This is a genomic window from Aequorivita lipolytica (genome assembly GCF_007997135.1).
Lineage (GTDB): Bacteria > Bacteroidota > Bacteroidia > Flavobacteriales > Flavobacteriaceae > Aequorivita > Aequorivita lipolytica.
Window position 1 is genome coordinate 1 of the sequence record NZ_VORU01000001.1, and the last position, 115,343, is coordinate 115,343.

Annotated in this window: 86 protein-coding genes, 2 tRNA genes and 1 pseudogene (1 of these 89 running past the window's edge); 39 read left to right on the forward strand and 50 right to left on the reverse strand. The window is 37.4% G+C overall.

The features are described from left to right. Positions 1 to 207: 207 nt before the first annotated feature. Entirely contained in the window at positions 208 to 2,142 is a 1,935-nt protein-coding gene (locus ESV24_RS00005; RefSeq protein ID WP_111814066.1) for a hypothetical protein, read from the reverse strand. 31 nt (positions 2,143 to 2,173) lie between these two features. Continuing rightward, a complete protein-coding gene (locus ESV24_RS00010) occupies positions 2,174 to 4,945 on the reverse strand; it encodes a TonB-dependent receptor (protein WP_111813228.1) in 2,772 nt (923 codons plus the stop codon). A gap of 173 nt (positions 4,946 to 5,118) precedes the next feature. On the opposite strand from ESV24_RS00010, the gene ESV24_RS00015 reads away from it, so the two are divergent. The 3 genes from ESV24_RS00015 to ESV24_RS00030 all read left to right on the forward strand — a co-directional run bounded on the left by ESV24_RS00015 (position 5,119) and on the right by ESV24_RS00030 (position 12,333). Beyond that, the gene (locus ESV24_RS00015) at positions 5,119 to 6,447 is read left to right on the forward strand and encodes a deoxyguanosinetriphosphate triphosphohydrolase (RefSeq protein WP_170227850.1); all 1,329 of its coding nucleotides are present in this window, start codon (positions 5,119 to 5,121) and stop codon (positions 6,445 to 6,447) included. Positions 6,448 to 6,566: 119 nt separating this feature from the next. After that, positions 6,567 to 9,155: a T9SS-dependent M36 family metallopeptidase gene (locus tag ESV24_RS00020; protein WP_111813230.1), complete on the forward strand. Its 2,589-nt coding sequence runs from the start codon at positions 6,567 to 6,569 to the stop codon at positions 9,153 to 9,155. Positions 9,156 to 9,726: 571 nt separating this feature from the next. Then, positions 9,727 to 12,333 carry a T9SS-dependent M36 family metallopeptidase gene (locus tag ESV24_RS00030; RefSeq protein WP_111813231.1) on the forward strand — a complete coding sequence of 869 codons (2,607 nt, stop codon included), beginning with the start codon at positions 9,727 to 9,729 and terminating at the stop codon, positions 12,331 to 12,333. 49 nt (positions 12,334 to 12,382) lie between these two features. On the opposite strand, the gene ESV24_RS00035 is transcribed toward ESV24_RS00030, so the two are convergent. Further along, the gene (locus tag ESV24_RS00035) at positions 12,383 to 14,161 is read right to left on the reverse strand and encodes a 1-deoxy-D-xylulose-5-phosphate synthase (RefSeq protein WP_111813232.1); all 1,779 of its coding nucleotides are present in this window, start codon (positions 14,159 to 14,161) and stop codon (positions 12,383 to 12,385) included. A gap of 151 nt (positions 14,162 to 14,312) precedes the next feature. On the opposite strand from ESV24_RS00035, the gene ESV24_RS00040 reads away from it, so the two are divergent. Further along, positions 14,313 to 14,762 carry a nucleoside deaminase gene (locus ESV24_RS00040; protein WP_111814068.1) on the forward strand — a complete coding sequence of 150 codons (450 nt, stop codon included), beginning with the start codon at positions 14,313 to 14,315 and terminating at the stop codon, positions 14,760 to 14,762. Between the two features lie 24 nt (positions 14,763 to 14,786). Here the strand turns inward: ESV24_RS00040 and ESV24_RS00045 are convergent, their stop codons facing one another. The 10 genes from ESV24_RS00045 to ESV24_RS00090 form a co-directional block, all read right to left on the reverse strand. Further along, the gene (locus ESV24_RS00045) at positions 14,787 to 15,044 is read right to left on the reverse strand and encodes a hypothetical protein (RefSeq protein ID WP_111813233.1); all 258 of its coding nucleotides are present in this window, start codon (positions 15,042 to 15,044) and stop codon (positions 14,787 to 14,789) included. Between the two features lie 20 nt (positions 15,045 to 15,064). Continuing rightward, positions 15,065 to 16,861: a chloride channel protein gene (locus ESV24_RS00050; protein WP_111813234.1), complete on the reverse strand. Its 1,797-nt coding sequence runs from the start codon at positions 16,859 to 16,861 to the stop codon at positions 15,065 to 15,067. Further along, positions 16,834 to 17,646, reverse strand: coding sequence for a tetratricopeptide repeat protein (locus ESV24_RS00055; protein ID WP_235003954.1), 813 nt, complete (start codon positions 17,644 to 17,646; stop codon positions 16,834 to 16,836). Before ESV24_RS00055 ends, ESV24_RS00050 begins: the two co-directional genes overlap by 28 nt. Positions 17,647 to 17,668: 22 nt before the next feature. Further along, positions 17,669 to 18,223: a hypothetical protein gene (locus ESV24_RS00060; RefSeq protein ID WP_111813236.1), complete on the reverse strand. Its 555-nt coding sequence runs from the start codon at positions 18,221 to 18,223 to the stop codon at positions 17,669 to 17,671. 64 nt (positions 18,224 to 18,287) lie between these two features. Then, complete coding sequence (aspS, locus tag ESV24_RS00065; RefSeq protein ID WP_111813237.1) at positions 18,288 to 20,051, reverse strand: aspartate--tRNA ligase; 1,764 nt, start codon at positions 20,049 to 20,051, stop codon at positions 18,288 to 18,290. Between the two features lie 511 nt (positions 20,052 to 20,562). Then, positions 20,563 to 24,057, reverse strand: a complete 3,495-nt coding sequence (locus tag ESV24_RS00070) for an efflux RND transporter permease subunit (protein WP_111813238.1) — start codon at positions 24,055 to 24,057, stop codon at positions 20,563 to 20,565. A gap of 7 nt (positions 24,058 to 24,064) precedes the next feature. After that, complete coding sequence (locus tag ESV24_RS00075) at positions 24,065 to 25,234, reverse strand: efflux RND transporter periplasmic adaptor subunit (protein ID WP_111813239.1); 1,170 nt, start codon at positions 25,232 to 25,234, stop codon at positions 24,065 to 24,067. Positions 25,235 to 25,475: 241 nt separating this feature from the next. Next, positions 25,476 to 25,763, reverse strand: coding sequence for a four helix bundle protein (locus ESV24_RS00080; RefSeq protein WP_200829499.1), 288 nt, complete (start codon positions 25,761 to 25,763; stop codon positions 25,476 to 25,478). Positions 25,764 to 25,862: 99 nt separating this feature from the next. Beyond that, complete coding sequence (locus ESV24_RS00085; protein WP_111813240.1) at positions 25,863 to 27,242, reverse strand: TolC family protein; 1,380 nt, start codon at positions 27,240 to 27,242, stop codon at positions 25,863 to 25,865. After that, complete coding sequence (locus tag ESV24_RS00090) at positions 27,235 to 27,846, reverse strand: TetR/AcrR family transcriptional regulator (protein ID WP_111813241.1); 612 nt, start codon at positions 27,844 to 27,846, stop codon at positions 27,235 to 27,237. Before ESV24_RS00090 ends, ESV24_RS00085 begins: the two co-directional genes overlap by 8 nt. Positions 27,847 to 28,003: 157 nt before the next feature. Between ESV24_RS00090 and ESV24_RS00095 the strand changes: the two genes are divergently transcribed. Next, a complete protein-coding gene (locus tag ESV24_RS00095; RefSeq protein WP_111813242.1) occupies positions 28,004 to 28,978 on the forward strand; it encodes a polyprenyl synthetase family protein in 975 nt (324 codons plus the stop codon). Here ESV24_RS00095 and ESV24_RS00100 read toward each other — a convergent pair. Continuing rightward, a complete protein-coding gene (locus ESV24_RS00100; protein ID WP_235003955.1) occupies positions 28,975 to 29,505 on the reverse strand; it encodes an alpha-ketoglutarate decarboxylase in 531 nt (176 codons plus the stop codon). The two genes, ESV24_RS00095 and ESV24_RS00100, sit on opposite strands and share 4 nt — an antisense overlap. A 113-nt stretch (positions 29,506 to 29,618) precedes the next feature. Here ESV24_RS00100 and ESV24_RS00105 point away from each other — a divergent pair, with 113 nt between their 5' ends. Both ESV24_RS00105 and odhB read left to right on the forward strand, forming a co-directional pair. Then, positions 29,619 to 32,390: a 2-oxoglutarate dehydrogenase E1 component gene (locus ESV24_RS00105; protein WP_111813243.1), complete on the forward strand. Its 2,772-nt coding sequence runs from the start codon at positions 29,619 to 29,621 to the stop codon at positions 32,388 to 32,390. Between the two features lie 83 nt (positions 32,391 to 32,473). Then, positions 32,474 to 33,751, forward strand: a complete 1,278-nt coding sequence (gene odhB / locus ESV24_RS00110) for a 2-oxoglutarate dehydrogenase complex dihydrolipoyllysine-residue succinyltransferase (RefSeq protein WP_111813244.1) — start codon at positions 32,474 to 32,476, stop codon at positions 33,749 to 33,751. 300 nt (positions 33,752 to 34,051) lie between these two features. Here the strand turns inward: odhB and ESV24_RS00115 are convergent, their stop codons facing one another. The 3 genes from ESV24_RS00115 to ESV24_RS00125 all read right to left on the reverse strand — a co-directional run bounded on the left by ESV24_RS00115 (position 34,052) and on the right by ESV24_RS00125 (position 37,198). Next, entirely contained in the window at positions 34,052 to 34,690 is a 639-nt protein-coding gene (locus ESV24_RS00115) for a response regulator (RefSeq protein ID WP_111813245.1), read from the reverse strand. Continuing rightward, positions 34,687 to 36,696 carry an ATP-binding protein gene (locus tag ESV24_RS00120; protein ID WP_111813246.1) on the reverse strand — a complete coding sequence of 670 codons (2,010 nt, stop codon included), beginning with the start codon at positions 36,694 to 36,696 and terminating at the stop codon, positions 34,687 to 34,689. The genes ESV24_RS00115 and ESV24_RS00120 overlap by 4 nt, the downstream gene beginning before the upstream one ends. A gap of 67 nt (positions 36,697 to 36,763) precedes the next feature. Further along, positions 36,764 to 37,198, reverse strand: coding sequence for a retropepsin-like aspartic protease family protein (locus tag ESV24_RS00125; protein ID WP_200829500.1), 435 nt, complete (start codon positions 37,196 to 37,198; stop codon positions 36,764 to 36,766). Positions 37,199 to 37,246: 48 nt separating this feature from the next. Here ESV24_RS00125 and ESV24_RS00130 point away from each other — a divergent pair, with 48 nt between their 5' ends. The 8 genes from ESV24_RS00130 (at position 37,247) to ESV24_RS00165 (ending at position 42,507) form a co-directional block, all read left to right on the forward strand. Beyond that, a complete protein-coding gene (locus ESV24_RS00130) occupies positions 37,247 to 38,011 on the forward strand; it encodes a TatD family hydrolase (RefSeq protein WP_111813250.1) in 765 nt (254 codons plus the stop codon). Between the two features lie 15 nt (positions 38,012 to 38,026). Beyond that, a complete protein-coding gene (locus ESV24_RS00135; protein WP_111813252.1) occupies positions 38,027 to 39,055 on the forward strand; it encodes an asparaginase in 1,029 nt (342 codons plus the stop codon). A gap of 78 nt (positions 39,056 to 39,133) precedes the next feature. After that, positions 39,134 to 39,221 (forward strand) — tRNA-Ser (locus tag ESV24_RS00140). Positions 39,222 to 39,344: 123 nt separating this feature from the next. Further along, on the forward strand, positions 39,345 to 40,154 hold the full coding sequence (locus ESV24_RS00145; RefSeq protein ID WP_111813254.1) for a MotA/TolQ/ExbB proton channel family protein: 810 nt from the start codon (positions 39,345 to 39,347) through the stop codon (positions 40,152 to 40,154). A 12-nt stretch (positions 40,155 to 40,166) separates the two neighbouring features. Further along, entirely contained in the window at positions 40,167 to 40,592 is a 426-nt protein-coding gene (locus tag ESV24_RS00150) for a hypothetical protein (protein WP_111813256.1), read from the forward strand. Next, positions 40,592 to 41,221, forward strand: a complete 630-nt coding sequence (locus tag ESV24_RS00155) for an ExbD/TolR family protein (RefSeq protein WP_111813258.1) — start codon at positions 40,592 to 40,594, stop codon at positions 41,219 to 41,221. The genes ESV24_RS00150 and ESV24_RS00155 overlap by 1 nt, the downstream gene beginning before the upstream one ends. 10 nt (positions 41,222 to 41,231) lie before the next feature. Next, positions 41,232 to 41,705 (forward strand): ExbD/TolR family protein, encoded by a 474-nt coding sequence (locus tag ESV24_RS00160; protein WP_111813260.1) that lies wholly within the window; start codon positions 41,232 to 41,234, stop codon positions 41,703 to 41,705. A 97-nt stretch (positions 41,706 to 41,802) separates the two neighbouring features. After that, positions 41,803 to 42,507, forward strand: coding sequence for an outer membrane beta-barrel protein (locus tag ESV24_RS00165; protein WP_111813262.1), 705 nt, complete (start codon positions 41,803 to 41,805; stop codon positions 42,505 to 42,507). Here ESV24_RS00165 and ESV24_RS00170 read toward each other — a convergent pair. From ESV24_RS00170 to ESV24_RS00185, 4 genes are all read right to left on the reverse strand, one after another. Continuing rightward, on the reverse strand, positions 42,502 to 43,107 hold the full coding sequence (locus ESV24_RS00170; protein ID WP_111813264.1) for a hypothetical protein: 606 nt from the start codon (positions 43,105 to 43,107) through the stop codon (positions 42,502 to 42,504). The genes ESV24_RS00165 and ESV24_RS00170 overlap by 6 nt on opposite strands. Then, positions 43,107 to 44,570, reverse strand: coding sequence for an RNA polymerase factor sigma-54 (gene rpoN, locus ESV24_RS00175; RefSeq protein WP_111813266.1), 1,464 nt, complete (start codon positions 44,568 to 44,570; stop codon positions 43,107 to 43,109). Before rpoN ends, ESV24_RS00170 begins: the two co-directional genes overlap by 1 nt. 88 nt (positions 44,571 to 44,658) lie before the next feature. Beyond that, positions 44,659 to 46,101 (reverse strand): asparagine--tRNA ligase, encoded by a 1,443-nt coding sequence (gene asnS, locus ESV24_RS00180; RefSeq protein ID WP_111813268.1) that lies wholly within the window; start codon positions 46,099 to 46,101, stop codon positions 44,659 to 44,661. A 149-nt stretch (positions 46,102 to 46,250) separates the two neighbouring features. Next, positions 46,251 to 48,635: an efflux RND transporter permease subunit gene (locus ESV24_RS00185; RefSeq protein ID WP_111813270.1), complete on the reverse strand. Its 2,385-nt coding sequence runs from the start codon at positions 48,633 to 48,635 to the stop codon at positions 46,251 to 46,253. Positions 48,636 to 48,842: 207 nt separating this feature from the next. Between ESV24_RS00185 and ESV24_RS00190 the strand changes: the two genes are divergently transcribed. Beyond that, positions 48,843 to 49,274, forward strand: a complete 432-nt coding sequence (locus ESV24_RS00190) for a hypothetical protein (protein WP_111813272.1) — start codon at positions 48,843 to 48,845, stop codon at positions 49,272 to 49,274. An 84-nt stretch (positions 49,275 to 49,358) separates the two neighbouring features. Here the strand turns inward: ESV24_RS00190 and ESV24_RS00195 are convergent, their stop codons facing one another. The 3 genes from ESV24_RS00195 to pyrH form a co-directional block, all read right to left on the reverse strand. Continuing rightward, positions 49,359 to 50,624 (reverse strand): DUF5686 family protein, encoded by a 1,266-nt coding sequence (locus ESV24_RS00195; protein WP_111813274.1) that lies wholly within the window; start codon positions 50,622 to 50,624, stop codon positions 49,359 to 49,361. A gap of 87 nt (positions 50,625 to 50,711) precedes the next feature. Then, the gene (gene frr / locus ESV24_RS00200; protein WP_111813276.1) at positions 50,712 to 51,266 is read right to left on the reverse strand and encodes a ribosome recycling factor; all 555 of its coding nucleotides are present in this window, start codon (positions 51,264 to 51,266) and stop codon (positions 50,712 to 50,714) included. Positions 51,267 to 51,393: 127 nt separating this feature from the next. Further along, on the reverse strand, positions 51,394 to 52,101 hold the full coding sequence (pyrH, locus tag ESV24_RS00205; RefSeq protein ID WP_111813278.1) for a UMP kinase: 708 nt from the start codon (positions 52,099 to 52,101) through the stop codon (positions 51,394 to 51,396). A gap of 180 nt (positions 52,102 to 52,281) precedes the next feature. Here pyrH and ESV24_RS00210 point away from each other — a divergent pair, with 180 nt between their 5' ends. Further along, the gene (locus tag ESV24_RS00210) at positions 52,282 to 53,676 is read left to right on the forward strand and encodes a T9SS type A sorting domain-containing protein (protein ID WP_111813280.1); all 1,395 of its coding nucleotides are present in this window, start codon (positions 52,282 to 52,284) and stop codon (positions 53,674 to 53,676) included. 144 nt (positions 53,677 to 53,820) lie between these two features. Here ESV24_RS00210 and tsf (ESV24_RS00215) read toward each other — a convergent pair. Then, positions 53,821 to 54,591, reverse strand: a pseudogene (gene tsf, locus ESV24_RS00215) (translation elongation factor Ts); the annotation flags it as partial. A 334-nt stretch (positions 54,592 to 54,925) separates the two neighbouring features. On the opposite strand from tsf (ESV24_RS00215), the gene ESV24_RS15225 reads away from it, so the two are divergent. From ESV24_RS15225 to ESV24_RS15460, 4 genes are all read left to right on the forward strand, one after another. Then, a complete protein-coding gene (locus ESV24_RS15225) occupies positions 54,926 to 55,084 on the forward strand; it encodes a hypothetical protein (RefSeq protein WP_170227845.1) in 159 nt (52 codons plus the stop codon). 284 nt (positions 55,085 to 55,368) lie between these two features. Next, the gene (locus ESV24_RS00220) at positions 55,369 to 57,495 is read left to right on the forward strand and encodes a hypothetical protein (RefSeq protein ID WP_146743117.1); all 2,127 of its coding nucleotides are present in this window, start codon (positions 55,369 to 55,371) and stop codon (positions 57,493 to 57,495) included. 3 nt (positions 57,496 to 57,498) lie between these two features. After that, a complete protein-coding gene (locus ESV24_RS15230) occupies positions 57,499 to 57,660 on the forward strand; it encodes a hypothetical protein (protein ID WP_160110572.1) in 162 nt (53 codons plus the stop codon). Between the two features lie 17 nt (positions 57,661 to 57,677). Then, a complete protein-coding gene (locus ESV24_RS15460) occupies positions 57,678 to 58,667 on the forward strand; it encodes a T9SS type A sorting domain-containing protein (protein ID WP_235003956.1) in 990 nt (329 codons plus the stop codon). 119 nt (positions 58,668 to 58,786) lie between these two features. Here ESV24_RS15460 and tsf (ESV24_RS00230) read toward each other — a convergent pair whose 3' ends face one another. The 8 genes from tsf (ESV24_RS00230) to polA form a co-directional block, all read right to left on the reverse strand. Then, on the reverse strand, positions 58,787 to 59,752 hold the full coding sequence (tsf, locus tag ESV24_RS00230) for a translation elongation factor Ts (RefSeq protein ID WP_111813283.1): 966 nt from the start codon (positions 59,750 to 59,752) through the stop codon (positions 58,787 to 58,789). An 89-nt stretch (positions 59,753 to 59,841) separates the two neighbouring features. Then, positions 59,842 to 60,735: a 30S ribosomal protein S2 gene (gene rpsB / locus ESV24_RS00235; RefSeq protein ID WP_111813285.1), complete on the reverse strand. Its 894-nt coding sequence runs from the start codon at positions 60,733 to 60,735 to the stop codon at positions 59,842 to 59,844. A 198-nt stretch (positions 60,736 to 60,933) separates the two neighbouring features. Continuing rightward, positions 60,934 to 61,320, reverse strand: a complete 387-nt coding sequence (rpsI, locus tag ESV24_RS00240) for a 30S ribosomal protein S9 (protein ID WP_111813287.1) — start codon at positions 61,318 to 61,320, stop codon at positions 60,934 to 60,936. Then, positions 61,320 to 61,775: a 50S ribosomal protein L13 gene (gene rplM / locus ESV24_RS00245; protein ID WP_111813289.1), complete on the reverse strand. Its 456-nt coding sequence runs from the start codon at positions 61,773 to 61,775 to the stop codon at positions 61,320 to 61,322. The genes rpsI and rplM overlap by 1 nt, the downstream gene beginning before the upstream one ends. 335 nt (positions 61,776 to 62,110) lie before the next feature. Further along, positions 62,111 to 65,563, reverse strand: a complete 3,453-nt coding sequence (locus ESV24_RS00250) for a pyruvate carboxylase (protein ID WP_111814076.1) — start codon at positions 65,561 to 65,563, stop codon at positions 62,111 to 62,113. 138 nt (positions 65,564 to 65,701) lie between these two features. Further along, on the reverse strand, positions 65,702 to 66,772 hold the full coding sequence (locus ESV24_RS00255; protein WP_111813291.1) for a hypothetical protein: 1,071 nt from the start codon (positions 66,770 to 66,772) through the stop codon (positions 65,702 to 65,704). Positions 66,773 to 66,840: 68 nt separating this feature from the next. Then, on the reverse strand, positions 66,841 to 68,418 hold the full coding sequence (locus tag ESV24_RS00260; protein WP_111814078.1) for a T9SS type A sorting domain-containing protein: 1,578 nt from the start codon (positions 68,416 to 68,418) through the stop codon (positions 66,841 to 66,843). A 102-nt stretch (positions 68,419 to 68,520) separates the two neighbouring features. Continuing rightward, complete coding sequence (gene polA, locus ESV24_RS00265) at positions 68,521 to 71,382, reverse strand: DNA polymerase I (protein WP_111813293.1); 2,862 nt, start codon at positions 71,380 to 71,382, stop codon at positions 68,521 to 68,523. A 316-nt stretch (positions 71,383 to 71,698) separates the two neighbouring features. On the opposite strand from polA, the gene ESV24_RS00270 reads away from it, so the two are divergent. Continuing rightward, positions 71,699 to 72,634, forward strand: coding sequence for an isoaspartyl peptidase/L-asparaginase family protein (locus ESV24_RS00270; RefSeq protein WP_111813295.1), 936 nt, complete (start codon positions 71,699 to 71,701; stop codon positions 72,632 to 72,634). Positions 72,635 to 72,651: 17 nt separating this feature from the next. Here the strand turns inward: ESV24_RS00270 and ESV24_RS00275 are convergent, their stop codons facing one another. Continuing rightward, positions 72,652 to 73,524, reverse strand: coding sequence for a cyanophycinase (locus ESV24_RS00275; protein ID WP_111814080.1), 873 nt, complete (start codon positions 73,522 to 73,524; stop codon positions 72,652 to 72,654). Positions 73,525 to 73,620: 96 nt separating this feature from the next. On the opposite strand from ESV24_RS00275, the gene cphA reads away from it, so the two are divergent. Continuing rightward, positions 73,621 to 76,257 (forward strand): cyanophycin synthetase, encoded by a 2,637-nt coding sequence (gene cphA, locus ESV24_RS00280; protein WP_111813297.1) that lies wholly within the window; start codon positions 73,621 to 73,623, stop codon positions 76,255 to 76,257. A 226-nt stretch (positions 76,258 to 76,483) separates the two neighbouring features. Here the strand turns inward: cphA and ESV24_RS00285 are convergent, their stop codons facing one another. The 3 genes from ESV24_RS00285 to ESV24_RS00295 all read right to left on the reverse strand — a co-directional run bounded on the left by ESV24_RS00285 (position 76,484) and on the right by ESV24_RS00295 (position 79,580). Continuing rightward, positions 76,484 to 76,801 (reverse strand): hypothetical protein, encoded by a 318-nt coding sequence (locus ESV24_RS00285; protein WP_111813299.1) that lies wholly within the window; start codon positions 76,799 to 76,801, stop codon positions 76,484 to 76,486. A 118-nt stretch (positions 76,802 to 76,919) separates the two neighbouring features. Further along, entirely contained in the window at positions 76,920 to 77,606 is a 687-nt protein-coding gene (locus ESV24_RS00290) for a LytR/AlgR family response regulator transcription factor (protein ID WP_111813301.1), read from the reverse strand. 21 nt (positions 77,607 to 77,627) lie between these two features. Then, a complete protein-coding gene (locus tag ESV24_RS00295) occupies positions 77,628 to 79,580 on the reverse strand; it encodes a tetratricopeptide repeat-containing sensor histidine kinase (RefSeq protein WP_111813303.1) in 1,953 nt (650 codons plus the stop codon). A gap of 230 nt (positions 79,581 to 79,810) precedes the next feature. On the opposite strand from ESV24_RS00295, the gene ESV24_RS00300 reads away from it, so the two are divergent. From ESV24_RS00300 to ESV24_RS00310, 3 genes are all read left to right on the forward strand, one after another. Continuing rightward, complete coding sequence (locus tag ESV24_RS00300) at positions 79,811 to 81,037, forward strand: metallophosphoesterase (protein WP_111813305.1); 1,227 nt, start codon at positions 79,811 to 79,813, stop codon at positions 81,035 to 81,037. 54 nt (positions 81,038 to 81,091) lie between these two features. After that, positions 81,092 to 81,388: a thioredoxin family protein gene (locus ESV24_RS00305; protein WP_111813307.1), complete on the forward strand. Its 297-nt coding sequence runs from the start codon at positions 81,092 to 81,094 to the stop codon at positions 81,386 to 81,388. A gap of 227 nt (positions 81,389 to 81,615) precedes the next feature. Next, positions 81,616 to 83,055, forward strand: coding sequence for a hypothetical protein (locus tag ESV24_RS00310; protein WP_111813309.1), 1,440 nt, complete (start codon positions 81,616 to 81,618; stop codon positions 83,053 to 83,055). 16 nt (positions 83,056 to 83,071) lie between these two features. On the opposite strand, the gene ESV24_RS00315 is transcribed toward ESV24_RS00310, so the two are convergent. Continuing rightward, positions 83,072 to 83,734, reverse strand: coding sequence for a polysaccharide deacetylase family protein (locus ESV24_RS00315; protein ID WP_111813311.1), 663 nt, complete (start codon positions 83,732 to 83,734; stop codon positions 83,072 to 83,074). 23 nt (positions 83,735 to 83,757) lie between these two features. Further along, positions 83,758 to 87,084 carry a glycosyltransferase family 117 protein gene (locus ESV24_RS00320; protein WP_111813313.1) on the reverse strand — a complete coding sequence of 1,109 codons (3,327 nt, stop codon included), beginning with the start codon at positions 87,082 to 87,084 and terminating at the stop codon, positions 83,758 to 83,760. 194 nt (positions 87,085 to 87,278) lie between these two features. Here ESV24_RS00320 and ESV24_RS00325 point away from each other — a divergent pair. Then, positions 87,279 to 87,351 (forward strand) — tRNA-Gln (locus ESV24_RS00325). Between the two features lie 301 nt (positions 87,352 to 87,652). Here ESV24_RS00325 and ESV24_RS00330 read toward each other — a convergent pair. Together ESV24_RS00330 and ESV24_RS00335 are read right to left on the reverse strand one after the other, a co-directional pair. Next, positions 87,653 to 87,817 carry a hypothetical protein gene (locus ESV24_RS00330; RefSeq protein WP_160110573.1) on the reverse strand — a complete coding sequence of 55 codons (165 nt, stop codon included), beginning with the start codon at positions 87,815 to 87,817 and terminating at the stop codon, positions 87,653 to 87,655. A 206-nt stretch (positions 87,818 to 88,023) separates the two neighbouring features. Then, the gene (locus ESV24_RS00335; protein WP_111813317.1) at positions 88,024 to 88,215 is read right to left on the reverse strand and encodes a hypothetical protein; all 192 of its coding nucleotides are present in this window, start codon (positions 88,213 to 88,215) and stop codon (positions 88,024 to 88,026) included. 524 nt (positions 88,216 to 88,739) lie between these two features. On the opposite strand from ESV24_RS00335, the gene ESV24_RS00340 reads away from it, so the two are divergent. Beyond that, entirely contained in the window at positions 88,740 to 90,521 is a 1,782-nt protein-coding gene (locus tag ESV24_RS00340) for a GmrSD restriction endonuclease domain-containing protein (protein ID WP_111813319.1), read from the forward strand. A gap of 159 nt (positions 90,522 to 90,680) precedes the next feature. Then, the gene (locus ESV24_RS00345; RefSeq protein WP_111813321.1) at positions 90,681 to 91,643 is read left to right on the forward strand and encodes a hypothetical protein; all 963 of its coding nucleotides are present in this window, start codon (positions 90,681 to 90,683) and stop codon (positions 91,641 to 91,643) included. Between the two features lie 247 nt (positions 91,644 to 91,890). Here ESV24_RS00345 and ESV24_RS00350 read toward each other — a convergent pair whose 3' ends face one another. After that, the gene (locus ESV24_RS00350) at positions 91,891 to 92,691 is read right to left on the reverse strand and encodes a hypothetical protein (RefSeq protein WP_111813323.1); all 801 of its coding nucleotides are present in this window, start codon (positions 92,689 to 92,691) and stop codon (positions 91,891 to 91,893) included. Positions 92,692 to 92,884: 193 nt separating this feature from the next. Between ESV24_RS00350 and ESV24_RS00355 the strand changes: the two genes are divergently transcribed. The 6 genes from ESV24_RS00355 (at position 92,885) to ESV24_RS00380 (ending at position 102,023) form a co-directional block, all read left to right on the forward strand. Then, on the forward strand, positions 92,885 to 93,535 hold the full coding sequence (locus tag ESV24_RS00355) for a YbjQ family protein (RefSeq protein ID WP_111813325.1): 651 nt from the start codon (positions 92,885 to 92,887) through the stop codon (positions 93,533 to 93,535). A 103-nt stretch (positions 93,536 to 93,638) separates the two neighbouring features. Next, positions 93,639 to 95,252, forward strand: a complete 1,614-nt coding sequence (locus ESV24_RS00360; RefSeq protein WP_111813326.1) for a type I restriction-modification system subunit M — start codon at positions 93,639 to 93,641, stop codon at positions 95,250 to 95,252. Position 95,253: 1 nt separating this feature from the next. Next, positions 95,254 to 96,456: a restriction endonuclease subunit S gene (locus ESV24_RS15415; RefSeq protein WP_200829501.1), complete on the forward strand. Its 1,203-nt coding sequence runs from the start codon at positions 95,254 to 95,256 to the stop codon at positions 96,454 to 96,456. Positions 96,457 to 96,648: 192 nt separating this feature from the next. Then, a complete protein-coding gene (locus ESV24_RS00370) occupies positions 96,649 to 97,563 on the forward strand; it encodes an Abi family protein (protein ID WP_111813327.1) in 915 nt (304 codons plus the stop codon). Positions 97,564 to 97,566: 3 nt separating this feature from the next. After that, complete coding sequence (locus ESV24_RS00375; RefSeq protein WP_111813329.1) at positions 97,567 to 100,425, forward strand: type I restriction endonuclease subunit R; 2,859 nt, start codon at positions 97,567 to 97,569, stop codon at positions 100,423 to 100,425. Between the two features lie 266 nt (positions 100,426 to 100,691). Continuing rightward, positions 100,692 to 102,023, forward strand: coding sequence for a hypothetical protein (locus ESV24_RS00380; RefSeq protein ID WP_111813331.1), 1,332 nt, complete (start codon positions 100,692 to 100,694; stop codon positions 102,021 to 102,023). Between the two features lie 88 nt (positions 102,024 to 102,111). Here the strand turns inward: ESV24_RS00380 and ESV24_RS00385 are convergent, their stop codons facing one another. From ESV24_RS00385 to ESV24_RS00420, 8 genes are all read right to left on the reverse strand, one after another. Beyond that, on the reverse strand, positions 102,112 to 102,738 hold the full coding sequence (locus ESV24_RS00385) for a DUF6079 family protein (RefSeq protein WP_111813333.1): 627 nt from the start codon (positions 102,736 to 102,738) through the stop codon (positions 102,112 to 102,114). Positions 102,739 to 102,740: 2 nt separating this feature from the next. Continuing rightward, positions 102,741 to 103,358 (reverse strand): hypothetical protein, encoded by a 618-nt coding sequence (locus ESV24_RS00390; protein WP_111813335.1) that lies wholly within the window; start codon positions 103,356 to 103,358, stop codon positions 102,741 to 102,743. A gap of 1 nt (position 103,359) precedes the next feature. Next, entirely contained in the window at positions 103,360 to 103,647 is a 288-nt protein-coding gene (locus tag ESV24_RS00395; protein WP_111813337.1) for a helix-turn-helix domain-containing protein, read from the reverse strand. 115 nt (positions 103,648 to 103,762) lie between these two features. Next, positions 103,763 to 104,728, reverse strand: a complete 966-nt coding sequence (locus tag ESV24_RS00400) for a hypothetical protein (RefSeq protein ID WP_111813339.1) — start codon at positions 104,726 to 104,728, stop codon at positions 103,763 to 103,765. A 2-nt stretch (positions 104,729 to 104,730) separates the two neighbouring features. Then, positions 104,731 to 105,996, reverse strand: coding sequence for a site-specific integrase (locus ESV24_RS00405; RefSeq protein WP_111813341.1), 1,266 nt, complete (start codon positions 105,994 to 105,996; stop codon positions 104,731 to 104,733). Positions 105,997 to 106,364: 368 nt separating this feature from the next. Continuing rightward, positions 106,365 to 108,284 (reverse strand): T9SS type A sorting domain-containing protein, encoded by a 1,920-nt coding sequence (locus ESV24_RS00410; RefSeq protein WP_111813343.1) that lies wholly within the window; start codon positions 108,282 to 108,284, stop codon positions 106,365 to 106,367. Between the two features lie 89 nt (positions 108,285 to 108,373). Further along, positions 108,374 to 109,501, reverse strand: coding sequence for a helix-turn-helix domain-containing protein (locus ESV24_RS00415; protein WP_111813345.1), 1,128 nt, complete (start codon positions 109,499 to 109,501; stop codon positions 108,374 to 108,376). A 76-nt stretch (positions 109,502 to 109,577) separates the two neighbouring features. Beyond that, positions 109,578 to 110,822 carry an NAD(P)/FAD-dependent oxidoreductase gene (locus ESV24_RS00420; RefSeq protein ID WP_111813347.1) on the reverse strand — a complete coding sequence of 415 codons (1,245 nt, stop codon included), beginning with the start codon at positions 110,820 to 110,822 and terminating at the stop codon, positions 109,578 to 109,580. 102 nt (positions 110,823 to 110,924) lie between these two features. Between ESV24_RS00420 and flxA the strand changes: the two genes are divergently transcribed. From flxA to ESV24_RS00440, 4 genes are all read left to right on the forward strand, one after another. Further along, positions 110,925 to 112,451, forward strand: coding sequence for a flexirubin biosynthesis tyrosine ammonia-lyase FlxA (gene flxA / locus ESV24_RS00425; protein ID WP_111813349.1), 1,527 nt, complete (start codon positions 110,925 to 110,927; stop codon positions 112,449 to 112,451). 148 nt (positions 112,452 to 112,599) lie between these two features. Next, the gene (locus tag ESV24_RS00430; RefSeq protein WP_111813351.1) at positions 112,600 to 113,733 is read left to right on the forward strand and encodes a WG repeat-containing protein; all 1,134 of its coding nucleotides are present in this window, start codon (positions 112,600 to 112,602) and stop codon (positions 113,731 to 113,733) included. Positions 113,734 to 113,807: 74 nt separating this feature from the next. Further along, positions 113,808 to 114,560 (forward strand): flexirubin biosynthesis SDR family reductase FlxB, encoded by a 753-nt coding sequence (gene flxB / locus ESV24_RS00435; RefSeq protein WP_111813353.1) that lies wholly within the window; start codon positions 113,808 to 113,810, stop codon positions 114,558 to 114,560. Between the two features lie 12 nt (positions 114,561 to 114,572). After that, positions 114,573 to 115,343: the 5' portion of a beta-ketoacyl-[acyl-carrier-protein] synthase family protein gene (locus ESV24_RS00440; RefSeq protein ID WP_111813355.1), read on the forward strand. 450 nt of this gene lie beyond the right edge of the window; only the first 771 of its 1,221 coding nucleotides appear in the window; it begins with the start codon at positions 114,573 to 114,575; its stop codon lies off the right edge, out of view.

The following is a 115,343-nucleotide window of genomic DNA, read 5'->3' on the forward strand; positions in this document are numbered from 1 at the left end:
ATGCGAACCGGATGATTCTCTGGAACAAGATCATCATAACTTGGAGGGAGAAGACTCAGTTGGTTCTGGCTATTGGTCTTCCAAACTACGTTGCTTTTCATAGCATGAAAGTACAAAATTTCACGCTTTTGTCAAAATTATAAAACATAAAAAAGGCTGCCCTTTTTAGACAGCCTCTTTTTTAATAGTAGAATTTAAAACTTCAAATTATTTGCTAATCCAATTCCAGCCTGAAATATCTACAGGAGTACCATTAAAAACATCATCCTGAGGAGTAGTTAATGGAACACCGTCAACAATAATATTTTGCAATGGCCCATTGTCTTTCATATCTACATTGGTTCCATAATCTGAAAGCAAAATATTTGTAAAAGTTCCTCCAGATTGTTTTTTGAATTGAAGCGCGATTCCACTTCCTGCGCTACTTGTGTTGATAGCCGTTAGGTTTACAAAAGAAGGATTGTTATTGTCTCCATCACCTTCCAAAGCTGTAGAGAAACTTGAACCATTGTTAAGAATGTAGGTGTTGGTTATAGTTCCGCTCCAACCTTCAGTCCAATCTACTGAATCATCTTCATTATTTTCAAAATATAAATTTGTTGCAGAAACAGCGCCGCCAAAAAATTCAATTCCATCATCGGCACCATCAATTACGGCAACGTTAGAAATTGAAGTTCCAGAACCTACAGCATAAAGTGTAAGCCCGTTGTATTGTGAGTCTGCATTAATTTGTGCACCTGCCCCACGAATTACAAGATAATCTATGCTTCCAGAGTTATCACTATTGTTTGCGCCTCCATATACAAGACCGCCTACTTCAGCAATAGCATCAACACCTTCAGTAGTTACTCCTTCACCACAAAGTAAAAGCCCACCCCAATCTCCTGGGTTACTACCGGCAGACTTCATAACTACTGGATTTTCGTTGGTACCATTGACTTCTATCTTTCCACCTTGTTCCACAGCAATGTACTTATCAGTTCCTGTTTCAGAAATAATTATAGTTCCCGCAGGAATAATTAGTTTTCCGCCAGATTTTACAAGAGTAGTTCCTTGAAGAAGGTAAACAAGACTTGAATCCAGTTGGGTTGTGCCAGTTATAGTGTTTGGAAGAACCGCTGTGTCTGAATTATTCTGTGTTGCCCAAGCAAACATTGATAAATCTACAGTTGCAGGAGCATTATAACCATTTGCAGGATCAGCAATTTCGCCGCCAATAATTACATTAGCCAACGGGCCATTGTCTTTCATATCTATTCTAGTGCTATAACCTAACAATGAAAGACCAGTAATAGTAGCCCCAGATTGTTTTTTAAACTGTAGCGCAGTGCCACCAACAGTTGAAACTGCTGTGAAGTTTACCAATTTTGGATTTTGATTGTCACCATCTGCTTCTACAGCGGTAGAAAAAGGCTTGGAGTGGCTCACGTAGGTATTGGTGATTGTGCCATTCCATCCTTCTGTCCAGTCAACAGCATCATCTTCATTATTTTCAAAATAAAGGTTTGATGCAGAAACAGTCCCGCCGAAAAACTCTACACCGTCATCAGCGCCATCTATAACAGCTACGTTCGAAATTCGAGTGCCTGAACCTACTGCATAAAGCGTAAGTCCGTTATATTGTGATTCTGAATTGATTTGAGCTCCCGCTCCACGGATGATTAAATATTCAACGCTTCCAGAATTATCTGCATTGTCAGTTCCTCCATAGATAAGACCTCCTACTTCGGCGGTAACATTTACGCCTTCTGTAGTTGTAGCTTTTCCGCAAAGCAATAAACCACCCCAATCTCCAGCGCTATTATTTTCTGAACGCATAACTACTGGGTTTGATGAGGTTCCTTGTACGTCTATTTTCCCACCTTGTTCTACAGCTATATATTTATCTGTTCCAACCTGTGATACAATCACAGTTCCTGCAGGAATGGTCAATTTAGCGCCAGATTTTACAAGGTATGGCCCGGCAACTGTGTACTGAACCGATGGATCTAAAATTCTGTCAGATTCCAACGAACCTATAAGTTGTGTGTTTTCTCCTGGTTCCTCATCATCTGATATGAAACCATCATCACTGCTACATCCGGCAAGGAATAGCGTGCTTACTGTTGCAATTGATAAAGCAAATTTTTTAAAGTTTTTCATTTTCATTCTTAATTGAAGTTAGACATTCTTTTTAAAAAGTATAGTTAAGGTTTAAGCCAAAACGTGCACCAAGCGTGTACGAAAGAACTGTTTCTTCCGTTTCAACATTTGTGGTACTAGGTTTAATTAATTGTGTTCTTTTTATTTCAGGATTTAAAATGTTTTTTCCTGAAAGACCTATTCTGAAATTTTTGGTTATTTCCTTGCTAAGGATCAAATCCAACGAAATAAATCCTTTTTCGATGATAGCGTCGTTATAATTGATGTCTCCTGAAGTTTGGAATTCTGGAGATCCCAAGGCATAAATTCTATCAGAAGCATAATTCCCAGAGATTGTGGCCTCAAAAGGATTTTCTGTATTTGTATTAAAATTCAATGATCCGTTTACAATCCAGTCTGAAGCTCCTTGAAGGTCAATTTCGGTCAAACCCTTATATCTAAAGGTTCTTACGAAGTTTCCTTCATTATCAAAAACTTCTATCAAATCTTGCTTGTGCCACATTCTTGAAGCATTCATATTTAGTTTTAAATTGGGTCTTTCGTCGCCTGAAATTAAGTTTACGCGTCCTTCCACTTCTAGACCGTAAACTTCTGCTTCATTACCAGCATTGAAATAAGAAAATACGCCTGCCGAACCTCTATCCTGAACTTTATTAATTGGGTCTTCAATAAGTTTGTAAAATCCTGTAAGTGATAGCAGTTGATCTTTTGAAGGGAAAAATTCCCACTTTAAGTCGAAATTTCTGTTTAAAGAAGCTTCAATGTTTGGATTACCACGTGTAACCTGGCCAACTGGTGAAACGTATTCAAAAGGAGCGATTTCCTTAAACTCTGGAAGTGTAGTAGTGAAGCTATTTGCAAAACGGATGCTATGTTTTTCATTCAATGCATATTTTACATTGAAAGAAGGAAATACCCTGCGGTAATCTTTATTGGCGCTTCCTTTTCTTCCTGGGAAGTTGTTTACATCCCAATTCACGTCAATATTATCTCTTTGAAATCTTAAACCAGCCTGTACGGTTATTTTTCCTTTAACTCCGGTTACGTTTGTATATCCTGCAACAGACTGCATATCGCCAGTATAAAAATCTGGCGAAAGTGTATTTCTTTTTAAAAGACCGTTGTTGAAATTTTGCTGAGTAAATATTTCTGAAATTTCATCAATAGATTGTGGGTTAATGGCATTGGTTACGGTTTCTTCAGCTCCAAAAAATTGCGAGCCAAAATCACGTGTTTTGTTTCGGTAGGTACCGCCAATGTTTATGTGGAAAAGATTTTCTTCCTCGTCAACAATTTTAATCAGATCGTTTAAACGGCCATTGTATTCCGTATCCTCAATTTTCTGGATACTTTTTCTTTGTTGAAAACCACCGGTGCGCCCAAGTTGAACACTTTCTTCATTAAAGTTTACTTCATTGCGGATACGGTTTGGCTCATCGGCACTTAAATAGTTGTAACCAGCAGCCCAATCCAGTTCGTTCTTCTCGCCAATTTTGTGGTCACCGCTAAGTTGGGTAACGGAAAGCAAAGTTTTCTTAAGGTTTTGATCTCGAATAAATTGTGAAAGACCTTCTTCAGGATCGGTTTCCTCAAAAATTACCGCTTCTCCCGAACGGCCACCTTCAAATACCTCGTCTTCAATTTTATTTATTAATAAAGTGTTGAATTTAATATCGTTATTGTCATCTGCCCTAAACCTAATATGAAATAGGCCAGAAGTGGCTACTTCTTTGTTCCAAGTAATAGCATCTGGAATTACATCATCCAGAAAGTTGGATCGGTATTGTTTAAAAGCACCTTCTCTATATTCAAATTCTTCAGACTGACCTGCCGTGAAAAGTACGCTCAGTTTATTGCCAATTCTTGTTCCAGCACTTAAGGAATAGGATCTATTGATAGGAAAACCTACAACTATAGGGCTCCAGCTTTGCCCTGTAATAGCTTGGTTGGTAGGAACGCTCTTTTGGTAAAACCCGAAGGATACATCTTGATAGTTTGGAGAAACTTTAAAATTATTGAAAACCCCGTTGCTCATTACATTGGAGTTAATAGAGGTACTCGCGCTTACTGATAACAGGTTGCTGCCGGAAAGTTCTTTGGTATTTATATCAATATTTCCCGAAGCCTGATCTGCAGAAATGTTTGGCGATGTGGTTTTGCTAACGTCAATACTTTGAATAAGTCGCGTTGGGAAAAGATTCAGGTTTATATTCTTCCTTTCAATATTATCTGAAGGAATAGGAAGTCCATTTAAAGTAGTATATAAGTATCTGTCACCAAGTCCGCGAACAAAAATAGCGCCACTACCGTCAGTTTTTGATACTCCCGAAATTTTTGTAGTTGCGCCGGCGGCATCAGAAACACCGAGTTTTGACAATTGTTCTGCGCCAATACTTTCTTTAATGGCAATCGCTTTTTTCTGTTCCAGCAGTAAAGCGACTTCACTTTCCCTTCGCGTTGTGGTTTTAATTACTACTTCATCAAGTGCTGCAGCACTTGCGCCCATTGGCACATCTATATTTGTTACCTTGTCTGCACTTATTTTAACATCGGGTATTTCAACTGTTTCATAACCTACAAAACTATAGACCACAGTATAGGTTCCGGGTGCAACGTTTTCCAAAGAATACAGTCCGTCAATATCTGAGGTTACCCCTTTTTCAGTTCCTTTCAGAAATATATTTGCAAAAGGTAAAGGTTCATTATTATATTCTGTGTCGGTAAGTTTTCCAACAATAGTACCCGTTTGTGCTATAGTAACGGAAGTTAAAAAGAAGAATAAAACTTTAATAATTGATTTCATTTTTGTCGTTTGATTTATTGGTGCAAAGAAACCGTCCTTATGTAAAGACGGTGTTAAGTAGCTGTTACCAATTAGTCATTTTAGGGTTAGCTAAAGGTTAAGCGGAAACAAAAAAATATGCTTGCTTTGCTTTTTGAAAATAGTATCTTGCCTTCAAACTTTTGAAGATTATGATGCAATGGGAACAGTTGCTCTCTTTACGGAAGCACGGAGATAAAAATAAAAGACTACGGATTGAAGAAAACGAAACCCGTTTGGGCTTTGAAGTAGATTATGACCGTGTTATTTTTTCATCGGCTTTTCGAAGTTTGCAGGACAAAACGCAGGTAATTCCATTGGCAAAAACATCTTTTGTACACACGCGATTAACGCATAGTTTGGAGGTTTCCGTGGTTGGCCGCTCGTTGGGAAGAATTGTGGGAAAGGAAATATTGAAGAAACATCCGCAATTGCAAACTACGCATGGCTATCAATTCAACGATTTTGGAGCGATTGTAGCTGCTGCCGCTTTGGCGCACGACATTGGCAATCCGCCATTCGGACACAGTGGTGAAAAGGCAATTGGCGATTATTTTTTGAACGGAGACGGCAAACGTTTTAAAGAGCAACTTACTGAAAGGGAATATCAAGATTTGGTGGATTTTGAAGGAAATGCGAATGGCTTCAAAATTTTGACAGAATCCAAAAACGGTGTTGAAGGCGGTTTGCGGTTAACTTATGCAACCTTGGGTGCGTTTATGAAATACCCGAAACAATCCCTTCCCAAAAAACCTACCGCTCATGTTGCCGATAAAAAATTTGGCGTTTTTCAAAGTGATACTGAATTTTTTAATGAAGTGGTTTCTGAACTTGGTCTTTTAAATCGAAACAATAATGGCTACGCGCGCCATCCGTTGGCATTCCTTGTTGAAGCTGCGGATGATATTTGCTATACAATTATAGATTTTGAAGATGGGATTAACCTCGGTTTAATTGAAGAGGAAATCGCTTTGGAATATTTGATAAACCTAGTTCGAAACAGTTTAAAAAAAGATATTTATTCACGCTTAAAAACCGTTCAGGATAGATTGGCATATTTGCGTTCCCTTGCTATAAACACTTTGATTGCTGAGGCTGCTGCAATTTTCATAGATAATGAGGAGGCAATTTTGAAAGGCACTTTTCCCGAAGCTTTGCTGGATAGAAGCCAATACAAAGCCCAAATAGCAGATATTATAAAAATAAGTATTGAAAAAGTTTACCAAAGTACCGAGGTAACTGAGAAGGAGATTGCAGGTTACAATATATTATCTACATTGCTAAATGCATTTACACATGCTTTTGAAAATCACCAAGATGCTAAGGCGCGTCATTACGACAAACTATTATTGCGAATGTTTGAATGTGACCTTTCCAAAAACCAATCGGTTTACGAATATTTAATGGAGAGCTGTAGTTACATATCGCGGTTGACGGATGGAAATGCGCTTCAAATTTTTCAGAAAATAAAAGGGAATTTGTAGTAAAAAGATATTTATTCATATTATAAATGGTAATAATTGATGTCTAGAAGTTTATATTCTCAATTTATGGTACTTTTATAAAGTATAGTATCAAAAATACTTAACCTAAAATAATTCTTATGAAAAAATTTTTCTACTTCGTATTACTTTTAGCGGTCAATTTTTCCTTTGCGCAAGATTATTCTTCCACAGTAAATACATACCTGCAAAATAACCGAGCACAATTTGAGCTGCAACTCCAGGATATTTCTGATATCAGCATTGTTTCACAAAGTTTTTCGAAAAGCCTAAAGGCGAATACTGTTTATGTTGAACAGCGCTATCAAGGCATTAAATTGTTCAATTCTACTTCGCCTTTTGTTATAAAAGATGGTTTTGTTGCATCAGCGAAAGTTTCTTTTGCTCAAAATATAGCTTCAAAAGTGAATGCCAGTACGCCGGGATTGACCCCTAATATTGCAATAGCAAAAGCTGCTGCAGCTCTAGGCCTGAACGCCCCCTCCAATCTAAATTTACTTGAAACGGGAATGGACAACTCCTTTGTTTTTTCAAATGGAAATATTTCTTTGGAAAACATTCCGGTACAATTGGTTTATCAAAAAATAGAAGCTACAAATAGCTTGAGGCTGGCTTGGGATCTCAGCATTTATTTGCTTGATGCAAGCCATTATTACAGTGTCCGTATTGATGCTGTAACAGGGGAATTATTGGAAACTATGGACTGGGTTTCGCAATGTGAACTGCCAGATTTTTCCGCAAAGCATAATGATCTATCAAAAAATGAAGACAGTGTTTTGTTTGAAAACATTCCTTTAGCCGAAAAAAACATTCTTGTGGACGCTCAATATAGGGTTTTTGCATTGCCACTTAGAAATCCTAACGATGGACCGGATACACTGGTAATTACTCCTGAAGATGCTACAGCCTCTCCGTTTGGATGGCATGATACCAATGGCGTTGTAGGTGCAGAATTTACAATCACAAGAGGAAATAATGCATATTCATATTTAGATTTGTGTGATACAAACTCAGGAGATTCACCTGACGGTGGCGCTTCTTTAAATTTCGATTTCCCTTTTAATTTGCCTCAGTCCCCAGCTAACTTTAGAGACGCCTCAGCAGTGAATTTATTTTATTTGAATAATATTATTCACGATGTAATGCACCAATATGGCTTTGATGAAGCCAGTGGGAACTTTCAAGAAAATAATTACGGCAATGGCGGAGCTGGTAGTGATTCTGTAAATGCAGAAGCACAAGATGGTGGAGGAACCAATAATGCAAACTTTGCAACACCACCAGATGGGAGCAACCCCAGAATGCAAATGTATCTTTGGGGTGGAGGTACCACTCCGGTTGCAGATATTTTTACAATTAATAGTGGCCCACTTGCAGGAGTGTATAGTGGCATTGCGGCAGGTTTTGGAGCTGGAATCCCTCTTAATCTAACACAAGATTTAGTTTTGATTGAAGATGATGATTCTGGACCTTCTTCAGATCCAAATGACGGTTGCGACAATATTACAAATGGCGGTTCCTTAAATGGAAAAATTGCGGTAATAAGAAGAGGTGAGTGCGAATTTGGTTTTAAGGTTTTGGCTGCACAAAACAATGGTGCTGTAGCAGCTATTATTGTAAACAATGTAGCGGGCGATCCTCCGCTAATGGGTGCAGGAGTTGTGGGCTGTCAAGTTACTATCCCAGCATTCGCAATATCAAATATTGATGGTGATCCTATAATCGCGTTATTAGATGGTGGTGGCTCTGTTAATGGAACTATAAATGGAACGAATGTACCATTTAGTCTTGACGGAAGCCTAGATACAGAGATTGTAACCCACGAATATGCTCACGGTATTTCAAACAGATTGACAGCTGGACCATCAAATGTTGGCTGTCTACAGAACCAAGAACAAATGGGTGAAGGTTGGAGCGATTACTTTGCTTTAGTGATGACAATTTACGATGGGGATCAAGGAGCAAATATAAGAGGGATGGGATCTTATGCCTCTGGAAATCCAAACGGTATTAGAACATATCCATATAGCACCAATTTTGCTGTAAACCCTCACACCTATGATGATATTAAAGCCGAAGTCGCTCCGCATGGCGTGGGTTCAGTATGGGCAGCGATGCTATGGGAAATGACATGGGATCTTATAGACGCATATGGTTTTGATGCAGATCTATATAATGGTACTGGCGGTAATAATATTGCTTTACAATTGGTAACGGACGGAATGAAATTACAAACTTGTAGCCCAGGATTCGTAGATGGAAGAGATGCTATTCTTGAAGCAGACCAAATTGCTAATGGAGGTGCGAACGAATGCCTTATTTGGTATGCTTTTGCAAGAAGAGGTTTGGGATTTAGTGCCAGTCAAGGAAGTTCTAATAGCAAGAGCGACGGTACTGAAGCTTATGATTTTCCACCATTTTGCTTATTAGGGGTAAATGATAATGGCAGTATTAACAATTTCATTATCTATCCAAACCCTTCAAATGGCGAAATCAATATTAAGTCCAGATTTGATGTGGGCAAAACGATAATAACTGTTTTTGATATGAACGGTAGAAAGGTTTTTAACCAACAGTTGGAACTTTATAATACAAAAAGCATAAATGCAAGCGGTCTTAACGCTGGCATTTATTTAATAAAAATTGAAAGCGCCAACCATTCACAAACTTCCAAATTGATAATCAACTAAGACTAACATATTTCTGAATTTAAAAAAGAGGTCTTTAAACGGGCCTCTTTTTATTTTTTATTAAGAAATCAATCTCGGTTTAATTGAAGAGGAAATCGCTTTCGAAATATTGAATAAACCTAGTTCGGAACAGTTTAAAAAAAGATATTTATTCACGCTTGAAAACTGTGCAGGATAGATTGGCCTATTTGCATTCCCTTGCTATATACACTTTGATTGCTGAGGCTGCGGCAATTTTCATCAATAATGAGGAGGAAATTTTGAAAGGCACTTTTCCCGAAGCTTGCTAGACAGAAGCCAATACAAGACCCAAATAACAGATATTATAAAGATAAGTGTTGAAAAATATAGCGGTTGACCGACGGCAATACGCTTCAAATTTTTTAGAAATTGAAAGGAAATCTTTAGAATAATTGGCGCGTTGCGTCTAAAAATGTTAAAAATGAAATAATAGGCGGTAATATTGTCATTTTTATGATATTTTTATAAATTCTATTTTTGGAAATTTTTAAATCAATATTTTCTTGATCAATTTTTCTGATCTCAATTCACAATTAAAAAATTTAATTTTATGAAAAAAGTTCTTTACTTAATTGTCATTTTTGCTGTAAATATCTCTTTTGCACAGGATTACAGCAGCGTGATAAAATCGTACCTACAACAGAATCGTTCGCAGTATTCGCTAGAACAGCAAGATGTGTCGGACATTTCTATTGTTTCCCAAAGCTTCTCAAAAAGCTTGCAGGCTCAAAACGTTTACGTTGCGCAGCGCTATCAGGGTATTACAGTGTTCAATTCCAATTCACCGTTTGTTATTAAAGACGGTTCAGTGGTAAACGCAAAATTATCATTTACCGAAAATGCAGCGGTAAAAGTAAATAGTACTTCGCCTTCGATTTCTGCAGTAAATGCAATCTCCAAGGCTGCCAATTGGCTAGGACTGCAAAATCCTTCCAATTTGAATTTAATAGAAACGGTATCTGACCGTAGCTATATCTTTTCCAATGGTAACATTTCACAGAATAATATTCCAGTGGAGCTTGTATATCAAAAAATGGAAGATACTGGAGCTTTAAAACTAGCTTGGGATTTGAGTATCTATCTTATAGATTCAACACACTATTACAATGTTCGTATAGATGCATTAACAGGCGTTCTATTGGCAACTGATGATTGGGTTGCTAGCTGCAACTTTGGTGAAGGAGCACATTCGCACGCTTCAGCGGAGAGCATACTTTTTTCAGATAAAAATAGTAATTCTAGCATCGCTCCCATGGGAGGCACAGCTTACAGAGTATTCGCACTGCCTTTAATAGGTCCAAATGATGGTGATGACCAATTGGTGTCTGACCCTGCAGATCCTATAGCCTCACCTTTTGGATGGCACGATGTTGATGGTGTTCCTGGTGCAGAATTTACTACTACGCGCGGTAATAATGTACTTGCACAAGAAGATGCTAACGGAAATAACGGTAATGGCATGCTCGCCGATGGTGGTGCTGGCCTTCTATTCGACTTTGCTTATGATCTTCCAAGAGCGCCTGCAGCATTCCGTGAAGCGGCTATAACAAATCTCTTTTACGTGAACAATATGATGCATGATATAATGTTTCAATATGGTTTTGACGAAGTGTCGGGAAATTTCCAGTTAAAAAATTATTCCGCACTTGGTCTAGGTGGTGATTTTGTCTTTGCAGATGCCCAAGATGGTAGCGGATTAAATAATGCAAATTTTAGCACACCTCCAGACGGTGGTGCTCCCAGAATGCAAATGTACCTTTGGAGTGCCCCAGGAGATGTTCTAGGTACACTTATGAATGTTAATGGAGGCCCGTTGGCGGGAGAGTATTTAGCTATGGATTCCAACTTTATAAACGGAACACCACTTCCAACTACAGCTATTACAGAAGATTTAGTTTTAGTTGTCGACGATAACGCCGGTTCTTCTACAGATCCAAATGATGGCTGTGATACGATTCTAAACAGTGCCGAAATCAATGGCAAAATAGCCGTTGTTAGATGGGGTGGTTGTAATGGACCTTTTAAAATGACTAAGGTTGAGGCAGCGGGAGCTATAGCCGTGGTTGTTGTTTATAATTTACCTACAGATCCAATCGCTATGCTTGGTGGTGGATCAAACTTAAGTATTCCTTGTATTATGATCTATCAATCTGATGGAGAAGCCATTATAACAGCTTTGTTAAATGGAGATACTGTTAATGCAACACTTCGTGACGATGGCTCAGGAAATGACCCTTTTCAAAGAGATGGAGATCTTGATAATGTAATTATTGCTCACGAATATGGACATGGTATTTCCAACCGCTTAACTGGGGGGCCTTCTGCATCTAGTTGCCTTCAAAACCAAGAACAAATGGGAGAAGGTTGGAGTGATTATTTTGGTTATATCCTAACAATGAAAGCCACTGATGTAAGTACAGATCCTAGAGGTACTGGCACATATGCGGTAGGTGAAGGAATTGCAGGTAGAGGTTTAAGAACCAAACCTTATACTACAGACTTTGCTCTTAACGATTTTACTTATAACTCTATTAAAACTCAAGTGGCTCCTCACGGAGTAGGTTCCGTTTGGGCAACCATGCTTTGGGATTTAACTTGGGATCTGATTGACGAATACGGTTTTGATCCAGATATTTACAATGGTAGCGGTGGTAACAATATTTCCCTGCAACTTGTTATAGATGGAATGAAGCTTCAACCTTGTAGTCCAGGTTTTGTTGATGGTCGTGATGCTATTATTGAAGCAGATCTAATTGCCAACGGAGGCGCTAACAGATGTCTTATCTGGAGAGCTTTTGCAAATCGCGGTCTTGGAGTTAGTGCAACTCAAGGAAGCACTAATAGCAAATCTGATGGAACAGAGGCTTTTGATGTTCCTCCAGGATGTGAGCTAGGTGTTTCAGACAACGGTGCTGATGAAATCAACTTCATCGTATTCCCGAATCCTTCAAATGGAGAAATTAATATCAAATCCAAATATGATGTTGGAGATGCAACAATCTCTATTTTTGATATGAATGGAAGAAAAGTTTTCAGTCAAGAAGTTGAATTGCGTCAGAATGCTAGTGTAAACGCCAGTGGACTTAATACAGGTATTTACTTGATGCAGATAGAAAGCGCTGACCGTTCACAAACAACAAAGTTGATAATCAACTAAGATTTATTATATATTGAATTCTAAAAGAGGCTCGAAAGAGCCTCTTTTTTTATAAATACCGTTGAAGCGATTGTTTTATTTTTTCTGAAGAGATACCCGAAAGTTCTTGCAATTCTGAAATTGTACCGTGTTCGGGAAAACAATCCTGAATGCCTAAAATTTCAATAGGGTTTTTATATTGATTGCGAGATGCAAATGATGCAACCGAAGACCCTAAACCCCCAATGACGGTACCGTCTTCAATGGTAATAATTATACTGTATTCTTTAAATACCTGATGAAGTAACGCTTCGTCCAAAGGTTTTAAAAAGCGCATATCAACCAAACCCACGTTTTCTTGTTCAATATTAGAAAGCAGGGCTATAGCTCCCAAAGCATTCTTTTCTGCAGTTCCAATAGTTAAAACCGCGATTTTAGTACCCTCTTTAAGTACTTCACCTTTACCTATTTCAATTTTATCAAAAGATCGCTGCCAATCATAGATAGAACCCCGACCTCTAGGATAGCGAATAAATATTGGCAAATCCAACCCTTTTTGAGCAGTGTACATACCATTTCGCAATTCTACTTCATTTCGAGGTGCAAAAATGATGAGGTTCGGAATACAGTTTAAATAAGCCAAATCAAAAATACCATGATGCGTTGCACCATCTTCACCCACAAGTCCGGCTCTGTCCAAACAAAAAACAACAGATATTTTTTGAAGACACACATCGTGTATAACCTGATCATAAGCTCGCTGTAAAAATGTTGAATAAATATTACAAAAAACGGTAAAACCTTGCGTAGCCATACCCGCGGCAAATGTTACCGCATGCTGTTCTGCTATGCCCACATCAAAAGCTCTTTCGGGGAAAACATCCATCATAAATTTCAGAGAGCTTCCCGTTGGCATCGCTGGGGTGATACCAATTATTTTTTCGTTTGTTGTAGCCAGCTCAACCAAAGTTTTCCCGAACACATCTTGAAATTTTGGTGGCTGAGCTTCAATATTTTTTGGAGCGAGATCGCCCGTAAGTGCGTCAAATTTCCCAGGGGCGTGGTACACCACTTGATTTTCCTCGGCTTGTCGCAAGCCTTTTCCTTTCGTTGTAATTACGTGAAGTACTTTTGGTCCTGGAACATTTTTCAATCTTTCCAATTCTGAAATAACCAATTCTAGATTGTGCCCGTCAATAGGCCCTGAATAGTTAAAATTCAATGCTTCAAAAATATTGTCTGATTCTTTGGCGCCATCAAGTTTCACTTTGGTGAAATAATCCTTGAGCGCACCCACGCTCGGGTCTATACCGATGGCGTTATCGTTCAGAATAACTAAAAGATTGGTGTTTGTAACTCCCGCATGGTTCAGTGCTTCAAAGGCCATTCCACTGGCGATAGATGCGTCACCAACTACGGCAATATGCTGTTTTTCGGTTTCTCCTTTTAATTTTGAAGCAATTGCCATTCCCAGAGCTGCCGAAATTGCCGTACTGCTATGCCCAACTCCAAAAGTGTCATATTCACTTTCATCTCTTTTTGGGAAACCACTGATGCCTCCCAATTGTCGGTTAGTGTGAAAAATTTCCTTTCTGCCCGTTAGTATTTTGTGTCCGTAAGCTTGATGACCCACATCCCAAACCAAAATATCATCCGGCGTGTGGAACACATAGTGAAGTGCAATGGTAAGCTCAACCACGCCAAGGCTGGCGCCCAAATGGCCTTCTTTGGTAGCGACAATATTTATGATAAATTCACGAAGCTCTTGCGCTACTTGCGTCAATTTTTTCTTCGGAATTTTGCGAAGGTCTTCGGGAAATGTGATTGTATTTAAGATATTTTCTGGCACGGAGTAAAGATACAGTTATTGCGAAGTTGTTAATTGGTGAATTCGTTAATTTGTTAATTCGTAATTTCGTGTTTTGCTTTGAAGCGATTCCTAAAAAAATATAAATACGAAATCATAATAGACTTTAAAATTTGAATTTCAAATTGTGAACATAATAAATCCATACGACGACACCTATTTTATGAAACGCGCAATGCAAGAGGCGGAAACGGCTTATGAAAGAGGAGAAATACCAATTGGCGCAGTAATCGTAATAAATAATCAAATTATTGCCCGTTCGCACAATCTTACTGAAACCTTGAATGACGTTACCGCCCACGCCGAAATGCAGGCCATTACTGCAGCGGCTAATTACTTGGGTGGAAAGTATTTGATAGACTGCACACTCTATGTGACTATTGAACCTTGCCAAATGTGTGCTGGTGCCTTATTTTGGAGCCAGATTTCAAAAATTGTTTATGGGGCGAGAGACGAGCAGCGTGGTTGCATTGCGCTAAACACAAAGCTACACCCAAAAACAATTATAACGGGTGGTATAATGGCTGATGAAGCCTCCAAATTGCTGAAACGGTTTTTTGTTGAAAAAAGAAATTTGAATTAGGCTTCGTTAAGATTCACGATACATTCAGGATTTTTTTTCTTTTTTCTTTTCATTTTGATATTCGCGCATTTTCAAAATATTTTCTTTCGTAAGCATGTAATCTTTTACATTTCTGTCCTTCCATCTATGATAGATAAATAAAGGCATCAATATGAAAAAGGCAGTTATTAATGCAAGACCAATAATTAAATTTCCTGTAGCTTCATCTTCCGCTTTTATGTAAAAACCAATACCTAAACTTATAAGCACGGAGATAAATAATATGATTATTATATTTTTCATTTTTAATGTAGATTATGAAATTATTTGCCCGAAAAATCAATCAGTTTTCGGCGATAGGCTGTAAGCAATTTCGATTTTGAAACAAAGCCATAATATTTTCCGTCGCTTATCACGGGAAGATTCCACGCTCCGGTGTCTTGGAATTTCTTCATCACGTCAGTCATTTTATCTTCGTTTAAGTCTATCAGCCCTGGTGCGCTGTGCATAAGCTCGGTTGCTTTTACTTCTTCATATAAAGTTTGATCGAACATAACGGGTCGTAAATCGTCGAGTAGAATGATTCCTTCCAGCGTGTTTGTTTCTTTATTTAATACTGGAAAAAGGTTTCTTTTAGACTTCACAACGGCTTGGTGCACAATTTCACCGAGAGTCATTTCAGGATATATAGTTACAAAATCACGTTCTATAACAGTTTGAATGTCCATTAAAGTAAGCACGGCATGGTCTTTATCGTGGGTAATCAAATCGCCTTTTCTTCCAAGTTCCATAGCGTAAACGGAGTGTGGGATAAAGTATTTGGTGATTGAAAAACTAATAGCAGCCGTTATCATCAGCGGTATGAAGAGCTCGTAGCCGCCGGTTACTTCAGCAATTAGGAATATTGCGGTTAATGGAGCGTAGAGTACCCCGGCCATTAAACCCGTCATTCCAACTAAAGTGAAATTACTTTCTGAAACGCCATTTGGGAAGAGTCCACAATTATTAAGAATTTTTGCAACCACGTTGCCCATAATACTTCCCATAAAAAGTACTGGGGCGAAAATTCCACCAACACCACCGGCGCCAAAGGTAAGTGCGCTGGCAATTATTTTGAAAAAAACCAATCCCGCTAAAAGCGCTATAACCACCCAAATATTGTTTAATTCAAGCTGAAAAATATTGTTCTGCAACGCTATTTCGGGATTTCCTTTCACCAAGTTATTTATAACATCAAAGCCTTCACCATAAAGCGGAGGAATAAAATAAACAAGTACGCCAAGACCAACGCCACCAAAGAGAAGACGTTTAGCGGGAGAATTTATTTTTTCAAAAAACGCTTGAATATAGGCGTAAACCTTTGTAAAGTAAACCGAAGTAAACCCAGCTACAAGCCCCAAAATCATATAGAAAGGAACGTCGCTTAAATAAAATGCATCTGTATTTTTAAAAGGTAATAAAACATCACTTCCAAAAAAGAAATAGGAAGTAAGTATACCCGAAATAGAAGCCAACAATAACGGAAGCATCGAGGCCAATGTTAAATCTAGACTAAAGACTTCAATCGCAAAAATAAGCGCAGCAATTGGCGCTTTAAAAATAGAAGCCATAGCCCCTGCAGCCGCACAACCAATAAGCAAAGTTCTATTTGCTTGGTTTAAGTGAAGTACTCGCGATAGGTTTGAACTTAATGCGGCTCCAGTTGCAACGGTTGGACCTTCCAAACCCACAGATCCTCCAAAACCAACTGTAATGGGCGCTGTTAAAATACTGCCGAACATTTGGTAGCGCTTTATAAAACCTTTCTTTTTTGAAATTGCAAATAGCGTTGAAGGAATGCCGTGGCTTACTTTATTTCGTATTACATATTTTATAATTAAGTAAACTAACGTCAACCCAAGAATTGGAAATACAAAATAGAAAGCCGTATGGTAATATTGAACCAAATTACCTTCCAGCAAATGCTGAATAAAGTGGGTTAGGTTTTTAAGGATAACTGCGCCAACTCCCGCCAAAAAGCCTACAACAATAGCTATTAAATACACAAACTGGGTTTGCGAGATGTGTTTAATTCGCCAAATAAGGAAGCGGGTTAGTAAGTTTCGTTTTTGTTTTGGCATTGGGTTTTTAGTGCTGCTTCTAAATTGTTAAGGTCTTGAATGTAAATTTGTTTTAAGGCTTCGGTATATACGTCATTGTTATAATAACCATTGTTGAAATTAGCAATTGCAATATCTAATTCATTTTTGGCCTCTTCGCATTTGTTGGCTTCAAATAGAATGAGGGCTTTATAATAACTTCCGTCTGCGGTTCTATTTTTATTGTACACAATCATTTTATTGAAATCTAATAGTGCTGCTTCGGGATTTTTATTTTCGTAATGGGCAATTCCTCGGTATAAAAAAGCTGTGGGTTCTGCCCAATCTTCACCGTTTTCTGCGGTTACTTCATCAATATAATGATCTAAATATTTTATGGAATTTTCATAATCCTTCAATCCCAAATAAGCCAATCCCCGCCAATAATCTACGCTTTGCCCCTGTGGCGCATCTGTGAAATTTGGCGTCAAGGTATCTGAAGCGTTAAAATCTGCAATTGCTTTTTCATAATCTCTATAAAACTGAAGGTAAAGATAACCGCGCCAAGGCACCCAAATTTTAGGATCGCATTCAACAGCTTTATCAAATTGAACTTTCCAAGGTAACATTAAGCCTCGTTTTAAATACGCAACAGAAAGCTCGCGCACGGCATCGCAGTGTTCTGGATTGAGCGCTACAATACTATCTAACATAGACATAACCTTTGGCGTACCTTGGCCATAGTACCCAATAGGATCATACATTTTTTTGGCAAGCGCTACTCTTTCTTCCGAAGAAAGAGTTTCCGCATCTTTGCCACAGCTCATTAGCAAAACTAAAGCTACAAGGCTAAGGCAATATTTCAAGAACTTCACCATCTTCAATTTTAAAAATTAAATACATATAACTATCATAGGTCTTTCCTTCAATCTCTTTTGGAATCCAATTTTGTTTGGCGATACTTAGCGTAACTAGTTGGTCTACAAGTTCGTCATTTAAATCAGTTTTTTCGTAATCGGTATTTAATTCATTAATTTCAACATTTCCCACTTTTCCGTTACAGTTTAGCAAAAAACGTACGTTTACAAACCCTGAATCGGTATACCCATTATTGGTATATTTTTCTGAAATAGTTTTTCTAAATTGATACTTTTCGCCGTTAAATATACCTCTGGCTGAATGATAGTAGCCAAATGGTTTCAGTGAGGAATCACAGAGTTCAAACCCTTCAGAAAATTCGGAAGTCTCTGGATTTATATAACCTATCTCGTGAGGGTATTTTGCAGTATTGGTAGGGTATCTCCCAAGGCGTTCATAATAGATATAACCAATAAAACCGCCGAATAGCAGAACAATAATCCCTAGAATTCCGAAGATAATTAATACTATTTTTTTCCAGTTCATTTTTTGGGAATTGTCTAATTGAAAAACCTAGCAGGTCTTAAAGACTTGCTAGGTTTGGATAGCGTTATTTTTTTATCTCAACCTTCAGATGAAGCTCTTCAAGTTGCTTCTCGTCAATCGGCGCTGGAGCATCAATCATTACATCGCGACCTGAATTATTTTTTGGGAACGCAATAAAATCGCGGATGGTTTCCTGTCCGCCCAAAATGGCTACAAGTCTATCCAAGCCGAATGCAATCCCTCCGTGGGGCGGTGCGCCATATTGAAAGGCATCCATCAAAAAGCCGAATTGTGCTTTCGCCTCTTCGGGAGTAAACCCTAAATAATCGAACATTAAAGCTTGTGTTTTTTTATCGTGAATCCGTATCGAACCACCGCCAATCTCGTTTCCGTTTAAGACCAAATCGTAAGCGTTTGCTTTTACTTCACCTGGATTGGTATCCAAAAGTTCAAGCTGTCCGGGTTTTGGGGAAGTGAATGGATGGTGCATAGCGTGGTAGCGGTTTGTTTCCTCATCCCATTCCAAAAGGGGGAAATCTACAACCCAAAGTGGGGCGAATTCATCATTCTTTCTTAAACCAAGTTGTTCTGCCAAGTGCATACGTAATGCACTAAGTTGAGTTCGAGTTTTATTTTTTTCTCCTGCCATTATCAGCATTAGATCGCCTATTTTGGCGTTGCATTTTTCAGCCCATTCTTTTAAAGTTTCTTCACCGAAAAATTTATCAATAGACGATTTTAAAGTGCCATCAGCATTATATTTAACCCAAATCAAACCGGTGGCTCCAATTTGTGGGCGTTTTACATAATCAACTAATGCATCAATTTGTTTCCTTGAATATTCTGCACAACCTTCAACATTTATTGCAACTACCAACTCAGCAGTGTCAAAAACACCAAATCCTTTGGGTTCAAAAATTCCCCCTTGGGGGGTTAGGGGGCAAAACTCCATCCCGAAACGGATGTCGGGTTTGTCGTTTCCGTACTTCGCCATTGCATCGTCGTACGTCATTCTTGGGAATTCGGAAATTTCTACGCCGTTTATTTCTTTCAGCAAATGTTTGGTTAAACCTTCAAAAGCATTCAAGATATCTTCTTGCTCTACGAAAGCCATTTCGCAGTCTATCTGTGTGAATTCCGGCTGGCGGTCTGCACGCAAATCTTCATCGCGGAAACACTTTACAATTTGAAAATATTTGTCCAATCCGCCCACCATTAGCAATTGCTTAAAAGTCTGCGGACTCTGCGGAAGGGCGTAAAACTGACCTTCGTTCATTCTGGAAGGCACTACAAAATCACGTGCGCCTTCAGGAGTTGATTTTATTAAATATGGAGTTTCCACTTCAATAAATCCTTCTTTTGAAAGATAATTGCGAACCGCCATGGCAACTTTTGAACGAAAAATGAGGTTTTCGCGAACGGGTTTTCTGCGGATATCTAAATAACGATATTTCATCCGTAAATCTTCGCCACCGTCTGTTTCGTCTTCTATGGTGAAAGGTGGGGTTAGGGATTCGTTCAGAATGTTTAGTTCAGAAACTAGTATTTCTACATCGCCGGTTGGCATGTTTGGGTTTTTGGATTCGCGCTCAATAACGGTTCCTTTTACTTGGATTACGAACTCGCGGCCCAGTTTTGTTGCTTTTTCAATTACTTCTTTTGAAGTTCTTTCCTCATCAAAAATAAGTTGGGTGATGCCGTAGCGGTCGCGAAGGTCTACCCAGACCATAAAACCTTTGTCGCGGGTTTTTTGTACCCATCCGGCAAGGGTTACTTCTTTATTGATATCTGCCGCGCGAAGCTGGCCGTTGTTGTGCGTTCTGTACATAACATGTTCCCGAGAAGGCGGGAATCTCTTTTTAGTTAGACTTGAATTTCAAAAAAGGCGGGAATCTTTTGATTAATAGCCTGATTTTATTGAGGTGGCAAATTTAATAAGTATTAAATGAATTGTTGTGGTTTTGAAGGGATTATTATTTATCGCCGCGAATGCACGAATGCTTTAAAAGAAAGACCCACAAGGTTTTTTGAAATCTGTAGGTCAAGTCTTGTGCAAACGAAATTGCGCTTATGTTGAATAAGAGTATATATAATACTGTTTTCATAATTGAAGAAATTATAAATTGGTAAACCTCTTTAAGTTAAACAAAAAATCGTAGCAAATAAAAAAAAGTTTTCCCTTTTAACGAAGTCCGTTCCCTATAAAATAAAAACCCCTCGGAAAATTAAATTCCTAAGGGGTTTCTATAATCTAAAAATTATATTTTCAACTGCACTTCGACACTTCCGCTACACTCAGTGCAGGCAAGCTTAGTGTGACATACTCAAATGCTAAGCGGCTACTGATTATCAACTCGCAATTGTTCTTTTGCCTTCAACTTTTTCAACTCTTTCATCCTGCGCTTTTTTCTGAATCTAATCTTTGCGCGGTTTACTAAATAGAACATTACCGGAACCACAATCAAGGTAAGGAAAGTAGCGAAAATCAAACCGAAGATTACCGTCCACGCCAGCGGGCCCCAGAAAATAACGTTGTCCCCACCTATGTATATGTTGGGGCTGTAATCTGTAAAGAGACCAAAGAAATCTATGTTAAGCCCTATTGCCAGTGGAATAAGCCCAAGTACGGTGGTTATTGCGGTAAGCAATACGGGACGCAAACGCGACTTTCCGCCTGCAACTATTAAATCAAAATACTGGCGTTTGGTGAGCATTTGGTCTTCATCCATTTGCAAATCCTGCATTTTTCGGTCTATTAGAATTTGGGTGTAATCTATAAGTACAATGGCGTTGTTTACCACAATACCAGCCAGCGAGATAATACCCATCATTGTCATAATAATCACGAAGTCCATTTGGAACACTACCAGCCCGAGGAATACCCCTGCCAAACTGAGAACGATGGCCGTTAAAATTATAATTGGTTTGCTTATGGAGTTAAACTGTGCCACAAGAATAAGCAAGATACCGCCCATTGCGTAAAACAGCGCCATTAGCAGGAAGCCCATATTATCTGCCTGTTCTTCCTGCTCGCCCGTAAAGGCAAGGTTTACGTATTTTGGAAGTTCGTAACTCTGCAGTTCCGTTTTTAGGTCGTTTACAATTTCGGTAGCGTTGTACCCTCCAAGAACGTTGGAATAAACGGTGATGGTTCGTTTTAAATCTTTCCTTTTTATGGCGCTGAAAGAAGCAGTATTGTTTTTTGTAACCATTGCCGAGATAGGCACCTGCACTATTTTTCCTTCATTGTTTCTAAAAGTAATTGGCTGGTTGAAGAGCGCGCTTTCGTCATAACGTGATTTGTCTGAAAGGCGCACATTTATTTCGTAGTCGTCGTCGCCATCTTTGTAGGTTGAAGCTTCTTCGCCAAAAATAGCGCGACGTAAAGTTAATCCAATTTGGCTTGTAGAAATGCCCAGTTGACCCGCTTTTTCGCGGTCTACGGTTACGTCCATTTCGGGTTTGCTTTTGTTTACGTCTATCTTTAATTCTTCGATACCGCTTATGCCCAGCCCTTCAATATAGGAACGTAGGTTTTCAGCTTCGCGAAGCATTTCTTCGTAGTTTTCACCACTAAGTTCAATGTTGATAGGATAACCCACGGGCGGGCCGGCGGCATCTTTTTCAACAATAATGGAAGCTCCGGGGAAACCTTTTACAGACTCGCGTACTTCTTCTAAAACGGTACTACTTTTTACGCCACGACGCAATTGATAGTCGCGCATGGAAAGGGTTATTTTACCTTTTTGTGGCATTTCATTACTCTGGCCACCGTCTGTCTGCGGGTTTCCGGCACCTTGACCTACTTGCGAAATGGCAGATTCTACCATATAATTATAGCCGTTGTCGTTGTATTTTTCAATAGCTCCAAAAACACGTTTTTCTACTCGTTTGGTGAGCTCGTTGGTTTTTTCAATGTCGGTTCCCTGTGGATATTCTATGTAGGTGATAATCTGATTCGGCTCATTTTCGGGGAAGAAGAGCACTTTTGGTTGTACAACTCCCACTAAAATGAAAGAGAAAATTAACAGCGCAATTGTTCCGAAGAAAAACACGTAGGCTTTTCTTCCGCGCAAGGCATATTTCAGGATTTTTTCATAGAAATTCTCCAGTTTTTTAAGGGATTTGTACTGAAAATAATCCACAGCGCCAGCTAAGAAATATTTATAAACCCAAAGCATAATAGCTGCGAGAATTGCCAAGTTTCCGAAGCCTCGGAAAGCAGCAATATCCATAGCAAAACCTGCAACGAGAAGCAGAACGCCAACCCCGAGTAAAATTAAACTCCAACGGATTAGTTTCTTTTTTGTCATTGGTTCTTCTTCCACCTTCATAAATTCTGAAGTAAGCATGGAGTTAATAACCAATGCCACGAATAGCGATGATGAAAGTACCACCGAAAGCGTGATGGGGAAATAGATCATAAACTTACCAATGGTTCCCGGCCACAGCCCAAGTGGGAAAAACGCTGCCAATGTGGTTGCAGTGGAGGCGATAATAGGCCAAGCAATTTCACCCATACCTTGTTTGGCGGCTTTTCGCGGCGGCATGCCTTCACTCATTAACGTATATACGTTTTCAACCACCACAATACCATTATCCACCAGCATCCCAAGACCCATAACGAGTCCGAAAAGTACCATGGTGTTTAGCGTAAAGCCAAATGCCGAAAGGATAAATAGCGACAAAAGCATAGAAAGCGGAATGGCGAAACCTACAAAAAGCGCGTTTCTAAAACCTAAGAAGAACATTAGCACCAGTACAACCAAAAGCACCCCGAAAATGATGTTGTTTACCAAATCATTTACCTGATTTTCGGTTTTGATGGACTGGTCGTTTGTTAAAGTTATTTGAAGACTTTGCGGCAAATAATTTTCCTGTTCTTCGGCTACAATTTTTTTGATCTGCTCTACGGCTTCGATCATGTTTTTTCCCGCGCGTTTTTTTATATCTAGCATCACTACGGGTTCGCCGTATTCGCGGGCGTAGGTAGTGGCGTCTTTTTCTTTAAATTTTATGTCGGCGATATCTTTTAAGAAAATAATACCGTCATCTTTTTTAACTACTACATTTTCAAGCTCTTTGGGATTTTCAATTTCACCAGTGATACGAATATTTTTCTGTACTCCGTTAGTAATAATGTTTCCTCCGGAAATAGTACTGTTCTCTCCTTTTATCGCATTGATTATATTATCAAAACTTACTTGCGATGCGGTCATTTTGTAGATATCTACAGCTATTTCCACTTCTTTTTCCTCAGCACCACGGATGGTGGCTTCTTTTATCTGTGGAAGCAATTCAATTTTATCTTGAAGATATTCTGCGTAATCTTTCAATTGCTGCACAGGATAATCTCCTGTTAAATTGATGTTTAGAATAGGCATTTCTTCTGAAAAATTCAAATCGAAAACGCTTGGTTCTACCTTTCCGCCGTTTGTTAGCGTGGGCCAAGTGGTTTCGGCTTTTACTTGGTCAACCTTATCTTTTACCAATTGCTTTGCCACGGGGATATCCACAGATTCCTCAAATTCAACAATAATAATGGAGTAATCTTGAAGGGTGGTTGAAGTAATTTCCTTTACGCCACCAACGTCCTTAAACTCTTCCTCTAAAGGCTCGGTTATGAATTTTTCAACGTCTTCTGCAGAGTTTCCTGGGTTAACGGAGCTTACGTAAATTTTGGTCTCAATAATTTCTGGGAAAGCCTCGCGCGGCATACTGTAATATGCGAAAGCACCCAAAAATAGAATGATAGCCATAACCACATAGACCGTCATCTTATTGTCTATGGCCCAAGATGAAATACTAAATTCTTTATACGGATTCTTGCTCATAATGCAATTAGTTTCTTAGTTTTTTGATGGTTACTTTTTGACCATCGCGAAGGGTTTTGGCGCCTTCCTTAATAATAGTGTCGCCTTTTTTAAGTCCAGACTTTACCTCTGTGTGGTTTTCATAGGAAAGACCAGTTTCAAGAAGCACACGCTTTGCAACTCCCACAGAATCGTTCACTGGTTTGTATAGATAGGCAATTGTTTCGCCTGCGGCATTTTCTTGCAAGATGTTTTCGGGAACGGTAATGGCATTTTCTGCGCTGTAGTCGTTCACTTTTACGGTAGCGATGAGGTTTGGTTTCACCAAGCCGTCGGTATTCGGAATTTCAACCTGAATGTCAAAACTTCTGTTGTTTGGATTTATGTAATTGCTTACTTGGCGGACGGTGCCTTTAAATTCTTCATTGATTGATGCTAAAGTCACTTTTACTTGAGTTCCCTTTTTAATATTTCTAAGATAGGTTTCGGGGATTGAAGCCTTAACATACATATTGCTCAAGTTCACCAAACGAATAATTGGAGTTTGACCAGGAACAACTACCTGTCCGGGATCTGAAATAATTTCGTCCACCACACCGCTAAATGGCGCTGTAATTATAGTTTTGCCCAATTGGGAACGTAGCTGATTGGTTATATTTTTAGCCGCTTCATAATTAGTCTTGGCCTGTAGAAATTGTATTTCCGAACCTATTTTCTGATCCCAAAGTCTTTCTTGTCTTTCAAAAGTTGTTTTAGCCAAAGCCAATTGCGCTTCCTGTTGTGCCACCTGACTTGAAAGCCCACCGTCGTCTATTTTTGCAAGCCGTTGGCCTTTAGAAACATTTTGACCCTCCTTTACATATACAGTGGTAAGCACACCTGAAAATTCTGCGTTGAGAACTACGTTTTGATCTGTTTCCACATTTCCCTGTACTTCTACATAGTGTTTAAAGATTGAGTCCTTTATCACTTCAGCAGTAATTAAAGCTGGGCGTTCCTTTTTTTCGTGGGTATCAATATATTCATTGAGCCTATCGATATCGGTTTTTAATTCGCGTTGTTGCTTATTAAGCTCCGTTCTTTTTGCTTTTACCGCAACAAGATCACCCGAATCCATTATGGCATCGACCGATTTAGTATCACCACCGCAGGAAACTAGCGTGATGATTGTTATTAGGAGTAGGATTGATTTTTTCATGTTTGATCTAAAAGTTTAAAAGTTTATGTGTTTAAGAGTTTAAAAGCTGTTTTGGTAAAAGTTTATGTGTTTATACGTTTAAAATTTTAAAAGCTGTTACGATGAAAATTTGTGTTTTCGATGTATTTGAGAAGGTATTTATTCGTCTCATAAACTTTTAAACTTGTTTGTTGTTAACTTGTGTTTTATAAAGACCATCCAGCATCGCCAATATCTCTGAAATATTTTCACGTATTTCTAGTTAGATTTCGTACGAAAGAAATTCCAAATCCTTTGAAAGAATTAGTTGATTCAATAATTCTAGCGCTGAACTGTAAGCAATTTCAGTAAAACGCGCTTTATCTTTAAAAGAATGTCTTCCTGTTCCTTCTGCTATATTTGAAGAAATAGAAACCGCAGCGCGCCTCATTTGGCTTGTTAAACCAAATTTTTCTTCCGAAGAAAAATCTTTGGTGCTCTTGTAAATTTTTACGGAAAGCTCACGGGCTTTCTGCCAAACATTCAATTTTTCATACGAAAATATTCTCATAGTCTTTTTTAATGATTCAATATTCTTGTTCTGTGTTTATGAGTTTTGTCCCTCGCTCAGTCTTATAAACTTTTAAACTAATAAACACTTAAACTACTTTTAATATTTTCCTTTTATTTCTTCTGAGTTAATTCGCAATTGCGGAATATTGAGAACGGTTTCAAGATTTGCTTTTTCGTTTATCACTTCCAGCATAGATTGAAAATATTGTTGTTGTGCTGTATATAGTTGTATTTGGGCTTGACGCAAATCGAAACTTGTTGACAATCCTTCTGTGAATTTTATTTGGTTCTTGTTTTCAATACGCTCTGACAACCCAAGGTTTTTCTTCGAGTTTTCATAATTCTCTATGGCGAATAGATAGTTGCTCTGCGCCGTTGTTAAGTCTAGTTTTATTTCTTGTTTAGTCTGTTCAAAATCTGTTTTTGCTTGGTCCAAAGCTATTCGTGTTCTTTGTGAAGCTGCGCTACGCATCCCACTACTGAAAATTGGCACATTTAGACTTACACCTAAAACTGAAGACTGATACCATTTCTGATCACCGTTAAAAAAAGTGAAATCTTCACTGTTTGCAGATGTTCCATAATTAACAAATGCTGAAAGGCTAGGTAGAAATTTGCTTTTTTCCAATCGGTTTTCAAAATAGCGCTGCTCAACAAGATTGTAGGCTATTTTATAATCCACATTATCTTCTAAGTTTAATGAAGAATTCAAAAGTGAAAGGCTAATGTTTTGATTTGCCAACTCATCAAGATCGTCTGTCAATATTACTGTTGCTTCCACATCTATACCTAACGCGAGATTGAACATTTGTTTGGCAATAGCCTGACTTCTTTTAACATTGTTCAGTTGTGTTACAACATCCAGAAGAGTTATCTCTAGCTGTTCTACGCTTTCTTCTTCTGCCAAACCATTTTCGTATATTTTTCTGGTTTCATAGAGATTTTTATCAAGATTGGCTTTATTTTTTTCAAAAATATCCACCAACTCCTGCGCAAGTAAAACACTTCCATAAGCATTTATAACGCCCTTTCTTACTTCCAAGCGGGTTTTTTCGTTGGCATTTTCAGAAAACCGTAAAAATGCTCTTGCCGCCTTAAGACCAACAAGATAACTGCCGTCAAAAATGAGCTGGTTCAAAGTTGCCACAGCATTTGCGTTCTGTTTAGTTCCAAAAGTTATTGGAGTAAAAGTACCGGGCTCGCCACCACCAAATTCTGCCGGTATTAAGGTTACGGGCTGTTTTAGATTGTTCTGGTAACTTACATTACCATCTATCTGAGGAAGACCGCTTGCGGTGGTTTCCCATTTCTGCTTTATCGCTTTTGCAATGTCTCGCCTTGCATTTATAGAGGTATAATTGCTGTCCAAAGCAAAAATTACAGCCTCCTGCAAATTGAAACTATAACCTTTCTGCTCTTGAGAAAAACAAAAGGTTACAGACATTACAAAACTGAAAATTAAAAGTTTTTTAGTCATTGGTTTGATGCTCTTTGATGAATTTTTTTAATGTGATAAAACCTTCAGGTGTTACAATTCCTCTTAGATGATATTCAAGATACTCCTCTGAGATGAATTTCGTTGAAAATTTTTCTATGGGGAAAAGGTTTTGGTTTTTTGTGCCATGAATACCCAAAAAATAAAGCCTCGCTATAAAATCTATATCTAAATTGCTTCTGTAAAGACCCTGCTCAATACCTCTGCGAAGATTGGTGCGGGTACATTCCATCATTTTTTCGAAATGACTTTCTTTAAGATCCTCACTTATTTCAGGATAATATTTTTGTAGTTGATATTGTGGCGAAGAATTATCATCTTCAATCTTACCCATAACGAATTTCTTTATTTCGAAAAGTTCCTCGATGGGGTTATGATTTAAGGCACATATTTCATCGATGCCTATAGTAATGCTGTGCATTAAATTGCAGGTACACTCCTTTACCAAGGCTGTTTTATTCTTGAAATGCGTATAAATGGTTTTTTTTGAAATGGCCATTTCATTGGCAATATCATCCATGGTAACGCTTTTAAAACCAAGTTTTAAGAAAAGCGCGGTTGCCTTTAAAACAATTTTTTCTTTCATAATAGAATACAAATGTATGACGTGGAAACTTTTAAAACAAAAAAAGTTTCCAAAGTTTTATTTTATTTAACACAAGCTTAACAAGGCGACTATTTTGCGATATAAATTGTGTGCTTTTGCTTAGCTTGTTTTACTTTAGCCGAAATTTTTTTGACGGATGGAAATTTTAAAAAAATATGATGTTGTTCTTCAAGAGCATCTTGAAAAAGCGGTTGCCCAAAAGGAACCGCACCAACTTTATGATCCAATAAAATACATTTTATCTTTGGGCGGAAAGCGTATTAGACCTGCGCTGACCTTGATGGTTTGCGATTTTTTTGGTTCAGATTTTAGAAAAGCAATAAGTGCAGCTTTGGCTGTTGAACTTTTTCATAATTTCTCTCTCGTCCACGATGATATTATGGATAATGCGCCTTTGCGAAGAGGCAAAAGAACGGTTCACGAAAAATGGGATGTGAATACCGCCATTCTTTCTGGAGATGCGATGCTTATTTTGGCATATCGTTTTTTTGAAAATTATGAGCCGCAGATGTTTCAGGAGCTTGCGAAACTTTTCAGCGAAACCGCTTTGCAGGTTTGTGAAGGACAACAGCACGACATGGATTTTGAAATTCGTGACGATGTAACGCTTTTAGAATACATAAAAATGATAGACCACAAAACAGCAGTTTTGTTGGGAGCGGCTATGAAAATGGGTGCCATTGTAGCCGAAACTTCTGAAAGTGACAAAGATAAAATTTACCAATTTGGAAGAAATCTGGGCATCGCGTTTCAGTTGCAGGACGATTATTTAGATGTTTTCGGAAATCCGGAAACCTTTGGAAAGCAGGTGGGTGGCGATATTATTTCGAACAAAAAAACATTTCTGTACTTGATGGCTGTTGGGCAAGGATCTACAGCGCAGGCGGAAGAACTGGAGCATCTTTTCAGCATTAACCCGAAAGATCCAACAGATAAAATTTCAACAGTAAAGGAAATATTTTTAACCTCTGGTGCTGCCGAAGCAACGCAGGAAGAGATTCGAAAATACAACGCGAATGCTTTTTCGCTCTTGGAAGGCATTAATATTTCCGAAGAAAAAAAGGAAATGTTCCGAGACTTCGGGAATGGATTAATGAAGCGAAACGTTTAAAAATAAACTCGTACAAATGGCGCAAACGCATTTGTATAGATACTTTTTTCATTGTCAAAAAGAATATCATAACGAATTCCGATAGTTACATTATTTGTATGAAAACCAGCACCTAAAAACAGCGCTGGATACCAATAATTTTCCTCAAATTCTTCTAGGTAATATTTATAATTTCTGTTTACGTTCAGTTCTTCAAATTCAGCAGAAAGTTGAATTTCAGGAATTATGTTGTAGAGCGCAAGAATGCTGCCGCCCAAAATGGTTGCATTGTAATTGTTTTTTAAGCTGGCATAGGTTCCATTGAACGCCACACCGGCCGTAAATTGCTTGTTGAATTGATAAACGGCGCTGGGTGCGAGTGTCCCGCTGAAAAAACCGTCACCAAAACTAAGGCCAATTCCGCCACCAAATCGTACGTGTTGCCAAAAGTTGTATTGCTGATTTTGAGCTAGAGATTTTGTGATGCACAGCAAGGAGAACAATCCAACAAATACTTTACCAAAATACCTATATCCAGCTATTATCATTGGGAATACTTTAAGAATTTCATTCCATAAATATATAAAATCAAGTCAGCTAGTTAATGTAATTATTGTATTTTTGTACCGTTTTATCAAAAAGACCCATTTGTACATTTACCATGGATAAATTTTCCTTCTTAAACGCGGTTCATCCTTCTTATATCGCGGAACTTTACGAAAAATATTTACAATACCCAGACAGTGTTGAACCTAGTTGGAGAGCATTTTTCCAAGGTTTTGATTTTGGTTCAGAAAATAGTGCAGAGGACTTCTTTGGCTCGAGTGAACCTTCCGAAGCGCCACAATACGCCGATGGTGCAGATTGCGAAGATGTTATAAAAGAGTTTCAGGTAATGAAGCTTATTGACGGTTACAGAACCCGTGGACATCTTTTCACGAAAACCAATCCGGTACGCGAGCGCAGGAAGTACACGCCAACTTTGGCTTTAGAGAATTTTGGTCTTTCACAACACGATCTTAAGGCCAAATTTAAGGCTGGTGAAATAATAGGAATTGGTGAAACTACATTGGAAGAAATTATAAAACACCTTGAGAGCATTTATTGCGATTCCATTGGGATAGAATATATGTACATCCGTAAACCGGACGAAATTAAATGGATTCAGCAGAAGCTGAACATCAATGACAATCAGCCAAGCTTTTCAAAAGAACACAAAAAGCATATTCTTAAAAAGCTCAATGAAGCCGTGTCTTTTGAGAGTTTTCTTCATACCAAATACGTTGGTCAAAAGCGTTTTTCACTGGAAGGTGGCGAGAGTTTAATTCCTGCTTTGGACACATTAATCGAAAATGCTGCCGAAAAAGGAGTAGAAGATTTTGTGATGGGAATGGCCCACCGCGGCCGTTTGAGCACGTTAACAAATATTTTCGGAAAAAGCGCAAAAGATATCTTTAGTGAATTTGACGGAAAAGATTATGCACAGGATATTTTTGATGGCGATGTAAAGTATCACTTAGGTTGGACTTCAAAAAGAAAAACCGAATCTGGTAAGGAAATCAATCTAAACATTGCACCAAACCCTTCGCATTTGGAAACTGTTGGGGCGGTGGTTGAAGGTATTGCCCGCGCAAAACAGGACGACCACCACAAAGACAATCCAAACAAGGTTTTACCTATTATTGTTCACGGCGACGCTGCAATAGCTGCGCAGGGAATTGTTTATGAAATTGTGCAGATGGCACAATTGGATGGTTATAAAACCCAAGGGACAATTCATATTGTTGTGAATAACCAAATAGGTTTTACTACTAATTATTTGGACGCTCGCTCGTCAATCTATTGTACCGATGTTGGTAAAGTGACGCTTTCACCAATACTTCACGTAAACGCAGATGATGTGGAAGCAGTAGTGCACGCCATGAATTTTGCATTAGATTTCAGAATGGAATTTGCCCGTGACGTTTTTATAGATTTGTTAGGCTACAGAAAATATGGACATAACGAAGGCGACGAGCCTCGTTTTACACAGCCAAAACTTTACAAAGCAATTGCGAGGCATGAAAATCCGCGGGATATTTATGCTGACAAACTTATTGCTGAAGGTGTTATTGATAAAGGCTACACTGATAAACTAGAGCAGGAATTCAAGGATAAACTAGAAGAAAACCTTGAAGATTCCAGAAAAGAAGATAAAACCACAATCACTCCTTTTATGCGGGATGAGTGGGAAGGTTATGATTATGCCGAAGAAGATAAAATGATGGAGGCTGTTGACACAACCTATGATTTAAAAAAACTTGATGAAATTGCCGAAGTAATCACCAAATTGCCTGAGGATAAAAAATTCCTAAAGAAAATTGCCAAACTTATTGAAGCAAGACACACCATGTATTATGAAGATAATAAGCTGGATTGGGCTATGGGCGAATTGCTTGCATACGGAACGCTTTTAAAAGAAGGTCACGATGTGCGAATGAGCGGGCAGGATGTTGAAAGAGGGACTTTTTCGCATCGCCATGCAGTGATCACAGTTGAGGACAGCGAAGAAGAAGTAGTGCTTTTAAATAATTTGAAAGGTGATCAAGGTGATTTCTATATTTATAATTCGTTGCTTTCAGAGTATGGTGTGGTTGGTTTTGACTATGGTTATGCAATGGCAAGCCCCAATACGTTGACGCTTTGGGAAGCACAGTTTGGCGATTTCAGTAATGGAGCCCAAATAATGATAGACCAATATATTTCTGCAGCTGAAGATAAATGGAAGCTGCAGAATGGTTTGGTAATGCTCTTACCACACGGCTATGAAGGTCAGGGCGCAGAGCATTCTTCCGCTAGAATGGAACGTTACCTTCAACTTTGTGCAACAGACAATATGTTTGTGGCAGACGTAACAACCCCTGCGAATCTTTTTCACCTTTTCAGAAGACAGATGAAAGTCAATTATCGTAAACCGCTAATTGTATTTACTCCAAAGAGTTTGCTTCGCCACCCAAAAGTGGTTTCAACAAAAGAAGAATTCGCAAAGGGAAGTTTTCAAATGCTGATTGACGATGCAGAAGCAAAAGTAGCAAAAGTGAAAACGCTGGTTTTTGTTACAGGTAAATTCTATTACGATTTGCTTGAAAAAAGAGAAGAATTGAAAAGAGATGATGTTTCATTGGTGCGTGTAGAGCAACTGTTTCCGTTGCCAACTGAAGCAATGAAAAAAATCATAAAAAAGTATAAAAACGCAGATGATGTGGTTTGGGCGCAGGAAGAACCTAAAAATATGGGTGCTTATTCACATATCTTAATGCATTTTGAAGAAGCCAGAAACTTTAGAGTTTGTAGCCGAAAAATGTATGCGGCGCCTGCAGCGGGTAGTTCCGTAAGGTCAAAAGCGCGTCATTCTAAAGTGATTGAAAACGTATTTGATAAAAATATGGATTAGTTTTTCTGAAAATTTCACAGAAAGACAAAAAGAGATTAAATTTAAAGAACTGTAAACCGAGGTTTATATTAAAGAATAAAAGTATGGCATTAGAAATGAAAGTCCCGTCTCCGGGAGAATCCATCACCGAAGTTGAAATAGCATCTTGGCTAGTAGCAGATGGTGATTATGTGGAAAAAGATCAAGCAATCGCAGAAGTAGATAGCGACAAAGCAACACTAGAGCTACCAGCGGAAGCAAGCGGTATCATCACTTTTAAAGCTGAAGAAGGAGATATAGTAGGTGTTGGTGAAGTAATTTGCTTAATAGACACAGATGCCAAAAAACCTGGTGGAGAAGAGTCTTCAGAGAAGGAAGGCAAGAAAGAGAAAGCTGAAGATACTTCCAGAGAGAAAAACGAAGATACTTCAAAAAAGGTAGAGGCGAAAAAGGAAACTCCTTCAAAATCGTCCACTCCAAACCAAGAGCAGGATAAAAAAACATACGCTACAGGCTCTCCTTCGCCAGCGGCAAAGAAAATTCTTGATGAAAAAGGAGTTTCTTCAAAAGATGTAAAAGGCAGTGGCCGCGATGGAAGAATCACCAAAGATGATGCTTCAAACGCAACACCATCTATGGGCACTCCAGGAAGTGGTGGCCGTGGCAGTGAACGCAAAAAACTCTCTATGCTTCGCAGAAAGGTTGCCGAACGTTTAGTTTCCGCAAAAAATGAAACCGCAATGCTTACTACTTTTAACGAAGTAGATATGACTGCTATTTTTGAGTTGAGAAACCAATATAAAGAGCAGTTCAAAGAAAAACACGGCGTAGGGCTTGGCTTTATGTCTTTCTTCACTTTAGCTGTAGTACGCGCATTGGAGCTTTTCCCACAAGTAAACTCCATGATAGATGGGGATTATATGATAACGTATGATTTTAAAGATATTTCCATAGCAGTTTCCGGACCAAAAGGATTGATGGTTCCAGTAATACGGAATGCTGAAAACCTTAGTTTTAGAGGTGTGGAAGATGAAGTGAAAAGACTTGCTATAAGAGCTCGCGACGGTCAGATTACTGTAGATGAAATGACAGGCGGTACTTTTACAATTTCTAACGGAGGTGTTTTTGGAAGTATGCTTTCCACTCCAATCATTAACCCACCACAATCTGCAATTTTGGGGATGCACAATATAGTAGAGCGCGCCATAGTTCGCGATGGCGGGATTGTAGTAGCGCCAGTAATGTACGTTGCACTTTCATACGACCATAGAATAATTGATGGCCGCGAGTCTGTAGGATTTTTGGTAGCTATAAAAGAAGCATTAGAGAGTCCCGAAGAACTTTTAATGGACAACAAAGTCAAACATGCTTTGGAATTATAATTTAAAAAAATAAAGAGAAATAAAAAATCCGGCCTGTAGAGCCGGATTTTTTTGGTTAGTTAGGAAACATCTTCTTAGTAAAAAATAATGGTTTTGATCAAGTTTAGTAAAAGGATTAATACTACTGAAATTGTTAGTACCACCACTATTGGTTTATTAGTAGTAGTCTCCGTAGTACGAAAACTTTTTTCCTTATCTTCTACATAAACTGAGTCTTTCATAGTGTAAATATCTGATATTATCTCGTGAAATGAAATACGTGTTAACACGTAAATTTCAAAACTTGTTTCTTAATTGTGCTTACAATAACTTATCGTGATTTTCTTTGGCCCAAATAAGCAGACTGTTTGTTTTAGGTTCAATGTTGAGTTTCGTTATTATGTTGCTTCGGTGTTTTTCTACCGTTCGGTATGAAATGAAGAGTTGGGAAGCTATTTCCTTATTGGTTTTATCTTTGGCTATTAGTTTTAAAATTTTCTTTTCGGAAGGGGTGAGTGAGGCAAGTTCGCTGTCCTCCAACAAAACAACACCAATAAGCTCTTTAATTTTATCACTAAAAAATGGAACTCCCTCTTTGACCGTTTTAATACAGTTTTCTATTTCTTCCAGCGCAAATTCTTTCAGAATGTATCCAAATATGTTTAGTTCCTGCGCTTTTTGGTATAGATCTTTTTCTTTGTGCAGCGTTATCAATACAATTTTAGTGTCAATATCTGTTCCTTTGCACTGTTGTGCAATTTCCAACCCAGACATATACGGCATTTGGATGTCGAGTATGGCAATGTCCGGCTTCTTCTGTGTTATTAGATTGTAAGCTTCTCTTCCGTCTTTCCCGCTTCCCAAAAGGTTGTAGCCCTTTTCAATTAAAAAGTCGCTCAATCCTTTCAAAAGAAGAGGGTGGTCGTCAGCAATAATGATGGATGGTGTAGTTTTGCTCATAATGGAAATTGAAATTCAAGCACGGTGCCGCTGTCTTTTTTGGAGATAACCTTCATTTGGCCTTTTAAAAATTTGGTGCGCTCCAAAAGTGTCTTTAAGCCTAAGGATTTTACATCTTGGTATTTTTCTGAAAAATCAAAACCCACGCCGTTATCACGTATTGAAATTAGTATATTATTTGTAAATTTTTTTATTGAAACCTTTCCCGCTTCAGCATTTGCGTGCTTAAGTATATTGCTCAAGCTTTCTTGAATAATTCTGTAAATATTTACTTCGTCTTCTTTTGAGAATATATTATCAATGTTGTCAATTTCCGCAGAAATGAAAAGCGTTGTATTTTCATCAATAAGGTTTATTGTGTATTCAATAGCTTTCGTAATTCCCAACTCCTGAAGCTGGAAAGGGTGCAGATCGCGCGAGATGGTCCGCACTTCTTCTATGGTATGATCTACCATCTGCTTGGTGTCTTCATCGCCACTATTCATTAATTTATTTTTTATAACCAATAATTGCTGGCCAATACCATCGTGGAGATCTTTGGAAATTCTTCGGCGTTCACTTTCTTGTGAAATAAGCAGCTCCTGACTGAACTTTTCCTGAAGCACTTTGTTGCTTTTTAAGTGTCTTTGGTTCCTGTAAAGCAAAATGAGCCCGAAGCCCAAAAGAATTGCGATACCACCGAAAAGCATTGCTTTTTTGAAAATCTCGTTGTCCTTTTCCAAAAGACTTATACTCGTATTTTTCTCTACAAGTTCTTTTCCCTTCTTTTCGGTTTCGTAAAGTGTTTGGTAATATGCAAGAGCGTTTGCGGTACTTCTGTTGTATATAGAGTCCTTAACCGCGCTGGAGGCTTTGCTGTTTTCTACACTTTTTTTGTAGTCGCCCACGTCAAAATACAATTCTGACAAAAAATAATAAGTGCCCATTATTTCATCTTCAACCCCTAATGATTTGGCAACATCCAGTTTTTTTTGAGCAAGTTCCACAGCTTTTTCATAATTTCCGATTGTCTGAAGATATTTTGCCTTTCCGCCTAAATAGTTTAGCTGTGCAGCTGGATTGCCAGAGAGGTCATAGTCTAAAGCTTCCAAAAGATCCAAATGTTTTTTTGCCTCTGCGGTCTGATTGTGCTCGCAATAATATTCTATAAGCCGCGAGTGGATGCCTATGTAGGTAGATTTATTTGCAATAGTGTGATCAAAAGTCTTTTCGGCTAGTAGTAGTAAATTGTATTCTAAATCACGGTTGCCCATCTTTTTATAATCAAGGGCTTGATTGTAATATTCGTTTGATAAAAATTTATCCAGCTTTAAACTTTTCATTTTATTGATTAACACTTCACGTTCCTCTTTTGCCTTTTCGTAGAAACCGTTCATGCTGAACATACTTATAATGCCTTGTTGGGCATAGACCATAAAACTATATTCTTTTTTATCTTCGTACATAGTGTACGCTCGTGTTAAGTCTTCGCCAGCAAGTGCGAATTTACCCATTTGAGAGTGTGCTTGCCCTCTAAAGAGATAAGCATCTGCAATATTAAGTGTGTCTTTTGATGAAAAATTTTCAAGCGCCATATTATAGTCCTCAATTGCTTTTTTAAGGTCTACTTTAGTGTTGGCACTGCCGCGTTTTAGGTATAATCCGCCCAATAAAAGGCTATCCTCTATTTTATATTTACGAGCCAGAACACTGTTTATAATTGTTATGGCGTTTAATGGATCGTTTGCATAAGTGGTAAGTGGGTACTGTAAATTCATCGCCTTTTTAGCGGCAGATTCAATACTGTCTAAGTCTTGAGCCAGCGCTATATATTGAATACTGTATTTAATAAAGGCATCTGTATCTGTAGAAAAAGTACGTTTCAAGAGGCTGTCCAGTGCCGTTAGCTTTTTTGCTTTGCTGTCAGTTGTATTTACAATTTTTTCATAGTGTGATATATTCTGCCCATACCCAGAAATGGATAAAAGAACGAATATGAAGAGGAATGTTACAGTTTTCTTAAGCACAAATGAATTCTTTCAGAATAAGATAAAAGTACTTAAATTATTGGAGATAAACGTATCACGAAATCGCCTATTTCACATAAAAACAATTTCTGCCATAATCTATTACCGCCCTGTACTCTTTTAAAAAGTCGGCTCCTATTATTCCATGAATGCCATTTTCATTTACTTGTGAAAGCGCCTCATTCACATGTGAAAGATCAAAAAGCACAAAATCCATATTCGAAATGCTCCAGTTTTTTATACTGAAGTCATTTTTTCGAGAAAGCATAGTTTCCATATTTATTGCTCCGGCACCAGCAGCCTTAATAATACTCTCCTCGCTAATGAGTGAAAAATGTGTGCTGTCAGTAATTCCAACGCAACTTGTGGATGCGCCTGTGTCTAGAATAAAATCTCCACTCACTCCATTTATTTTTGCCGAAAAGAGATAATGGCCCGTTGCAAGTTTTTTAAGGGGAATGCGATAAAACTCCTGTTCTTCAAGAAATTTGCGTAATTGCATCAATTTTTTTGTGTAAAGATAGCAAACAAAATAAGTAGCTTTGCAAGCATGTTGACAGACACTCACACTCATTTGTATAGCGATGCCTTTGCTGAAGACCGCCCGCAGATAATGCAGCGCGCTTTTGATCTTGGCATAACACGTTTTTTTATTCCAGCCATAGATTCAGGATATACGGAAGCCATGTATGCTTTGGAAAAAGAATATCCCCAAAATGTTTTTTTGATGATGGGTTTGCATCCCACCTCTGTGAAAGAAAATTTTGAGGAAGAACTTGCGCACGTGGAGGATCAATTTATAAAACGAAATTTTTATGCCGTGGGCGAAATTGGCATCGATTTGTATTGGGATAAATCTACATTGGAAATTCAGAAAATAGCTTTCAAACGGCAAATCCAGTTGGCTAAAAAATACAAACTGCCCATCGTCATTCACTGCCGCAATGCTTTTGATGAAATATTTGAAGTTTTGGAAACTGAAAAAAATGATGATCTCTTCGGAATTTTTCACTGCTTCACGGGAACTTTTGAGCAGGCTGAAAGAGCCATTTCATACAATATGAAACTAGGCATTGGCGGCGTGGTTACTTTTAAGAATGGAAAGATTGATACATTTTTGACCGAAATACCTCTAAAGCATATCGTTTTGGAAACTGATTCACCCTACCTTGCCCCAGCGCCTTTTCGTGGAAAGAGGAATGAGAGCAGCTATTTGGCATTGGTTTGTAAAAAGCTTTCGGAGATTTATAATATTTCGGAAGAAGAGATAGGAAGAATAACTACTGAAAATTCTAAAATTGTTTTTGGTATATAAATAGGTATAATTAATATGATAAAAAAACCAAACATACTCCTTATATATACAGGTGGAACCATTGGGATGATAAAAGACTTTGAAACCGGTGCGCTGCGCAATTTCAATTTTGATGAGCTGCTTAATCACATTCCTGAACTGAAGTTATTGGATTGTAATATTACAACCACTTCCTTCCAAAAGCCTATCGATAGCTCCAATATGAATGTAAAATATTGGGTAGACATAGCAACTATCATTGAGGAGAATTATGAGAAAATGGATGGTTTTGTGGTTCTTCACGGTAGCGATACTATGAGTTACACAGCTTCGGCGCTGAGTTTTATGTTGGAAAATCTAAGTAAGCCGGTTGTTTTTACTGGATCACAACTTCCCATCGGAGATTTGCGAACTGATGCAAAAGAAAACCTCATTACATCTATTCAGATCGCGGCGCTTCGGGAAAAGGGGGTTTCAAAAATTGCAGAGGTATGCCTTTATTTTGAATACAAACTGTATCGCGCAAATAGAACGACCAAGATTAATGCAGAACATTTTGAGGCTTTTGCCTCGCTCAATTATCCCGAATTGGTGCAGAGCGGTGTTCATTTGGTAGTAAACAATGAAGCCCTTTACCGGCCTAACAGACGCAAAAAATTGAAAGTGCACAAAATTCTGGAAAGCAATATTCTATTGGTAAAAATGTTTCCGGGAATTGATGAGGCAACCGTTGAATATCTTTTTAGCTATCCAGAGATGAAAGGATTAGTTCTTGAAACCTACGGCGCAGGGAATGTTATCAACGCCGATTGGTTTTTGAAATCGTTAAAATCTGTAGTTAAAAAGGGGATTCCAGTTATAAATATTACACAGTGTTCGGGTGGAAGCGTGAATATGGGGCTTTATGAAACGAGCACGGAACTAAAAAAAATGGGTATTATTAGCGGAAAAGATTGCACTACAGAGGCTGCTTTGGCAAAATTGATGTATTTATTGGGACAAAAAATTTCGGCTAACAGCTTCAAAACCATATTCGAAACCTCTTTGCGCGGAGAAATGCAATAAATTAACCGCTTAAATTATTTTATAGCATTGTTTTTTTTTTGATATTTGGCACTCCATTCAAATGATGGCTGAAATTATAGAGAGGTGGCCGAGTGGTCGAAGGCGCACGCCTGGAAAGTGTGTATACGCCACAAGCGTATCGAGGGTTCGAATCCCTTCCTCTCTGCAACAAACTTAATTAGTGTATTAATTTGCTCATTTTTGAGTGTCGGTTAATATTCTTGCAGATTAACTAAATTATTTTATATCTTTAAACCTTTAACTAAAAACAAACTTTAAGTCGATAGCAATGAAAAAATTATTTTCTATTATGGCGGTTGCCGCAATGGTTTTTGTGGGCACGTTAAACGCAAACGCTGCAGCAGCGCAAACAATGCCAACCAGTTCTCAAGATTTGGTAACAGCAGCCACAGTTTCTTTTATTCAGGATGAACCCGCTCCTGCAGCAGAACCTGATAAAGGATTTCATCAAGAGTTAAAAGAACGTTTTGTAGAAGGAGGTCCTGGATTTATGGGGATCGTACTATTATGTTTAATTCTTGGATTGGCAATTGCTATTGAAAGAATTATCTTCCTTAACCTTTCTACCACAAACACTCAAAAATTGGCTCAGGATGTAGAAGACGCTTTAAACAGCGGCGGAATTGAAGCTGCAAAAGAAGTGTGCAGAAACACAAAAGGGCCTGTTGCCTCAATCTATTATCAAGGTCTAGACCGCGCCCACGAAGGTATTGATATTGCTGAAAAAGCAGTTGTTGCTTACGGTGGTGTACAAATGGGGCAACTTGAAAAGAATGTTTCTTGGATATCTCTTTTCATCGCTTTGGCTCCTATGCTTGGTTTCATGGGTACGGTAATCGGGATGATTATTGCATTCGATAAAATTCAGGCTGCAGGTGATATGAATCCATCACTGGTTGCAGGAGGTATTAAAGTAGCACTTTTAACAACCGTATTCGGTTTGATCGTTGCTATTATCCTTCAAATTTTTTATAACTATATTATCGCTAAAATTGATAGTATCGTTAACAGTATGGAGGATGCTTCCATCACCTTGATCGATATGTTGTTCGACTACAAAACAAAAAACAAAATCTAAACAAACCATAAGATGGTATTACATAAAATTTTAAAAATAGTAGCGTTGCTTCTTGGCATTGCGGGAGTTATTTTTCTTGCAATGATCATCACAAAAGGTGATGAGGCCGTCTCAGCAACTGGCGAAGGAGTTGATGGTTTCTTGTATGTTGCTTATATTACATTTGCTATTACAATTGTTTTTGTTCTCTTCTTTGTATTAAAAGGAATTTTCGCAGGAAATATTAAAAACACGCTGATATCGGTAGGAGCTTTTCTACTCATTGTAGCAATATCTTACGTTTTGGCGGACGGAAACCCAATGGCGATGCAAGAGGGCGAAATGCTTTCCGCTAGCGGATCAAAATGGGTTGGTACAGGATTATATGCTTTTTATATATTGGCAGTAATAGCTGTTGGTTCAATGGTTTTCAGCGGAATTAAAAAAGTAGCTAAATAATGGCAAGAAGAGCAACACCCGAAGTAAATGCAGGGTCGATGGCTGACATCGCGTTTCTATTGCTTATCTTTTTCTTGGTAACGACAACCATCGAAAAAGATAAGGGAATCGCTCGACAGTTGCCGCCCAGAGAGCCGCCTACAGATGAGCAGGTAAAAATTAAGGAAAAAAATCTCTTTATTGTTAACGTTAACAGAAGTGATCAATTGCTTGTGGAAGAAAAACTGATGGAGCTTAAAGATATTCGTCAGGCAGCAATCGCTTTTCTTGATAACGGCGGGGCGCCATCCGGAACTGCAGAATATTGCAGTTATTGTAAAGGAAATAGAAATCCAGAATCTTCAGATAATCCCGATAAAGCAGTTATCTCTGTTCAAAATGACAGGCTTACTTCCTATAAAATGTATATTGCCGTTCAAAATGAATTGGTTGCAGCATACAATTTTTTGAGAGATAGAGAGTCTGAAAGACTTTATGGATGGAAATTTACCGAAAAAAGTAAAGATCTCGATGAAGGTAAAATAAAAGGGGAGGCAGCCAAAGAGGCACTACAGGAAAAACTTGAAACTGTTCAAAAGTTGTTCCCTCAAAAACTTTCTGAAGCAGAACCTAAGAAATCTGGACAATAATAATTCAACTATGTCAAAGTTTAGAAAGAAAAAAAGCAACGAATTACCTGCGGTAAATACAGCATCTCTTCCAGATATTGTGTTTATGTTATTATTCTTTTTTATGGTGGTAACGGTATTGCGCGAGGACAATTTACTTGTTCAGAACAAATTGCCAAAAGCAGATCAGGTTGAAAAGTTGAAAAAAGATCGATCGGTTTATATTTATGCTGGAAAACCAAGTTCTAGATATCAGGAAAAATATGGTTCCGAGGCTAAAATACAGATTGGCGATAAATACACAGATATAACCAATATAAAATTTGCACTAACCGAGGCGCGCCAAAAGTTACTTCCTGAACTTCAAGATAAGGTAATGGTTGCACTTAAAGTAGATGAAGACACGAATACTGGAATGGTTACAGACATTAAGCAGGAATTGCGCGATTTAAATATGTTAAAGATTATTTACATCACAACCCCTGGAAATGAAATAAGCCAATAGAATATTAATATTTTTAAAAACGCCTTGTACCGAAGATTTCGGTTCAAGGCGTTTTTTTGTTTCCCATATTCTGAAAATACAATTATCTTTGGTCACCATGCAGAGAGCTCTTAAATTACTTTTTACATTCTTCCTAGTTCTAGTTTCATTACAAACTATAGCACAGGACACCATAGCTCCAGTTAGTATAGATTCATTGTATCGGGAAGATCAATTTTATATTGGTCTTACTTACAACGTACCTTTAGGTCTTCCTTCAGGAGGCAATATTCGAGGACTTTCGGGAGGAATACAATTTGGATTTTTAAGAGATATGCCAATCAATAAGCAGCGAAATTTGGCTATTGCCATTGGAGCGGGTATTGCATTGGACCAATTCGGACAAAATCTTTTTATTGGCGAAACACCGGATGATGAAACCATTTTCAGTATTTTGGACGGAAACATAAACTACACCCGCAACCGTTTTAATATGGCGATAGTAGAAGCTCCTGTAGAATTTAGATGGCGAACCTCAACGGCATCTAGCTATAAGTTTTGGAGAGTATATACTGGTTTTCGCGTGGGCTATGCGTATTGGTATAAAGCTACATTTAAGCAAACAGGAAACAGTGTGAGTCAAACAAAAATTCCGGAATTTGATCCTTTAAGACTTTCTGCGACAATCAGTTTGGGATATAATACCTTTAATTTATTTGCGTCCTACAGTATAAATCCATTTTTTAAGGATGCTGCAACCATAAATGGTGAAAGTGTAGATTTTAGAACCCTAAAGGTTGGCTTGCTATTTTACATTCTATAGCCACAGATTGAAAAGAATTAATTGCGGTATGGCTCCCAATAACAATCCTGCACCCAGTTCCGGATAAGTATGTGCATCGCTATTTAAGCGCGATGAAGCTACCCAGCCGTTCACAAATAAAAAGAAACTGATTGTTACCAGCAGATTTATTTTAAAGTGAGCGCTCAGTCCCACAAGAAATATCAAAATTCCGGCTACGCCCATCTGATGCAAGCTTACTTTCAGTTTAAAAAGCACCATTACCAAAGCGCTGAATGCCGAAAAAAGTAAACCTACAAAAAAGTAGTATAATTCTGGATCCTCGTATGGATCAAATATCATTTTGAGAATAAGCAACAGCAGAATACACTTAATCATTAAAGGAAACTTACGCTCTTTTACATCTTTTAAATAGATAGTTTCTACCACTCCTGTATTTTTCAGAAGAAAAAAAACAACTATGGGAATAAAAACGGTGATAATAGTTATTGCGAAAAGATTGGCACGCATCAACTCAGGCTCAAGATATCTTGGAGTGACACTGAAATAGAGAATAGTGCCCAAAAGTGGCATTAGTAAAGGGTGAAAAATGTACGAAGCAGCTTTTAGAAAAATCTTCATTAAATTTCCTTTCGTAGTCGCGCAACTGGCAGATCCAATTGTTCGCGATATTTGGCAATGGTACGTCGTGCGATTGGATACCCTTTTTCAAGTAGGATTTTCGCTAATTTATCATCCGTAAGTGGTTTTCTTTTATTTTCTTCGGAAATGGTAATTTCAAGAATCTTCTTGATTTCCTTGGTTGAAACATCTTCACCTTGATCATTTTTCATAGACTCACTGAAAAATTCCTTTATCAGCTTTGTTCCGTAGGGAGTATCCACATATTTGCTATTTGCCACACGTGAAACCGTGGAAACATCCATATTAATTTTGTCTGCAATGTCTTTAAGAATCATTGGTTTTAAATTCCGTTCATCTCCACTTAAGAAATATTCCTCTTGATGATGCATTATGGAGTTCATTGTTACAAATAGCGTTTGTTGACGTTGCTTGATTGCATCAATAAACCACTTTGCCGCATCCAGCTTCTGTTTAATAAACATTACAGCGTCTTTCTGCGCTTTCGACTTTTCTTTGGACTCTTTGTAGCCTTTCAGCATATTTGTGTAATCGTGGCTCACGTGAAGCTCTGGCGCGTTTCTTCCGTTTAGGGTTAACTCTAACTCGCCGTCAACTATTTTTATAGCAAAATCTGGTACAACATGTTCTGCCATTCGGGTATTGCCAGAATAAGTTCCCCCTGGTTTGGGGTTCAATCCTTCAATCTCATGAATTGCATCGCGAAGCTGGTCTTCGGTAATGTCGAATTTCTGAATGAGTTTTTTGTAATGTTTCTTGCTGAAATGATCAAAAGAATCATCAATAATAGCAACCGCTAAAGCAACAGAAGGAGTCTGCTCTTTACGCTCCAGCTGAATTAACAAACACTCTTGCAAATCGCGCGCTGCAACTCCGGCAGGATCTAATTCCTGAACCACTTTTAATACTTTTTCAACCTTATCTTCAGTAGTGTATACGTTCTGTGTAAAGGCTAAATCGTCCACAATGTCCTGAATCTCGCGACGTATGTAACCGCTTTCATCCACACTGCCCACTAAAAATTGGGCAATTTCTTCTTCCTCTTCGTCCAGACGGTAGGTGTTCAACTGTTGCATTAAGTGCTGGGTGAAAGACGTTCCGGCAGCGTAAGGCATTTGCCGTTCCTCATCGTCTGCACTATAGTTATTTGCAGAAAGTTTGTAGCTTGGCACTTCATCATCACTTAAGTAATCGTCAACGTTTATATCGGTTTCAATTACTTCGTTGCCTTCGTCATAATTATCGTCATACTCGTCATTGCTGAATTCATCATCAAAGTCATCACTTTCCTCTTGTCCACCTTCCAATGCTGGATTTTCTTCCAGTTCCTGTGAAATTCGTTGCTCAAATGCCTGCGTGGGCAGTTGAATCATCTTCATCAACTGTATCTGTTGAGGCGATAATTTCTGGGAAAGTTTAAAATTTAATTGCTGCTTTAACATACTTCTTTTACTACATCATAAAGTTAAAAAAAACCAGCTACTAAAATAATTAAGTAGCCAGTTTTAATACAATCTTATGTTATTCTAATTAGAACTCCGCGTTACCCGGTGTTCTTGGGTAAGGAATTACATCGCGAATGTTGCCCATTCCCGTGGTGAACTGCACCAAACGCTCAAAACCAAGTCCGAAACCACTGTGTACCGCCGTTCCAAATTTGCGAAGATCCAAGTACCAATACAATTCTTTTGCGTCAATGTTCATGGCTTTCATTTTTTCCAACAGAACATCATAACGCTCTTCACGTTGCGAACCTCCAACAATTTCACCAATTCCTGGAAAAAGCACATCCATTGCCCGTACCGTTTTTCCGTCGTCGTTCAATCGCATGTAAAACGATTTTATATTTGCGGGATAATCAAAGAGAATTACTGGGCATTTAAAGTGTTTTTCAACCAAAAAGCGTTCGTGCTCACTTTGTAGATCAGCACCCCATTCTTCAATTAAATATTTAAATTTTTTCTTCTGATTTGGTTTCGAACGCTTCAAAATATCAATCGCTTCCGTGTAGCTCACTCTTTTGAAATTGTTCTCCAAAATAAAGCTAAGCTTTTCACGAAGTTTCATTTCGCTGCGCTCGTCTTGCGGTTTGCTCTTTTCTTCTTCCAGCAATCTGTTTTCAAGGAATTCAAGATCGTCGGCGCAGTTTTCCAAAGCATAGTTTATAACATACTTTATGAAATCTTCTGCCAAATCCATGTTTGCATCAAGATCGTTAAAAGCAACCTCTGGCTCAATCATCCAAAATTCAGCCAAGTGGCGACTAGTATTTGAGTTTTCAGCCCTAAAAGTGGGGCCAAAAGTATAAACTTTTCCAAGCGCCATCGCGTAAGTTTCAGCTTCTAGCTGGCCGCTAACGGTAAGATTGGTTTCCTTTTCGAAGAAATCTTCTTTGTAATTTATATTTCCACTTTCATCAAGCGGTGGATTTTTAGCATCCAAAGCAGAAACGCGGAACATTTCGCCAGCACCTTCAGCATCACTTCCGGTAATTATTGGAGAGTGCATATAATTGAAGCCGTTTTTCTGAAAATATTCGTGAACGGCAAAAGCCAATTTTGAGCGCGTACGCATCACAGCGCCAAAAGTATTGGTGCGAATTCGCAAATGCGCTTGCTCGCGCAAGGTTTCCAATGAATGTCTTTTTGGTGAAAGTATGGTAAGCTTAACATCTTCCGGATTCGCTTCCCCCAAAACGGTTAATTTTGAAACCTGAATTTCTACCGTTTGCCCTTGCCCTTGGCTTTCAACCAGCAAACCACTAACTTCAATAGCAGCGCCCACGGTTACCTTTTTAAGAACCTCTTCATCAAAATTTTCAAAATCTACTACGCATTGAAGCGTATTAATTGTTGATCCATCATTCAGGGCAATAAATCTATTACTTCTGAAAGAACGTACCCAACCGCGCACCGTAATTTCGTGATGGCCTGGTTCACTTTTCAACAATTCAGCTATTGTTTTGTCTTGCATAGTCTTATTTTAAGGGAAGCAAATATACTTTTAAATAAAATTCCAAAAAAGAAAAATTCCAAATTCCAAATAAAAAGGAAATACCAAAACCCAAAACTCAAAGTTGGTATTTTAAGAAGCGTAAACTGAAAACTGTTACTGAAAACTGATTACTCATTTTCATCATCGATTAAAATCTCAATGGCGGGTTTTTTCATCGTTTCTTTGTTTGCAATGCTTTTTTCCAAAGAAAGTAGGAGCGTGGGTAGCAACAATAAATTAGAAAGCATCGCGAAAAGTAACGTTATGGATACCAACGCACCCAAAGCTACTGTTCCGCCAAAGCTGGAAATGGTAAACACTGAAAAGCCAAAGAAAAGTACAATGGAAGTATAAAACATACTCACCGCAGTTTCCCGCAAAGCAGCAAAAACAGATTTCTTTATTTTCCAGTTATTGGCTATCAACTCCTGCCTATATTTTGCGAGAAAGTGAATAGTATCGTCCACAGAAATTCCAAACGCAATACTGAATACCAAAATAGTAGAAGGTTTTATGGGAACGCCCACAAAGCCCATAACGCCTGCAGTAATAATTAGCGGCAGCAAGTTCGGTATCAATGAGATTACAATCATTTTAAAACTTCGGAACATCCACGCCATAAAAAGCGCAATCAAGAAAATGGCAAGCGATAATGAAAGTATCAAGTTGTTTACCAAATAATGCGTCCCTTTTTGGAAAACCAAGGCTTTCCCCGTCACCGAAACATCATACCGCTCTGCCGGGAAAACTTTGGCAATTTCAGTGTTTAGGTCTTCTTCAATACGTTTAAACCTGTCAGGGTCCGTATCTTTCATAAAAGTAGTAATACGTGCAAACTGCCCAGTGCTGTCCACATAACTGTTCAGTAGGTTCGTGTTTGTATTGCTGCTCTTTGCGTAACTAAGTATAAAATTTTTCTCCTGGCTGTTGGGCAACTGATAATAGTCTGGATTGCCGTTATAATATGCCTGTTTAGAATATTTCACCAGTTCTACTACCGAAAGTGGCTTCGCAAATTCAGGAATTTCTTTTATATGTTCCTGCAGTTCGTCAATTCGTTTTAAGGTTGGCAGGCTCATAACGCCTTTTTTCTTCTTCGTATCCACCATTATTTCCAAAGGCATAATGCCTTCGTATTCCTTTTCAAAAAAGCGGATATCGTCAAAAAAGCCTGTATTCTTCGGCATATCTTCAATAAGGCTTCCAGAGATTTTAATATTGAAAATACCAATAATGCTAGTGCAAAGAAGAAGAATAGCCGCAATATAAATTGTAATGCGGCGCTCTTTCACCATACGCTCAATCCAGTTAACAAAGCCATTTATCCACGTTTTGTTCAAATGCTTTAGGTGTTTTGTTTTTGGCACCGGCATATAACTGTAAGTAATGGGGATAATCAGCAAACTCAATAAAAAGATGGCCACAATATTTATGGAAGCCACAATACCAAATTCACTCAACAGCTCGCTCTTCACCAAAATAAAAGTAGCAAACCCCGAAGCCGTTGTTAAGTTGGTCATCAAAGTAGCATTACCCACTTTTGCAATTACACGCTGTAAAGATTTTGCCTGATTACCGTGCAGTTTTATTTCCTGTTGGTATTTATTGATTAGGAAAATACAATTCGGAATACCAATCACGATTATCAGCGGCGGAATTAAAGCCGTAAGCACCGTAATTTCATAATGCATCAAGCCAAGAAATCCGAAGGCCCACATAACCCCGATAATAACCGTAAACATAGAAATAAACGTAGCGCGCCAAGAGCGGAAAAAGAAGAAAAATATAAGCGAAGTAACAAAAAGTGCCCCCCCAATAAACAGCCCTATCTCATCAATAATACTCTGCGAATTCAGCGTGCGTATATACGGCATCCCAGAGGTATAAACCGTTACGCCCGTATCTGCTTCAAATTTATCAATAAGCGGAATCAGGTCGTCAATCACAAAATCCTTCCGCGCCGGGGTGTTTACAATGTCTTTTTTAAGGTAAATAGCAGAGCGGATAGACTGCTTGTCCGGACTGTAAATAAGGCCGTCGTAAAAAGGCAGCTTGTTAAAAAGCTCGTCCTTATATGTTGCAAGGTTTGCATCCGTAAAAATTGAATCTTTTATAAAAGGCACCAGTTCAAAACCTGTGGTATCGGTTTTCTTTTCCAGCTTTTGCAGATTGCCTACGGAAAGCGTGAGTTCCACCTCGTTAAACTTGCTAATATCTTTAGAAAGCTGGTTCCAAGCCTTAAATTTTTCGGGTGTAAAGATGGTGGAATCCTTCACCCCCATAACGATCAGATTGCCCTCTTCGCCAAAATGTGAAAGAAATTGATCGTACTCAAGATTTACAGGGTGGTCATCTGGTAACAGATTGGCCTCGGTATACGTAAAACGCATGTTCTTCCACTGAAGTGCGAGCAGCACGGTAATGACTGCAATAACTATTAAAATCCAGGTACGGTTCCGTAAAATAAAACGGGCCACCCAGCTCCAAAAACCGATGCTGAAAAGTTTGTTCAAAGCAATTTTTTATAGACTAGGCAAAGGTAAGTATTTGCGATAAGTGGGGGATTTATTTTTGGGGGTATTTTGGAAGTAGTAGAAATGCAGTAAAAAATATATTTCACAATCTTTTTTTTGTAATTTTATGATTATAAAGAAGTTAAAATATTTTTACGTATTTGATATATAATTGAACAAAAAGGAAAGGTCTTAAATTTATTGAATATGAAAACAGAATTAAACTTCGGAAATGTACTTCTAGCTTTATTCATTACTACAATTTCATTAATGGGATGTTCATCATTGAATACGCAAAAAACAGAATCCACTGAATTAAAAAGTTTTAAAATAGTTGTAGAAAAGACGCATAACGGTATTAAAATGCAAAGTTATGACGGAAGTGCTTGGATTGATTTGTCATTTAATATTAATAAATATCAACCAATGCCGATTAATCAATATGGAATGACTGACTTGAACAAGATTACTTCTACAAAAGATTCTCAATTGGCGGATTACTTATTTACCATAACAAAAACTGAAGACGGAATTGAGCTCAAGGGATTTAAAGGAACCTCTTGGACTAGTTTAAGTTTTATGCTAACTGAAAATGGAAAACAGGCGATTGACCAATTTGGAATGACAACGCTGAACTAAATTCTCCCAAACTAGTGCACGTTCCCGAGGTGTGCTCATCAACAACTCAAAAACTGAGAACAGATAACAGACAACTTAGAACCGTTACAACTGCAAATAAAAAGTAAACTTAAAAGAAATATTATCCGCAAAGTTTGGAAGATTGTAATAACCATAACGGTAAGCCCCGCTTAGTCCAAACCCGAAAATAATTTTATTGATCTCAAAACCGCTTTCATTATAGAGCTTATCCAAAGTATTAAAAGGAATCCCAAAATGCTGCTCAGTATTACTCATATCGCCCAAAGCGTGGCGCGTAATCAGTACCAGTTCTGGATTCCATTTTTCTGTGAGTTCAAACCTTCGTAAACTGTGCTTTACCTGCAGCGTAGTAAGCTTATCTGAAAAGAATTCACCAAAGTACATAGTCTCAAAACTCTGCACCCCAGCTACCGAAAACCGTTGTAAAACCTCATCTTTAGTAGGCTGATTGGGATAGGAGTGAAACAAGTGTGTAAGCGGCACATCGCCCGTAGCAAGCGAACCCTCCAATAGAATATTGGTAGAAGATAAGTCGGTGCGCTTTATATAGTAGTCCAACTTCAACCCAAATTTGGTGTAGTTGAAATCGCTACCAACTACATCTTTAAAACCTTGGGTTATTTGCGCGCTAATCTTCGGAAAACCGTCAAAATATTCTTTGGTGCCATCTTCATTGGTGAAAAAATTGGTCTTCGGGCTAATTCTGAAAGAAACCGTAGCTTCCGCCAATTGGTATTCTGTATAAGGTATGCCGTCATTTATGAAATAATAAGTTTCAATGTTTTCCACATTGCTGTGCTCAACCCGAAACTCCCCAAGTATTTTTGGTGTAAGCTCGCTAGCAATATTTGCATACCATTTTCTGTATTTATAGAATTGGGTAATATTCACAAGTCGTGGCTCAAAAATAGAATACACTCTTGCGTCTGTTAAATAATCAAAGGACCCTATTTCTTTTACATCATCTGCGTAATACACATTCACCCACGCTATTTTTTCTTTGTTCACAAGGGCGCCAGCACCTAGGCTAAATTTTGAAGTTTTATCCTTAAAACCGTAGGCGAAATAACCACCTAGCCTATAGTTTTCGAACAGCTTGTCGTTAGTAAATCCCCCAATGCCAAGTCGCAAACCTTCGTAATTGTTAAGCTTAATTAGGGTTTTTAGATCAATGTCAAAAAAACCAACGGGATAATAGCCTGAAGAAAGTGGGTGCTCTTTTTTATCGGCTATGCTAGAAATTGTATCCTTATCAGATTGTATTGCCGGCTCCTGCGCGGAAGCATAAATTGCAATACTGAAAAAAACAAGAAATAGGAGTTTTCGCATTCGGGAGCGTTAATTTTTAGCCGTTTAAAAGTAAAAAGAAAGCGGCTATAAGGCCGCTCTATTGTATTTAGTTTAACGAAATCTGTATTACACAGTCATTATTTCTTTTTCTTTTTTAGCCAATATCTCATCAATTTTCTTGATGTGCGAATCGGTCATTTCTTGAACATCATCTTCAAGACTTTTCTTTAAATCTTCAGATATTTCCAGACCTTTTATCTCGTTGTTCGCATTTTTACGGTCGTTGCGAACTCCAATTTTTGCCTCTTCAGCAGCGGCTTTGGCCTGTTTTGCCAAATCTTTTCTTCGCTCTTCAGTTAAAGGTGGAACGCTAATGATAACGCTTTCACCATTATTCATTGGGTTAAAACCAATATTTGCAAGATGGATTCCACGTTCTATCACAGGAATCATTCCTTTTTCCCAAGGCTGAATGCTAATTGTCATACCGTCGGGTGTACTTACATTAGCAACTTGGCTCAATGGAGTTTGGCTTCCGTAATAATCAACCATTACACTGCCAACCATTGAGGGAGTTGCTTTTCCAGCACGAATGTTTACCAATTCTTTTTCAAGATGCCTTAGGGCATTATCCATGGCTTCTTTTGCGCCATCAATTATAAAGTCTATTTCGTCTTCCATAAGATTCAAAGTTCAACCCTTCGTCCCGATAATTATCGGAAGCGCTCAGGGGGACAGGTTTATATTTTTTTGCCACGAATTCACAGATAAAATTATTTAAATATTCGTGAATTTGTGGCTATTTTATTTACAAATTTACTTTCGTTCCAATCTTTTCACCGGAAACCACTTTCAAAAGATTTCCTTTTGTATTCATATCGAAAACAATGATTGGCAATTCGTTTTCCTGACTTAAGGTGAAAGCTGTTGTATCCATTACTTTCAGGCCTTTCTGCAATACATCTTCAAAACTGATAAAATCAAATTTTGTTGCTTTCTTGTCTTTTTCAGGATCGCTGGTATAAATTCCATCTACACGGGTTCCTTTCAAAATAACATCGGCGCTTATTTCAATAGCCCTTAAAACAGCAGCAGAATCTGTTGTAAAATAAGGATTTCCAGTTCCACCACCAAAAATAACCACGCGACCCTTTTCCAGATGGCGAATTGCTTTTCTGCGAATAAATGGTTCGGCAACTTCATTTATATTAATAGCACTTTGCAAGCGTGTTGCAACGTCTTCATTTTCCAGAGCACTCTGCAGGGCCAACCCGTTTATCACCGTTGCAAGCATACCCATATGGTCTCCCTGAACGCGATCCATACCGCTACTGGCGCCAGATAGACCTCTAAATATATTTCCGCCGCCAATAACGATGGCCACTTCTACGCCTTTTTCGGTAATCTGTTTTATTTCTTGGGCGTATTCTTTCAGCCGAACAGGATCTATTCCATATTGCTGTTCGCCCATCAAGGCTTCGCCGGAAAGTTTTAAAAGAATTCTTTTGTAATGCATAGCGGATTTTTACAGCGCAAAAATAAAGAAAATTATTGATGCGGTGGAAGGAATTGAAAAAGTAGTTGTTGAAAAGAAAGATCTATTAAGTAGGAAAAAAAATCGTTTTTTTTTGATGACGTTTTCCGATTGGCTCCGATGTAGTAGTATAAAACTAATTAATCCTTAAAATTTCACATTATGAGAACGACATTATTTTATTTGCTTTTTGGAATTTCGACCGTGATGATTTCCCAAAATAATGGAAGACTAATTCCTCCAAACAATCCTATTTTTCAACCCGCCAATATTGAGAAAACGGAGTGTATCACTGATTTACAACGGAAGGAAGTGCGGCAGCAAATTGCTTTAAACAAGCAAGCTATACTAGAGAAGAATCCAACTGCTTTTCAGCGAAAGGGTAGTTCGCCATTGTTCATCGCGCCCTTACGTGCCAAAGCTGGCTTTAATGATTATGGATATTATATAATCAACAATCAAGTGGATCAAGATTTAACGCCCAATGGAAATTTATTAGATTATGAATGTGGCGAACGCACCTATGATTGGACAAGCGGTAATCACGAAGGCACAGACTACGTGCTTTGGCCTTACCCTTGGAAGCGGATGCAAGAAGAAATTATGGAAATAATTGCTGCCGCTCCTGGAACAATTATAGATAAACGCGACGGTCATTTCGACTTGAATTGCCAAAACAATGGCAACCCGCTGTGGAACGGTATCATTATAGAGCATGCAGATGGCTCGCAAGCTTGGTATTGGCATTTTAAAGACGACGCCATTACTTCAAAGAATATAGGCGATAGCGTTGCCGAAGGTGAATACTTGGGCGCTGCGGGAAGCTCTGGCAGTAGCACTATTCCGCATTTGCATTTTGAGGTTTATGATGCGGGCAACAATTTGATAGATCCCTATGAGGGTGCTTGTAACAGTATGAACGCTGATAGTTGGTTTGTTAATCAGCCCGAATATTATATTCCTACCATCAATCGGCTTTCAACCCATAGTTCCGCAAATTTTGATACAGATTGTGGGGTAGTGGAAAATAGCTATGAAGAACTAAATTTTGAACCGGGCGAAACTGTTTATTTTCGCATTTTTTTCCGAGATATTCAAACCGGTAGCAATACACATATTGTTGTTAGAAGACCAGATAACTCAATTTTATATGATTATGTTTTTACATCGCCGTGGCCCGTATATACTGGAGCTTCTGCAATGTGGGAGTTTCCCGTTGATGGCGCGTGGCCAGATGGCGTTTATACAATTAACGCAGAATTTGAGGGGAATAACTACGAAACAATTTTTGGCGTGAATACTAACTTGGGAGTAGAAGATTTGAAAGCTACAGAAATTTCAGCATATCCAAATCCTACTTCAAATATTATTTACATTGAAGCAAATTCAACGCTTGAAAAAGTTGAGTTATTTGATCTTTTGGGAAGAAAGGTTTTAGAAATTTCGCCCTTAGCTAAAAAGACTGAAGTTAATATGGGAAATCTAACGGCGGGAGTATATGTAGCTGTTATGTTTTCCGAAGGGAAAAAGACCGTCAAGAAAATTGTAAAAGAATAATGACTTAATGTTCTGCAATAAATTAGTAGGCGCGCGATTAATCGCGCGCCTACGTTTTTGCCAATCTTCTACGCTTTTAATTATTCCTCATAAAAAAAGAGGCTGAAATTAATCAGCCTCTTTTGGTATAATATGTTAAAAAGCTTATGCCAAAGAAACTCTTCTAAAGCCAACAACTTCAACATCGCCATAAGTTTTTACATAATCTGCAACGTTCTTTTTGTCGTCCTTAATAAAATTTTGGTCAAGCAACGCTTTTTCGTGATCCATTGTAGTGTTATCACTAATGAAACGCTCAATTTTTCCTGGAAGAATTTTGTCCCAGATTTGTTCTGGCTTGCCTTCAGCTTTCAACTCGGCTTTAGCATCAGCTTCTGCCTGTGCCAAAATTTCTGGAGTTAATTGCGCTCTAGAAATATATTTTGGTACGTTTTTAAGCGTTTTGCCCAAACGGCCCAATTCAATATTATCTTTTTCGATAACCGCAATTCTCGCTTCAGTTTCTGAGGCTACAAATTCTGGATCAAAATCTTTATAAGAAAGTGTAGTAGCGCCCATAGAAGCAACTTGCATTGAAACATCTTTTGTTAATTCGTCAGCATTATCAACTGCTTTTGAAAGACCAGTTAAAGCAGCAATTTTATTAACGTGTACATAAGAACCTACATATGGGGCTTCTAAAATTTCGAAACCACCAATTTCTATTTTCTCGCCAATTACACCAGTTTGCTCAGTTAATTTCTCAGCAACGGTCATTCCACCAAAATCTGCAGCCAAAAACTCCTCTTTAGAAGATGTGTTCAAGGTAACTTCGGCCATTTTATTTGCCATTTCAACGTATGAGTCGTTTTTAGCAACAAAATCAGTTTCGCAATTCAATGAAATAGCAACTCCTTTTGTGTTGTCGCTGTTCACCTATAGCTGAAAAGACCGAGCTAAATATGGAAGGTCTTACTGCAGGAATGTATGTGGCAGTTATTACATCCGAAGGGAAAAGGGTTATAAAGAGAATGGTGAAGGAATAGCTAAGTCCTCCACTTTAGGTTAGCTTAACTGCAATCGAGAATTTAATTTTTAGATTATATTAAAACCCTTTGGGAAGTTATTTTCCAAGGGGTTTTTGTTTTGTAGGAAAAACACTTCAATAAAAAAGGGGGAAATCCCCCTACAAAAACAGGGAAAACCCTGTTTTATATTAAAAAAAATTAGCATAGTTTTAACAAATCAACTAACTTTAATTGACCAAAGTATGAAAACACACGCCCACACGCCCACACGCCCACACGCCCACACGCCCACACGCCCACGCGCCCACGCGCCCACGCGCCCACGCCCACGCCCACACGCCCACGCCCACACGCCCACACGCCCACACGCCATAAAGATTATGCATTTCTTTTATTCTTAATCCTTATGTTTTCTGGATTTGCATATTCACAGACTGTTGACTTATGCATTACCCCTACCAATTATACCCCGGATGCCCTGGGGGTTTATAGTAAATCTACTTCCCCTGCCTATCTAAATAATTTTCCAAGTAGGACTTTTAATATTTTCTACTGGAGGATAAATAAAAGTGATGGTTCTTATACCCAGCCTGGTTGGCCTGTAACCTTAGAGAAGGCAAAAGAAAGTGTTGCTCTTTTAAATTCATATTATAAGCCTTTTAATATCTGTTTTAATTTGGCTGGAATGGATACTATAAATTCAACCGCTCACCACACAGGATCAAATTTATACAACATAAATCTCTATGCAGAAAATAATGGCTATGTAAAATCAGATGCCTTTAATATATATGCACCCCATGAGTTAATTCAAGGAGCTGGGGAATCGTGGCTTAAAAATACAAAAGTAGCTATGACAGCCTCCTTAGTTGCAATAGGAACAATCTTACCCCATGAAATAGGTCACTGTTTCAACTTACATCACACTTTTGGACCAGGAAATGATAGACCGGATCCCGTTAACTGCGAACGCGTAACCCGCATTCCTAGTGACCCTGAATATAATGCTCATATAGCAGGTGATGTGGTTATTGATACCAATGCAGTTCCTAATTTCAATTTGGAACAGCATAGCTATTATGCTTATGCTTTACTCGATGCGGGGCTCGTTGCTCTTTGGTGGGAAGGTATTCAGATTGCCAAAAACCCCAATGGCTTCAATGGGTTAATTAATGCCACTGCGATTGCACAGGCTCTTGTGGATTATGGATTTACACAGACAGAAATAAATTATTTGCGTTATAACCCGGCCATTAGAGATGCTTATACAGATGTTCCTAACTGCCTGTATGCGCCAGACGGAAGGATTAATGACCTGACCGTCGATTTTTTTAAGGATTGTGGAGGATCGTCTTATACCATAACCCAAGCCGACATTAAGAATATGATGGCCTACTCAAATTCAACCTGCGGGAGAATTTTTTCTTCCGGGCAAAAGGTTAGAATGCATGAAACTATTGAAAGCGATTATCAAGGAAGATTCAGTGCGGTAATGACAGATAAGGATTATGACCTATATGTAAAAGATATTGTAAATGATATTGGTCAAGAACCTAATATTCACACAGATGTTTTCTGGAACAGTAAAGATATTTGGGTGAGGAATCAAAATGATGGCACTATTAATCAAGAACACCAAAATCCAGTTTATCACCCTTCTAATCCTAATTACGTCTATGTTAGAGTGAGCAATAAAGGATGTAGTACCTCTTCAGGCAACGATCAATTAAAACTTTATTGGGCAAAGGCAAACACAGCGCTTGATTGGGACGAATATTGGACGGGGCAAGTATTAGTCGGGAATGTTAAAATGGGCGATACTTTGGGCACCAAAATAATACCACCAATAGTTCCCGGCAGTGAAACCATCTTGGAGTTTGAATGGCCAGTCCCAAACCCACAGGATTATATAGGTATCAATCCCAATCCATGGCACTTTTGTTTATTATCACGTATCGAATCCAATGACGACCCAATGACCTTTTCTGAAGGTACGTTTATTACCGACAATGTTAAAAACAATAACAATATTGCGTGGAAAAATACCACTGTAATAGAGATTATTCCGAATACTCCAAGTATAGGGGCAGTCATTGGAGTAAGCAACCCATTGGGAATAGCCAAAACCTATAGCTTAGAACTTTTAGCCAATGTTAATGAGCCGGGCAAACCAATTTACCAAGAAGCTGAAATAGGTATTTTAATGGACGATGTTCTTTATGATGCTTGGGAAAATGGCGGCAACAACGGGTCAAACTTTGTTTCTACAACCCGTACACATAAAATAATAGCAACGGGAAATAATGTATTGATAGACGATATTGCTTTCGGAGCAAATGATTATGGCACCGCTTATATAACTTTTAATTTTTTAACCGCAGAATTGACCAATAAACAAAATTATACTTATCAAGTCATACAGAGGGACAAGGCTACAAATAAAATTATCGGGGGCGAAACTTTTGAAATAAAAAAACATCCAAGACCGACTTTTGAAGCAGATGCAGGCGATAATGAAGAAATAGAAAGGAATGAGAGCATTACCCTTCAGGCAGATGATATTAATGAGGATGCAGTTTATAATTGGTACGCTCCAGATGGGACACTCATATATACTGGCACTACATTAACCATATCCCCGGAAATGACCCAACAATATAAACTGGAAATCATTTCAGATTTAGACGGATTAAAAGATTATGATAATGTAACGGTAACCGTAAATCCATACAGAATTATAAGCATGGCTCCCAATCCAGTGAGTTCACTTTTAAGTATCGATTATATGGTAGAAGGGGTAAATTCTGCCTAAATTATGGTATTGAACCAAAGCACTGGCGCATCGGACAATTATATACTCAACACAACCGAAAATGAAATTATCCTTGATCTTACTACCCGTACTACTGGTTTATATTCCATAATTTTAGTATGCAATGGAGAAATACAGGATACTAAAAACCTCATAAAACAATAATTTAAAAATCTATTATTATGAAAACTTATTTAATAATATTCCTGTTCAACATAGGTATGGCTTCTTTTGCCCAAATAACACAAATCCCAGACTCCAATTTTGAACAAGCGTTGATTGATTTGGGTATTGATAGTGACGGCACTGTAAATGGCCAGGTTTTAACAAGTGATATTGAAAACGTGACCAATCTTGATATAAACGAGAAAGGTATTCAGGACCTTACCGGCATTGAAGGTTTTACTGCTCTGCAAGTTTTGGATGTATCATCCAATATGGTAACTTACTTATCTTTTCCACAAAACCTTGAACTTGTTGAACTGATTTTTGACGGAAGTTTTCATCTGGTAGGTATAGATGTTTCCAGTAATACAAACTTAGAGGTTCTTCGAAGCACCTTTTCTTTACTTACGGAATTGGATCTTTCAAATAATATAAATCTTTTGGAGCTATCCCTTGGAGAACCATCGCCCGCAGGCACGCATGGTATTGAATATATAGATTTGAGCAATAACATTATATTGCAGAAACTATACCTAGAGAACTTGGTATCGTTAGGTGTGGTCGATTTACGCTCCGGGAATAATACAGGACTATTAGATGTGTATATCCATTGTAGTTTGGATTTCGGAGTTTTGTGTGAACCCTTTCCTTGTTTAATGGTAGATGACGTGGTCGCGGCTCTGAACAACCAATTTCCTTATTCAGAATGGGAAGCTATGGTCACATACTCAATGGATTGTACTGCTGGGTTAAACGATAAGAATGCTGCTAAATTCTCCATCCACCCTAATCCCGCCAAAAACGAACTTTTTTTAACTTCAACAAACACTTCAGGAAATCTAAAGATCCAAACCCTCAACATACAAGGCAAACTGTTAAGCACCCAAAACATAACACTTCAAAACCAACCTCCCCTTGATGTTTCCCGACTAAAAAGCGGCATTTACTTTTTAAATATTGAAGATGAAAACGGCTATACAACAACCAAAAAGTTTATAAAGGAATAAATATTCAATTGTTAGGCGTATAAATGTTTAACCGCAATTCGACAAGCTCAGTGCGACTATTATAAAAAAAGAGGCTGAAATTAATCAGCCTCTTTTTTATTCAAATTATGTTTAAAAGCTTACGCCAAAGAAACTCTCTTAAAGCCTACAACCTCCACATCGCCATACGTTTTTACGTAGTCTGCAACGCTCTTTTTGTCGTCCTTAATAAAGTTTTGGTCAAGCAATGCTTTTTCGTGGTCCATAGTAGTGTTGTCACTAATAAAACGCTCAATTTTTCCCGGAAGGATTTTATCCCAGATTTGTTCTGGCTTGCCTTCAGCTTTCAATTCAGCTTTTGCATCAGCTTCCGCCTGTGCCAAAACTTCAGGAGTTAATTGTGCTCTAGAAATGTATTTAGGCACGTTTTTAAGTGTTTTACCCAAACGGCCCAACTCGATATTATCTTTCTCGATAACAGCGATTCTTGCTTCAGTTTCAGATTCTACAAATTCTGGTGTAAAATCTTTATAGGAAAGGGTAGAGGCGCCCATGGATGCAACTTGCATAGAAACGTCTTTCGCCAATTCTTCAGCGTTATTAACTGCTTTTGAAAGACCGGTTAAAGCAGCAATTTTGTTACCGTGTACGTAAGAACCTACGAAAGGAGCTTCCAAAATTTCGTAACCACCAATCTCTATTTTTTCACCGATAACACCAGTTTGCTCAATCAATTTCTCAGCAACAGTCATTCCGCCAAAATCTGCAGCCAAAAGCTCATCTTTTGAAGATGTGTTCAAAGCAATTTCAGCCAATTTGTTAGCCATTTCAACGTATGAATCGTTTTTAGCAACAAAGTCGGTTTCACAATTCAATGAAATAGCTACACCTTTTGTGTTGTCGCTGTTCACTTTTGCAGTTGTAACACCTTCGCTGGAGTCGCGGTCTGCTCTTTTTTCAGCAATTTTCTGTCCTTTTTTTCTAAGGATTGAAATTGCTTCTTCCATATTTCCGTCTGCCTCAACTAATGCCTTTTTACAGTCCATCATTCCAGCTCCGGTGGCTTGTCTCAGTTTATTTACTTCTGCGGCTGTTATGTTTGCCATTTGTATAAATTTTTAAGTTTAATATTAAAAAAAGTCGCTTAATTTATTTTCAACAAAGAAAAGAACCAAACGACTTTTAGATATCGTTATTATTCTTCTTCGTTAAGAACTTCTTTTTTCGATTTTTGACGCACAGGCTGTTTTGCCTCTTTCATGTCTTTTACGTCTTCTTCGTCAGTTGAAGGAACTTCAGCTTTCACCTTTTTTGCGGGCTTATCTTCCTTGTCTTTTTTAGGCGCCTTTGCTTTATTTGCCATTCCTTCTTCATCGTCACTATCGTCATCTTTTCCAGACTTTCTTTCAGATAGACCTTCAATAACAGCTTCAGAAACAAAGCTCATAATGCTTTCAATAGATTTTGAAGCATCATCGTTAGATGGGATTACATAGTCAATAACACGTGGGTCACTGTTAGTATCCACCATTGCAAAGATTGGGATGTTCAATTTCAACGCTTCAGCAACTGCAATGTGTTCGCGAGTTGTGTCAACGATGAAAAGTGCTGCAGGAAGACGGCTCATATCAGAAATTGAACCTAAGTTCTTCTCTAATTTAGCACGAAGACGATCTACTGCCAAACGCTCTTTCTTAGAAAGTGTCATGAAAGTTCCGTCTTGCTTCATTCTATCAATAGAAGCCATTTTCTTAACAGCCTTGCGGATAGTTACAAAGTTGGTAAGCATACCACCGGGCCATCTTTCTGTGATGTAAGGCTGGTTGGCAGCTTTTGCTTTTTCAGCAACAATATCCTTTGCTTGTTTTTTGGTAGCTACAAAAAGAATTTTGCGACCACTGCCTGCAATTTTTTTAAGAGCTTCTCCAGCTTCTTCAATTTTTGCGGCGGTTTTGTAAAGGTTGATAATGTGGATCCCGTTGCGCTCCATATAGATATACGGCGCCATGTTTGGGTTCCATTTGCGGGTTAGGTGGCCAAAATGCACACCAGCTTCTAGTAAGTCTTTTACTACTACTTTTCTTGCCATTTTTGTTTTAGTTTACGTTCTGTGAAAGGATAGCAACCAGAGCAGCGCTTTGGTTTAGATGCTAAACTAACACCCGAATTTTTCGGGTTAACAGCTTTTTTAATTAATAATGAATATGAACTTGTTTCGTTTCAATTTAACTTGAAACTAATTTTATGCGGTGCCGCAACAAGTGCGGCACGACACATAAAATATAAATTATCTCTTAGAGAATTGGAATTTCTTACGGGCTTTTTTCTGTCCGAATTTCTTACGCTCTACCATTCTTGGATCTCTTGTAAGCAAACCTTCTGGTTTCAAGATACCGCGGTTGTCGTCATTAAGCGTGCACATAGCTCGGGAAATAGCAAGGCGAATAGCTTCTGCCTGTCCTGTAATTCCACCACCAAATACATTTACTGTAATGTCGAAAGTTGTTTCGTTTTCTGTAAGTACTAAAGGTTGTTTTACTTTATACTGAAGTGTTCCAGTTGGAAAGTAATTTTCAAACTCACGCTTGTTGATGGTGATGTTTCCTTTACCTTCTTTAAGGTAAACACGTGCAACAGCAGTTTTTCTTCTACCTATTTTGTGAATTGTCTCCATTACTTGTTGTCGTTAAAGTTAATAGCTCTAGGTTTTTGTGCTTCTTGACCGTGGTTAGCATCTACATAAACTTTCAGGTTTCTGAAGATTTCCGCGCCCAATTTGTTTTTGGGAAGCATTCCTTTCACAGCTTTTTCAACAAGCCTTGCAGGGTCTTTTTTGTACATTTCTGTAGCGGTAAGGCTACGTTGTCCACCAGGATAACCTGTGTGGCGAATGTACGTTTTGTCGTTCCATTTGTTACCGGTAAGGTTTATTTTACCAGAGTTAATAATAATTACGTTATCACCGCAATCTACGTGTGGGGTGAAATTTGGTTTGTGCTTACCGCGAAGTAATTTAGCAACTTCGCTTGCAAGACGACCCAATGTTTGCCCGTCCGCATCTACTACCAACCATTCTTTTACAACGGTGTTCTTGTTAGCAGATACTGTTTTGTAACTTAATGTATCCATTTAGTCTTTGTCAATCGTTAATAATTCATTGTTTTCTCACCCTAAAACAAAACGGATTTTGCCTAAGAGGGGTGCAAATGTAATGCTATTTATTTGAAAAGCAAGGAGTGAAAGAAAAAAAAGACTTAAGACCGCTTCGCTGAAAGACATAAGATATAAGACTATTGTGTAGATAGAAATATGAGTTTCCAATATTGAATAAAACCTTGCGTCTTTGCGGCTTTGCGAGAGAAAATTTTGCACGCAAAGACGCGAAGATTTCGATTCCAATATTTTAGTTACTTAGTTTAGCAGAAGTTTCGATTTCGATTTTAGTTTCGATTTCGTTTTCAAAATTATTCCAAAGTCACAATTAAATCATCTTTCATAACCATCGTTCCGGGCTTTAACGATATGGATTTTACTTTCCCAGCTTTGTTTGCTGTAATAGTGGTTTCCATTTTCATAGCTTCAATAATAAAAAGATGATCGTTCTTTTTTATTTCCTGACCTTTTTTCACTAAGATTTTATAAAGACTTCCCTGCAATGGTGCGCCGTATTGATTGGTGTCCTGCGGATCAATCTTTACGTGAACTTCTTTTTCCACTTTTATCGATTTGTCTTTAATTTCTATAAATCGATTTTCGCCGTTTACAGAAAAGAAAACAATACGAACTCCATCATCGTTAGGAATCCCTACCGAAAGCAGTTTTACAATAATAGATTTCCCTGGTTCCAGTTCAATAATTGCCTCTTCCTGAAGCCTCATTCCGTAGAAGTAATTTATTGTGGAAAGAATGGCAACATTTCCGTACTTTTTATATTTCTCGTGGGCATCTTCAAAAACCCGAGGATATAAACTATAGGACAGAAAATCTTCAAACTCTATAGGCCTTGTAAAACCTTGTTGGAATTTTTTACTAAATACTTTAAATTCTGAATCAAAGTCTATAGGTTCTAAATGTGCATTGGGTCTGTCGGTATAAGACTTGTTGTTTTTCAGAATTATCTTTTGAAGTTTCTTCGGAAATCCGCCCAAAGGTTGCCCTAGATCACCCTTAAAGAAATTGATGACAGATTCTGGGAAAGAAATATCCTCTCCACGTTCCATAACATCTTCTGGAGTGAGATTATTAGTAACCATAAAAATGGCCATATCGCCCACTACTTTGGAGCTTGGGGTAACTTTTACCAAATTGCCGAACATTCCATTTACTTGAGCATACATTTTTTTCACATCATCAAAACGATCGCCTAAACCAAGCGCTTCGGCTTGCGGACGTAAATTTGAATATTGTCCGCCAGGGATTTCATGCTGGTAAACTTCCGCAGTTCCTGCTTTTAGGCCAGACTCAAAAGGATAGTACATTTCGCGCACATCTTCCCAATAGTTTGAAAATTCGTTCAACTTATTTATATCGAACTTATTTTCGCGCGGTTGATTGCGCATCATTTCTACAATAGAGTTGAAATTGGGCTGGGAGGTAAGTCCTGAAAGTCCCCCCAAAGCCACGTCCACAACATCAACGCTCGCTTCAATAGCTTTTAAATAAGTTGCAGATTGAATTGAGGAAGTGTCGTGCGTATGAAGATGCAGCGGAATTTTCACAGTGTCCTTTAATGCTGATACCAATTCTGCCGCCGCATAAGGTTTTAAAAGTCCGGCCATATCTTTAATGGCAATCATATGAGCGCCTGCATTTTCAAGGTCTTTTGCCAGTTGGGTGTAATATTTTAAAGTGTACTTTTTTTCTTTTGGATCGAGAATATCACCCGTGTAACTTATGGCCGCTTCTGCAATTCCGCCTGTTTTGTTTCGAACGAAATTGATACTCGGTTCCATCGCTTTTACCCAGTTTAACGAATCGAATATTCTGAAAATATCTATTCCATTTTCCCAGGAAGTTTCAATGAATTTTTCAATTAAATTATCGGGATACGCTTTGTAACCCACGCCATTAGAACCGCGCAGCAACATTTGGAAGAGTATATTCGGCATTAATTTGCGAAGCTCCCGCAAACGCGTCCACGGGCTTTCGTTTAAAAAACGCAGACAAACATCAAAAGTTGCGCCGCCCCACATTTCAATACTAAAGGTGTTGGGGTGGTTTTTGGCAAAGCTCTCCGCAACTTGGAGCATATCATAAGTTCGCATTCGCGTTGCTAATAAAGATTGGTGGGCGTCACGAATGGTTGTGTCTGTATAATGTATCCTTTTTTCATCCTTCAGCCAAGCGCAGAATTTTTCTGGACCCATTTCCGTAAGCATATCTTTTGTTCCTTTCGGATAGCCTTTTTCGGGATCGAACTTTGGGATTTTTGGAGTTCTGAAAATTCTATTTTTATCGAAAGCCTTTACATCTGGATTTCCGTTTACAATTACTTCACCTAAATAATTCACAATTTTTGAAGTACGGTCCTGCGGAAGTTTTATATCAAATAAGGAAGGCGTATTGGCTATAAAATTAACGGTTGCCTTCCCTTCTCTAAAGGTTTCATTCTGAATTACGTTTTGAAGAAAATGAATATTGGTTTTCACCCCACGAATGCGAAATTCTTTTAAAGCACGCACCATTTTACGCACTGCACCATCCAAAGTTCGTCCGTGAGCTGATACTTTTACAAGCATGGAATCGAAAAAAGGGCTAACGCTGTATGATTGGTAAATACTTCCCGCATCTAAGCGAATACCCATTCCTGAAGCACTTCTGTAGGTGGTAATAGTGCCGTAATCTGGAGTAAAATTGTTTTCGGGATCTTCCGTTGTTAAACGGCATTGCATTGCAAAACCATAGGTGGCGAGTGATTCCTGATCGTAGATTTTTATCTGTGTATCTGAAAGTTTGTAACCGCCGGCAACAAAAATCTGGGTTTTTATAAGGTCAATGCCCGTTACCATCTCGGTGACCGTGTGTTCTACTTGTATTCTTGGGTTTACCTCGATAAAGAAAACATTGTCTTCTTTATCTACCAAAAATTCTACAGTACCTACATTATTGTATTTTACTTCTTCCGCAATCTGAATGGCGTATTTGTATAAATCCTGTTTTACTTTTTCTGAAACATTAAAAGACGGTGCAATTTCTACTACTTTTTGATGTCTACGTTGCACAGAGCAGTCGCGCTCAAATAAATGCCGAATATTGCCATGGTTATCTGCAACAATCTGTACTTCCAAGTGCTTCGGGTCTTCTACGTATTTTTCTAAAAACATAGTATCATCGCCAAACGCATTGAGTGATTCGCTACGGGCAGATTCAAAATTGTTATTTAAATCTTCTTTAGTTCGAATTATTCGCATCCCGCGTCCGCCGCCGCCAGAGGCTGCTTTTAGCATGAGGGGATAACCGATGGTTTTTGCTTCGGAAAGCGCGATTTTGAGATCAGTAAGTTTTTTGGTGTTGCTTTGTATTATGGGAACATTGCATTTTTCAGCAATTTTTTTAGCCGTGATTTTATCGCCCAAAGCGTCCATAACCTTCGGGTCCGGACCTATAAATATGATGCCGTTTTTGGCGCAGTTACGAGCGAATTCGGAATTTTCAGATAAAAATCCATATCCGGGATGGATGGCGTCCACTTGTTTCAATTTTGCCAAAGCAATGATGGCATTGCCGTCCAGATATGGTTTTAAAGGTTGGTCGTTTTCGCCTATTTGGTAAGATTCATCGGCTTTGTAGCGGTGTTGCGAATAGCGGTCTTCATAGGTGTAAATGGCAACTGTTTTCAAGTTAATTTCTGCACAGGCACGTAGCACCCGTATGGCTATTTCGCCGCGATTGGCCACTAATACTTTTTTAATTTTCATGGAAGACATTTTTTTAAAATTAGAAACACCGTGTTAAAGATAGCAAATACTATGCGCGCATAGTATAACAAATCAATTTTTATTAAAATACCTAAAAGGTAGGCGGTATCAATATCATTTCACATAAAACTTTGTGAATTATGAGAGAATATAAGGGTTTTCGCTTTTATAATTTCGGATTACAAAATCTAGAGCGCTTTGCACTACTTCGCCCATATTGCGTGCCTTTTTAAATTTTACATCGCCGGTTAGTTCAAAAAGATCCATTTTCAATTGTTTTACTTTTTCGGGAGAAGAGATAGTATCGTTTTTCATACAACTCATCAAACCTTTTAATCTTTTCTTCATACTTGTAGCGCGTTTTGCTAACAGAGATCGTTCCTCGCCAATATACTGATCTATGGAGGTTTGCTGTAAAAGTTGCGAGGTCATTTCTACTAACTTATTGTTTTCTTTTAGAAACTGTGGTTTGTAGACCTTGGCATTTCCTTCATAACTTTGTTGGTCAAAATCCAGGGCGCGAATTCTATATTGAATTCGGTCAAAATCGTGTGTTAGCACCATAACATAATTGTAGGAGCGCATATCGCCCAATAAGCGCACGAAGCAACGCTCGTTGAATTTTACAAATTCTTTGGCAATTTCCATTTTATCACGGTGTGAGCAATTGTCTAGATGATTGATTATAAAATCGTCTCCTGGAATACCCGAAATGTGTTCTTCTATTAAAGTGTTTTTTCGAACCAAAAAGTTAATGTGGTTTGGCGAAAGTAAATCTTCTAATTCTAATCCATATATGCGCGAAGCATCGGCCTTTTTAATGTATAGATATAGGTAATTATCATTTAGAATATTCCGCACTTTTATTCTAAATGGCTTGGAGTTTCCGAAGGTGCAAAAATCAATATTGTCTATATTAAGGTAGGGAAAAATAGTGTCACTTCCGTCAGAGTGTAAAATGGAATACACTTTCTTCAGACTTAAGTTAATCTCTTCGGTTTCAAATTCAGAATAGTAAACGCTAACCCATAAGGTGTCATTTCCGTTTTTGTCGAATACAGAAACCGAGCCTTGAAAACGCAACAAATCGTCGTAATAAATAGGAATTTTTATAGTCCTTCCGTGACGGGTAAGGTATTTTAAAAGCTCGTCCGTAATGGGATAGGCGGGTTTCTTTTTTGAAATGAGTTTGTTGTCATTGTTCTCCATAGCAGCGGGAAATATTTTATAAAGATATGGATTTTCATAATTCTGAATTCTGAATTCTAAATTCAGAATTATTCCTTAACAAACTTTTTCAAAGCCACATTCTTCCCAGAATACAGCTGCACATAATAAACACCGGAAGCCAAACGGGAGACATCCACGGTTGGAGAAACTGTATCTACTTCTAGTTGCAAAACTTTGCTGCCCGTCATTGTATAAATGTTTACTTGGTCTATGGTTTTGTCTTGTGTATTGAGCTGTAAAATGTTTTTTGTGGGGTTGGGGTAGAGGGTTATTACTGAGGAAAAGGGGTTTTCTTCGAGGCCTAATGTTTGGGCGTGTTTTATGATCCAGTAATCTTGTCCTCCTCTAGAATTTTCTGTTTTATCGCCAGAGATGTTCGATTGTGAGTTTCCACCCAATATATAGTTTCCGTCTGAAGCTTGAATAACTGATGTTATCCCATCAATTTCACTACCACCGATTGTATTTTGCCATTCAATTATACCAACGTTATTTATTTTAACTAACCAACAATCGAAATTGCCTTGCCCATTTTCAGTTTTATCGCCTGAAATATCAGACCGGGAGAAACCACCTATAATATAGCCGCCATCGGAGGTTTGGTTTGCAGAATATGCTTGATCAATATCATTGCCCCCAATAGTATTTTGCCATTCTAAATTACCGGAAGAATTTAGTTTAACAATCCAAAAATCTGAACTACCTAATGAATCTTCAGTTTTATCGCCCGAAATATCTGATGAGGATCTGCCTGATAATAGAAACCCGTTATCTGACGTTTGAATTACAGAATTTAGAACATCTGTTTGACTTCCTCCGATTGTTTTGTCCCACTCAATGGTTCCAGAAGAACTTAATTTGATAATCCAATAATCATATTCGCCTTTTGAATTTTCAGTTTTATTTCCAGAAATATTTGAGTCTGAATATCCTCCAAGAATACAACCGCCATCTGAAGTTAATACCATCGTAGAAAATGAATCAGATGATGATCCCCCGATAGTTTTCTGCCAAACAATATTCCCTGAAAGGTCTAACTTTAATAGCCAATAATCATCTTCCCCAATTGCGTTTTCGGTCTTGTCCCCAGAAATATTTGACCTTGAACCTCCACTTATAAAATAACCATCGTTTGCGACTCTAATTTGGGGGAGGCTTTCAGAATCACTCCCTCCAATAGTTTTGTCCCATTCTACATTTCCAGAAGTGTCAAGTTTCACAATCCAATAGTCATCTAAACCTCTCGAATTTTCAGTTTTATCACCAGAAATGTCTGAAGTTGATTCTCCGCAGGCAATAAATCCACCATCGGGAGTAAATTCTAGAGAATGTAAATCGTCATAACCGTTTCCGCCGATAGAATTCTGCCATTCAATGACTCCATCGGAATCGGTTTTTATTATCCAAGTATCAATATACCCGTTGGAGCCATCCGTTTTGTCTCCTGAAATGTCAGATTGGGAAGCACCGCCGAAAATAAAGCCTCCATCAGGAGTTTCTTTAAAATCATTTAAATATTCCTCTTCACTTCCCCCAATGGTCCGCTGCCAGAGGATATTTGGGTCTTGGGCGTAAATAGCAAAAGTGGAAAGCAATAGCGCTAAAAGGATAATTATTTTTTTCATAATAAAGTTCATTAGGATTTTCGGGTTACAATATATATAATTCACAAAAAGGAAATATGGATTTTTGGAATTTGTTATTTTGGAATTTTCGCCCCAAGGCGTCTAGTGCGCCTCCAACCAATTCTCCCCAACACCCAAATCTACATCCAATGGAACGGTAAGTTTATAGGCGTTCTCCATTTCGTGCTTCACCATCGTTTTTAGTTTTTCCAGCTCAGGTTTGTAGGCATCGAAAACAAGTTCATCGTGTACTTGCAAAAGCATCTTGCTTTTATAGTTCTCCGCTTCCAGTTTTTTGTGGATGTTTATCATCGCAATTTTGATGATGTCCGCCGCGCTTCCCTGTATTGGTGCGTTCACGGCGTTTCGCTCTGCGGCGCCACGCACTACTTGATTGCTTCCGTTTATGTCTTTTAGATAGCGTCTTCGGCCCATAACGGTTTCTACATAACCGTTTTCACGGGCAAATTGTATTTGTTCGCTTATGTAATTGCGAAGTTTTGGATAGGTTTTATAATAAGTATCAATCAAATCCTTAGCCTCGCCACGGGAAAGATTGGTTTGATTGCTCAGGCCAAAGGCGGAAACGCCATAAATAATCCCAAAGTTTACGGTTTTGGCGTTGCTTCTTTGTTCGCGGGTTACTTCACTTAACGGCACATTAAAAACCTTTGCAGCGGTAGAGGCGTGAATATCCTCGCCATTTTTAAAGGCTTCAATCATATTATCCTCTTCACTCAAAGCAGCGATAATACGAAGTTCTATTTGCGAATAATCCGCCGCCATCAAAACGTAATCTTCGTTTCTCGGGATGAAAGCTTTTCGTACTTCACGTCCGCGTTCGGTTCTAATTGGGATATTTTGAAGGTTTGGATTGTTGCTGCTCAAGCGTCCAGTTGCTGCAACGGTCTGCATATAATCTGTATGCACGCGGCCAGTCGCTTTTTCAACTTGTTCCGGCAGCGCATCCACATAAGTACTTTTTAGTTTTGCAAGACCGCGATATTCCAAAACATCACGAATTATTTTGTGGTCTTTTGCCAAATAGGAAAGCGTATCTTCTGCAGTAGAATATTGGCCTGTTTTGGTTTTTTTCGGTTTATCAATTAATTTTAATTTTCCGAAAAGTATATCGCCCAACTGCTTTGGTGATGCAATGTTGAAAGTTTCATCAGCTTCTTCGTAAATATTTTTTTCAAGTTGAAGAATGTCTTTATCCAATTCCACGGAGAGTTTTCTCAGAAATTCCTCGTCAAGATTTATTCCCTCCAGTTCCATAGCTGCCAAAACGCGGAGCAATGGCACTTCAATTTCATCAAAGAGTTTTTGGGTATTTGCTTCACCCAATTCTTTTTCGAAATGCTCTTTTAGCTGAAATGTTACATCTGCATCCTCAACGGCATATTCGGTTTGTTTTTCCACTTCCACATCGCGCATATTTAATTGGTTTTTGCCTTTTTTGCCAATCAGTTCTGTTATGGAAACAGGTGTATAATTAAGATACGTTTCACTCAAAACGTCCATATTGTGGCGCATATCTGGGTTTATCAAATAATGCGCAAGCATGGTATCAAACAATTTTCCTTTTACTGAAATGTTGTATTTAGCCAAAACCTTAATGTCGTATTTCAAATTCTGACCAATTTTCTGAATAGATTCGTCTTCAAAAAATGGGCGGAGTTCTTCCAAAAGTTGTTGTGCTTCTTCTTTGTTTTCGGCGAAAGGAATATAAAAACCTTTTCCCTTTTCCCAAGAAAAAGCGATGCCAACTAATTCTGCCTCCAGCGGATTCAAACCTGTGGTTTCGGTATCAAAACACACACTTTTCTGCTTCATTAAATTTTGAAGAAAAAGCTTGGTGCCCATTCCCGGCTGTACAGTTTGGTAAAAATGCTCCGTGTTTTCAATCGTAGCGCGGGAGTTGTAATCTTTTATTTCTTCGGAAGTTTCGCCATCGCCACCAAAGAGGGAAAATTGACCGGTTCCTGCAGTCCCCCCTCGATCCCCCCCGAGGGGGGAAGATAGGTTTTTAGAAGATTGAGAATTTGAAATCTGTGTAACTCTTTCCGAAGCGCCTTCTTCGGAAAACAATTTCAGAAATTGTTCTTTCAGTCTTCTAAATTCTAACTCTTCGAAAATCTGTTGCACTTTTTCGCCATCGGGCATGGAGAGTTCGTAATCTTTTTCATTGAAGGTTACATCACAAGTTACGCAAATGGTTGCAAGCTTTTTTGAAAGTATACCCAGTTCAGCATTTTCTTCAATCTTCTCTTTCATTTTGCCTTTCAGCTTGTGCGTATTTGCCAAAAGATTTTCCATTGTGCCGAATTCTGCAATAAATTTTTTCGCGGTTTTTTCACCCACACCGGGCAGCCCGGGAATATTATCGCTGGCATCGCCCATCATTCCCAAATAATCAATAACCTGTTCTGGGCGCTCTACACCAAAACGCTTCTGCACTTCTGGAATTCCCCAAATTTCAATGGCGTTGCCCATTCGCGCTGGGCGATACATAAAAATGTTTTCTGAAACCAACTGTCCAAAATCCTTGTCGGGCGTAACCATAAAAACCTGATAGCCCTGTTTTTCCGCCTGCTGTGCAAGCGTCCCTATAATATCGTCCGCCTCCAAACCTGAAAGTTCTACGCAGGGAATGTGCATTGCCTTAATTATTTCCTGAATAATGGGTATAGATTGCTTTATCACATCTGGCGTGGCATCGCGATTTGCCTTATAATCTGCGAACATTTCGGTACGTTCGGCGCTGCCATCTTTGTCAAAGCAAACCGCCAAATGATCTGGCCGTTCGCGGCGTATAACATCAAAAAGCGAATTGAGAAAACCCATAATTGCTGAGGTATCCTGCCCTTTGCTATTGATGGTTGGGTTTTTTATAAGTGCGTAATACCCGCGAAAAATAAGGGCGTATGCATCGAGAAGAAAAAGGCGTTTTTGGGTGGACATAGTTTTTATTTGAAAATAGCGTCAGCCTGAGTCCTTCGGCTACGCTCAGGATAAACTGAAGTCGAAGGCCAAAGGAAATTCAGAACTTGAAAGCGTTTCGACTGCGCTCAAGGTGACATTTGTTTAGCTTCAAAAATAAAAAGAACACTTCACAAATGAAGGGTTTTCTTTGAAAAAGAAAAATCCTTTCCCAGAACTGTCAGGTTTTTGAAACCTGACAGGTTTTAACGCTTCAAAATTTAAAACCAAAGCGTACTTTTGTCAAACTTATTAAGAATTATTAATTAAAAGATACCCGCCTTCGCGGGCATGAACAATGAATAAAAAATATTCAATGGTAATCCACGGCGGCGCTGGGACACTGGTAAAAGGGTTGATGACCCCTGAAAAGGAAGAGGAGTATAAAGCTGCTTTAAATGAAGCTCTAGAAAAAGGATATGCAATTCTTGAAAACGGCGGAAGTGCAATGGATGCTGTTGAAACTGCCGTTAACAATTTGGAAGACTCGCCGCTTTTCAACGCTGGAAAGGGAAGTGTTTTTACAAATGACGGTACCCACGAAATGGATGCTGCAATTATGGACGGCAAGACTCGGGATGCAGGCGCTGTTTCATTAATAACAGGAATTAAAAATCCTATCTCTTTAGCACGGGACGTAATGGATAAAACCGATCACGTTTTTCTCGCTGGGGAAGGTGCTATGCGTTTTGCGAAAAGTTTAGACTATACACTAGAAACTCCAGAATATTTTTATGATGAACACAGATATCAGCAGTGGCAAAACATAAAAGATAGCGATAAATTCGAGCTGGATCACAGTATGAAAAAAGAAGGCAAGTTTGGAACCGTAGGCGCAGTAGCTTGCGATAAAAGTGGAAATATTGCCGCCGCAACCTCAACTGGTGGAATGACCAATAAACGCTGGGGACGCGTGGGAGATAGCCCGATGATTGGCGTAGGAAACTACGCAAACAACAAAACCTGTGCGGTAAGCTGCACAGGCAGTGGTGAATTTTTTATTCGCGGCGTGGTTGCTTACGATGTTTCCTGCTTGATGGAATATAAGGGAATGACTTTGGTGGAAGCTGCTTCCGAAGTAATAAACAAGCGTGTTTTAGAAATTGGCGGCGACGGCGGCCTAATTGCCGTGGACGCAAAGGGAAATATAGCAATGCCCTTCAACACCGAAGGAATGTACCGCGCCTTCAAAACTTCTGAAGAAAAAAAAGAGATTGGAATTTATAAAGATTAATTTGACTAATTCCTAAACTATAAAGTTTGAGATTCAATAACCCGAATATGATGCGGTGATATTTTAAGTTTATTTTTCTTAATATCGAAACGGTCGCCGTTTGCCAGAATATGTGTTTTTAAATTATTGAGGGACATTGGCGTGCCGTTTTCAACCAATGCTTGATTGTTGTGCTTCAATTTTCTTGGGTCAAAAAGGATGACCATTCCTGAGCCAATCACTTCAACAATATTGCACTTTTTGATAACGAGTCCGGTATCTTCCGCCAAACCAATGCCGATGAGTTTGGGGAAACGGGCAACGGCTTCTGCAAGCCTTCCAAAGCGCCCACGACGTATAAAGTGTGAATCTATTATCAAATTCGGAATAAAGCCCATGCCTTCTCCCATCAAAACCGCACCTTTGGTAAAGGCTTCTTTAATTCCTCCACCTTTAATCATTTCTTGACTCATGCACATTGCTCCGGCGCTTGTGCCTGCAATAATGAAATTTTCACTTTGGTATTTTTCCCTAATAATTTCGTGCAATTGAGTGCCGCCAATGTACTTTACAATTTTTGACTGATCGCCACCAGAAAACATAACGCAGTTGGCTTTTTTCATCAGCTCCAAAAAGTCTGGATTTTCGGCTTCCTCCCGACTTCTAATGTCCATAATATGAACATTATTGCAGTCCAGTTTATTAAAAGCATTAAGATAATTTTCGCTTACTTCCACCGGAATACTAGAGGCAGTTGGTATAACAATTATAGTGGCTTTAACGCCGCCACTTTCACGAACCACACGTGAAAGAATACCATCCTGTATATATTCTAAAGTATATCTTTCGTTTTCGCCGTTTCCTTTGTCTTCATTTCCACCTATGGGGATTAGGGTGCCTTTTACGCTCATGAATTTATTTGATTTGGGGTCAAAAATACGGTAATTGTTATAAAAATTAGTCATATATTTATCAAATTCGAACCAAACTAACAAATCCGTCAACTTATGCGAATTAGAGAAATCAACGCAATGCGAGGACCAAATTACTGGTCCATTCGTCGTCATAAATTAATAGTAATGGTCCTGGACCTTGAGGAAATGGAGAATTATCCTTCAAATAAAATCCCGGGATTTATTGATAGGTTAAAAACCATGTTTCCAAGTATGTATGGGCATAGATGTTCTGTTGGTGAACCTGGCGGTTTTTTTCAACGGGTGGAAGAAGGAACTTGGATGGGCCACATTATTGAGCATATTGCGTTAGAAATTCAGACTATTGCGGGGATGGACACAGGTTTTGGAAGAACACGCGGGTATGGGGAAACTGGAGTTTATAATGTGGTTTTTTCATATATGGAGGAAAACGTGGGCCGATACGCTGCCGAAGCTGCAGTAAAAATTTGTAACGCATTAATTTCAGCAGATGATTATGATCTGGATGCTGATATCCAAAAAATGCGGGAATTACGTGAAGCCGAGCGGTTGGGGCCTAGTACGGGTTCAATTGTAGAAGAAGCCGCGGCTAGGGGAATCCCTTGGATACGATTAAATAAATACTCACTATGCCAGTTGGGTTACGGTGCCAACCAAAAACGCATACAGGCCACCGTAACCAGTGAAACCAGCAGTATTGGGGTGGAATTGGCCTGTGATAAGGAAGACACAAAATTCTTGTTGGAACAGGCGCAAGTGGAAGTACCGCGAGGCGATATTATTTCACGTGAAAGCAGCTTGGAAGAAGCCTGCCGTTATGTAGGATTTCCATTGGTGGTTAAACCAATAGATGGCAACCACGGAAGGGGAATTACGGTGAACATTAAAACTTATGAAGAAGCATTGGTAGCCTTTAGGGCTGCACAAAACATATCTTCAAAAGTTATCATTGAAAAATATATTACTGGGGAAGACTATAGGCTTTTGGTAATAAATAATGTATTGGTAGCAGCAGCAAAAAGAACTCCCGCACACGTTATAGGTGATGGAAAATCAACTATTGAAGAACTGGTTATAACTGTAAATCAAGATCCGCGACGGGGTTACGGACACGAGAATGTTCTAACCCAAATTACCATAAACGACCTCACTAAAACCATTATCGCTGCCAAAGGTTATACAATTGATTCCGTATTGGCAGAAGGTGAAAGATTGCTTTTAAAAGATACGGCAAACCTTAGCACAGGAGGTACGGCAGAGGATGTAACGGATATAGTACATCCTGCAAACGTATCCATGGCGGAACGGATTTCGAAAATAATAGACCTCGATATTTGTGGAATTGATATCATGACCACAGATATAAGTCAGCCATTAAATGAAACCGGAGGCGCAGTTTTGGAAGTTAATGCGGGTCCAGGATTTAGAATGCACTTGGCGCCCACATCAGGTTTACCGCGGAATGTCGCCGCACCAGTTGTTGACAAGCTTTTTCCGCAGCAAGGTGGTACTGGAAGAATCCCGATAATCGCAATTACTGGAACCAATGGAAAAACCACAACCACACGATTGATTGCCCACATGGCAAAAATGAAAGGTTACAGAGTGGGCTATACCACCAGCGATGGCGTGTACATTCAAAATAGATTATTGATGAAAGGCGACTGTACCGGTCCCGCAAGTGCAGAATTTGTATTGAAAGACCCAACGGTAAACTTTGCCGTTTTGGAATGTGCCCGTGGCGGCCTGCTTCGCGCAGGACTCGGTTTCAAAAAATGTGATGTGGGTATTGTAACCAACGTTTCAGGTGACCATTTGGGATTGAAGGGAATACACACAGTTGAGCAACTTGCAAAAGTAAAAGGTGTAATTCCAGAAACTGTTTTACCAGATGGTTATGCAATATTGAATGCTGATGACGACCTGGTTTACGAAATGCGAAGAACTATTAATTGCAACCTCGCACTTTTCTCCATGGATGAAGAAAACCCGCGTATAAAAGCACTTCAAAAACTGGGAGGTATTACCGCTATTTATGAAAATGGATATGTTACACTGTGCCGGGGTACCTGGAAAATGCGGATTATGAAAGTCGAAAATATTCCTCTAACTTTTGGCGGGAAAGCAACTTTTATGATTCAGAATGTTCTTCCAGCAATCATTGCGGCAAATGTGCGCGGTATAAGTATAGAAGATATGAAAGTAGGTTTGGAAACCTTTATCCCATCGCCTTCGCAAACACCGGGGAGATTGAATCTTTTCAAGTTCGAAAATTTCAGCATCTTACTTGATTATGCACACAACCCGGCTGGAATGCGAGCGCTTCAAAAGTTTACGGATAGCCTGGAAGCTACAATTAAAGTAGGTATTATAGCCGGAGTGGGCGATAGAAGGGAAGAAGACACCAACGAATTGGGAAGCATTGCCGCTGAAATGTTTGACGAAATAATTATTCGTCAAGACAAACATTTGCGCGGAAAGTCTGAGGAATCGCTCATCAAAATGCTCAATGACGGTATTAAAATGAAGGATCCAAACAAGAAAACTACCATTATCCCTTCAGAAAAAGAAGCTATTACCCATGCTGTAAAAAATGCATTAAAAGGCTCGCTCATTATTTGTTGTAGCGATGTAATTCCAGATGCCTTAGAACTTGTTATGAAATTTAAAGAGCAGGAAAGTAAGGGCGAAATGATTTTTGCACAATAAAAAGCAAAAGCCGCTCCTCCTCAAAAGCGACTTTTCTCTTTAACACTGAAAAATGAAAACAATTTGATCAGGACTGATTTCACGACAAATATAATAGTCGACTATTATCCTTTTCTTAATTCAGTATTATTAAAATATTATTAAAAGAAAGCCACACCTCACTGTGGCTTTCTTCATTATAACAATTGAAAAGCTTCAATTGTTGTGTTCTTTCAGGAACGTTTTTTCAATTGTATTCAAATAAAACAATCGCCATTAGCCCAAGGCAGAGTCCTGCAATTTCCTTATGTGAAAGTACTTCGCTATATACCAGCCAGTTTACTAATGAAAGCAGAATTACATTTACTATTAAAAAGAGAACCGATGCTACAACTATGTTTTTAAAAGTGAAACTGTAAGCCAAAAAACTCAGGCCTACAACATAAAACAACATTCCTCCTGCAAAATACATTTTGCTGTTGTTGACAACCCAATTTTTCATCAGTAAATCCCCGAACGTATCAAAAAGTGCCCCTGCTGTTATGTAAATTAATGCGTTATTCATCTTAAAATTTTTTGATTAAAAATGTATCGGGGGAGCTAATACATCTCGAATATAGACTGTTACGCAAAAACTATCGGAACTTTTTAGTGAAAGGGATGTTTTTTCTAGTGAACGACGCTTATTTACTCTGTAGCAATTGTTTGAGTGTCGTTTTTTTAGAATTGCTTACAGGAATTTCAAAACCGTTGATGAGCAGGGAATCGATTCGCAATGCGTCGATTTTTAGGAGATTCACAAAATAGGAGCGATGTGTTTTGGTGAATTTTTCCGCATTGAGTTGGGCGGCCAGAAATTTTAGTGTTTTTGGAACTAAATATTCCCGTTCTTGGGTAATCACATAACAATAATTGTCAAATGCTTTTAGATAAAGTATTTGTGATTGCCTAATTTTATAAAGTTCGTTGTTTGCTGAAAAGCTGAGATATTCTTCATCGTTTTTATAATTATTCCAGGCAATTTCAATATTGCTTCTTAAGCCATTTTCAGTAAAAGGTTTTACAATGTATCCCAACGGCCGCGTTTCTTTTACTCTTTGTATGGTGTGTGGATCAGTTTGGGAAGTTAAATATAAATAAGGAATTTTTAATGTATCAAGCTTTTCGGCAAGGTGAACCCCGTCCTTTTCTCCGTCCAGTTGAATGTCCACGAGTACAAGTTGCGGATTATTTTTACTAATTCCTTCAAGAGCTTCTTCAAAATTATCTGTGATTCCACATATGCTATATCCTTGCTTTTTTAAAGCTGTTTCAATAGTAAAAGCAATAAGTGGATCATCTTCCACAATATAAATTTTCAGTTTGCCCAAAATGGTTTTTTATTTAAGTTTCTAGAGTATTTCAAACTTTTTTATGTTTAAAATCACCTCGGTTCCTTTGTTTTCGGATGAAGTATAATTTAAAGTTGCTCTCAGTTTTTTTGAAAGTGCATTCATCAGTTTTATTCCGAAGGAAGTATCTTTTATTTCGCCTTCAAAACCTTTTCCGTTGTCTTTAACTTTTAAAAGAATTTCGTCATCCTTTTTTCTGAATTCTACATAAAGAACACTTTCCGGAGTGATGCTAGTATATGCGTGTTTCAACACGTTTACTATCAATTCATTCAAAATAAGACCGATAGGGGTAATGGTTTCAATGCTCAGCACAATAGATTCTATATTCAGTTTGTAAGGCAATATTTCGCTTTTGAATTGGTGCGTCTCAAAAATATCTTTCGTCAATGCTTCTAAATATTCTTTGCTGTCAATACCTACTAATTGGTCTTTATTGTAAAGTCGCTGATGAATCAAAACCATGGAGCGGACCCTATTCTGTGCTTCGCGAAGTGCTATTTGTGCCTCTTTATCTTCCATATTTTCGGACTGAAGATATAAAAGAGAAGAGACTATCTGAAAACTGTTTTTTACGCGGTGGTGGGTTTCCTTCAATAGCACGTTTTTTTCGTCTATGGTTACTTCCAATAAATTTTTCTGCTTCGCCAAAACCAAATTTTTCTTTCTGTTTTTATAGAAGAAAAACCCAAGGAACGCGGCAAACAAAAACCCAATTACTGAAAGTATGGAATAGAGTTGGCTTTCTTTTTTGCGAGCTACAATTTCGGCATTTTTCAAGGCCGAAGTTTTGTTGAACTGAAACTGCATCTCCTGCTCTGTCTGCTTTTTTATATTTTTTTCGTTGAATATTTTTTCCCGCGCATCTTCGTAAAGCTCAAAATTTACAAGAGATTCCTTGTAATTGCCAATTGCTTTGTAAGCCAAATACAGGCCATTGCAAGCTCTTGAGAATACTTGAAGGTTTTCAGTGGAAGAAGTAATTTCCTTCGCCTTTATACAATCTGCAATTGCCAAACCGTACTTCTTCTGTTTTAAATAGTGATCACCTCTGTACGCAAGAGATTCGGCAAGTTTTCCTGATATGTTGCTGCTTTCGTAGAACGAAATTGCATTATTTAAATAGGGCAATGCTTTCTCAAAATTATTCAGGTTTGTGTAGGCAATACCAATATTTAAATCTGAATTTACGATCAATAATTCCGGAGCCCTGCCTTTAGCTTTCAACTCTTTGCCTTCAATAAAAGCCTCCAAGGCTTTGTCATATTTTTCGGTATTTAAATAGAGATCTCCTTTATTTGTTCTAAAAACTCCCGCAGCTATAAATGAGCTGTCCTGCATTGCAGATTTGTAGCCTTTGTCATAATAATAGCTTGCTTTTTCATATTCCTCCATCTGGTTGTAGAAATTGGCAATGCTATTATCCGATGCAAGACGTTCTTTTTTATAAATTATTTTTTCTTCACCCACCAGACTTATCGTATCCACTTTATCGAGAAATTCTTGTGATTTTAGAGTAAGGGCAAGCGCTCTGGGCATATCTCCTTTTAGCATATACACACCGCCCTCTGTATTCAAGATTGAAGATCTCAAAAAAGGGAGTTCGTCATCACGAATAAAGTCTTTTGATTTTTGAATGTAAAAAAGCGAAGAGTCTAAATTTGTATTGTAGTAATAATAGTTAGAGTAGTAATAATAGGTTGTTGCAAGCAATTTATGAGTATTTGCCTTTTTTGAAATCTCTTCAGACTTTTTTATAAGTTCTAAGCTGCCCGCTCCATAGCGCAATTTACTAGTAGCTCTGCTTAAAAAGGTTACTTTTTCATCTGCTGTGGTGAGTTTATCGGCTGCGTTTAGAATGGAATCTGTAACCGCAGCATTAACACTTGACTTTTCCTGCGAAAAACCAGCGAGTCCTATTATAAAGATGAGAAGCGAAAGTGAGGTTTTCAAGTTTTTGTATTCTTTTTCTAAGATACTACTTTAAAGACCACATATGCAACAACTTAAAATTTATAGAGCTATTATCTTCTGTTTTCTTTTTAAAAAGCTAAAAAGAGTGAAGAGCTAATATCTTTCGCATTTCAAAAAAAATATTTTGAAATGATGCTAAAACCGTTAAAATAAAGTGAAGTGCCATTTCAATTTTTTGAAACTTACTACCTTTAAAAATTCTTATATCTATGCGCTGGTTTCTATTCATAATCTTTTACATTCTAGTTGATATTTATGCCTTTCAGGCAGTAAAAACACTCACAAAAAGTCCTTGGTTACATGGATTTTACGTTTTTATTTCGCTGGCAGTATTGGCAGGTTTGCTTTATGAGCTCTCCTTTTTGGGCACTGCAAAAATGATGCAGCCCCCAAAAATGTATTTCTTCGGAATTTTTCTCGCAGTCTTTGTTCCAAAATTGATTATTATCATTTTTATGTTCGGGGAAGACATAGCCCGTTTTTTCGTGGGAATCTTTATGAAAGTAGCAGGCAGCGACGAGACAAGTTTTATGGCTTCCCGCAGAAAATTTGTGAGCACTATTGCTTTAGGAATTGCCGCCATTCCCTTTGCATCTTTGCTTTATGGAATGATTCAAGGCAAATACAATTATAAAGTATTGAAATACGCACTGGAGTTTGATGACTTACCAGATGAATTTGACGGTTTTACGCTAACACAGATTAGTGATATTCACAGCGGCAGTTTTGATAACCACAAAAAAGTGGAATATGCCGTGAACCTAATAAATGAACAGCAAAGTGATGTAATTCTTTTTACGGGCGATTTGGTAAACAACATTGCAGAGGAAATGAATGATTGGAAGCAACTATTTTCAACCTTAAACGCTCCAAATGGCGTATTTTCCATTCTGGGAAATCACGATTATGGCGACTATGTTAATTGGGAAAGTGCTTCGGAAAAAGCTGAAAATCTTCAGAGATTGAAATTACTTCAAAAGGAAATGGGGTGGAATTTGTTGCTTAACGAAAACAAATACCTAGAACGCAATGGCCAGAAAATAGCCTTGGTAGGGGTTGAAAATTGGGGTGAGAATGGTTTTAAACAAGCAGGTGATCTCAACAAGGCCTGTGAAGGAATTTCTGATAGCGACTTTAAAATATTGATGAGCCACGATCCATCGCACTGGCAGTCAAAAGTGAAGGAAGATCCGAGGCATTTTCATTTAACGCTCAGTGGGCATACACACGGAATGCAATTTGGCATTGAGATTCCCGGCATCATTAAATGGAGCCCCATAAAATACAGATACAAAAATTGGGCAGGAATTTATGAGGAGTTTGGACGGTATATAAATGTAAACCGCGGTTTCGGCTTTTTGGGGTATCCCGGAAGAGTCGGCATCTGGCCAGAGATTACCGTAATACAACTTAAAAAGAAACAGAATACCGTATAATAATCGGGAAATGTTATATTTGTAGAACAATTGTTCAACTAACATATTAGGCGAATGTCAAAATTTGGAGAATTAATTGAAACGCGAATCCCAGTTCTGCTAGACTTTTATGCGGAATGGGACGAAGCCTGCAAAGGAATGCATCCCGTTTTACGCGACGTTGCCGCCGCACTGGGCGATAAGGCGCGAGTTATAAAAATAGATGTAGAAAAAAACAAGGAACTTGCTGAAGCACTTCGCGTTAAAGGTTTGCCTACATTAATGATTTACAAAAATGGCGAAATGAAATGGCGCCAAAGTGGAGAACAAGATGCCAATACACTTATTGGACTTGTTAACGAGTACGTTTAGCTTCTAAACCTTCCAATGCTTCCTTTACGGTTTCATGTTTTTTCTTAAAATACTACACTAAGCATATGTATATGGCGAATCTATTGCCAAAACATTCCTCAATTCCAGCAGTTTAGCAGAATTCTTACAAAAACGTTAAATATTTCAACTTTTTCCGTTAAACTGCTTGTTTCTTCGGATTAAACCCTTTAATTTGTCGGAAAATTTCTACTTTATTTTTGATAGCTATGAAAAATTCTTACATAAAATTTTCTATTGGCAGAAGTTTGCCTTTTGTAATGCTTTTGCTTTTGTCTTTAACTGCGCAATCGCAAGTTGGTATAGGGAATACAAATCCCAATCCTTCTTCAGCGCTTGATATTACATCAACTACCCAAGGTTTACTAACACCTAGGATGACTACTTTGCAGCGAACTGCAATTTCGGCACCTGCCAACAGTCTTTTGGTTTATGATACTACGTTAAAAGCCTTTTATTATTACGATTTAACTTCAACTACCTGGATAAAAATTAATTCAGCGACGGACAAACGCAATAATTATGTTTTGGTAAAATCGGCCGCAGATCTACCAGCTCCGGTATCAGGAAAAATTACCCTTTTGTCCAACACTTATTATGAAATTAACGGTATAATTTACTTAACTGTACCCATAGATTTAAATGATGCTTACGTTTCTGGAATGGATGCAAATGAGGATATTCTTTATAGTGCAACTGCTGGCCCCGTATTTCAAGGAACAAAGGGAGGAAGTATTCGGAATGTGACAATAAGCGGTGTAGCTGGTGCAAGTGCTTTAAACATTACTGGCGGCACTTCCCTTTTGATACAGAACACGATAATTGCAAATTTGAGTAGTGTGGGAACCATTTCAAATGTTGGCCTCTATTTTGCCAACATTGTACAATTTGTTGGAAATACTACCGGTATAACTTATAGCAACATTACTAATTTATTATTGAGTAACCAAGCGTGGTTGGGGACTAATAATGGTACTTATGAAACATATATAGGCACATTTGCACTGATTCAAAAAGCGAGTGGATTCAGCAATGTTCTTCCGGGAAAAACTGGGATGAATACTACAGGAATCACTTCTATTACAGGAGATGCCGTTTTAAACCAAGTAGTTTTTTACGGAGGGGGAACATATGTGAGTGGATCTTCACCTTATACTGGATATAATTTTAACAAAGACTGGACCGTAGATTGCCCAGGCATTCCGCGGGAGGGAGATGGACAGGCAACAGCAAATATTTATTACACTGCCTCTAGCGTTGTGGTTATGGGTAACGCAACGCCTATAAAACTGCCCGTTACTACCGCTCCTATTAGGATGTTTAGAACTTCAGCTCGTGCAGGTGCAGATAGTAGCAATAGTGTGGTTTATGAAGGTAAAAAATCAAGATCCCTCACCGTTCTTGGCTCAATTTCATTTACAGCTATTGCAGGGATGCGATTTACATTTTCAATTTATAAAAATGGAGTTCAACAAATAGGTACGCAAGTTGTTTATGATGTGGTAGATACCAATGCAAGACAAGGATTGTCTATCGTTGGAACGGTAGTAGCCAACCCGACAGATTATATTGAGATTTACGTGGAAAGAACTACAGGAGCAGGTTCAAATCAGTTTCTAGTAACAAGTTATAACCTATTGGTAAATTAATTTAATAATTATTAGTCTATATTGGCTTACTTAGCCAATTTTTCTCCCCAATAAATTCCAAAACCTTTGGCAAAACATACCAAAGGTTTTTTTCTGCCTTTAGGCTATCGTGAAATACAATTATGCTTCCGGGTTTTAAGTTGTTTAAAACACTTTGAAGACATTTTTCTTCAGAAATAGTCGCGTCAAAATCATAACTAATCACATCCCACATTACAATTTCAAAACCTTTTTTTTGAAGGATTTTGGTCTGTTTGGAAGTGATTTTTCCATAGGGCGGACGGAAAAGTGATTGTAGATTTTCGATTTTCGATTGCCGATTTTCAATTTCTGAGCGGTCCGTTTTCGGTCTTCCGTCTTTCGCCATCTGTCTTTCAGCCTTTTCAACATTCTCAACATATTCCGAAGTCTTAGTTTTCCAGCCGTTCAAATGGTTAAAAGTATGGTTGCCCACAGAATGGCCTTCAGCAAGTATTCTTCTGAAAATTTCGGGATGCTTTTGAACATTTTCACCTATGCAGAAAAAGGTTGCCTTTGCATTGTGCTTTTTAAGCTCATCCAAAACCCAAGGTGTAATTTCAGGAATTGGGCCGTCATCAAAAGTTAGGTAAACTGCTTTTTCTTTCCGCGAAAATGCCCAAATCCGTTCAGGGTATAACCGCTGAATGAATCTGGGCATTTTTACTAAATTGAATTTCAATTTTATTGGTTTACTGGAACTTCTTCATCAATTTGCTTGGTTGGTTCACGCTCCATTTTTTCCAAAAGAGTTGAATCTAAAGGAATCTCAATGGTAGAATCAATTTCAACATCCTTGTCCAAATCCATTGCTTCATCCGGAGAATAAAAATGGCGGAACAACTTTAAATAGTCATTAAACTTTCTCGCTTCGTCTCTGCCATATTGTTCTTCATCATAAACCACAACTAGCTGCACCAAACCTCGGTAGCGTTCCATATCGCTTATTATATCTTCAGCAATGGCGCGCTGTTTGTTAAATTTCAAACTGTTATAATACGTTAGGTTTTCCTGATATTTCTTAGAAACGTCTTCGTAAACCTTTCTGGCCTTTTCAGGTTTGTCGAGTTCGTAATACCCAATAACAAAGGGCTCCAACAGCGAATAATATTCAAAATATTCTATTGGCATTTTTTCCATCGCAAGGTCGAGTACCTTCTCTGCTTTAACCATTTTGCCTTCATTTATAAGTGCTTCGGCAAGACGGGCTAGATTGCTTCTGTAGGTGATTCCGTTTCTGCGGGTTTCGGTATCGTGGTAAATATCTGGACTGCCGCTATTGCCCCAATCCCAAGACATAACGATATCATACATTTTGTCTGCGTCAATTCGGCCCATATCAAACGGACTTCTTTTGTTGAGTGGTGTTCTGATTGGAACTAATTTATAGACTACACCGTCCAACTGCAGATAATCCTTCATCCATAAATAATCATCATCGCCAAAACTTCCGCCGCTGAAATAAATAGGGCGCTCCCAATTGTTATTGGCAATAATATCCAGCATCATCATTCTATTTTTGTAGAGAATATCACCTTTCAGATTTATGTCTATATACGGCACAATCTTATCAGCATCTTCCGGAGCCACGATACCATTTTTTAATACCGTTTCTTTATCAACGGGAATACGGATCACTTTTGAAGGAAATGTATTCACTTGCTGCCCGCTTGGCAGCTCCATTTGGGTGGCTGGACTATCGTTTGCCACAAAATTCATCCACGTTTTAATATCGATGGTGTCTTGCGTGGTTTGTTGGTATATTAGAAAGTCGCGCGTTCCCCAACGGTATTTGTCATGCGTTAATTGTGAAGGAATAGGATCGCTGGTAAAGGCTTTCTTCTTCATATCGTCAATATACCAATCTGTTTGGAATAAGCTCGTATTTACAATACGTACATCCTGCCTGTAGCCTTCCACATTTTGTGCATACCAAAGTGCAAAAGTATCGTTATCGCCAATTGTAAAGAGAATTGCATTTTCATCGCAGGAATCCAAATACATTTTTCCCATTGATTGTGCGGTATAACGATTGCTTCGGTCGTGATCGTCCCAGTTTTGGGTGGCCAGCAATACTGGCGCCGCTAAAGCCGAAATGGTAATGACAATGGGGAGTGCGATTTTGGGTTTCAGATAATCTTTTACTAAATCGAACAGCGCATACACGCCATAACCTATCCACATGGCAAATACATAGAAACTACCCACCAGCGCATAATCCCGCTCGCGTGGTTCAAAGGGTCTCTCGTTCAGATAAATTTTCAGTGCTAAACCAGTAAATAGGAAAAACACCAATAAAACCCAAAAGCTTTTTTGATCGTTTTTAAAGTGAAATACCAAACCGATAACACCCAAAATTAGGGGAAGGAAAAAGTAGGTATTCCGGGCTCTGTTGTTTTTCATGTCGCTGGACAAACTATCTTGATTGCCCAAGCGCACTTCGTCTATAAACTTGATGCCGCTAAGCCAATTGCCGTGCAAATCTGTGTATTGGCCCTGCACATCGTCTTGTCTTCCAGTGAAATTCCACATAAAATAACGCCAATACATATAGCCAAACTGAAACTCAAACATGAATTTCATATTTTTAAAAAAGGACGGCTTTTGAATATCGAGATACTGTCCGAAATTTTTCAAAAACTTATCGTAATCACCTTTATCCACCAATCCTTGATTGTAGGCTTGTTTGAATTTATTCACTTCATCTACTAATCGGGGTTCGCTCAGATATTCGCTTTTTATCGAAAAATCTAATCCTCCGGTAAATTCCATATAATTGGCATTGTGTTCCGTACTCCACATTCTTGGCAGAAATGCCTTTTGAGAATCTTCGGTATTTTGGCTAGCATTTTTGAAGTTGTTTACAATAATGTATTTATTGGTGGCTTCATCTTTTTCGTATTTCGGCTTATCGTCTTTATACGGGTTGTCTTCATCTAGCCCAACATAGGTTTCGGTGAAAAGTGGCCCATAAAAAAGGTGTGTTTCTGGATATTGTTCGCGGTTGTAGTATGCCAAAAGCTCGCGTGCGTTATTTGGATTATTTTCGTTAATCACCGTTCCGGCATTTGCGCGTATTGGGAGCATTAACCAACTGGAAAAACCTATAAAAATAAAAAGGACACAAAGCAGGAGTGTGTTTAGCTGCACGAAGCCTTTGTTTCTGGTAATCCGCAGCCCATAAATAAATAATATAATAAACAGAATCGCCGCGAAAATAGTTCCCGAATTAAATGGAAGTCCGATGCTGTTTACAAAAAATAATTCTGAAGCACTGAAAAACTTCATGGTCACCGGCAGCAATAGTTTAAAGATGAAAAGAAGAATTGCAACGGTAACAATATTTGCAATGATGAAATTTTTAACCGAAATGGTTTTGTAGTGTTTAAAGAAATACAAAAACCCGATTGCTGGAATGGTTAGCAGTGCCATAAAGTGAACCCCAAAGGAGAGCCCAATTATAAATGCAATTAGAATTACCCAACGGTTGCCTCTTGGCTCAAGCATATCGCGTTCCCAGCGCAATGCGGTATAAAACAGAACCGACATTAAGAAAGCTGCACTTGCATATACTTCGGCTTCCACGGCGTTGTACCAAAAACTATCCGTAAACGCAAAGGCTAATGAACCTACAGCGGCACTGCCAATAATGGCCATTGCGCTTGTTCTATCAATTTCTTGATGTTTGGAAATTACATTTGTAAGTAAAATTGTCAGCGACCAGAACATAAAAAGTATGGTAAATGCACTGGCAAAAACAGACATTAAGTTAATGGTAAGGGCGATTTGTGAAGCTTCCGCAGCAAAAATGGAGAAAAAAGCACCTAGTAACTGATATAATGGCGCTCCCGGTGGATGGCCAACCTCTAAATTACTGGCGGTTGTAATATATTCGCCAGCATCCCAAAAACTGGCGGTAGGTTCCACGGTTAACCAATAGGTTATCAAGGCAATAGCAAAGACAAGCCAACCCGTAATTTTGTTCCATTTTGTAAAGTTGAAAGAACCCATAAGCACTTAAAAATTTTTATGGGACGAATTTACTAATAATATAGATAGCCCCAAGTATGTAAATGTGGTAACGTACAATATGATGTGATATTTTTACATAATTCCAGATTTGTAAAAAAGAACCGAAATATTTTTACAATAAAATATTTGCACAAGCCAAAGTTTGTATTAAATTTGCAACCGCATTACGGTATTGGCCCATGGTGTAACTGGCAACACGTCTGTTTTTGGTACAGAAGAGTCTAGGTTCGAGCCCTAGTGGGCCAACTTTTATAAACCCTAAGAAGCTGTAAAATAAGCTCTTAGGGTTTTTTTGTACCGCCCATTGTACCGCCCGTCTTTGGTTTTAAGGTAAATTTTTTTTAGATTTTTAGGAGTCCTCTAAAATTCCTACTAAAAAATCACATTTAGAGAGTTCATCCCAAAGACTATCATTAATATTTTCAAGCCTTTCTATTCTTGCCCTACTTTGCCGCAATTCCTTGTTAAGTTCGAAGTTGTCCATTGGTTTTTCATTGCAACCTAAAAAAAAAGCGATATAAATAAAAGTTTTTGCATTTTACAAATTTTAAGTATTGTTGTTTTGTTTTCTATAATGGGTTTCTGAAAGCAATTTCATTTCAAAATAAAGATTGTTTGGTTCCTGATTGTTCGTTAATGTGTTTAATAAATATTGAAGATGGGCGGCATTTTTTGCACCAGCAAGGCATCCTTCTATAAATACTATATTCATGATCCTTTTGAACTGGTCTGTACTTAAATTGGAAATATCTTTTTCAGTTATTATTTGAGAAAAATAATTTGTGTATTTCATTTATTGGATAAAATCCAAATTTACGGAATATTTCCATTTCTCCCTTATTAGATTTTGTTTAAAAAGTGAAAATATTTTTTATATTTCTTTATTCTTATAATTGAAGTTCGGAGAGATTCCAATAACTACATGGTATTATCGGTTGCCTGCGTAGTAATTCCGCGTTGCATTGTTGATTGCCCGCAGTTGCGCGCGGTGTTGCATTTTTGATTGCCACGAAGTTGCGCGGTGTTGCATTTTTGGTTGCCACGAAGTTGCGAGGTGTTGCATTGTTGATTGCCCGCAGTTGCGGGGGGTGTTGCATTTTTGGTTGCCAAGAAGTTGCGAGGTGTTGGATTGTTTATTGCCCGCAGTTGCGCACGCTATTCCATTATTGATTGCTCCGCATTACTTCCGTGTTGTATTTTCACTGTAGTTGTAGTTATTTAATTTAAATATCATTTAAGCCTACTAAATAAGAAAATATCAAAGATGTAAGAATTAAAACTATTCAATCACCGTTGTTGAGCATCATATTTTAATAACATAGAGATATCACTTCTTTATTATGGTTACTGGTTTTCCGAATAAAACCTTCGGATGGACACAGTGTGCTTGGTCGAATAATTAAGGAAAAAGGGATGGGAATACTGCTTTTTTAATATATTTGAGTTACGGCTTACTGCTTTATTCTCCCCTTTTAGTTAAAACACGCTGGCTCATTATGCCTTGCCGTGGTTTGATATGCTTAAAAATTTGAAATATAATTAATAAAAAATAATGGTGTCCATTTGCGGTATAAACGCAATATCCATGTTGTTTATAGACATGTTAGCCTTCATTAAAAAAACCGAGAAACTGAATGAACTTTACAGATAGAATAAAACCAACAGACAAAGGAATAACAACTTACCTTGACGAACTGAAAAACCAAGATTATCAAATTCCGACATTCCAAAGAGACGTAGTTTGGGAAAAAGAAAATGTAAAAAAACTGTGGGACAGTATTTATAAATTCTATCCATTAGGCAGTATTCTCGTTTGGAAAACTGATTTAAAGCTTCAAAATCACAGAGAAATTGGCGGACACAAAATAGTTAATGACAATTTCAACCGAACTGAATATCAGTATTTATTAGACGGACAACAAAGAACCACTTCCCTACTTACTTCACTTTATGGCGGAAAAATTGAAGGAAGAGAAGATTTTGACCCAGCACTTTTTGTAGATATTACAGTTGAAAGTTCAGACGATACAGATGATGAAAGCTACAAAAAACGATTTCTCTATTGGGATGAAATTGACGACAAAAACGGAACTTTTAAAAGAAACATTAGCAAGAAAAAAAAGTTCGATGAAGGACTGATTTTAAAGCTAATCGACATTAAAGAAAAGTACAACGACATTCAAAAAACGGTTATCAAACACCCAGAAATTGACCTAAATTTTGACCACCAATATATTGAGGAACTTGGTCGCATAAAACAAGTTCTTGATAATTACAGACTTTCATTTATAGAATTAAAAGGCATTCAAGTTTCAGAAGTTTGCCAAATATTTGAGCGAATAAATCAAGCAGGAAAACCGTTAGACATTTTCGATATTGTTGTAGCAAAAACATTTAGACCAAAATCGGCTTCGGACAGCGGATTTTATTTAAGAGATTTAATAGACGGATTTCGAGAAATTAACAACAGTAGATTTCTACAATTAAGTGACTTTGACTATCTGCAAATTCTATCAATTCTAATTAGAGAAAATATCGAAAATTCGGGAATTGTAAACATTACGCCTCGATACTTAAACGATATAAAAACTGAACAAATAGAAACAATTTGGGCAGATTCTAAAAAGGCAATTTTAAAGACATTCGACTTTTTCGAGAACACATTAAACCTAAAAGGTCCACAGTTAATACCATACAGATATTTCTATCTTACAATATCAAATTACTTCTATCAAAATAGCAATCCAGATTACGATTTTTTAAAGAAATACTTTTGGTTTAATAGTTTGCATAGAGACGACTTATTGAGCAATACAACAGATATTAAAAATCATATTACTTTTCTAAACAAAGAGAAAAATAAGGAAGAATATCAATTTGAACGCTTCTTAATTGACCGAGACACTTTGAGAAAAGCTTCATACAGTTCAAAAGGTGTTTCTTCAAGAGCAATCCTTGCACTCTTTGCGACTAACCAACCGAAAGATTGGAAATTTACAGATAGAAATGTAATTGCGGAAAACTTCTTTTTCTCAACTGACAAGCCAAATTTGCACCACATTTTTCCAACAGACTACATTGCGAAAAATCCAGGTTCTAATACTATTGACAATAATTCTCTAATGAATATTGCCTATTTGACCCAAATAACGAATTTAGAAATTAGCAATAAAAATCCTTTAGATTATATCTGCGACTATGACAAAAATCCTGACTTTCCAACAGCTATTAAATCACATTTAATTCCTGAACAAATATTGGAATGGTCAAGTTTACCCGAAATGCCTGAAAACGCTTTGGACTTATTTATAGAGCAAAGAATTGATTTGATAATCGAGCAGTTGAAATCAAAACTGAACGGAATTAAATTTGAAGTCATAGACACAAGAGAAAACGTAATGGCGGAAAATGAATAACGAAAGGCTAACAATGTATATAAAAAATAGGCGAGATAGTAGTAAATTCAAGGCTTTTGGCTCGTATCAAGCTTTGTGTTTAACCGAAAGTTTCGTGCTTCGAAACCGCCTACTTTTCATATACTAAACGTTAATGCAAGAAAAAAATCGAAATAGAAAATGACAATTAAGGAATCAATATTAAAAAGTTTAGAAGATTTAAAAGGACTTGTGAATTATATGGATATTTATAACCATATAATTGAAAATAATTATTACGATTTTGGAAAGGCAAAAACACCCGCTTCAACTGTTTCTGCATTAGTCGGAGATTTTATAAGAAATGGCGATAGTCGAGTTAAACGATTAAAACAGGAAAACGGAAGTTATTCATATTATCTGACTAAAAATGAACAAAATATTGATTTGGAAATTTTGGCTGGAATTTCTGAATCTACGCCTACAAAAATCAGACAGACTAAAACTTACGCTGAACGGGATTTACATAAACTTTTAAGCAGTTATTTAAAGAATACGCAGATTTACTCTAAAACAATATTCCACGAACAATCCAAAAACGGAAAGGATAGCAATCAAATTTGGTCACATCCAGATATGGTAGGTATTAAATTTCTCAATCTTCAAACCAAAGCAAGCCAAAACTTTTTAAAGTCTATTAATAGAGTTGACACTTTCAAATTGAGCTCATACGAAATCAAAAAAGAAATTAATAGTGACGCTGAATTAAAAAAGGCTTTTTTTCAAGCAGTTTCAAATTCAAGTTGGGCGAATTTTGGTTATTTAGTTGCATTTGAATTTAGCGACAGTCTTTCGGAAGAAATGGAAAGATTAAACCAATCTTTCGGAATCGGAATAATTGAATTAAACGCGAACCCATACAAAAGCAAAATACTTTATCCGCCAATTTACCGTGATTTGGACTTTAAGACAATCGATAAACTTTGTAAAATAAACTCGGAATTTGAAACTTTCATAGAACAAGTTGATAAGCTAATGACAGCTTCAGAAAGATACTTCAGATCAACCGAAAAAGAACTCGACGAATCTTGTGATACATATTTTGAGAGTGATACAGAAATAGAAAATTATTGCAAAGACAAGAAAATACCAATAGATGAATAATCATTACCAACAACAAAAAGCTGAGATAAAAAACAACCTTTTTCTTCATTGATTTCCATCACAATTACGCTACTTATAGATTTATTTTATCGCCAGCACCGAAACGAATTTCTCATCATTTCGCTTTGCACGCGGTCAGTTGCAATTCGTCATGCCCCGCATTGTATCCCGAATCTTTGAATAGAAATACCTTCGTTTATAGTGACAGACTAATCATTTCGCGTTGCACGCGTCCTGTTGCAAGTCTTCATGCCCCGCAACGTTTGCCGAGATGGGGCACATAAAGAGTTAGATCTCGATTTTTGAAATCATTAAGTCGATTCAAAGGGTCTAAAAGTTCAGTTTGATTATAGGCCCAATGAATATATTCTTTAAATTCATTTTCAAACAAACCATTTGTATCCTTTATTTTCTGTTCAAAAGCTTTAAGATAAGACCGGATGTCGTTAGCTATTTTATGGTTTTGAGCATCAGAAACTAACTTTTCCCATTTTTCTTTCTCAATGGCATTTTCTATGGCTATTTCTTCTTCAATTTTTCGTTGAGCTTCTCTTTTTTCTTCTTCTATTCTTTGTCTTTCTCGCAATTCGGCCCATCTAATACTCTCTTTCTCAATCTGGCTATAAATTGCGGGTAAACACTCTTCGAGCGTTTTATTGTCTTTGTCAATCCAGCCCTTTCGAGCATAACTGCCAATTTGAAATTCAAGTTTGTTACTTTTTTCATAAGTTTCGTGAGAATATCCACGTTTACCCATAGTTCGTTTTCTAAAATACTTTTGTCTCAAATTAATTTCTGTCAGTTGGCCATACATTTCTATATGGCAATTATCATATTCAAATTGGATACTGTGATTATTCGCTTCAAGCAGCAGGATTAAATCATTCATAAATTTTAAAGCTCTTTTCCTAAGTTTTGGTTCTACTGAAATCGGCAAAAATTGACTGTTATATTTCTTCTGTTCTTCCCAACTAATGTCTTTCTTCTTGTCAATTTTTTCTAACTCGATTTTGGTTGCCTGAACGAGTGGATGGTATTTTAACGGCATAACATTTATTTTTTTCGGATTAATCTATTGGTAATTAGAAAGTCATAAAGGATTAGACACTTCTATTACAATAAAAATAATACTTCTTGTCTGAAAGATTTTTTATAATGTCTGATATTACTATTTTTAACATCTCCCCTTTTAACAATAAAAATTATGTATCCATATTTCCCACAGAAAAAATAAAAAATAGATGAGTGAAATTAATAATTGCCCAAATTGTCAAGCTCCAATTAAAAGTGGAATATTATCTAGTAATGCACTTTACTCGAAAATGCAAACAGCAATTATAAATGAATATAAGGAACCCAAATCTGATGGCTATTGTTCAAAATGCGGAAAGGAGCTTTACGAAAAATACTCAAACCAAATTCTTTTTGAGAGAAGAAATATAATAAATGAGTTAGAAAGGTTAATTATCTTAATTCCTGTAATTTCGATTCACACACCACTAAATTGGGATTACGAAATTATAGGAATGGTTACTGGACAATCAACAACGGGAACTGGTGTAATTACGGAATTTACGTCTTCTTTTACAGATTTTTTTGGTGCGCAATCGGGCAGACACAATCGAAAGCTGAAAGAAGGTGAAGATATGTGTTTTATACAATTAAGAAAACAAGCATTGGATTTGGGTGCAAATGCAGTGATTGCCACTGATATAGATTATTCAGAGGTTGGAGCCGGGAAAGGTATGTTAATGGTATGCATGTCTGGAACAGCTGTAAAATTAAATAATATCGATGTTATTGGAAAAGGTAAAGGTCAATTGCTCCAGAAATTGACAGAGGCTAACGATCGATTTAAATTTTTATCAGGCTATCAGACCATTCACGATTAATAAAATTTCACGATAACCATATAAACTTTTTTAAGTTAAAATAATTGTGAACAGAATCGTTCGCTAATAACAAAAACTCAATAACCAATATTAAAATATATAAATGTCCGAAGATCATAAAAAACAACTGGAACAACAACTCTGGAACATAGCAAATACCTTACGAGGCAAAATGAATGCGGATGAGTTCCGTGATTATATATTAGGATTTATTTTCTATAAATATTTGGCCGAAAAAATGGAGATTTACGCCAATTCCATTCTTAAACCCGATGGTATTAAGTTTACCGATATAGACGAAAATACCAAGAATGGTAAAGAATACATAGCTGCCATTCGCGAAGAAGCTTTGGAAAAACTGGGCTACTTTTTAAAACCTTCTGAACTTTTTAGCGCGGTGGCTAAACGTGGCAATCATAATGAAGTTGTTGCATTGGACCAAGCTGCGGAGGATGTCCATTCCTATAATACGAAGCACAACTTTATACTTGAAGATTTACAGAAAATCCTAAACAACGTACAGAACAGTACGATGGGCACCGAGAGCGAGGAAGATTTTGACAACCTCTTTGAAGATATGGATCTCAATTCTACCAAATTGGGGAAAACTCCGGAAGCAAGAAACGAGATTATCGCCAAGGTACTCGCGCATTTGGATAAAATTGATTTTAAATTAGAGCAGACCGAACTTGATGTTTTAGGGGATGCTTACGAATATCTCATTGGAAAATTTGCCAGCGGCGCGGGGAAAAAAGCGGGGGAATTTTATACGCCACAAGAGGTAAGTATTGTATTGGCAAAATTGGTAACAACCGGAAAAACCAAATTAAAATCTGTTTACGATCCTACCTGTGGGAGTGGTTCTTTGCTTTTGCGGGTTGCGAAGGAAGTTGAAGAAGTAAATAACTTTTATGGTCAAGAACTAAACCGGACCACTTACAACTTGGCACGGATGAATATGATCCTGCACGGCGTACATTACCGCAAGTTTGATATTAAACAAGAAGACACCTTGGAGCATCCACAACATTTGGAACACCGCTTTGAGGCCATTGTAGCCAATCCGCCATTTTCTGCGAATTGGAGTGCCAACCAGCTTTTTATGAGCGATGATAGGTTTAGCCAATATGGGAAGTTGGCTCCGGGCAGTAAAGCAGATTTCGCTTTTGTACAACACATGGTTCATCATCTGGCCGAAAACGGACAAATGGCGGTAGTTTTGCCCCACGGCGCATTGTTTAGAGGTGGTGCCGAAGCGCATATACGCGAGTATTTAATAAAAGAAAAAAATTATTTGGATGCCGTTATTGGCTTGCCCGCCAACATATTTTACGGTACTAGTATTCCTACTTGTATTTTGGTTTTTAAAAAATGTAGAGAAAACCCTGACGATATACTGTTTATTGAAGCTAGTGAGCATTTTGAAAAAGTAACAACCCAAAATATGCTCCGTGATGCTGATATTGAAAAAATTGTAAACACCTATCGAAATCGCGCTATTGAAAATAAATACAGCTACGTATCGTCTTTAGATGAAATAGCCGAAAACGACTACAATTTAAATATTGCGCGCTATGTAGATACTTTTGAAGAAGAGGAAGTCGTGAACATTACATCCATCGCAAAGGAAATACAAGCCGTGTATATCGATTTAAAAGACACCGATACGCGAATAGCTTCGTTTTGTAAAGAACTAAATATTGAAACCCCTTTTTAAGATGCAGAAAACAAAACGGCTAGTGCCTCAATTACGGTTTCCAGTTTTTCAAGATGAGTGGGAAAATTCAGAATTTAGAAATATTGCTAAAAGAAGAAAAGATAGATTTAATCCTAAAGATTCTAATGAAAACCAACCTTGCATTGAATTGGAGTGTTTATCCCAAGAAACGGGTTTTTTGCTTGGCACTCTAAATTCGAAAGATCAAAAGAGCATTAAAAATGTTTTCGTGAAGAATGACATACTGTTCGGTAAACTGAGACCCTATTTGAAGAAATTTTATAAAGCCGATTTTGATGGAGTATGCTCTTCCGAAATTTGGGTTTTAAATGGGGTTAAATTAGAAAATGAATTTTTGTATTACCTTATTCAAACAGACAAGTTTAATTATGAAGTGAATCAAACTTCGGGCTCAAAAATGCCAAGAGCAGATTGGAATTATATTTCAGAAATTAAATTTAGTTTTCCCTCCATTAGAGAACAACAAAAAATTGCAGAGTTCCTAACCGCCATAGAAACTCGAATCCAAAGCTTGACAAAAAAGAAAAGTCTTTTGGAAGAATATAAAAGAGGGGTATTGCAACAAATATTGAGGCAGGAGATTAGATTTAAACATGATAATGGCGTTGCTTTTCCTAAATGGGAAAAACGTAAATTTTCAGATGTTTTATTTGAACATAAATTAAAAAGTACAGGGAATGAAGAAGTACACTCTGTTTCCGTGCATAAAGGTGTAATAAATCAAATAGAGCATTTAGGAAGGAGTTTTTCTGCTAAAAACACGGATCATTATAGTAGAGCTTTACCAAACGACATTATTTATACTAAAAGCCCCACAGGAGATTTTCCATTAGGAATTATTAAACAAAATCATATAAAAGAAGATGTTATAATTTCGCCACTATATGGAGTATTTACACCTGAAACGAAAGAATTAGGATATATTTTACACGTGTATTTTGAGTCTCCAATTAATACATCTAACTATTTAAGTTCAATAATTCAGAAAGGAGCAAAAAACACAATCAATATAACTAACACTACATTTTTATCTAAAAAAATGCTATTGCCAGTTTCAAAAGAAGAACAAGCCAAAATTGCTAATTTCTTATCTGCTATTGATAAAAAGATAGAGTTGGTAGACAAACAGATAGAAAAAACGAAAACCTATAAAAAGGGGCTGTTACAGCAGATGTTTGTGTAGATTAAAAGTTAAAATATATTCAACAAATGGTAAAAAGTAGTAAAATGTGGTTAAAGTATGGTGATTTTCCCCATATAGCATGTATATTTGCACCAACAGTACACACCACGCTACCCGTAAGAACAGCGTCCCAGGGTGTGTCTTTTGCTTTTTATACCTTTCCTTTTTTGCTAATTTTAATATTTTCTTTCTATGTTTAGCAAAAAGGCATTCACAATCGAGGAGCAAATTGCTCAACTTCAAGAACGTGGTTTAGAAATTCCAAATTCCATACTTGCTGCAAAGTATTTATCTAATATTAGCTACTATCGTTTAGGGGAATATTGGTACGTTATGCAATCTGATAAGGTTGCGCATAAATTTAAACCGAACAGCAAATTTAAGGACGTAATAGCACTATACAATTTTGATGCAGAATTGCGTATGTTACTCTTTGACGTTATTGAAAAAATAGAGATTAGTTTGCGCAGCAAATTGATTTATCACTTATCCCATGAAATTGATCCTTGGTGGTTTCAAAACTTTGAATTATTTAATGACAGTCTCGCCTTAGTAAAAACATTGGCAAACCTACAAGAAGAACTTGAGCGATCTAAGGATATTACAATTAAAAACCATTTTAAAATTCATAAAGATGATAAACGATTTCCTCCTTCCTGGAAATCCTTAGAGCAAACAAGCTTTGGAGCATTGTCTAAATTATATGGAAATTTAAAGCCCACCGTAAAATCTAAGGATGCAATTGCAGCAGAGATGGGCGCCGTAAATCACACATACTTGCCCAGTTGGTTACAGTCTATTGCCCAAATCCGAAATTGTTGTGCACATCATTCTCGATTGTGGAATAGAAATTTACCTGGTACAGTTAAATTATTATCGAAACCTCCTAACCCGTGGATTAATGATCCTGAAAATGTGCCTAAACAACATGAATTTATACATCTTTATGTACATATGTGTTTAATGAAGTATTTAATAAACGTAATTCAGCCTAATAATAATTTCACAAAGCGTTTAAATGATTTATTTATAAAGTACCCAAATGTTGATCCTAATGCCTTGGGAATGAAACCTGATTGGATGCAAGAACCACTTTGGCAACAATAAAAAATGAGTACCCAACCAGAACAAATATTAGAAAATCAATTAGTAGCGCAGCTATCAACTATTGGGTATGCCAAAGTTAAGATTGCGGACGAAGCTGCATTATTGGCGAATTTAAAAACCCAATTAGAAAAGCATAACAATATTACTTTTTCTGCTAAAGAGTTTGAACGTGTACTTAATATTCTAAGTAAAGGTTCTGTATTCGAGAAAGCCAAAACATTAAGAGAGAAACAACATATTGTTAGAGATAATGGTGATAATCTTTATTTTGAATTTATAAACACCGAGCACTGGTGCCAAAATGAATACCAAGTAACGCAACAGGTTACTATGGAGGGCAGCTACAAAAACCGTTATGATGTAACTTTATTGATAAACGGTTTGCCTTTGGTTCAAATAGAATTAAAGCGGCGCGGCTTGGAAATGAAGGAAGCTTTTAACCAAATAAACCGTTATCAACGGCATTCGTTTGGGGCAAAGTCTGCTTTGTTTCAGTACGTGCAAATCTTCGTTATTAGCAACGGTGTAAATACCAAATATTACGCAAACAATAGAAATCAATCCTTTAAACAGACTTTTTATTGGACAGATAAAGAAAACAAACGTTTAACCAATATTCTCAATGGGTTTACCAGTGAATTTTTAGAGCCCTGCCATATTTCTAAAATGATCTGTAAGTACATCGTGATGAACGAAGCGCACAAAATATTGATGGTGCTCCGGCCTTATCAATTTTATGCCGTGGAGAGCATTATTGATAGAGTGCAAAACAGTTCGCGCAACGGCTATATTTGGCATACTACCGGATCAGGGAAAACATTGACTTCATTTAAGGCCAGCCAGATTATTATGCAATTGCCACAAGTGAAAAAAGTGGTATTTGTGGTAGATAGAAAAGATCTGGATTACCAAACCACTAAGGAGTTCAATAGTTTCTCAAAAGGAAGTGTAGATGGAACAGATAATACCAAAGCCTTGGTAAAACAATTCAGTGATGATACGCGACTAATTGTAACCACCATTCAGAAACTAAATACCGCCATCAGCAAAAAGAAGTATTTGGCGAAGATGGAAAAATTAAAAGAAGAGCGCATTGTTTTTATTTTTGATGAATGCCATCGCAGCCAGTTTGGCGAAACCCATAACCGTATAAAAGCATTTTTCAACAATTACCAGATGTTTGGTTTTACTGGCACCCCAATTTTTGCGGATAATGCTGTAAAAAATGAATTAGGAAAACGCACTACCAAAGAATTGTTTGGCGACTGCTTGCACAAATACGTAATTACTGATGCCATCAAAGATGAAAACGTTTTAAAATTTTCGGTGGAGTATGTGGGCAAATACAGAAAAAAGGAAAGCGCCACCGAAATAGACATAGAGGTAGAAGACATTGACCGCAAAGAGTTGATGGAATCCCCAAAGCGATTGGAAAAGATTGTTGATTACATTATAGCGAACCACGATCGTAAAACCCATAACAGGGAGTTTACAGGAATGTTTTGCGTAAGCAGCATAGATATGTTGGTTGATTACTATGATATTTTCCAGCGTAAAAAAGAGGAAGGTCAGCACAATCTTAAAATTGCAACCATCTTTAGCTATGTGGCCAATGAAGATGATGCAGATGCCAATGGTTATATTCCAGATGAAATGGCAACGGCCGCTGAACCAGGTGCAATTTATGATCTAAATCCACACAAAAGGGATAAGCTTGAAAGCTATATTGGCCATTACAACCAAATGTTCGGTTCCAATTTTACAACTAAGGACAGTCAATCATTTTACAATTATTACAACGACATTTCAAAGAAAGTAAAGGAACGTAAAATTGATATTCTGTTAGTCGTCAATATGTTCCTAACAGGTTTTGACAGCCCAACATTGAGCACTTTATATGTTGATAAAAACCTAAAGTATCACGGCTTAATACAAGCTTATTCGCGTACCAATAGGATCATCAACGAACAGAAATCGCAGGGAAACATAGTAGTTTTCCGAAACCTCAAACAAGTTACCGATCAGGCCATCACGCTCTTTAGCAACAAAGAAGCTATTGAAGTGATTATTATGGAGCCGTATGAGGATTATGCCGAAAAGTTCAATGAAGCTTATACAGCACTGCTTGAAATCACTCCAACGGTGAACAGCGTTAATGACCTGGTTAGTGAAGAGGACGAGTTGGAATTTATCAAGGCATTTAGAGAGTTGATGCGTTTAAAAAATACCATGACCACTTTCGCTAATTTTGATTGGGAGGACTTGGACATGGAAGAACAGTTGTTCAATGATTTCCGAAGCAAGTATTTGGATTTATGGCAGAAGGTAAAACAGGATCACAGCAAAGAAAAAGTCTCCATCCTTGAAGATGTAGATTTTGAATTGGAGTTGATCCACCGCGATGACATCAACGTTACCTATATCCTGAAATTATTAGCAGATATGAAAGGTGCCAATAAAGCCGAACAAGAAGCCAAGAAAAAAGAAGTTGTGGACTTGCTGGCCGGGGAAGCCCATTTACGCAGCAAACGCGAATTAATTGAAAGGTTTATTCAGGAGAATTTACCTGTTATAGAGGATTCTGACAACATTCCGCAGGAATTTGATAAATTCTGGACCGAAGAACAACAAAAAGCGTTTGAAGCATTTGTTAAGGAAGAAAATCTCTCATCCGAAAAAACCCAAAAACTTATTGAAGATTATCTCTATGCTGAACGCGAACCGTTGCGGGATGAGCTTTTGGATTTAATTGAAGGAGAAAAGCCATCTGTTTTAAAACGTAAATCGATAGGAGACCGAATACTTAATAAAGTGGTTCTTTTTGTGGAGACTTTTATTAATGGGATGGATGGGCGTGGTTAGTGATACTTTATTGAATTAATATTTTTCTTATATTTGATATTCTCCCCAGAAATAAGCCGCTCTTTTGTTCTTTCTGATTAATACTTAAAGTTAACTGATTTAGTGAAAAGCAAACTTAAGCCGTGTATATCACATTGCTTTTCCCTGTTTAATTCTTTAGTATTTTCCATTTTATTAAGTTATTTAATTTTTCAAAATTTTTGTTTATTTAGTCGCAACGTGGCATACACGCATCACGTTGCCAGTAATTTAAAAAACAATCCCGAATGTTTGGAATAAAAGAAAAAATAAATGATGATTCGCTCTATATGTTAAATGATATGGTAGAGAATCAAGTTATAAATTCTAAAAAAGAACTCTCGGAATTATCACCAGATAATGAAGAAAGAATAGAATTTCTAACTACACAAATTAAAAACTACGAAACAGAGCTTGAAAGATTTAAAGCAAGTATAGAAAAGCAACTTAAAGAGAGATTTCAATTTTCAATAGAAGAACTTTATGCAATGTACGGACAGTATGAAAATAAGTACATCTCAATTGAATTTCATAAGTTTTCAGAATCTGCTTCAAAATTTGGTAGAAATATTGCTGGTGTTATCATATATCAAAAAAAAGAAAGAGAAGAATTAGAAAAAGCTTTATCCGAAGAAACCGTTCCAAGAACAAACGCAATGGTAAAGTTGGATTGTAGTAAAAACGAGAAATTATCTGACGAGCAAAAAGCGCAATTGTTAAAAAATGGATTTAAAAGTGGCGATGTTTATGAAGTTTTAGCGTCCAATATGCCTCTTGTAAAATCTTATAATCAAGCTGGTAAAAAAGAGATTCCAAATACAATGGACATCAAATTTGACTCAAGAGATATGGATATAAATCACACCTATCTGTATTTGTTTAGTCAAAGAATTAAAAACGGAGGAAAATTGATTGCAGAAGAATGGGCAAAATTCTGTGGTATAGGTATTAATTTTGAGCCATCATCAGCAGATTCAGAAATAATGAAAATAGTTGCGTTTGATGAGGAAGGCAACTTAAAACCTTTGGTTAGATTCTATGAATTAGAAGCAAAATTCTATTCAAAAAATATTTCAAAAGAAGAAATTGCAGAGTTTAACACGTTTCTAAAGCAAAGAAGGGAAATTAGAACCGAACAAATAAGAAAAGAAATAAAACGCTCGACTAATAAGACTTTAGAGAAATTCCAAGAAGAATATCCTGAAATTTATAGCGAAATCCAAAAATCAATCATCCAATTCGATACAGAAACCTTGTATTATCACGATACTGTAAAACCTATTTATTGGAATTATGAGAGTTATTTGCATATTTATTTACGCCATTGTGATGAGTTAGAAATTGAGGGACATTTTGAAGATAAAACTAAATTTCAATACAATCAAAAAGATATTAGGCGTATTCTAAAAATAGCAATTGAAAATTTAAAAGATAAGATTAACGAAAGACTAACTTTGGGTAAGGAATTTAGAATATGGGATGATAAAGCATTATATTTTAATGGAAATCATTACTCAATTCATATTTTAAAAGACGGTAGAGTCGCGTCATTTCATCCAATGGAAAATCCAAAGGAATAAAAACTACTGGAAACAAAGAACTGTGGTAATCGGAAATAAAACAATTGATATCTGGGAAGACGATCAATTATAAATTTATTATCAATAATTATCTCCTATAACTTTTGCCTTTAAATTCTACAATATTAAACATCTCGAATAGTCTATCATATACTCGACCCCCATACTTTTCATAGAACTGTTTAATTCCCATTTTCACATCATCAGGAGAATCTGGGTCAAAATTACAAGTCATAAGGGTTAAATTTTTTTTCTCGTAACGAAGTTCAAGAATATCTTTGAATATGAATTTTACACCATAATTATTGGCTTTCTCCTCAGTAAGAATATCATCAAAAAAACGATTGGCTTCACTGAAATCTTTCATAAACTTAGCTTTGTCTGCTGGCTTTTCCGCAGCTTCATATTTCTGATTCACTTCCATGACGTGATGGTGTATTGAATATAAAACATTTGTTTTTTTTAACACTTGAAGTAGTGTTTTGAGTATGGTTGATTTACCTGTTCCGAAATCGCCTATTATCAGTAAGCCTTTGTTAAGGGAAGGTTGTGATAGTTTACTTACGATTGGGGATGTAAAAAAATCTTTGTTTTTTGTAAAATAATTTATTAGAGTATTTACCCGTAAAAGGGATTCTTCATTCAAAACAAAATCCTTTTGATGCTCATGTTCAAACTCGATTAAAAATAATTGTAATAATGTTTCTTGATTCATAATTATCGTTTTATATCTAACATTGATTTTTTTGTTTGCGATTTTTCATTTCGCGCCCACTTTGCCAGTCTTTTATCTGTTTCCCAAAAGCTTTCATTTTGAAATCGAAATTTCCCGGTTACTTTATTTTTTTCAGTCCAATAATTATAAAAATCATTTAAAATTTTAGTTGAATAATTTGAGTGTAAAAAAACCTCTTCTTTAAATTCTTCAATACTTCTTTTTAATTCTTCATCATTATTAGTTGTTGCTGTTTGGTTGTTATTTGCTTGCTGGGTATTTGATAATTGTTTGTCATTCTGAATGTCAAGAAAAAAAGGGGCTGTGATTTGAATTTTAGTGAATTTGTTATGTGGAGTTGTGATTACATCTTTGGTATCTATCAACTTTTTTAAGGCCGTTCTTACCTTGCTAACTGAAAGCCCAGTTTCAATTGATAGTTTTTCAAATGAAGTGATTAATTGATTTGGAAGTATATCTTGTCCTCGCCATTGCTTACGTTTAAAATTTGCTTTTAAAAGTAAGTGCAACATTAATTTACAAGTATTGATATCATCATACCATTGCCACTCTAACAATGTTCTTGGTAGCTTTACAAAGCCTTTGTTGATAGCTTTCATCTTACCTACGAGAATTAAGTAGGACTTCTTCAATATCGGATTTTTTAAACCGGATTCTATTACTGATTTTGTACGGTTTCAAAATTTGCCTCTTGTACGACCAATCATGGATAGTAACTAAAGAAACTCCTAAAAACGCCGCGGCCTCCTTTCTGGTTAGCCATTCTATTTGTTTTGGAGCTTCTTTTTGTTGATAATACTTTTTAAAAGCATTATCAACAATAGTTCTAATGGACCCCTCTAATATTTCAGGTGTAATGTTGTGAAGTTGTGTGATGTCTTTTTTCATTCTTTATGGCTTTTAATTCGACACCACAAAGCTCAAAATAAAGTTAGGAAAAATTGTTTCAGAAAGTTTCAGAAACTTTCAATATGCGGATAATTTGTCAATTTTGAATAGTTAGTTACTTGAATAATTGTAATTTACATTTTTCAAAAATATTTCTTTCAACGCTGTTGCCCATATTCAATTCCTTCTCTATTCTTGTTAAAACTACTCCAAAATCACGTTTGATAAATTTTATAAATTCTATATCAGATCCGTGAAATGAAGCTACAAGTTTCTCAAATCTGAATATTTCATAATAGACCGAAAATTTCCTTTTGGTCGGACTCGGATCAGTTTTGATACAGTTTATAAACAACTGATATGAAACTTCATCCAAAAAAATTGGAGGTAAAGTAGGGGACATATAATTGTCAAAAGAGTTAGCTCTTTCACATTCCAAAATAATATCATCAAGAAATTTTATGCTTCTTAAAGTTGATACAACTTCAATCCAATCTGAGAAATTCTTTAATTGGGCATAGTCAAAGGAATCATTATGTTTTAATCCAGAAAAAGCAAAAGAAAGAACATCTTTATTTATACTCTCATCTCGAGGCAAATAGGAGCCTTCGTCAAACCAAAACTCGTGAAAATAATCTTTTAGTTTATCCATTTCAAAACAATGAAAAGGAAAAAATGAAGTATTATTTTTTTTCAGTTTTTTAATGGCTTTCTTTTTAAGTTTTAAGGCAGCATTTAAAGCATCTTTTTTATTTAGTGCAAAAGTGGTGTTCTCTTTAAACTTATATTTAAACCATTGTTCAGCTTGACCCAATTTCTCGCCAGTTTCATAATGTTTTATTTCCTTTAGAAATTCATTGAATAAATATTCGAGGTATTTCTTGTTTGATGAAAAACTGTCATCTTCAATTATATCAAATAAGGACTTATGGCCGGTATCTAATTTTTGATCATCATAAAGTTCATATATTTCGCTAATTGAAAGTTCACTATCAAAATTAAAGATCTCGTTTTCAACTAAAAATTGTAATTGCTGATCCAATGATAACTTAAAGAGAATTTCGAATGGGAATGTCTTCATTTCTAATTAAAAAAAGGATGTTTAGCCAACTTTTCTATTTGTTCCATTGGCGTAATTTTTATATAACTGTAAAAGGTTTTTTCATTTGTGTGACCGCTTATGGCCATAATATCAAAGACTGGCATATTTGCTAAATAGGCATTAGTGCAAAAGCTTCTCCGTGCTGTATGGTTGGTTATTAGATCGTATTTTTTGTATGTCTTGGAATCTTTCTTACCGCCTAATGTTTTTTCTATTGTAACCTTTTCTTTGATCTTGGCTTTTTTGCCAATTTTTTTTAAAGCTACATTAATATGTTGTTCTGGCATTTTTTTGGGAAGTTCGCCGTTTCTTTTCTTTAAAATCTTTTTTACAACAGGGTGAATAGGAATACCGACCACTTTACCAGTTTTTTGAGTTTTTATTTCAAAAAATGTGGTGCCGTGTTTAGTAACTATATTTTTTTTTGAAAGTTTGTTGAAATCTGAAACTCTTAGTCCTGTATATGCTCCAATTAAAAAAAGATCTCTCGCATTATCTCGTTTTGGCTTTTCAGAATAATCCGATTTTTCAATACTCTTTAATTCCTTTTCTGATAAATAGATAGCATATACTAATTCAGAGGGTTTATGGAAACTACGTTTTTTAAAATCCAAATTATTATGGAGACCTCTTTCAAGTGCGTTATTCATTATCGCCTTTATTAGTTTTATCTGATTTCCGATATAGTTATTCGAGAAGTTTTTCCCCTGTAAATATTCTAAATAATTTTTATGAAATTCAAGTGTGATTCCATCAAAGTCTAAGATTTCCGTTTCTTCAAAATATTCTTTTAAGTTTTTTAGGGAAGTACGATATGGCCTTACTGTATTTTTTGATAAGGGTTTATTTGTGGATGGGAGAGGATTTACTTCATAGTAGTCTATAAACCACTCATAGAACTCCAGGAAGGTTTTGTTATTTACGGATTTTTGTCTTTCCTCTTTTTCTAAAAAAATATCAATTTCTTTTTTAATTTTTTTATTATTCAGGTCCTGAGGCTTTTCTTCATATTCAAGAAGAAGTTTGCTGCAAAAACTAAATAGTTCAGATAATTTGGAATTGATATAATGACTGCGTGGTTCCTGTTGATTATTTTTGATTAGGTGTTTTGAGTCCCAATTTTTTTCGAGATTTACTTCATGTCCAGTTGCGTATCGTAACTGCTTTTTACGTCCGTAATTGACCTTAAGATAAATCTTATTACTTTTGTTATATGTTGGTCGAAGAAAGAATGAAATTGATGCCATAATTATAAAATTGTACCGCCCATTGTACCGCCCAAATTCTTATTCAAGCTTATTTAACTTAATTGAACTTTTTATTTGATGACTGCAAAGTACTATGAATACTTAATAAAAACAATAGGTTGAAGTAATTTATGTGAAGATGGATTAAAAAATACCTTGCCCTAGTGGGCCAACAAAAATTGAATCCCGATCTTGAAAAAGGTTGGGATTTTTCTTTTCACTAAATTTTTGTAGGGCGAGAAGTTTATCCTGAGCGCAGCCGAAGGGACCCCTAGTGGGCCAACTTTAAAAGCCCTTAACTATAATTAGTTAAGGGCTTTGTCTTTTTAATTTGAATTAAAGGTTTATTCCGAGATAAAGGGTCTTGATTATTCTTTAATAATTTTTAAAGTTTCTGAAAAACCTTCTGAAGTTTTCAAATTCACAAAATAAATCCCCGGGCTACCTTGAAGGTTTACTTCGAAGGTATCGGTGTTTACAAATCGTTCATTAGTAATTACTTGCCCGAGGATGTTTGTGATGGTTGTATTTATTTCTGAATAATTTTTTCCTAAATCAATAGTAAAATTTCCTGAAGTTGGATTGGGATATAAAACTGTTTTTGAAAGTCGATTATCCTCTAGGCCCAAAACAATGTTTACTACTTTTAAAGTAACGTTATCTGAGTTGCAAACAACATCATACGTATAAGTGCCATTTCCAAAGGTTGCTGTAACTTGTGCAGGGAGTTCACATTCATTTCTATTTGGAAACGTCATAATCACAAATTCATCATTTAACTGTGCATTATAACCTAGAATAATATCCAGTGTTCCAAATAACCTCGCTTTATTAGTAATGGCAAATACATCGTGCTCCGTTCCTGCTGCGGTACCATTAATTTCTAACTGATAAATACAATCTGGGGTGGCTTCAAAATCTAATAAATTGTTATAAGTTAGTGTTCCCACACCGTTATTTCCTGGTGCTATAGTTTGCCCAATTTCTGTGTTATATTTTGTGCCAATAGATCCTGCTCCTGTAACAATACCATCGCCTTCAAAGTTGTCATCAAAATCCATATTTCCTATTTCAATACTCAAAATTCCCGGACTGTTATTAGTTAACGTCCTTATGGTAGCAGTGCCTGTTCCAGTTGTTTTTTGGATAAGACCTGTGTTTATAAAGGGTCCGCCAGTAATATTAACACCATCTACAACTGTAATAACACCGAGTTCACGATTTTCGAATATTGAACCTTGTCCGATAGAAAGATTGTTTGCTGCTGCATCGAATAAAATAATACCCTCATTTTTAAATACCGCACCGCCTGCAAGTTGTGTTTGTTGGCTGCCCGTTCCTGTGAAATTTATTAGTCCATTATTCACTAAAACAGTACCTGCTGCTGCTTGTGCAGAGAGAGCACCTCCACGCCATACTACTCCTGCTGGTCCAGAGAAATCAAGAAAATTTTCGCCATTGTTAAAGACTCTCAAACCAGCACCATCAACTATAAACGGACCATCTAATTGTCCTGCAAGGGTTCCGATTATAAAATATCTATTTAAGCCATTTAATTCTAAAAATCCATTTGAATTTACATTGTATATGCCATCTGTTAAAGTTCCACTGTAAGATAAAATCATAGAACCACTATCTATATTTATGGTGCCGTCATTATTTTCAAACGTACTACTAATTGTAAATGATCCAGTGCCTGATGTTTTTTGAATCAATCCCTCATTAATTAAAAGCCCACCAAAAGGCGCGCTGGCAAAGCTGGCATCACCCACGGTCATTACTCCACTTGAAGTAATTGTTAAGAATTGGCTGGCGCTTCCACTATAATCTAAGTCTAATACTCCAGATGCAACATTCATCTGATTGTTTATCAAAATATTGCCTGCCAGATGTTTTGGGTCAGCTCCAAAAATATTTAGTTGACCATCAATAGTAGCAGAAAAATTATAACTGCTAAAATATCCTCCCTCAAAATTAATAATAGAGCCTGCTGCATAAGTTGCTCCACCAAAAGTTCTAAATTCTGAACCGGTCACAATATTAAGCACTGCATTGGCTTCTAAGGTAAGCCCATTCGCTACAGTTCCAACAGTTACATTAACCTCAAAACCAGATGGAATTAATACATCATTTGAATTTTGTGGTACGCCACCAGGAGACCAGTTGGCTGCATCTTCCCAAAGATTGTTACCAGTACTATTGTTAAAAGTTTTTAATTGGGCATTTGCCGAGAGTTGAAAGATTGCACATAAAATAAGTGCCGAAAAAATTGTTTTGAACGATTTCATAATATTTGGTTTTAAATTAATTATGAATCGAAAGTACCGTGCTCTAGTATTTTAGGTGTTCGGATTACTGCAAATAGCAAAAATTGGAACTAATTTGAAGTAGTTTTTTTAAACTGGGAAGGCGTTTGACCTGTTATTTTTTTGAAGGTGGTGTTAAAAGTAGTCTTAGAATTAAACCCAGCTTCTAAACCAATAGCGACTAAGGTGTAATCTGAAAATTCAGGTTGTAATAAGTATTTTTTAGACTCATTAACCCGAAGAAGATTTATATAATTTGAAAAAGTTGTTTTTAATTCAGAATTTATCATTCGCGATAAATGGCTGCTACTTATTTGAAGATCTTCTGCCATGGATTCTAAAGTTATGGAAGAATCCAAAAACTTCTTTTCTTCGATAAGCATTTTTTCGAATAACAGAATATGTTTGCCCTTGGTTTCTTCGGAAATGGAATAGTCCTGTTTCACATAAAAAGACTTTCTTATTTTTCTTCGTTCTTCCTGTACCCCAATTTTTCGAGTTCCTATATATCCTAAAGTGTATATTATAATTGAAATACAAATTAACAGCAGATATGCGGGGTATTCATTTTCATTTATAATAGCCCCAACAATGGTGGCATACATCCAAAAAATATTGAAAATAAACAGTAGAATGAATAATATCTTTAGCCACGTAAGTTTTGATTTTACTATTTCAGTATAATATTTCGCAGGCTTTTTTTGATAAATTTCTATTTGCTTCCAAAGAATCAGTAGCACTAGACTAATCATAAAAATACTAAGAAAATCCCCATAGGTATCAATAAATTCCATAACCGTGTACGTGGTTATGAAAAAAGGAACAGTAATATCTAGGAACAAATACGCTAATTTAAAAATTAAACTAGCAAGGAGCACTATAATGAAAGGCAGATAAAATAGCTTTTCGACTCTTGTGTTTTTTCGGTCTGGATATAAAAAGGTCATCACAAAAAAAAAGAACAAAGCTGCCTCTGCAAAAGAATAAGGCACAAAAAGAAGATAATATTCAAGACTCGTTACAAAGCCTATTTCCCATAATAATTCCTGAAGAATGGAAAGGGTAATAATAAGAATTAATAATCCAAGATAGATGGAAGCGCGCGTTCTATATTTTGCGAGCAATAAAATATAGAAGGTCAAGAAAACCCCCTGAATTATTCCCGCAATAACAAGACTGCTATAAAAATTTAATTCCAAATGATTGATTAGTTGGTTTTAAAGGTAGGTAATAATCTTTTTCACCTTTCGTTTTAGTTCCAAAAATCACAAAAGCTTAACCAGCCCGCTCATTCTCCATATCAATAACCTTTGCAACCGTCTTTACTAGACGGTTGTGGTTTTTTACGAACGGGTTTGTTTCATCCCAAACATAGCCTGCAAGTACAGCGCAAATTTGTTCCTTTATCACAGGGTTTTCCGGGCGGTGGAAAAATATTTTCTGAAGATTGCCCGTATACCATTCGCTTACGTAGGTTCTGAAAACATCAACACCTTTCATAATATAACCGGAGTAGTCCTTCTCCCAGTCAACTTTTTCGCCTTTTAATTCCTTGGTTATCAATTTGGCCGCTTTCAGTCCAGATTCAGTAGCAAAAGTTACCCCAGATGAAAACACAGGATCTAAAAATTCGGCGCTATTCCCTGTTAGAGCATAGCCTTTTCCATAAAGTTGCTTAACGGCTTTTGAATAATTTTTGATAACGTGCGGCTCAAAAAGAAATTCCTGATCTTTCAACCTATCATAATAATAGTCGGAAATTTTCAGCATTTCGCGCAGCCTTTCAGCATTCGTGCCTTCAAAAGATTCAATAAATTCTGTTGGCCCTACAAAACCAATACTTGTATTTCCGTTAGAAAAAGGAATAACCCAAAGCCAAACTTCATCTTTTACAACATCAAAAGTAATAAGTGTTCCTTCGGTTCCATCTGGGCGCTCAGTTTCCTTAACATGAGTGTAAATTGCAGAATTAGGATTAAGTGAAGAAGGTTTGTCCAAATCTAGTAACCGTGGCAAAACCCTTCCATAGCCACTGCTATCAATGATGAATTTTGCATTTACTTTATATTCGCTCCCGTCTTCGTCTTTTACTGTGGTGGTTGATTGTCCGTTTTTGTCAAAATCAACTGCTGTTACTTCGTGCCCAAAGGAAACATCCACGCCTTTTTTCACAATTTCTTTTGCAAGCGTATTGTCAAAATCTGCGCGAGGTACTTGCCAAGTGTAGTCCCATCCCGGAGTGTGTTTTTTTCCAAAGTCGAAATTACAAACAATGCCATCCTTCAAAAATCGCGCACCTGCCTTTATTTCAAAATTCTTCTCCATCAAACAATCCAAAAGCCCCGTTTCCTCAAAATGATCCATACAACGTGGCAAAAGACTTTCGCCAATTACAAAACGCGGAAACTTACTTTTTTCAACTACCTTGGAACTTATTCCATTGTTTTTTAAATAGGAGGCGGCAACGCAACCTGAAGGTCCAGCACCAATAATTAACACATCAACAGCAATATCATTCATATTATTAATATATAGATTGTTAAAATATTCTAAATTTGCAATCTAAAGTTACCAATTTTTTTGAGAAAATAAATTTTAATAAAACATTAGATTCAACTATAAATGCCAACATTACAAGGAAAACTTGAACTTGCCGACTTTGAAAGAATAATCTTCAAAAACGATACAGTCCAACTTCACAAAGATATACTAGAAAGGGTTCAAAACAGTTTTGACTTTCTAAAAGAATTTTCTGAAAACAAGATTATTTACGGTGTTAATACGGGTTTCGGCCCAATGGCGCAGTATAAAATTAAGGATGACGAACGCATCCAGCTACAGTATAACCTAATCCGCAGCCATTCTTCCGGCACGGGAAATCCAATACCGGCGCAATACATTCGCGCCGCGATGCTTGCGCGGTTGAACACCTTGAGCCTCGGCAACAGTGGCGTTCATCCCTCAGTCATTAAATTGATGGGTGAACTGCTTAACAAAAACATTATCCCATTAATTTACGAACACGGTGGCGTTGGCGCCAGTGGCGATTTGGTGCAGCTAGCCCATTTGGCGTTAGTGCTGATTGGTGAAGGCGAAGTTTTTTACAAGGGTGAACGCCGAAATACTGAAGAAGTTTTCAAATTAGAAAATCTGCAACCAATAAAAGTTGAGCTTCGCGAAGGTTTAGCGTTAATGAACGGAACTTCAGTAATGACGGGTATTGGCGTAGTAAATGTGCTTTATACAAAGCAAATTATGGATTGGATGATTAAAGCATCTTCCGCCATAAACGAAATTGTAAAAGCATACGACGATCATCTTTCTTTTGAATTGAACGAAACTAAAAAACATAAAGGTCAGCGCCAAATTGCAGAAATGATGCGCAACCATTTAAAAGACAGCAGTCTTACCCGAAAGCGTGAACACCATCTATACAATGGCTCAAAAGATGAAGAGGTTTTTGTTGAAAAAGTGCAGGAATATTACTCCTTGCGTTGCGTGCCACAGATTTTGGGCCCAGTTTTGGACACACTAAATTCGGTTGAAAAAATATTGATTGAAGAAGTAAACTCAGCCAATGACAATCCAATTGTGGATGTGGAAAAAAGAAACGTCTACCACGGCGGAAACTTTCACGGCGATTATGTTTCGTTGGAAATGGACAAACTGAAAATAGTTGTTGCAAAAATGACGATGCTTTCTGAGCGCCAATTGAATTATCTGCTCAATTCAAAATTAAACGATATTCTCCCGCCATTTGTGAATCTCGGAAAGCTTGGGCTAAATTTCGGGATGCAGGGTGTTCAATTTACTGCTACTTCCACTACTGCCGAAAGCCAAATGCTCAGCAACCCAATGTACGTTCACAGCATCCCAAACAACAATGACAATCAAGATATTGTAAGTATGGGTACAAATGCTGCGCTCATTACTAAAAAGGTAATTGAAAATGCTTTCGAAGTGGTTGCAATTGAACTTATCACCATCATTCAGGCAATAGAATATCTAAAAGTTCAGGATCAGGTTTCATCCGAAACAAAAAAAATGTATGATGAAATCCGCGCGATTGTTCCTGTTTTCAAGGAAGATGTGGTTATGTACCCCTACGTGAACCGGGTGAAAGAGTTTTTAATGGATTCCCGTAACTAACTTCAGAATATTTTGTAAATTGTTTCAATCTCTTCAACTAACTTAAAGTCAAGATAATTATGAAACGCCCACTTAAAAATAACGAAGCAACAGAAGATGTTTAATTAGGGTGTTCCATCTTCCATTACTAACCTAATATTAAATACAGATGAAAACAATTTTTACTTTTGCGCTTATTCTCTTGTTGGGAATAACCGCTGTTTCTGCACAGGAACTTGCTTTGGTCCGGGACAATGATCTTTTCGGATACATCAATAAATCTGGCGAGTACGCCATTCAACCACAGTTTGAAAAAGCAGACAGTTTCTCGGGCAATCACGCCGCAGCAATGAAAGACGGAAAGTGGGGTTTTATAAACACTTCCGGAGAATGGGCTATCCAGCCGCAATATGACCGCGTAAAAGCTTTTAATTCTGGCTACGCTCTAGTATTTGAAAACGATCAATGGAAATACATAAATTCAAAAAACGAAACCTTAAGCACTCCTGTGTCCGATAAATATTATGATTTTGATAATGGGGTGGCAATACTTCGAAGCGGCGATAAAATTGGGTTAATCAATACTAGTGGTAAAACCATTTTGGAACCAAAGTATGATGAAATAAAAGGATTCAATAACGGTCACGCAAAATTTAAGAGCGGTGAAAATTGGGGGCTTTTGAATAATAAGGGTGAAGTAATTGTACCTGCAGAATATCTGGAAGTTGGCGATTTCAGTAAAAACGGAATATGGGCGAGAAAAGGTGAAAGTTTTGGAGTAATCAACAACGGAACTTTTACGTTAGTTGAAGGCGCAGATAAAATTTTTGACTTCACAAATGATTCTCCGCTTACTTACGCTCGAAGCAATAAAAAAATGGGTTATATAAATGCCAAAGGCGAATGGATAATCCAGCCCAGTTATGATAAAGTTCGTGCCTTTAACGCAGGTCTGGCTCCCGTGAACGAAGGAAAAGAGTGGGGATTCATAAACGAAAAAGGTGAAAAAGTAATTGACACTAAATACCGGGATGCCGAAATATTTTCTGATAACGGCTTAGCTCCGGTAAAAGAAAAAAAGCTCTGGGGCTTTGTTGATAAAACAGGAAAGCTTGTAATCCCGATGGAATATGATATTTCCGTAGGAATGTTTGGATTTTTACAAAGCGGATCTGACAAGGGATTTCAAAACGGACTTGCCCGCGTAAAGAAAAATAAAGAATGGGGATTCATTAATGAAAGCGGCCAAGTGGTTGGCAAATGGCACCAAAATGCTGAAGCTTTCGTAGATACTTCAAAGTAGAATAAAGATGCTATTAACCTGCAAGGTGTTGCCGACAAAGGTAGCCTCCTTGTAGGTTTTTTCAAAAAATAAGAATGGAAGAGAACAAAACAAAACAGAAATACGCATTGGTAACAGGAGGTTCGCGGGGTATTGGCCGTGCAGTTTGTATTCAATTGGCAAAAGACTTAGATTACAGCCTTCTTATAAATTATAACGGAAACAGAGAAGCTGCGCAGCAAACCTTGAAAGAAGTTAAAGCGAACGGTGGCAAAGGAGAAATAATCCAATTTGATGTTACTGACGCTGAAGCAGTAAATAAGGCATTTGATCTATGGCACGAAGCAAATAAAAATGCTATTATTGAAGTAATAATTAATAATGCGGGAATTACTAAAGACGGTCTGTTTATGTGGATGAAACCTGAAGATTGGCATAATGTAATCGATACCAGTTTAAATGGTTTTTACAATGTTACCAATGCGTTGATCCAAAAACTTTTGGTCAATAAATATGGAAGAGTCATTAACATGGTTTCAGTTTCTGGCCTGAAGGGTACTGCCGGTCAAGTAAACTATTCTGCAGCAAAAGGGGCGGTGATTGGTGCTACAAAAGCATTGGCACAGGAAGTTGCAAAACGCAATATTACAGTGAACGCAGTAGCGCCCGGGTTTATTAAAAGTGATATGACCGCTGCGCTTGACGAAAAAGAATTAAAGAAAATGATTCCCGCCAATCGTTTTGGCGAGGCAGAAGAAGTAGCAAATCTTGTTAGCTTTTTAGCCTCTTCGAGAGCTTCATACATAACAGGGGAAGTAATTAATATTAATGGAGGAATTTATTCATAAAAAGGAGGAGAAGTGAGAAGAGTGGTAATTACTGGAATGGGCATTTATTCCTGCATTGGCAAAAATCTGCAGGAAGTTAAAGAATCGTTGTACAACGGTAAGTCGGGTATTATATGCGATGAAAAAAGAAAAGAATTTGGTTATCGCTCCTGTTTAACGGGTTGGGTGGAAGAGCCTAACCTAAAAGAACAGCTTTCACGTAGAGAGCGTGTTAGTTTAGGAGAAGAAGGTGCCTATGCCTATGCCGCAACTATTGAAGCACTTAAAAATGCAAAAATAGACCAACAGTACCTTGATGAAAACGAAGTAGGGATCCTCTACGGAAACGATAGCACAGCAAAATCTGTAATTGAATCTGTGGATAAAATTCGTGAGAAGAAAGATACAACCCTTGTTGGTTCTGGAGCTATCTTCAAGGCAATGAACTCATCAGTAACAATGAACCTCTCAACTATTTTTAAATTAAGAGGAATAAATTTTACAATTAGCGCCGCATGTGCCAGTGGTTCACACTCCATCGGAATGGCATATTTCCTAATAAAAAATGGATTGCAGGATTGCATCATTTCGGGCGGAGCACAAGAAATTAATGAACTGGCAATGGGAAGCTTTGATGGCTTGGGGGTTTTTTCTACCCAACCAGATCCTACAAAGGCTTGTCGTCCTTTTGATAAAGACCGCGACGGACTTGTGCCAAGCGGTGGAGCAGCAACATTGGTAATTGAAAGCTACGAAAGCGCAATAAAACGTGGGGCACCAATTTTAGGTGAAATTATTGGTTAT

Coding starts and splice junctions, on each gene's coding strand:
- ESV24_RS00005 (WP_111814066.1), bottom strand. CDS start 2,142: ATGAAAAACTTTAAAAAATTTGCTTTATCAATTGCAACAGTAAGCACG.
- ESV24_RS00010 (WP_111813228.1), bottom strand. CDS start 4,945: ATGAAATCAATTATTAAAGTTTTATTCTTCTTTTTAACTTCCGTTACT.
- ESV24_RS00015 (WP_170227850.1), top strand. CDS start 5,119: ATGCAATGGGAACAGTTGCTCTCTTTACGGAAGCACGGAGATAAAAAT.
- ESV24_RS00020 (WP_111813230.1), top strand. CDS start 6,567: ATGAAAAAATTTTTCTACTTCGTATTACTTTTAGCGGTCAATTTTTCC.
- ESV24_RS00030 (WP_111813231.1), top strand. CDS start 9,727: ATGAAAAAAGTTCTTTACTTAATTGTCATTTTTGCTGTAAATATCTCT.
- ESV24_RS00045 (WP_111813233.1), bottom strand. CDS start 15,044: ATGAAAAATATAATAATCATATTATTTATCTCCGTGCTTATAAGTTTA.
- ESV24_RS00050 (WP_111813234.1), bottom strand. CDS start 16,861: ATGCCAAAACAAAAACGAAACTTACTAACCCGCTTCCTTATTTGGCGA.
- ESV24_RS00055 (WP_235003954.1), bottom strand. CDS start 17,646: ATGAGCTGTGGCAAAGATGCGGAAACTCTTTCTTCGGAAGAAAGAGTA.
- ESV24_RS00060 (WP_111813236.1), bottom strand. CDS start 18,223: ATGAACTGGAAAAAAATAGTATTAATTATCTTCGGAATTCTAGGGATT.
- aspS (WP_111813237.1), bottom strand. CDS start 20,051: ATGTACAGAACGCACAACAACGGCCAGCTTCGCGCGGCAGATATCAAT.
- ESV24_RS00070 (WP_111813238.1), bottom strand. CDS start 24,057: ATGAGCAAGAATCCGTATAAAGAATTTAGTATTTCATCTTGGGCCATA.
- ESV24_RS00075 (WP_111813239.1), bottom strand. CDS start 25,234: ATGAAAAAATCAATCCTACTCCTAATAACAATCATCACGCTAGTTTCC.
- ESV24_RS00080 (WP_200829499.1), bottom strand. CDS start 25,763: ATGAGAATATTTTCGTATGAAAAATTGAATGTTTGGCAGAAAGCCCGT.
- ESV24_RS00085 (WP_111813240.1), bottom strand. CDS start 27,242: ATGACTAAAAAACTTTTAATTTTCAGTTTTGTAATGTCTGTAACCTTT.
- ESV24_RS00090 (WP_111813241.1), bottom strand. CDS start 27,846: ATGAAAGAAAAAATTGTTTTAAAGGCAACCGCGCTTTTCTTAAAACTT.
- ESV24_RS00095 (WP_111813242.1), top strand. CDS start 28,004: ATGGAAATTTTAAAAAAATATGATGTTGTTCTTCAAGAGCATCTTGAA.
- ESV24_RS00100 (WP_235003955.1), bottom strand. CDS start 29,505: ATGATAATAGCTGGATATAGGTATTTTGGTAAAGTATTTGTTGGATTG.
- ESV24_RS00105 (WP_111813243.1), top strand. CDS start 29,619: ATGGATAAATTTTCCTTCTTAAACGCGGTTCATCCTTCTTATATCGCG.
- odhB (WP_111813244.1), top strand. CDS start 32,474: ATGGCATTAGAAATGAAAGTCCCGTCTCCGGGAGAATCCATCACCGAA.
- ESV24_RS00115 (WP_111813245.1), bottom strand. CDS start 34,690: ATGAGCAAAACTACACCATCCATCATTATTGCTGACGACCACCCTCTT.
- ESV24_RS00125 (WP_200829500.1), bottom strand. CDS start 37,198: ATGCAATTACGCAAATTTCTTGAAGAACAGGAGTTTTATCGCATTCCC.
- ESV24_RS00130 (WP_111813250.1), top strand. CDS start 37,247: ATGTTGACAGACACTCACACTCATTTGTATAGCGATGCCTTTGCTGAA.
- ESV24_RS00135 (WP_111813252.1), top strand. CDS start 38,027: ATGATAAAAAAACCAAACATACTCCTTATATATACAGGTGGAACCATT.
- ESV24_RS00145 (WP_111813254.1), top strand. CDS start 39,345: ATGAAAAAATTATTTTCTATTATGGCGGTTGCCGCAATGGTTTTTGTG.
- ESV24_RS00150 (WP_111813256.1), top strand. CDS start 40,167: ATGGTATTACATAAAATTTTAAAAATAGTAGCGTTGCTTCTTGGCATT.
- ESV24_RS00155 (WP_111813258.1), top strand. CDS start 40,592: ATGGCAAGAAGAGCAACACCCGAAGTAAATGCAGGGTCGATGGCTGAC.
- ESV24_RS00160 (WP_111813260.1), top strand. CDS start 41,232: ATGTCAAAGTTTAGAAAGAAAAAAAGCAACGAATTACCTGCGGTAAAT.
- ESV24_RS00165 (WP_111813262.1), top strand. CDS start 41,803: ATGCAGAGAGCTCTTAAATTACTTTTTACATTCTTCCTAGTTCTAGTT.
- ESV24_RS00170 (WP_111813264.1), bottom strand. CDS start 43,107: ATGAAGATTTTTCTAAAAGCTGCTTCGTACATTTTTCACCCTTTACTA.
- rpoN (WP_111813266.1), bottom strand. CDS start 44,570: ATGTTAAAGCAGCAATTAAATTTTAAACTTTCCCAGAAATTATCGCCT.
- asnS (WP_111813268.1), bottom strand. CDS start 46,101: ATGCAAGACAAAACAATAGCTGAATTGTTGAAAAGTGAACCAGGCCAT.
- ESV24_RS00190 (WP_111813272.1), top strand. CDS start 48,843: ATGAAAACAGAATTAAACTTCGGAAATGTACTTCTAGCTTTATTCATT.
- ESV24_RS00195 (WP_111813274.1), bottom strand. CDS start 50,624: ATGCGAAAACTCCTATTTCTTGTTTTTTTCAGTATTGCAATTTATGCT.
- frr (WP_111813276.1), bottom strand. CDS start 51,266: ATGGAAGACGAAATAGACTTTATAATTGATGGCGCAAAAGAAGCCATG.
- pyrH (WP_111813278.1), bottom strand. CDS start 52,101: ATGCATTACAAAAGAATTCTTTTAAAACTTTCCGGCGAAGCCTTGATG.
- ESV24_RS00210 (WP_111813280.1), top strand. CDS start 52,282: ATGAGAACGACATTATTTTATTTGCTTTTTGGAATTTCGACCGTGATG.
- ESV24_RS15225 (WP_170227845.1), top strand. CDS start 54,926: ATGAAAACACACGCCCACACGCCCACACGCCCACACGCCCACACGCCC.
- ESV24_RS00220 (WP_146743117.1), top strand. CDS start 55,369: ATGGATACTATAAATTCAACCGCTCACCACACAGGATCAAATTTATAC.
- ESV24_RS15230 (WP_160110572.1), top strand. CDS start 57,499: ATGGTATTGAACCAAAGCACTGGCGCATCGGACAATTATATACTCAAC.
- ESV24_RS15460 (WP_235003956.1), top strand. CDS start 57,678: ATGAAAACTTATTTAATAATATTCCTGTTCAACATAGGTATGGCTTCT.
- tsf (WP_111813283.1), bottom strand. CDS start 59,752: ATGGCAAACATAACAGCCGCAGAAGTAAATAAACTGAGACAAGCCACC.
- rpsB (WP_111813285.1), bottom strand. CDS start 60,735: ATGGCAAGAAAAGTAGTAGTAAAAGACTTACTAGAAGCTGGTGTGCAT.
- rpsI (WP_111813287.1), bottom strand. CDS start 61,320: ATGGAGACAATTCACAAAATAGGTAGAAGAAAAACTGCTGTTGCACGT.
- rplM (WP_111813289.1), bottom strand. CDS start 61,775: ATGGATACATTAAGTTACAAAACAGTATCTGCTAACAAGAACACCGTT.
- ESV24_RS00250 (WP_111814076.1), bottom strand. CDS start 65,563: ATGAAAATTAAAAAAGTATTAGTGGCCAATCGCGGCGAAATAGCCATA.
- ESV24_RS00255 (WP_111813291.1), bottom strand. CDS start 66,772: ATGGAGAACAATGACAACAAACTCATTTCAAAAAAGAAACCCGCCTAT.
- ESV24_RS00260 (WP_111814078.1), bottom strand. CDS start 68,418: ATGAAAAAAATAATTATCCTTTTAGCGCTATTGCTTTCCACTTTTGCT.
- polA (WP_111813293.1), bottom strand. CDS start 71,382: ATGTCCACCCAAAAACGCCTTTTTCTTCTCGATGCATACGCCCTTATT.
- ESV24_RS00270 (WP_111813295.1), top strand. CDS start 71,699: ATGAATAAAAAATATTCAATGGTAATCCACGGCGGCGCTGGGACACTG.
- ESV24_RS00275 (WP_111814080.1), bottom strand. CDS start 73,524: ATGAGCGTAAAAGGCACCCTAATCCCCATAGGTGGAAATGAAGACAAA.
- cphA (WP_111813297.1), top strand. CDS start 73,621: ATGCGAATTAGAGAAATCAACGCAATGCGAGGACCAAATTACTGGTCC.
- ESV24_RS00285 (WP_111813299.1), bottom strand. CDS start 76,801: ATGAATAACGCATTAATTTACATAACAGCAGGGGCACTTTTTGATACG.
- ESV24_RS00300 (WP_111813305.1), top strand. CDS start 79,811: ATGCGCTGGTTTCTATTCATAATCTTTTACATTCTAGTTGATATTTAT.
- ESV24_RS00305 (WP_111813307.1), top strand. CDS start 81,092: ATGTCAAAATTTGGAGAATTAATTGAAACGCGAATCCCAGTTCTGCTA.
- ESV24_RS00310 (WP_111813309.1), top strand. CDS start 81,616: ATGAAAAATTCTTACATAAAATTTTCTATTGGCAGAAGTTTGCCTTTT.
- ESV24_RS00315 (WP_111813311.1), bottom strand. CDS start 83,734: ATGCCCAGATTCATTCAGCGGTTATACCCTGAACGGATTTGGGCATTT.
- ESV24_RS00320 (WP_111813313.1), bottom strand. CDS start 87,084: ATGGGTTCTTTCAACTTTACAAAATGGAACAAAATTACGGGTTGGCTT.
- ESV24_RS00330 (WP_160110573.1), bottom strand. CDS start 87,817: ATGAATATAGTATTTATAGAAGGATGCCTTGCTGGTGCAAAAAATGCC.
- ESV24_RS00340 (WP_111813319.1), top strand. CDS start 88,740: ATGAACTTTACAGATAGAATAAAACCAACAGACAAAGGAATAACAACT.
- ESV24_RS00345 (WP_111813321.1), top strand. CDS start 90,681: ATGACAATTAAGGAATCAATATTAAAAAGTTTAGAAGATTTAAAAGGA.
- ESV24_RS00350 (WP_111813323.1), bottom strand. CDS start 92,691: ATGCCGTTAAAATACCATCCACTCGTTCAGGCAACCAAAATCGAGTTA.
- ESV24_RS00355 (WP_111813325.1), top strand. CDS start 92,885: ATGAGTGAAATTAATAATTGCCCAAATTGTCAAGCTCCAATTAAAAGT.
- ESV24_RS00360 (WP_111813326.1), top strand. CDS start 93,639: ATGTCCGAAGATCATAAAAAACAACTGGAACAACAACTCTGGAACATA.
- ESV24_RS15415 (WP_200829501.1), top strand. CDS start 95,254: ATGCAGAAAACAAAACGGCTAGTGCCTCAATTACGGTTTCCAGTTTTT.
- ESV24_RS00370 (WP_111813327.1), top strand. CDS start 96,649: ATGTTTAGCAAAAAGGCATTCACAATCGAGGAGCAAATTGCTCAACTT.
- ESV24_RS00375 (WP_111813329.1), top strand. CDS start 97,567: ATGAGTACCCAACCAGAACAAATATTAGAAAATCAATTAGTAGCGCAG.
- ESV24_RS00380 (WP_111813331.1), top strand. CDS start 100,692: ATGTTTGGAATAAAAGAAAAAATAAATGATGATTCGCTCTATATGTTA.
- ESV24_RS00385 (WP_111813333.1), bottom strand. CDS start 102,738: ATGAATCAAGAAACATTATTACAATTATTTTTAATCGAGTTTGAACAT.
- ESV24_RS00390 (WP_111813335.1), bottom strand. CDS start 103,358: ATGAAAGCTATCAACAAAGGCTTTGTAAAGCTACCAAGAACATTGTTA.
- ESV24_RS00395 (WP_111813337.1), bottom strand. CDS start 103,647: ATGAAAAAAGACATCACACAACTTCACAACATTACACCTGAAATATTA.
- ESV24_RS00400 (WP_111813339.1), bottom strand. CDS start 104,728: ATGAAGACATTCCCATTCGAAATTCTCTTTAAGTTATCATTGGATCAG.
- ESV24_RS00405 (WP_111813341.1), bottom strand. CDS start 105,996: ATGGCATCAATTTCATTCTTTCTTCGACCAACATATAACAAAAGTAAT.
- ESV24_RS00410 (WP_111813343.1), bottom strand. CDS start 108,284: ATGAAATCGTTCAAAACAATTTTTTCGGCACTTATTTTATGTGCAATC.
- ESV24_RS00420 (WP_111813347.1), bottom strand. CDS start 110,822: ATGAATGATATTGCTGTTGATGTGTTAATTATTGGTGCTGGACCTTCA.
- flxA (WP_111813349.1), top strand. CDS start 110,925: ATGCCAACATTACAAGGAAAACTTGAACTTGCCGACTTTGAAAGAATA.
- ESV24_RS00430 (WP_111813351.1), top strand. CDS start 112,600: ATGAAAACAATTTTTACTTTTGCGCTTATTCTCTTGTTGGGAATAACC.
- flxB (WP_111813353.1), top strand. CDS start 113,808: ATGGAAGAGAACAAAACAAAACAGAAATACGCATTGGTAACAGGAGGT.